The organism is Citrobacter sp. MGH104 (genome assembly GCF_001034485.1).
In the GTDB taxonomy this organism is placed as follows: Bacteria; Pseudomonadota; Gammaproteobacteria; order Enterobacterales; family Enterobacteriaceae; genus Citrobacter; species Citrobacter freundii.
In genome coordinates this window covers 1,495,157-1,610,499 of sequence record NZ_KQ089818.1, presented here as the reverse complement: position 1 = coordinate 1,610,499, position 115,343 = coordinate 1,495,157, and the positions used below count along the sequence as shown (strand labels likewise).

Here is a 115,343-nt window from a genome sequence, read left to right as displayed (position 1 = left end):
GGCCAGTTTTACTGCGGCAAGTACGGTACCGGTACGACGCCAGTTCTCGCCCATTTTTAATTCAAGGTCTTCGCCAGCTTCCGGTACTCGACCGGCGGCACCCGCCAAAGTCCACATGGCGCGTTTATTGGCTCCGCGGAATTTTGCACGAGCAACCATTTCCTGACCGGTGTAGCAGCCTTTTTTAAAGCTGATCCCGCCCAAAGCCTGCAGATTGGTAGCCTGTGGAATAAACTGTGCACTGTTGGCTGTATCAATAACGGGGATACCCGCTTCGATATCCAGCGCCAGCCACTGCTGGCTGTTATTTAACTCTGCTTCGCCACGCAGCTTTTCAACCAAGGTTTCTGCTGTGGTGGCATCAACGATCAGCAGAAAACGTTCAGCAGGGTGTTCGAACCACAATACCGTGGAGGCACCTTCGGTAATGACCTGCTTATCACTGTTCGGTAATTCGTTAAAGAGATTGGCCAGCGCTGCACGTGCCTGGAATCCCGCTACGCCCAGCAGGACACGCTCGTCATCCGGGGCAATCGCCACCTTCGAGAAGACCGCGTATTTTTTCAGCTCGGTGAGCTGCGCATCACGCAGGCTACGGCGCTCAAGCCATGCAAAACCGTCACCCTGTCGGAACAGACGCAGGTTGCTCCACATTTTACCTTTGGCGTCACAATGTGCAGCTAACAGGTGCTGATGCTCGGTCATCTGGCTGACATCCGCCGTGACCTGACCCTGAATATACTTCTCACTGTCGACACCGGTGATGGTGGCGAGCGCCCAGTCATCGAGCGTCATTAGCGTCAGAGGCAAACGCGTTGACGCGAAAGGCTGGCGAGGAGGAAAAGATGTAAAAGCCATAATAATGTCCTGATTTGCTTAACGCAGTGATAATGACTAATGGTAAAAGAGCTATGGCCCATTGCAAGCGGTTTAAACAGGCTATTTGTGCCATATATTGCGCTTTGCGAGGAAACATCAAAAAATGGTGAATCCTTTGGCTTAATAAGGTTTTATTTAGCGAGCGAGCTTCAGTTTACTGATATTCCCGTAAAAGAGCGGGAAAAACACGTTACAATAGCGGGATACTTCGTTTTCGCGAGACAGGGAGAAGAACATGGATATTAACAACAAAGCACGTATTCATTGGGCATGCCGCCGCGGTATGCGCGAGCTGGACATCTCGATCATGCCGTTTTTCGAACATGAATATGACAGCTTAAGTGACGAAGAAAAACGTATCTTTATCCGTCTGCTAGAATGTGATGATCCAGATTTATTTAACTGGTTGATGAATCATGGGAAACCAGCTGATGCTGAGCTGGAGCAGATGGTGCGACTTATCCAGACACGGAATCGGGAACGTGGTCCAGTGGCAATCTGATTTACGCGTATCATGGCGCGCGCAGTGGCTTTCACTGCTAATTCATGGGCTGGTCGCGGTGTTTATTTTATTGATGCCCTGGCCATTGAGCTACACCCCATTATGGCTGGTTTTGCTCTCTCTGGTGGTATTCGATAGCGTTCGCAGTCAGCGTCGAATCAACGCCTGTCAGGGTGAGATTCGGCTGTTGATGGATGGCCGTCTGCGCTGGCAAGGGCAAGAGTGGTCTATCGTTAGCGCCCCCTGGATGGTTAAAACAGGCATGATGCTGCGTTTGCGCTCTGATGCCGGAAAACGTCAACATTTGTGGCTGGCGGCAGACAGTATGGATGATGCAGAGTGGCGGGATTTACGGCGGTTGATGCTGCAAAAGGCGAAGCAGAAGTAGTACTGACGGTAAGGTTGCGACCTTAGCCGTCAGTCGGCAGAAATTCAGGACCAGTGCTCGGCCATTTCGCCAAGAATTTGCTCGCACCAGGCCTGAATGCGTTCATCGCTGAGATCGTACTGGTTCGTTTCATCCAGCGCCAAACCAACAAACAGCTGCCCATCGGCAATGACGGGTTTATCGCTGGTGAATTCGTAGCCTTCGGTGGGCCAGTAGCCGACAAACTTTACACCTTTGGTGATCAGTTTATCGTGCAACATACCCAGCGCATCCAGGAACCATTCACCGTATCCCAACTGATCACCCATACCGTAAAGCGCGACAATCTTTCCTTCCAGGTTGAGGTCGTCCAGTTGCTCCCAGACCGCTTCCCAGTCCTCCTGAATTTCACCGAAATCCCAGGTTGGGATGCCCAAAATGAGCACGTCATACTGCTCCATTAGGGTCGGGGAATCGTCTTTGAGGTTGTGCAGTGTCACCAGTTCGGGACCCAGGATATCGCGGATTTTTTCTGCTGCCATTTCGGTGTAGCAGGTGCTGGAACCGTAAAAAAGACCCATGTTCATGACGTAAACATCTCAATTCTGCTGTAGCGTTGCGGGTAGTGTAACAGAATCGCCGCAATCCCGGCACAATGAGGCATAATGCATCAAAAATGAGAGTGGAATAAGGGGCGCGAGTGGAACAGGATCTGGCGCGCATCGAGCAGTTTCTTGATGCCCTGTGGCTGGAACGAAATCTGGCGGAAAACACATTAAGTGCGTATCGTCGCGATCTGACCATGCTTGTGGAATGGTTACATCACCGCGGCGCTTCGCTTGCGACCGCGCAAAGTGATGATCTGCAAGCCTTGCTGGCTGAGCGGATGGATGGAGGGTATAAAGCCACCAGTTCTGCACGTTTGCTCAGTGCGACGCGACGTTTTTTTCAGCATCTGTACCGCGAAAAATATCGCGAAGATGACCCCAGCGCCTCGCTTGCATCACCTAAACTTCCGCAGCGTCTGCCCAAAGATCTCAGCGAAGCGCAGGTAGAACGACTGCTGCAGGCGCCGCTTATCGATCAACCGCTGGAGCTACGCGACAAAGCCATGTTGGAAGTGTTGTATGCAACGGGTCTGCGCGTGTCTGAACTGGTAGGACTGACGATGAGTGACGTCAGCCTGCGTCAGGGCGTGGTACGGGTGATCGGTAAAGGTAACAAAGAGCGCCTTGTCCCGTTGGGAGAGGAGGCAGTGTACTGGCTGGAAACATACCTGGAGCATGGGCGTCCATGGTTGCTCAACGGCGTATCGATTGATGTGCTGTTTCCTAGTCAGCGGGCGCAACAGATGACCCGTCAGACCTTCTGGCATCGTATCAAACACTATGCTGTGTTGGCGGGAATCGACAGCGAAAAGCTGTCACCGCACGTCCTGCGGCACGCATTTGCCACGCATCTGCTCAACCATGGCGCAGATCTGCGCGTGGTGCAGATGCTACTGGGGCATAGCGATCTCTCGACAACGCAAATTTATACTCATGTCGCAACGGAGCGCTTGCGGCAACTACATCAACAGCATCACCCGCGAGCGTGAGTGCTGACAGGACAGGATAGGATAGGCTATGAAAAAACGTTTTATGATGTTCACCCTGCTGGCGACGGCGTTTTCCGGCATGGTACATGCAGACGACGCTGCAATTCGCCAGTCATTAGCAAAGCTGGGTGTGCAGAGCACCGAGATTCAACCTGCTCCGGTTGTGGGCATGAAAACCGTACTGACCAATAGCGGCGTGCTGTACGTAACTGAAGACGGTAAACATATTATTCAGGGACCGATGTATGACGTGAGCGGCGCAAGTCCGGTGAACGTCACCAACCAACTGCTGATGAAGCATCTGAACGCGCTGGAAAAAGAGATGATCATCTACAAAGCGCCGCAGGAAAAACACGTCATTACTGTTTTCACCGACATCACTTGTGGTTACTGCCACAAGCTGCATGAAGAGATGAAAGATTACAATGCGTTGGGGATCACCGTACGTTATCTGGCCTTCCCACGTCAGGGGCTGGACAGCCAGGCTGAGCAGGACATGAAGTCTATCTGGTGTGCTAAGGACAAAAACAAAGCCTTTGACGACGCGATGACTGGCAAGGGTGTAAAAGCGGCGACCTGTGATGTGGATATCGCTAACCACTATGCGCTGGGCGTACAGTTTGGCGTCAGCGGTACACCGGCGATTGTGCTGAGCAATGGCTATGTCGTACCTGGCTATCAGGGCCCGAAAGAGATGAAAGAATTCCTCGACGCACATGCAAAACAAACCAGCGGTAAATAATTCGCGTGAAACAACAGATACAACTTCGTCGGCGTGAGGCCGACGAGACCGCCGAGCTACCTGCCGACTTGCCGCCACTGCTGCGCCGTTTATACGCCAGCCGTGGTGTACGTAGCGCGCAGGAGCTTGAGCGTAGCGTGAAAGGCATGCTGCCGTGGCAACATTTGAACGGCGTCGAAAAAGCGGTTGAGATCCTCTACAACGCCTTTCGCGAAGGAACCCGAATCATCGTTGTCGGCGATTTTGACGCTGATGGTGCGACCAGCACGGCGCTAAGCATCCTGGCGATGCGCGCGTTGGGCTGCAGTAACGTTGACTACCTGGTGCCAAATCGTTTTGAAGACGGTTATGGTTTAAGCCCGGAAGTCGTTGATCAGGCCCATGCCCGGGGCGCTCAGCTGATTGTCACCGTAGACAACGGCATCTCGTCTCACGCGGGTGTCGAACATGCCAGAACGTTGGGGATCCCGGTCGTTGTGACCGATCACCACCTGCCAGGGGATACGCTGCCGGGCGCAGAGGCAATCATCAACCCTAACCTGCCCGACTGTGAGTTCCCGTCGAAATCGCTGGCAGGCGTTGGTGTAGCCTTCTATCTGATGCTGGCGCTGCGTACTTTCCTGCGTGACAAAGGCTGGTTTGATGAACGGGGCATTGCACCGCCGAACCTGGCGGATTTGCTCGATCTGGTCGCACTTGGCACGGTGGCGGACGTGGTCCCGCTGGATGCCAATAACCGTATTCTGACGTGGCAAGGCTTAAGCCGCATTCGTGCCGGAAAGTGTCGCCCTGGTATTAAAGCGCTGCTGGAGATTTCCAATCGCGACCCCCTAAAGCTGGCAGCCAGTGATTTAGGTTTTGCCCTGGGGCCACGGCTGAATGCGGCGGGCCGTCTGGACGATATGTCCGTTGGTGTGGCGCTGTTGCTGTGCGACAACATTGGCGAAGCGCGTGTGCTGGCCAATGAGCTTGATGCGCTCAACCAGACGCGCAAAGAGATCGAGCAGGGTATGCAGGCCGAAGCACTGACCTTGTGTGAAAAGCTGGAACGCAGTAGTGATACACTACCGGGCGGCCTGGCAATGTATCATCCCGAGTGGCATCAGGGCGTTGTGGGGATTCTGGCATCGCGTATTAAAGAGCGATTCCATCGTCCAGTGATAGCGTTTGCCCCGGCAGGTGACGGTACTCTCAAAGGGTCCGGGCGTTCGATTCAGGGGCTGCACATGCGCGATGCGCTGGAGCGCCTGGACACCCTTTATCCGGGCATGATCCTCAAGTTTGGCGGTCACGCCATGGCGGCGGGTTTATCGCTTGAAGAGGCGCAGTTTGAGCGTTTCCAGCAGCGTTTTGGCGAACTGGTAACCGAGTGGCTGGATCCTGCCTTACTGCAAGGTGAAGTGGTGTCGGATGGCCCACTGAGCGCGGCGGAGATGACCATGGAGATCGCACAAATGCTGCGCGATGCCGGACCGTGGGGGCAAATGTTTCCGGAACCGCTGTTTGACGGGCATTTCCGTTTGCTCCAGCAGCGTCTGGTCGGTGAGCGTCATCTGAAGGTGATGGTCGAGCCCGTGGGCGGTGGGCCGCTGCTGGACGGTATTGCGTTTAATGTCGATACCACCTACTGGCCGGACAACGGCGTGCGCGAAGTTCAACTTGCCTACAAACTGGATATTAACGAGTTTCGCGGCAACCGCAGCTTGCAGATTATAATCGACAATATCTGGCCACTTTAGCGTCACTAATCGCTATAAAAAAGGGCGTGGATTAGTTACAATCCCGCTCTTATCACCGCATTTTGACTAGTCCAATAAAAGAAATCAGACAATGTTTGAAATTAATCCGGTAAATAACCGCATTCAGGACCTCACGGAGCGCTCTGACGTTCTTAGGGGGTATCTTTGACTATGATGCCAAGAAAGAGCGTCTGGAAGAAGTAAACGCCGAGCTGGAACAGCCGGACGTGTGGAACGAACCCGAACGCGCTCAGGCGCTGGGCAAAGAGCGTTCCTCCCTTGAGGCCATCGTTGATACGCTCGATCAGATGAGCCAGGGCCTGGAAGATGTCTCCGGCCTGTTGGAACTGGCTGTAGAAGCCGATGACGAAGAAACCTTTAACGAAGCCGTAGCAGAACTCGATACGCTGGAAGATAAGCTGGCCCAGCTGGAATTCCGTCGTATGTTCTCCGGTGAATATGACAGCGCGGATTGCTATCTCGATATTCAGGCAGGTTCTGGCGGTACGGAAGCGCAGGACTGGGCAAGCATGCTGATGCGCATGTATCTGCGTTGGGCTGAAGCGCGCGGCTTTAAGACTGAAATCATTGAAGAGTCTGAAGGTGAAGTCGCGGGTATTAAATCCGTGACCATCAGAATTGCTGGTGAATATGCTTACGGTTGGCTGCGTACTGAAACCGGCGTACACCGCCTGGTACGTAAGAGTCCGTTCGACTCCGGCGGACGTCGCCATACGTCGTTCAGTTCGGCGTTTGTTTATCCGGAAGTTGACGATGATATTGATATCGATATCAACCCGGCGGACCTGCGCATCGACGTTTACCGTGCCTCCGGTGCAGGCGGTCAGCACGTTAACCGTACGGAATCTGCGGTGCGTATTACCCACATCCCGACCGGGATTGTGACGCAGTGTCAGAACGACCGTTCCCAGCACAAGAACAAAGACCAGGCCATGAAGCAGATGAAAGCGAAGCTTTATGAACTGGAAATGCAGAAGAAGAATGCCGAGAAACAGGCGATGGAAGACACCAAGTCAGATATCGGCTGGGGTAGCCAGATTCGTTCTTATGTCCTTGATGACTCCCGCATCAAAGATCTGCGTACCGGGGTTGAAACCCGTAACACGCAGGCGGTGCTGGATGGCAGCCTGGATCAATTTATCGAAGCAAGTTTGAAAGCAGGGTTATGAGGAACCAACATGTCTGAACAACACGTACAGGGCGCTGACGCGGTAGCCGACCTTAACAATGAACTGAAAACGCGCCGTGAGAAGCTGGCGAGCCTGCGTGAGCAGGGGATCCCGTTCCCGAACGATTTCCGTCGCGATCATACCTCAGACCAACTGCATGCTGACTTCGACGCGAAAGAAAACGAAGAGCTGGAAGCGCTGAACATTGAGGTATCCGTTGCTGGCCGTATGATGACCCGTCGTATTATGGGTAAAGCATCATTCGTTACGCTGCAGGACGTTGGCGGCCGTATTCAGCTGTACGTTGCTCGCGATGACCTGCCGGAAGGCGTCTACAACGAGCAGTTCAAAAAATGGGATCTGGGCGATATCCTCGGCGCGAAAGGTAAGTTGTTCAAGACCAAGACCGGTGAGCTGTCTATCCACTGCACCGAACTGCGTCTGCTGACCAAAGCGCTGCGCCCGCTGCCGGACAAATTCCACGGTCTGCAGGATCAGGAAGCACGCTATCGTCAACGTTACCTGGATCTCATCTCTAACGATGAATCCCGCAATACCTTTAAAGTGCGTTCACAGATTATGGCTGGCATCCGTCAGTTCATGGTTGCTCGCGGCTTTATGGAAGTCGAAACCCCGATGATGCAGGTGATCCCAGGCGGTGCGGCAGCGCGTCCGTTTATCACCCATCATAACGCGCTGGATCTGGACATGTACCTGCGTATCGCGCCGGAACTTTACCTCAAGCGTCTGGTGGTTGGCGGCTTCGAACGCGTATTCGAAATTAACCGTAACTTCCGTAACGAAGGCATCTCTGTTCGCCATAACCCAGAGTTCACCATGATGGAACTCTACATGGCTTATGCGGACTACAAAGATCTCATCGAACTGACTGAATCTCTGTTCCGTACGTTGGCGCAGAACGTTCTGGGAACGACTGAAGTGCCTTACGGTGAAGAAGTCTTCGACTTCGGTAAGCCGTTTGAAAAACTGACCATGCGCGAAGCGATTCAGAAATACCGTCCGGAAACCAACATGGCCGATCTGGATAACTTCGACTCTGCAAAAGCGATTGCTGAATCTATCGGCATCAAAGTTGAGAAGAGCTGGGGTCTGGGCCGTATTGTGACCGAGATCTTTGAAGAAGTTGCAGAAGCGCACCTGATTCAACCAACCTTCATTACCGAGTATCCGGCAGAAGTTTCTCCGCTGGCGCGTCGTAATGACGAAAACCCGGAAATCACCGATCGCTTCGAATTCTTCATCGGCGGACGTGAGATCGGTAACGGCTTCAGCGAGCTGAACGATGCCGAAGATCAGGCGCAGCGTTTCCAGGATCAGGTTAACGCCAAAGATGCGGGTGATGACGAAGCGATGTTCTACGACGAAGACTACGTTACCGCTCTGGAACACGGTCTGCCGCCGACTGCGGGTCTGGGCATTGGTATCGACCGTATGGTTATGCTGTTCACCAACAGCCACACCATCCGTGACGTGATCCTGTTCCCGGCGATGCGCCCGGTTAAGTAAGATGTGAAATGCCGGATGGCGGCTGACGCCTTATCCGGCCTACGATTCGTAATGTAGGCCAGATAAACGTAGCGCCATCAGGCAATAATTTGTTGGCAGTAATTCTGCAACAGCGCACGCGCTTCTTTGTTTGCAACCTGCATTACCATCCACGGGCTGAAAGCCCACGGCGTCGCGTCAATCCCGCTTAAGACATCCTCAAGATTGCTCCACTGGCAATCCATCACTTCATCTGGGTTTAGCTGTAGCTCACTGACGATATGTGCGGCATAAACCGGACATACTTCGTTTTCAACTATCCCACTCGGGTCTGTGGCGCGATAACGAAAATCAGCGTATACGGGGGTGAGCAAGTTGATATCTGCACCCAGTTCGAAGCGAGCCCGGCGGACAATAGCGGCTTCGTTGGTTTCGCCCAACTGCGGGTGACCGCAGACAGAGTTGGTCCAGACACCTGGCCAGGCTTTTTTGTGCAGCGAGCGGCGGGTGACCAGCAGTTGGCCCTGCTCGTTAAATATCCAGCACGAGAAAGCGGAGTGCAGGGGGGTTGTGGCGGTATGCGCCGCATACTTTTCCAGCGTTCCGCAGGGTTGGTCCTGCTCATTCAATAAAATGACATGTTCCTGTCGCATAGCGTCCACCATCAATCTTAAGCACTCACATTATATGCTTAATTAAGTCAGAGTGATTAACAGAGGGTGTGAAATGCCAGAGCCGCCGGTTCGTTGCGCGATATGATTTGGCATCCGGTTTCTGGCTGCTATGATAAAGCGTCTGAAAATGTTGCGAGGTATTGTTTTGAGTGCAGGACGCCTGAAGAAAAATGGCCTGGGTATCGTGATGCTGCTGTGTGTCGGTCTGCTGTTAGCGGGCTGTTCCGGGAGCAAGTCGTCTGATACAGGAAGTTATTCCGGCTCCGTGTATACCGTGAAGCGGGGAGATACGCTATACCGTATTTCGCGCGCCACCGGTACCAGCGTGAAAGAGATCGCTCGCCTGAATAATATTTCACCGCCCTATACCATTGAAGTGGGGCAAAAGCTGAAGGTCAGCGGCGGCGCGAAAACCAGTTCTGGATCTGGCAAAACAACCAAGAAATCCTCAACCAAAACGGCGGCGGTCAGACCATCTTCTTCTGTGCCGCAGTCGTCCTGGCCACCAGTAGGGCAACGTTGCTGGCAGTGGCCTGCCAGCGGTAAGGTGATCCTGCCTTATTCTACGGCGGACGGCGGCAATAAGGGCATCGATATCTCGGCTGCGCGCGGTACGCCGATTTATGCGGCCGGAGCAGGGAAGGTGGTTTATGTCGGTAATCAGCTGCGGGGCTACGGTAATCTCATCATGATTAAGCACAGTGAGGACTACATCACTGCGTATGCGCATAATGACACCATGCTGGTGAACAACGGTCAAAACGTGAAGGCCGGGCAGAAGATAGCGACGATGGGCAGCTCGGATGCGACGACGGTGCGCCTGCATTTCCAAATCCGCTACCGGGCAACGGCTATCGATCCACTGCGTTATTTACCGCCGCAGGGGAGTAAGCCAAAATGCTGACGGTGAATTAATCGCCAGTCAGTCGGTTAGTCCCTTGCCAAGAAGAGCGTAAGGTTTATAATCCCTTACGCACTTCAATGCGGGCGTAGTTCAATGGTAGAACGAGAGCTTCCCAAGCTCTATACGAGGGTTCGATTCCCTTCGCCCGCTCCAAAACTCTCTCCTGTAGTTATTCTTTATAAATGTTAAATAGCGACACCGAAATCCGGTGGCAGTGTGCTGTTACCTTCACCCAGATTACGTTGTAGCAATACCGTGTCGAGCCATAGTCCATGTTTGAAGCCGATGTTTTTCAGTGTGCCGATTTCCGTAAATCCGGCCTGCTGATGGACTTTTAACGATCCCTGATTATTGCTGTCGCCGACGATGGCAATCAGTTGCCGATAGCCCTGTGCTTCAGCCCAGCCGATCACATGACGCAGTAAAGCTTTTCCTACACCCTGACGCTGAGCCGTTGGAGCAATATAAATCGAATCCTCAAGGGTATAGCGGTAGGCATAACGCTCGCGATAGCGGGTGAGGTAGCAATACCCGATGACCTTACCTTCCTGTAGCGCGACGACCCACGGCAGCCCGAGGCTGCGGATTTTTTCCAGACGAGCAAACATCTGGTGAGCATCCGGCGGGTCGGTTTCAAAGCTGCCGGTACCGTGAAGAACATGATGTGCATAAATATCGCGTATGGCGGGGATGTGCTTTTCTTCTGCGTTAACGATTTTCATTGACCGGCTCCCATTGGCGTCTTTGCCCAGATTACCTGAAAGACTGAGGGGAAGGTAAGTGCAAAAAATTATGCTTCGAACAGTTGCTTGCAATGCTAATAGGCTTTCATATTGTAAGGGGAAATAATTGATTGTGGTTGATGTTGTCAATAATACGCAAGGTTGGTAAATACATTAACGCGCAGAGTAATACACAATTATTCGTGCACGTCTTCGAGCGTGTATCCAAATACCAATTATGGTAGGTTTCGAAAAATGATGAAGAAAGTTATTTAATTTCAATGTGTTGTTTCTGTATCTAATTCTTCTTGCGCCTGTACCCTTATTTTCATTTCATTGGCCCTGTTTGAGCCCTAAAAATTAAGTTATATTTTGTTGTTAGCAGAGAGCCTATTATCAGATTTTTCTCTATTCACCTCTCAAAATAGTTACCATGCAAACAGTTGCGCGGTGTAGCTATGCTAACCAGCAATAGTAAGCATCGTCACATTATGTCACCGGGCAAACTTTGTTTAAATCCAGAATTCAATCCCAAGAGTATTAGGATTATTTAGTCTAAAATACTTTTTTGACTAAGACTTTTCTTATTACGTAGCCATGAACTACATGGAGTGATAAAATTCCCGAGTTTATGCCTCCTGCTCAACGATTAGAGGACGCAGTGCGGGTCGTCAATAAGACGAAAGAATTAATTGCTTTATAACCCTATTACGAAATAAGCGGCAGTGCATCTTACATGGTCGGCAATCGTCAGGGATTGACCTTAACTTATTGAAAACGCTTATTTTTACTCTGATGTAAGATATAAGGGCAGATATGTTCAGTATGCGTCGACATGCCAACTTCATTAAACGTTTTAAGTCCGTAAGCTGTTTATTTACGGCCAGCATTCTTTTCCCTATGCAAATCTCTGCTGCGGTATCAGATTATGATGCTTTGGTTATTGAAGCGCGGGGGGGGAATAGTGCGCCGCTATTGCGCTACCTTGAGGATCAGGGAAAGAAAAGTGCGCTAACGCCAAACCAGGTTGCCGACTGGCTGCAAGTTTCCAGTTGGGTTGAGAACAACGATAAAACAACAATTGAAATCTGGCAGCGGTATCGTGGGCAGATGGATGTACCTGCACGGGGAAAAGTCGCCGCAGCGCGTGCGTATCGTAACCAGAAAAACTGGAATGATTCATTGGCGGTGTGGGAACGCGTTTTACAGCAAGAACCTGATAACGTTGATGTACGCACCGGCTGGATAATGACGCTGGCAGATGCGCGCTACAATCAGCAAGCCCTTACCGAAGCGAATAAATGGGCTCAGGCGCATCCGGGCGCAGATTCCGACGCATTGCTTGCCTATGTATATCATTCTCAGGGGAAAAATTGGGACGCGCTGTTGGTTGCCAGCCAGGCGGATGACGTCGATCCTGGCAACAAAAATGCAAAATCCACGCTGTTGTCTGCGCTGTCAGCGAACCGTGTTTCCGGACCAGCCTTAAATATGGCGGAAGTCGTACCCACGGCAGATCCTGTGAAGCGTCGCCTTGAGCTTGATGCGGCGGCTGAAATGGTCCGATCCTCTTATACGTCCGCACGTAATGAAGAAGAACGTTTTATCGTAGCAGATAAAGCGCTGGCCCGTTATGACCAGTTGTTGGCGGCCTGGAAAGATGAGCCGTCTGCGCAGAATGATGTCCGCCGGGCGAGAATAGACCGTATGGGTGCCCTGTTGGTACGTAAACGTACTGCCGAAGTGATCGAGGAATATGAGTCCCTTTCCGCAAGCGGCGAAGTACCAAACTACGCAAAACGTTGGGTGGCATCAGCATGGTTAAGCGAGCGTCAGCCGGAAAAAACCGAAGCGATGTTGGCGAGCATCTACTACCCGAATGGGCCTATTCCGGTGACGCCGCTCAGTCCAGAGGATCAACAAGATCTGTTCTATGCACACATTGATAATGAAAACTTCGATGCTGCCAAAAAACAAGTCGATGATTTGATCAAAGAGAGTCCGTATCTGCGGCGTATCTATGGCTCGCCAACGCCGCAGCCTAACGATAACTGGCTGCTCGGACAGTCGCTGCTGACGCAATATCATATCGCTGCCAATGAACTGCCAGAGGCAGAAAAGCTCGCAGAGCATCTGGCACGAACAGGCTCCGGTAACCAGGGACTGCGCATTTCCTATGCCTCTGTGCTTGAAGCGCGTGGATTGCCGCATGCGGCGGAGAAAGAGCTTAAGCTGGCGGAAGTGATTGAGCCAAGCAACCTGGAGCTGGAGCGTCAGCAGGCTTACGTTGCGCTGGATCTCCAGGAATGGAAGCAGGCCGATGAACTGACGGATGACGTTATTGCCCGTAGCCCGGATGATGAAGCGACGCTGCGCCTCGCGCGTATTCGTGATGTCCACAAAATGTCGGAAGTGCGCATTAGTGGCACGCAGGGGATCTCGTCCGATAGCCCGGTCAGCGGTAAGAATGACTTCAACATCAACACGGCTATTTACAGTCCGCCGATTAATGACAACTGGCGACTGTTTACTGGATTCAACTTCGCTACCGGTGAATTTGAGGAAGGGAAGGGCATCAGCCGCGATCTGGCGGCGGGTGCAGAATGGACTTCCCGTGATTACTGGGCGGAAATGGAAGTGTCTGGCCGAAATTATGGCGATGGTCAGAAGATTGGGGGGCGTCTATCCGGCTGGCATGACTTCAATGACAACTGGCGCGTAGGCGGTTCGGCCGAGCGCTTGTCGCGTAATACGCCATTGCGCGCGCTGCGTAGCGGTGTGTATGCCAACGGCGGCGATATGTTCGTTCGCTGGTATCAAAACGAACGACGTGAATATCAACTGTCGTTTGCTGCATCACATTTCTCAGACGGTAACGATCGCATCGAATACGGACTCAGCGGAAAAGAGCGCATCTGGACCACGCCTCGCTTCACGCTGGACTTTACGCCGGGCATTGGCGGGAGCACCAACACCAAAGAGAATGTGCCGTATTACAACCCAAAGAGTGATTTTTCGGTTGTCCCTGGCCTGAGCGCTGAGCAGGTTCTTTACCGCCACTATGATACCGTCTGGACGCAGCAAGGTCTGGCAGGCGTAGGTGGCTACTGGCAGCAAGGTGAAGATGCAGGCGCTATCGTCCAGGTAGGATACGGACAACGGCTTAAATGGAACAACGTCGTAGATGGCGGGGTGATGCTGATTTGGGATAAACGCCCCTATGACGGTAAACGTGAGCGGAATATCTCCCTCGCTTTCGATTTAAATGTCAGGTTTTAAGGATTGTTCATGCTGAAAAGATCCCTGTGGCTTAGCGCATTAATCGCTGGCTGGTTGATGATTACCGCGTGCAGCAGCGCGCACAATACAACGCCTCGCTATGTTCCTCCTGGGGAGAGAACACCGCTGACGGCGGATCATCAGTGGCCGAAAAATAGTTTCCTGGTACTGGGTTATCACGATGTTGAAGATGGTGCTGCCGACCAGCGTTACCTCTCTGTGCGTACCAGCGCGTTGAGCGACCAAATGGCCTGGCTGCGTGATAATGGCTATCAGCCGATCAGCGTGCAGCAAATTCTGGATGCCCATGACGGTAAAATTGTACTGCCGGAAAAAGCGGTATTACTCACCTTTGATGACGGGTATAGCAGTTTTTATACCCGCGTCTGGCCATTGCTGAAAGCCTACAACTGGCCTGCTCTCTGGGCGCCAGTAGGCAGTTGGGTTGATGCGCCAGCCAACAAAAAAGTCGATTTTGGCGGCTTAATGACAGCGCGAGATAAATTCGCCACCTGGAAAATGGTCGAAGAAATGGGGAAATCGCCGTTGGTGGAAGTCGGTGCGCACACCTGGAACTCGCACTTTGGCGCTGAGGCCAATCCGCAGGGGAGTAAAGAGCCAGCTGTAGCGAACCGCCTGTATGATAAGAAAACCGGCACTTACGAAACGGACGAACAGTACACGCGACGTATAAACACGGATATTTCTCTGATCACTAACAAGATCAAATCGGTGACAGGGAAATCGCCGCGCGCGTGGGTATGGCCGTACGGCGCAGCCAACGGCACGACGTTAAACCTGGCCAAAGAGCATGGCTATAAGATGGCCTTTACGCTTAATGAAGGGTTGGCGAATGCCGCGTTTCTCGATGATATTCCGCGCGTGCTGATCTCTGATAACCCATCCCTTAAGCACTTTGCCAGTCAGGTCGCTCAGGTCCGTGAGCCACAGACGATGCGCGTGATGCATGTCGATCTGGATTACGTATATGACAAGGACCCTGCTCAGCAGAAGCGAAATATCGATAAGCTGATCCAGCGCGTTTATGACATGCGTATTTCTCATGTCTTCCTGCAGGCGTACGCCGATCCGCAAGGCGACGGGAATATTCGTGAGGTCTATTTCCCCAACCGCTGGCTGCCGATGCGTGCCGATCTCTTTAACTATATCTCCTGGCAATTACAAACGCGGGCAGGGGTGACGGTATATGCCTGGATGCCGGTTCTGGCTTTCGATCTCGACGCGTCTATTCCACGCGTAACCGCATGGGATCCGAAAACGGGACGTACTGCTATCAATCACGAGAACTATGTCCGCCTTTCACCCTGGAGCAGCGAAGCGCGTCAGCGCATCACTGAAATCTATGAAGACCTGGCGAAACACGCCAGCTTCAAAGGTATTTTGTTTCATGACGATGCTTTCCTGACGGACTTTGAAGATGCGTCACCGGAGGCGTTAGCCGCCTACCGTGCCGCAGGGCTTCCGGGCAGTATCGAGCAAATACGTAATAATCCTCAGGCGTTCGAGCGCTGGACGCGCCTGAAAAGTAAGATGCTGATCGACTTCACCAAACAGCTGACCCAGTCTGTGCGTAATATTCGCGGTCCACAGGTGCAAACTGCGCGCAATATTTACGCCATGCCGGTACTGGAGCCTGAAAGTGAAGCCTGGTTTGCACAAAACCTGAATGATTTCCTCAATACCTATGACTGGACGGCGCCGATGGCGATGCCATTCATGGAACAGATCCCGGCCAATGATGCCAACGCATGGCTTGACCGACTGGTGAATGCCGTTGCACAAAACCCTGGGGCGCTGGATAAAACCGTGTTTGAACTGCAGGCACGAGACTGGCGTAAATCCGGGGATCAGGCTGAAATCAGCGGAAAACAAATAGCCGAATGGATGCGCCAGCTGAAATTAAGCGGTGCAGGTAACTACGGCTATTACCCGGATGATTTCATCAGCGACAAACCTGAGATGTCAGAGATTCGCTCGACGTTCTCCTCATACTGGTATCCGCAAAAATGACCGATCGCATTATTGCTTTCCTGATACTTTGCCTGATGTTCAGCCTGCCGTTTGGCGTGGCTGTCATCTTTACAGGTGAAGTGATGTTGAACTTCGTCTTCTTCTGGCCTTTGTTCATGTCTGCTTTGTGGATAAGCGGCGGAGTCTATTTCTGGTTTTACCGTGAACGTCACTGGAAATGGGGAGATGACACGCCACCACCGACCCTGCCGGGGAATCCACTGGTTTCCATTCTGATCCCCTGTTTTAACGAAGGGATCAACGCGCGTGAAACCATTGAGGCCGCACTGGCACAGCGATATAAGAATATCGAAGTGATTGCCATCAACGATGGTTCAACGGATGACACTCACGACGTGCTGGAACAACTGGCAGTGGAATACCCCAGCCTGCGGGTGATTCATCTGGCTGAAAACCAGGGCAAAGCGCTGGCGCTCAAGACCGGTGCGGCCGCGGCGCGCAGCGATTACCTGGTGTGCATTGATGGCGATGCGTTACTGGATCGTGATGCCGTTGCCTATATTGTGGCTCCACTGATCCAGTTCCCGCGCGTTGGTGCGGTGACGGGGAATCCGCGTATTCGAACCCGCTCTACGTTAATCGGCCGTGTGCAGGTCGGTGAGTTCTCTTCCATTATCGGCTTAATTAAGCGTACTCAACGAGTCTATGGGCAGATCTTTACCGTTTCAGGCGTAGTTGCGGCGTTTCGTCGTCGCGCGCTGGCCGAGGTCGGTTACTGGAGCCCGGACATGATCACTGAAGATATCGATATCAGTTGGAAGCTGCAATTGCGCCACTGGTCGGTATTCTTTGAGCCGCGCGCACTGTGTTGGATCCTGATGCCTGAAACGTTAAAAGGGTTGTGGAAGCAGCGTTTGCGCTGGGCGCAGGGTGGTGCAGAGGTGTTTATCGTTAACATGCGTCGTCTGTGGTCGTGGGAGTTCCGTCGCATGTGGCCGCTGTTTCTTGAGTTTTGTTTTTCTACCGCCTGGTCGTTTGCCTATGCGATCAGTATCGTGCTGTTCCTGTTAGGGCTGATGATCCCGATGCCGGACTCGCTGTATGTGCAGCATCTGTTCCCGCCAGCCTTTACCGGACTTATCCTCGGCGTGGTGTGCTTGCTGCAGTTTGCGGTGAGCCTGATGATTGAACGACGTTATGAAAAAGGCATTGGCGCCTCGTTGTTCTGGATTATCTGGTTCCCGGTGGTGTACTGGATGCTAAGCCTGTTCACCACACTGGTCGCGTTCCCGAAAGTGATGCTCAAACGCAAACGCGGCAGAGCGCGTTGGGTGAGTCCTGACCGTGGAATTGGGAGGATCGAATCGTGAATCAGCCACTGATCTTTACGGAGCGGCGTCTGCTGCCTCGCATTATCGATGTGTTGTTGACGCTCATCGCCTGGGTTGGTTTCTTATACCTGATCTATAAAGGGTTGATCACGGCCCTGGCGCATTCACCGTATATGGGGGTGCGACCCTTTTTCACCACGCTGGATACGGTCACGTTTTATATCCTTGTCGCCCTGGTCAACGGCCTGGTGCTGATTGGCTGGGCTAAGTACAACCAGTTTCGTTTTCGGGTGGAACGCCGCAGTCGCAGACCCGGGCTGGAAGACCATGAGCTGGCAGAAAGTTTGCGTATTACCCGGGAGCTGGTTACGGAACTGAACAAGGCGAGGGTGCTGACGGTCCACCATCATGAGAATGGCGAAATCAGTCATATCGATGTGGATAGGGATATTGCCGATAACCGCCTCCCGCCGCCAACGCCTGCGATGCTGGAGTATTTGCCACCAGAGCAGCAGCCGTTGTTGCAGAAAAGGCCCGAGTGATATTTCTGCTTTCAGCAGCTTCCTTCAGCCTCGCATAGGTCTATGATTAGACCCAGACAATAAAAAAATGTGAGGCAATGTCGTGGATAAGGAACTACTGGATGCAGGTTACCGGGCCTATACCGGCGAGAAGATTGACGTCTATTTCAACACGGCGATATGTCAGCATTCGGGCAATTGCGTGCGGGGAAGCGCGAAACTGTTTAACCTGAAACGTAAACCGTGGATCATTCCGGATGAAGTGGATGTCGAGACGGTCATCAAGGTCATCGATACCTGTCCGAGCGGTGCGCTGAAATATCGCCAGAAATGAGTGAGGGGACCATGGAAATTCTTGCAGGCCACAACAAGTTTTATGTCAATGATGCTGAGGGCAACCAGGTTGCCGAGATTGTATTTGTGCCGACGGGCGAGCATCTGAGCATCATTGAACATACCGATGTCGACCCCAGCCTGAAAGGTCAGGGCGTCGGCAAACAGCTGGTGGCGAAAGTGGTAGAGAAGATGCGCGCTGAAAACCGCAAAGTTATTCCGCTGTGCCCGTTTGCCAAACATGAATTTGATAAAACCCGCGAGTACGACGATATCCGCGCCTGATCATCTTATGTGTACCGGAAGGTATAACAGCCATCCGGTTCATCACTCCCGATGCAGCAGATCCTGATAAATCCCCGTCAGTATCCCTTGTGGCCCAAACTCTTTTTTAATCCACTGAGTTACACGACCGGTTGCCGAATGCTGGGTGGCCAACAGCATTCGTGAATCCTGACGCGGGTTGTGGATCTGCCGCGTCACCAGCAACGACTTTTCCATCGCCTCGCGCACCATGTAGTCCGGCAGAAAACCGATGCCTTCACCCAGGATCTGGCACTGGCACTTGGTATTAAAATCGGGAACCAGAATCGACTCCTGTCCGTGTAACAGCCAGCCGACCTTCTTGTTGATGGTGTGTGCGGTGTCTTCCACCATGATGTTCGGGTACAGGCGTAACTGGCTCTCAGAAATGGGTTCCGGCATAAAGGCGAGGGGATGATCCGGGGCAATCGCAAACGACCAACGGATCGCGCCGATCTCGGTGTAATCAATTCCGCCGCCATCCAGTAACGTATCGGGCGCGCCAATGGCGATATTAGCCAGGTTGTTGATGATCGAATCCCAGACGCCGTTATACACCTCGGTGGTGACGGTTATCTGGCAGGTTGGAAACTGTTTCTTGAGTACCTGCAGCAGCCGCGCTGTATGTTGAGGGGTATACAACAGCTGGTTAATGCAGATGCGTACCCGGGCTTCAATGCCCTGAGCGATGGTATCAATGCTGCGCTTGATGGCGTGGAAATCGTTGAGCAGGTCGGTCGCCTTGCGAAACAGGTAGCGCCCGGACTCGGTCAGTTCAATGCTGCGAGTACTGCGGGTAAACAGCACCACGTCGAGACCCATTTCCATGCGCTTAATGGTGTAACTAATTGCAGATGTGGTTAAGCCAAGCTCTTCAGCCGCCTTGCTAAAGCTGCTGTAGCGGGCTGCCATCGTAAACGCCAGCAGGTTTTCCTCGGTAAATATTGAATTCATCTTTCTCCCCTCCGGCGACAATGCGCATCCGCAACACGATGATTGTTGAATGTATTTGTAATCCTTATACAGAGCAATCAGTTTTGAACAAAATTTAACACTAGTTTTACATTTGATTTGAAGGCAATCACACTTCTGTATTTTAATTGCAGGCCGCTATCCGTGCAGCATACCGCCTGATTCACCGGACTACTGATTAGTGGCTAAAAGGGTCCCAGCCATAAGGGAAAGATTGCACTACAGCACGTTTTGTTCTCATTGTTAAAATTGATTCAATAATCGATGCGCTTACGATGAATGAAATTTAAGCGGATGTTATTCTCTGCACTCTGTTGCTATTCTCAGGTTATCGGATATTTAAAAAGTCTAAAAAACTGCAGGAGAGCGATTATGTCAGAGAAAGAACTCATTACTGAATTTCTGCTGGCGGCAGAACAGGGCAATGCCGATGGATTAAAATCCTGTCTGGCAAAAAATGTGGATATTAATGCCACTAACCGCCAGGGGCGTACTGCCATTATTATAGCCAGCCTGAATAAACATTATGACTGTGTTTCTTTATTGATTGCTGAGGGTGCCGATATTAATAAACAAGATCAAACTTGTTTTAACCCCTTCCTGATTAGCTGCCTGACGAATGATTTAACGCTGTTGCGTACGGTATTACCGGCTAACCCTGACCTTAATTGTCTGAGCCGTTTTGGCGGTGTCGGTATTACGCCAGCCAGCGAAAAAGGCCATGTTGAGATCGTGCGTGAGCTGCTGCTGCGTACCGATATCAATGTCAACCATACTAATTTTGTTGGCTGGACGCCGCTCCTGGAAGCCATCGTACTTAATGACGGTGGCGCGAAGCAGCAGGAGATCGTTAAGCTGCTGCTCGACCATGGCGCAAATCCGCACATGACGGATAAATACGGTAAAACCCCGCTGGAACTGGCGCGAGAGAAAGGGTACCACGAAATTGCCGAGCTGCTGATTGCGGCCGGAGCCTGACACAGGAGCGCCATTATCGCTACGCCATCACGGCGATGCGTACGGGCGCTAACCGCAGACAGCGCGTTTCTCACTTTCCGGGGAACGGGGCGGGTTGAACAGGTTTTTTCCCACGCGGTAAACCTGTTGATACCTGAACAGCAGCGGTTGCTGACGTTACTGAGTGAAGATTGTGATAACGCACCTAACAGCTGTCGGCTGGCGCTGACGCATTGTGAAGACCTGTTTCATCCCGGTGAGCTGGTCAATTTTAGCGGGTCGGGAATAGTTGTTGGCAATGATAAATGGATAGAAACCGCCGGTTGCCTGCTGTGGCGAATACCACGGTGGACATCTGATGCAGCAAGTCTTGCCGCAGTCGGCTGGCAGCATTGGGAAGAGGTTATCCGCCAACAGCTAAGAAGCGACGACACATTATTTCTGTATCAGGGTGACAATCCGTTTTTTCAGGAAATCACCCGTCAATTACACAACCGCCGACAAACATTACTGACGGCGTTGCGTACAGGAGAAAATATCTCTACAGCGGTCAGCCATTTAATTGGTTTGGGGATTGGTCTGACGCCCTCATCGGATGATTATTTAGTGGGCCTAAGCACTATTCTATTTATTCCTGGACATCCGCTGAGGAAATATCGTGAAGATTTTTTAGCAGCTTTACAATATGCCGGAAATAATACGACGCTACTCAGCAAAATAACGTTAGAGGAAGCTTTTCATCAGCGTTATCGGGAAAGTGTTGGACGGCTGCTGAACCAATTTATTACTGAGCAACAACCCGTTTCTACGCAATATATTACTGACATTAAAAATATTGGCTCAAGTTCTGGCTGCGACATGCTGTATGGCATGGCGGATGCCTGCGCCCTGAGCCACAGGTCCGGAGGGAATTATGTCGATCAGGATAGTTGTTAAAAAGAACACGTATTTTGATTCTGTCTCACTGATGTCTATCTCCACGCGCGCAAATAAGCTCGATGGTGTTGAGCAGGCGTTCGTAGCTATGGCGACAGAAATGAATAAGGGCGTACTGAAGAATCTCGGCCTGCTCACGCCTGAGCTGGAAGAGGCGAAGAGTGGCGATCTGATGATTGTCATTAAAGGCGCGAGCGACGAAGCAAACGCGCAAACGCTGGTGGCGATTGACGATCTGTTTACGCATAAAGAGCAGGGTGGCCAGCACGAAGCGCGCTATGCCACGCTCGCCAGCGCGAAGAAGCACGTTCCCGACAGCAACCTGGCGGTGATCTCGGTCAACGGCCTGTTTGCCGCGCGTGAAGCGCGTCAGGCGCTGCAAAATAACCTCAACGTGATGTTGTTCTCTGACAACGTCTCTCTTGAAGACGAGCTGACGCTTAAGCAACTGGCGCACGAAAAAGGGCTGTTGATGATGGGGCCAGACTGCGGAACCGCCATCATTAACGGCGCGGCGCTGTGTTTTGGCAACACAGTGCGTCGCGGCAACATCGGAATTATTGGTGCGTCCGGTACCGGTAGCCAGGAGCTGAGCGTACGCATTCACGAGTTTGGCGGCGGAATTTCCCAACTGATTGGCACCGGTGGACGCGATCTGAGTGAGAAGATTGGCGGCCTGATGATGCTTGACGCGATTGGCATGCTGGAGGCCGATCCGCAAACTGAGATCATCGCGCTTATCTCCAAACCTCCTGCGCCAGCGGTGGCGCGCAAGGTGCTGGAACGTGCGCGCGCCTGTCATAAGCCCGTGGTGGTGTGTTTCCTCGGACGTGAAGCCGCGCCTGCGGATGAAAAAGGCCTGCAGTTTGCCCGCGGTACTAAAGAGGCGGCGTTGAAAGCGGTACTACTTACCGGCGTGAAAAAAGAGAGCCTGGATCTGCATCCGCTCAACTGGCCGCTGATTGAAGAGGTTCGCGCCCGTCTGACCCCGCAACAAAAGTACATCCGTGGCTTGTTCTGCGGTGGCACGTTGTGCGATGAGGCGATGTTTGCTGCCATGGAAAAACATGCCGAAGTTTACAGCAACATTCATCCGGACCCGGCGTTCCGCCTGCAAGATCTCAACCGCAGCGTGGCGCATACCTTCCTCGATTTCGGTGATGACGATTTTACCAACGGTAAACCGCACCCGATGATCGATCCCACCAACCGCATTAGTCGTCTGTTGCAGGAAGCGCGCGATCCTGAAGTCGGCGTGATCGTGATGGACTTCGTCCTTGGTTTTGGATCGCATGAAGATCCGGTTGGCGTGATGCTCGACGCGATCGTTGAAGCCAAAGCGATCGCCGACGCAGACGGTCGTCCGCTTGAGATCCTCGGCTATGTGCTGGGGACCGATCTTGATACGCCGTCGCTGGAAAAACAATGTCAGATGCTGACTGATGCGGGCGTTATCTGGGCGAGCAGTAGCACCAACACCGGATTGCTGGCGCGTGAATTTATCTGTAAAGGGGAGGAAGCCTGATGAGCCAGACACTGTTTAACCAGCCGCTGAATGTGATTAATGTCGGTATCGCGATGTTCAGCGATGACCTGAAAAAGCAGAACGTTCCCGTGACCCAACTCGACTGGACGCCGCCGGGCCAGGGCAACATGCAGGTGGTTGCTGCACTGGACGAGATTGCCGATTCGCCGCTAGCAGACAAAATCGCTGCCGCTAACCAGCAGGCGCTGGAACGTATTATCCAGTCGCATCCGGTGCTGATTGGCTATGACCAGGCAATCAATGTCGTGCCGGGGATGACCCGCAACACCATCCTGCACGCCGGGCCGCCAATCCGCTGGGAAAAAATGTGCGGTGCAATGAAGGGCGCGGTAACCGGGGCGCTGGTGTTTGAAGGACTGGCGAAAGATCTGGATGAAGCTGCCGAACTGGCCGCCTCGGGTGAAATTATCTTCTCACCATGTCACGAGCATGACTGCGTTGGCTCGATGGCGGGTGTGACGTCAGCGTCGATGTTTATGCACATCGTTGAGAACAAAACCTACGGCAACCGCGCATATACCAATATGAGCGAGCAGATGGCGAAGATCCTGCGTATGGGCGCGAACGATCAGAGCGTTATTGATCGTCTGAACTGGATGCGTGATGTGCTGGGACCGATGCTGCGCGACGCCATGAAGCTGGCGGGAGAAATAGACTTGCGCCTGATGCTGGCGCAGGCGCTGCACATGGGCGATGAGTGTCATAACCGCAACAACGCCGGGACGGCGCTGCTGATTCAGGCGCTGACGCCGTGGATTATTCAGACCGGTTATCCGGTTGAGCAGCAGCGTGAGGTGTTTGAATTTGTCCTCAGCAGCGATTACTTCTCCGGACCGACCTGGATGGCGATGTGTAAAGCCGCAATGGACGCCGCCCACGGCATTGAATACAGCACCGTGGTGACGACGATGGCGCGAAACGGTGTTGAGTTCGGTTTGCGCATCAGCGGCTTACCGGGTCAGTGGTTTACCGGTCCGGCGCAGCAGGTGATTGGCCCGATGTTTGCAGGCTACAAGCCGGAAGATTCCGGACGTGATATTGGCGATAGCGCGATCACCGAAACCTACGGCATTGGCGGTTTCGCCATGGCGACGGCGCCGGCCATCGTGGCACTGGTGGGTGGTACGGTCGAAGAGGCCGTTGATTTCTCGCGCCAGATGCGTGAAATCACTCTCGGCGAAAACCCCAACGTCACCATTCCGCTGCTTGGTTTTATGGGCGTACCGACCGCTATCGATATTACGCGCGTGGGCAGCACCGGCATTCTGCCGGTGATTAACACCGCAATTGCGCACAAAGATGCGGGGATCGGCATGATCGGCGCCGGAATAGTCCACCCGCCGTTCGCCTGTTTTGAAAAGGCGATCCTCAACTGGCGCGACCGCTACTGCCAATAACAACAATCGGGGCTAACGCGGTTAGCCCCACAGTAGCGAAGCGAAAAACGTTGCTTACCTGCAGGGCTGGGCGATCTCCGCGATCGCAAACGATGCTTAACCTGTTAAGGATATTCCATGAACAGCATAAAACTAGAATGGAAACGTGGTGACTGGGCAGCTTACTTTGGGCTGATGACCAACAACCTGACTAACCTGCTGACAATGATGGGGCTGCTCATTTTTGTTGTCGGGATCCCTACCGAAATTGTCTATGGTCGCATTGCGCCTGCCTTTGGTCTGGCGGTGCTGGTGGCCAGCGTCTGCTACGCCTGGTTTGGCCTGCAGATGGCAAAACACACCGGGCGTAAAGATGTGACGGCGCTGCCGTCCGGACCGAGCGCACCGTCAATCTTTACCGTAACCTTCCTGGTACTGATGCCGGTTTATCAGCAAACCAAAGATGCCAACTTTGCTATCCAGATAGCCCTGGTGTGGTGCTTTGTCGAAGCGTTGATCCTGGTCGGCGGCTCCTTCCTGGGCGAGACCATCCGCAAGATGATTCCACGTACGGTACTGCTTTCTTGTCTGTCCGGCCTGGGACTGTTGCTGCTGGCGATGAACCCGATGCTGCAGGCATTCGAAGCGCCGACCGTCTCCTTCATCGTCCTGTTGCTGATCTTCATTAACTGGTTCGGTAAGAAGCCGATTTTTGCCCGCATTCCTACCGGCTTGCTGCTGCTGATTGCCGGTACGGCCCTGGCGTGGATCTCCGGTTTACAAAGCCCGGAAGCCATTAAAGCGTCGATGTCTTCCTTTGGCTTCAACCCGCCGGAAATTCATGTCGACAGCTTCCTGCAAGGTTTGCCGCATGCACTGCCGTATCTGGCTTCTGCGGTTCCTCTGGGTCTGGCGAACTACATTTTCGACCTTGAGAACATTGAAAGTGCGCACGCGGCGGGGGATGAGTACAACACCCGTAAGGTGATGATGGCGAACGGCTTTGCCTCCATGCTTGGCTGCATGCTGGGCAACCCGTTCCCGGTGACCGTGTATGTTGGGCATGCGGGCTGGAAAGCGATGGGCGCCAGCATCGGCTATACCCTCGCTTCAGGCATCACCATGTTCCTGGTACCGCTGTTTGGCCTGGGCGCGTTTATGCTCGCCATTATTCCGATGACTGCGATAGTGCCGATTCTGGTGTTTATCGGCGTGGTGACCGCCAACCAGGTGGTGCGAGAAACGCCCAAAGTCGAGGTTCCTGTCATCTTCATCTGCCTGTTCCCGTGGATCGCTAACTGGGCATTGACCATCGTTAACAGCGTGATGGGCGCTGCCGGAACATCTGCGGGGAAACTGGGTAGCGACTTACTGCACAGCAAAGGTGTCTATTACGACGGACTGGTGCATCTGGGAAGCGGTGCGCCGCTGGCCAGTATGCTGTGGGGCTGCGTTGCTATCTTCGCCATTATGAATAAGCCGCTGCGCGGGGCGATTGCCGCAGCCTTTGGGGCACTGTTATCGCTGTTTGGCGTGATCCACTCCCCGGCAGTTGGCTTTGCTGAGGGCAGCTCGATGATGTTTGTTGTGGCCTACCTGATGATGAGCGGCATGTTTGTCCTCAAGCATGTTCTTGATAGCCGTGAAGCGGTGACTGCGCCTGAGCAGGAACCGACGAAAACGACCTGAATCGCCTGTAAGCGGAAGATAACACTATGAAAGAACTTGTGGTCGTTGCCATTGGCGGCAACAGCATTATCAAAGATAACGCCAGCCAGTCGATTGAGCACCAGGCTGAAGCGGTGAAGGCGGTGGCGGATACGGTGCTGGAGATGTTGGCATCGGACTACAACATTGTGCTGACACACGGTAACGGGCCGCAGGTGGGGCTGGATCTGCGGCGCGCGGAGATTGCCCACGAACGGGAGGGCTTGCCGCTGACGCCGCTGGCAAACTGCGTCGCAGATACGCAGGGGGGCATCGGCTATTTGATCCAACAGGCGCTGAACAACCGTCTGGCACGACGCGGCGAGCAGAAGGCGGTCACGGTGGTCACGCAGGTGGAGGTCGACAAAAACGATCCCGGTTTTGCTAACCCGACCAAGCCTATCGGGGCGTTCTTTAATGCAGCGCAGCGCGATGAGTTGCTGCGGGTCAATCCGGGCTGGCGCTTTGTTGAGGATTCGGGGCGTGGCTACCGCCGGGTTGTGGCTTCCCCTGAACCAAAACGTATTGTTGAAGCAGAGGCGATCAAAACGCTGACCCAGCAGGGGTTTGTAGTGATTGGTGCGGGTGGTGGTGGCATCCCGGTGGTGCGTAGCGATCAGGGGGATTACCAGAGCGTGGATGCAGTGATTGATAAAGATCTCTCCACGGCGTTGCTGGCACAGGAGATCCGTGCCGACATTCTGGTGATCACCACCGGCGTCGAGCAGGTCTGTATTCATTTTGGCAAACCTAACCAGCAGACGCTGGATACGGTGGATGTCGCAACGATGACCCGTTACATGCAGGAGGGACATTTCCCGCCGGGCAGCATGTTACCCAAGATTGTTGCCAGCCTGGCGTTTCTGGAGCATGGCGGTAAACGAGTGATCATCACCACGCCGGAATGCCTGCCCGCCGCACTGCGCGGCGAAACGGGCACCCATATTGTCCATTCCTGAGAGGAGATGCGAATGAAGGAAAGTAACAGCCGCCGTGAATTTTTAAGCCAGAGCGGAAAAATGGTCACTGCTGCCGCGCTGTTTGGCGCAGTCGCCCCGGTCGCGTATGCTGCTAATCCTGTCGGGAACACCTGCGGGTCGAAGAGCACAATGACGATTAACGATAAGCACTATTACCTGGATAACGTCCTGCTGGAAGCGGGGTTTGATTACGAAAACTCAGTGGTGGTGCACACCCGTACCGCGCTGCAAACCGTTGAAATCCAGGACGGGAAAATAGTTGCGCTGCGCGAGAATAAGCAGCATCCGGATGCGACGCTGCCGCACTACGATGCGGGTGGAAAGCTGATGCTGCCCGCCATGCGCGACATGCATATCCATCTGGATAAAACCTTTTACGGCGGTCCCTGGCGTTCGCTGAACCGTCCGGCGGGTACCACCATTCAGGATATGATCCGCCTGGAACAAAAGCTGCTGCCTGAACTCCAGCCTTACACCCAGGAGCGGGCGGAAAAGCTGATCGATTTGCTGCAATCAAAAGGCACCTCGATTGCCCGCAGCCACTGCAACATAGAACCGGTTTCCGGACTGAAAAACCTGGAGAACCTGCAGGCGGTGCTGGCGCGTCGCCAGCCGGGTTTTGCCTGTGAAATTGTGGCATTTCCACAGCATGGCCTGCTGTTATCAAAATCTGAACCGCTAATGCGTGAAGCGATGCAGGCGGGAGCGCATTATGTCGGCGGTCTGGACCCAACCAGCGTGGATGGGGCGATGGAAAAATCACTCGATACCATGTTCCAGATTGCGCTCGATTACAACAAAGGCGTGGATATCCATCTGCATGAAACCAGTCCGGCGGGCGTGGCGGCGGTGAATTACATGGTAGAAACGGTGGAGAAAACGCCGCAGTTAAAGGGCAAACTGACCATCAGCCACGCGTTTGCGCTGTCTACGCTGAACGAACAGCAGGTGGATGAACTCGCAACCCGCATGGCGGCGCAGCAGATTACCATTGCCTCGACGGTGCCGATTGGCACGATGCACATGCCGCTAAAACAGCTGCGCGATAAAGGCGTGGAAGTGATTACCGGCACCGACAGCGTGATTGATCACTGGTCGCCGTACGGCCTGGGAGACATGCTGGAAAAGGCGAATCTGTACGCGCAGCTCTATATTCGCCCGAATGAACTTAATCTGTCGCGGGCGCTGTTCCTCGCTACCGGTGATGTGCTGCCGCTTAACGATAAAGGTGAGCGCGTCTGGCCGAAAGCGCAGGATGAAGCCAGCTTTGTGCTGGTAGATGCCTCATGCTCAGCGGAAGCGGTCGCGCGAATCTCCCCACGCACTGCGACCTTCCATAAAGGGCAACTGGTGTGGGGGAATGTCGCAAGCTAGTTTGGTTTTCCGCGCAGCGGCTATCGCTGCTGCGCTCTCATATATTAACCGACGATCCCCATATAGCCGTGAATCCCCATATATACGCCGACCATTGCAATGAGCACGCTGGAAAAATAGGGCGCTTTGCGTGCCAGCGTGTTAAATCCGCTCCATCGTTTGGCTGCCTGCTGCACGCTGATTGCCGCACCCACTCCCACTGTTACCAGCGTTATCGCCAGCCCGAGGCTAAAGCACAGCACCATGGTGGCGCCCAGCGTGAAGGCTTTGAGCTGGATGCATATCAGCAGTACCGTAATGGCAGCTGGGCACGGGATCAGCCCGCCGGTCAGACCGAACAGTAATATTTGGCCGTTGGTGACCTCTTTGCCCGCAAAGCGGCGCTGAATATCGGTGGCATGCGCCCGTTCGTGGGCATCCTGATATTCTTTTGAGCCTTCGGTGAGTCCGGCCAGTGCGCCATGGTCGTGATTATGCTCGTGTTCGTGATGATGATGGTGATGATCGTCATCGTGGTCATGATGATGGTGGTGATGGTCGTCATGATCATGGTGGTGGTGATGCCCGTGATCGTGGTCGTGATGCGTCTGGGCCAGCCAGTTCTGCTCTCCCTGCCAGGTTCGCCAGAACATCCAGAATGCGGTCCCGAGAATAATTATCGCCGAGACAAATTGCAGCCAGGGCTCAACGGCCTGGGCGGTAAACGCTTTACTGATATACATCCCACCGAGCGCAATCAGCCATACTACGGCGGTATGCGACAGCGTTGCTGCCAGCCCCAGCATCACCGCCTGTTTGATGGTCCCCTTAATAGCAATAATAAAGGCCGCCATCATCGTCTTGGAATGCCCTGGTTCCAGACCGTGCAACACACCTAATAGAATCGCGCTGGGAATGAAAAACCAGGCGTTGCCTTGCTGAAGAAGCGTAGAAAACTCACCCATGAGAATGATTCTTAGTTGTTTAATTTCGCCTGATTCTACTCCCCCCCAGTATCAAATACTACCCCCCAGTAGAATGTCGATGGTATTGTCCTTACAGCCAGATGTTAAAAAGGTAAAGTTATGTCACATACGATCCGCGACAAACAAAAGCTGAAAGCCCGAACCAGCAAGATTCAGGGGCAGGTAGCGGCGTTGAAAACCATGCTGGATGAACCGCATGAATGCGCGGCGGTATTGCAGCAAATAGCGGCGATCCGCGGGGCGGTAAATGGATTAATGCGTGAAGTGATTAAAGGTCATCTGACCGAGCACATTGTGCATCAGGGCGATGAAATTAAGCGCGAAGAAGATTTGGATGTGATTCTGAAAGTACTGGATTCGTACATCAAATAAGCCAGTTTAACGGCTCATCCACGTTCAATACCGTCCAGTTAAGCATGTAGGGTGAACATGTGATTCTTTCTCAGGGTTCCGTTCACCTCAGCAGTGTTATTTTTCTGAAGCATCGATACCCGTGAACGTGTAAAGGGCGTTCTTCGCCACGCCCTTTACAATCCCGGCTCCCGGCGGGAAAATTGCCGCTCCGCGGTCCCCTCCGCTTATTCCTCCAGGCTACCGGGTCGGGCGCGAGGTAGCGTCCCTGCAAAGCGCGCCCTGAGCCAGCATCCATGCTGGCTCTCCCGGGCTTACGGAAACACGTCGGCAATTTTCAGCCGGACCAGCCCACACCTCACCATCTGCGTTTTTGGTCTGAACAGCAAAACAGATTTAACTGGAAATCAGAGCGTTGAAGCGATGACTCGGGTCCGGCTGAAAATCGATGAGGAGTTGACGTCTGACCGGGGCTGTCCGCAGGGATGCGGACAGAGGGGACGGGCTGCATGGACGCAGGCTCGGCCCCGACCCGACAGGCAGACGGAATAAGACGAATGAATCGCGTAGCGACGATTTTCCCGCCGGGAGCCTGGGTTGCAAGGGAGGCGGCGGTGAGCCTCCCTTGCACGTTCACAGGAATCGGTGCTTCAGAGAAACGATGAACATGAGGTGAACGGAATCCTTTCTCTGAGATAACATGTTTATTACCTCCGCCAACACTGGTTGATGCTTTCTGAAAATGAGCCGTTAAGCAACACGTTCTAGCCAAAAAACATCACAGATACGCACAGCAGACCGACAATCAGGGTGATCAGGTTACCCACTGAACGGTATGGCTTCAGCGCCGGGATCAGATAGGTAGACAATGTCGGCATGATAAACAAAATCATGGCAATCAGCGGCCCACTAATCGCGTAAATCATTGAAATAGCATTAGGATTAATGCAGCAGATGATAAACGTGATAGCCGAGACCAGCATGATGGACAAAGCGCGGTTAAAGGCCCGGCTTTTCTTCACACCCACCTGATGCAACGATGTTTTTACTACCTCCGTTGCCCCTTCAATCACGCCAAAGTAGGTGCCAAGGAACGATTTTGACATCGCTACGACGGCAACGATGATCCCGGAAATCGACAGCCATGCCGGTGCGTTAGGCATCATCGACAGCGCGGAAAGAATGGTCACACCTTCATTTTTCGCGTCTTCGATATAGTTTGTCGGAATCGAAAGCAAACAGCTGAAAACGAAAAACAGTACGCTCAGGCAGATGATAACGTAGGCTACCTTCATGATTTTTTTGCATTTACCCATGGCCTGCTCGCCGTATTTCTCTCTTCTGTCGATGGCGAACGTGGAGATAATTGGCGTATGGCTAAAAGCGAAAACCATCACGGGAATAGATATCCAAACCTGATGAAGCGTGTGCTGATCGACAGACATCTGGCCGGTTAGTAACGTTGGCTGCCAGCTTCCGGTCAGGTAGAGCGAAAGGAACAAAAAGTACGCGATGAGCGGGAACACCAGAAAGCCCATCACCCGGATAGTGGCTTGTCGACCCATCAGAAAAATTAAATTCAGCACCAGTACCACGCCCAGACTGACCAGCATGCGGATCCGCAGGTCGATAGTGATATGTTTTGCCAGCTGTTCAGTGAGTGAGTTGGTTATCGCCACGGCGTAGATCAGTACCACCACAAAGAAGGCAATAAAATAGAGGGTGGTGATCAGGCTGCCAATCTTCTTGCCGTAGTAGTGTGTAACCGCGCCAGTGATCCCCTCACCAGCCGACGTTTTTGAAGACAGGATAAACTGGCACAGCGCCTTGTGCGGCCAGTAGGTTAAAGGCCAGGCGACGAGAGCGGTGATAAACAGCACCACCGCACCTGCAGAACCCAGCTGTATGGGGAGGAATAGGGTTCCTGCGCCGACGGCAGTCCCATATAGTGCGAAGCTCCAGAGAGTCTCTTCTTTTGACCAAAATTTCGACATTATTTGAACGTATCAACTATAAAATAAACAAAAAGAAGCGCAATTTACCACAAATGGCAGGGGCTGGGGGAGGTGTGAACAAGCGGGCTGGTGAATGGATGAATAGCCGGAACCGAGAAAATTCCGACTATTATTTTAATTATCAGGCAGTAACGCGCTGCTGGCGACGCTTCATAACACGCTCGCGTAACGTGTCATAAGCCCAGTTATAGAACATGGTATACGGCAGGAAGAACAGGAAGAAACCTATTTCCAGCGTGAATGCCTGAAACAGGCTGACGTTCAGCACATACGCCACGATGCTCACCCCAATCACAATAAAACCACTCTCAAAACCTAAGGCGTGAAATGCTCGCACTTTCGCCGTACGTTTTACCAGGTGCGACGGCCACAGACGGTCAAACAGGGCGTTATAAATGATATTCCAGATCATCGCTGTAGTGGCGAGAAGAATGGTCAGTCCGCCCATTTCCAGCACCGAGCGCTGCATCAACCATGCGGTGGTTGGTGCGAGAACAGCGGTGGCAATGCCTTCAAAGCAGACGGCATGAAAAATACGCTCTACTAACGAGCGGCGTTGGACTGTATCGTGTTGCATAACCTAAAACCTTCTTTGATGCCCGGATAACGGAATGGTGGCAATTTTATCGTTTAATGTGATATCTAAAAGATAGTACCCATCGATAAAGTAGATAGTTCATGCGTTACTCTCCTGAAGCGTTAACGGCATTTGTAGAGACCGTTTCCTGCGGCTCATTTTCTGCTGCGGCTCGTCGGCTGCGTAAAAGCCAGTCCACTATCAGTACGGCCATTGCGCATCTGGAAGCCGACCTTGGTTTTGCGCTGTTTGACCGTTCATCACGCCAGCCAACGCTGACCGAAGAAGGTAAGCGGGTGCTGGGTTATGTGCAGGCGATTCTGACGGCCAGCGAACGACTTGATGAAGCGGCGATTTCACTGTCGGGTGAAACGGAAGCGCGTCTGACCTTCGTGTTGTCAGACACGCTGCATCCGGATGTGCTGGAAGAGTTGATGGTGCAGTTTGATCGCAAGTTTCCCCATACCGAGTTTGAATGTCTGATTGGCGAAGACGAGGACGTGATCGATCTGCTGCAAAAAGGACGTGCTCAGGTGGGGTTGATCGAAGCGCGGGAGGATTACCCGACCGACATGGGCGTTACGCGTCTGCCGATGCAAACCTGGATGGGATTATACGTGGCGGCATCGCATCCGTTGGCGGCTCAAGAAAAACTGCAGTGGGAGCAGCTACACACCTGGCGCGAGCTGCGTTTGAATACCTATCTGGAAAGCGGGACTAACGTGGCGCGCGGTCCCGTCTGGTCGGCTCCTAACTACCTGTTATTGCTAAGTATGGCTGTTCAGGGATTCGGCTGGTGCGCGCTCCCGTGTGCGCTGGTGGAGGAGTTTGCGGCAGAAAAACCATTGGTTCAATTAAAGCTGCCCGGCTGGCCAAAGGCTATCTCTATCGATCTGTTGTGGAATAAGAAATCACCGCCTGGCGTGGCGGGAAGTTGGCTGCGCGACCATTTACAGCAGAGTGGCGTTCAGATGACCAATAAATGATACGAATTTCCTTTGTGATAAAAATCACCATTCTTAAACAACCTTGATAACTATTTTTAACAATCATCTACTATTGCGGTGTTATTTTGCGCTGAGGTGGTGATGAAAGAGGTTGTGATAGTCGGGGCGTTACGGACACCGATTGGCTGCTTCCAGGGGACGCTGGCGCGCCACTCTGCCGTTGAATTAGGCAGCATGGTGGTCAGGGCGTTGCTGGAACGCACGGGCGTGGACGTTCATGCTGTGGATGAAGTGATCCTCGGTCAGGTGCTTACCGCAGGCGCCGGACAGAACCCGGCGCGTCAGTCTGCCATCAATGGTGGGCTACCCAATACCGTTTCCGCCATCACCATTAACGATGTCTGCGGTTCGGGCCTGAAAGCGCTGCATCTGGCGACCCAGGCTATTCAGTGCGGCGAAGCCGACATTGTGATTGCGGGCGGGCAAGAGAATATGAGCCGTGCCCCGCATGTCCTTACCGATAGCCGCACCGGCGCACAGCTGGGGAACAGCCAACTGGTCGACAGCCTGGTACATGACGGTCTGTGGGATGCATTCAACGATTATCACATGGGCGTTACTGCGGAAAACCTGGCGCGAGAATACGGCATTAGCCGCGAATTACAGGATGCCTACGCGCTGCACTCGCAGCACAAAGCGCGGATGGCAATTGATGCTGGACGCTTTAAAGATGAAATCGTGCCGGTGGTAACACAGCGTAATGGGCAATCATTGGTGGTGGATACCGACGAGCAGCCGCGTACCGATGCCAGCGCCGAAGGGCTGGCGCGTCTGGATCCTACCTTTGACAGGCTCGGTTCGGTAACGGCAGGTAACGCGTCATCCATCAATGACGGCGCCGCTGCGGTGATGATGATGAGCGAGGCCAAGGCGCAAGAGTTGAACTTACCTGTACTGGCCCGTATTCGCGCCTTTGCCAGCGTGGGGGTCGACCCTGCGCTCATGGGGATTGCGCCAGTGTATGCGACGCGCCGCTGCCTTGAGCGTGTGGGCTGGCAACTGGCTGATGTTGATCTTATCGAAGCTAATGAGGCCTTCGCCGCGCAGGCATTATCCGTTGGGAAAATGCTGGAGTGGGATGAACGGCGGGTGAATGTTAACGGCGGAGCCATTGCGCTCGGTCACCCGATTGGCGCATCTGGCTGCCGAATTCTGGTTTCGCTGGTGCATGAAATGGTGAAGCGTCGGGCGCATAAGGGCCTGGCAACGCTGTGTATCGGTGGTGGTCAGGGTGTGGCGCTCGCTATCGAACGAGATTAACGATCTTACATTTACCGTCTTAAACGCCTTTCTACGTGTTTTCACTGCACCTGTAAAAAAGCCCTCCAGCAGGAGGGCAAGGCCAGTTACAGAAACATACACTCTAAACACAGTTAACTTATCAAAACATTGTTTCATTTCATGTGATTAACTGCGCACTTTGTTAGAAAAGGTGTCTTTTCGACTGATCATCTCGCCTGAATTTTCCATTTTTTATCCCCGCCCCTAATGAATAAATAAATTTATCGTATTGTTATTCAATCATTTTATTAAGGTCCATTTCGCTATTCATACGCGCTAGCGTGATCGCACTTACACTTTTGATAATAAGATGCGAAAAAAAGTGAAACATCGTTTTATTTATAATTGAAAACACATTCAGGGAGGAATATCATGAGTGCATAAGATAAAACGGAACAGCGTTTTGCTATTCGTTTAAGCATTCACGGTCAATTTATCACTGGAGGTAAATGTGGACGTAAGACAAAGCATCCATAGTGCGCATGCGAAAACCCTGGACACTCAGGGGCTGCGTAATGAGTTTTTGGTCGAAGAAGTGTTTGTCGCAGATGAATACACCATGGTCTACAGCCACATCGACCGCATCATTGTTGGCGGCATTATGCCAGTGGCCAAAACCGTCTCTGTGGGTGGCGAAGTCGGCAAACAGCTGGGCGTAACCTATTTCCTCGAACGTCGTGAGCTGGGTGTGATCAATATCGGCGGCCCGGGCACGATTACCGTTGACGGCCAGTGCTATGAAATTGGCCATCGCGACGCGCTGTACGTCGGAAAAGGGGCAAAAGAAGTGGTATTCGCCAGTATTGATACGACAAAACCGGCGAAGTTTTACTACAACTGCGCGCCGGCCCACACGACTTACCCAACTAAGAAAGTCACGCCTGCAGACGTTGCGCCAGTGACGCTGGGCGATAACCTCACCAGTAACCGTCGTACCATCAACAAATACTTTGTGCCGGATGTTCTGGAAACCTGCCAGTTGAGCATGGGTCTGACTGAACTGGCACCGGGTAACCTGTGGAACACCATGCCGTGTCATACCCATGAACGTCGTATGGAAGTCTATTTCTACTTCAATATGGAAGAAGATACCTGCGTCTTCCACATGATGGGGCAGCCTCAGGAAACGCGTCATATTGTGATGCACAACGAGCAGGCGGTGATTTCTCCAAGCTGGTCTATTCACTCCGGTGTCGGCACAAAAGCGTATACGTTCATTTGGGGCATGGTCGGCGAAAACCAGGTCTTTGATGATATGGACCATGTTGCAGTAAAAGATCTGCGCTAGTTGCGGGCGACAGCCGTGCCTGCTGCGGCGGGCATTATAAAAAATTAAGGATTTACAATGATTTTGAATGCATTCTCTCTTGAAGGTAAAGTCGCCGTTGTGACCGGTTGTGACACCGGTCTGGGTCAGGGTATGGCGCTGGGCCTGGCGGAAGCGGGCTGCGATATCGTCGGTATCAACATTGTTGAACCGACAGAAACCATCGAACGTGTGACCGCACTGGGCCGCCGTTTTTTAAGCCTGACCGCCGATCTGCGTCAAATCGACGGTATTCCGGCGCTGCTGGAGCGCGCAGTGGCAGAATTCGGCCATATCGATATTCTGGTCAACAACGCGGGTCTTATCCGTCGTGACGATGCGATCGACTTCAGCGAAAAAGACTGGGATGACGTGATGAACCTGAACATTAAGAGCGTGTTCTTTATGTCTCAGGCCGCGGCGAAGCACTTTATCGCCCAGGGTAACGGCGGTAAAATTATCAACATCGCCTCTATGCTTTCCTTCCAGGGCGGGATCCGCGTGCCGTCTTACACCGCGTCTAAAAGCGGCGTAATGGGTGTTACCCGTCTGATGGCGAACGAGTGGGCAAAACATAACATCAACGTCAACGCGATTGCACCGGGTTACATGGCGACGAATAACACTCAACAGCTGCGTGCTGATGAGCAGCGTAGCGCAGAAATCCTCGATCGTATTCCGGCGGGGCGTTGGGGTCTGCCGAGCGACCTGATGGGGCCTGTCGTGTTCCTGGCGTCCAGCGCATCTGACTATATCAACGGCTATACCGTTGCGGTAGACGGCGGCTGGCTGGCGCGTTAATTGCTTTCCAGAGCCAACAAACCCTGCTAAATGGCAGGGTTTTTTTTACTTTTGAATCATTAAAATCCATATTGTGGTTATAAATTATTCCATATTAAATTTCATGCGTATCAATTTATTGTTTTTAATATTCTTTAATATCAATTAATTAAATTTAATTGAGTGATTGTCGGTAAATTTTAAAATTGGAATATCCATCACATAACGATGTGGTGTAGCTATTTAATCCATGTTTTTGCCGTTTCCCGCCTGACGCTTCCTGCAAGGGATCCCTTACTTTCAATGGCATGGTTACTCTGTATCTGGCAGGAAAAAATGGTCTCAATAAATAATGATGCTGCTTTAGCACCGCGCCCAGTGCGCGATACGCGACGTATGAATATGTTTGTTTCTATCTCTGCGGCTGTCGCAGGGTTGTTATTCGGCCTGGACATTGGTGTGATTGCCGGGGCGTTGCCTTTCATCACCGATCACTTTGTGTTGACCAGCCGCCTGCAGGAGTGGGTGGTCAGCAGCATGATGCTGGGCGCGGCAATTGGTGCGCTGTTTAACGGTTGGCTGTCATTCCGCCTGGGACGTAAATACAGTCTGATGGCGGGGGCGATCCTTTTCGTCGTCGGATCTCTGGGCTCGGCGTTTGCCTCCAGCGTAGAAATGCTCATTTTTGCCCGCGTGGTACTGGGCGTTGCGGTGGGGATCGCCTCTTACACCGCACCGCTCTATCTCTCTGAAATGGCAAGCGAAAACGTGCGTGGCAAGATGATCAGTATGTATCAGCTGATGGTGACGTTGGGCATCGTTCTGGCCTTTTTGTCTGATACCGCGTTCAGCTACAGCGGTAACTGGCGCGCTATGCTGGGCGTGCTGGCGCTTCCGGCTGTATTGCTGATTATTCTGGTTGTGTTCCTGCCCAACAGCCCGCGCTGGCTGGCGGAAAAAGGTCGCCACATTGAAGCTGAAGAAGTATTGCGCATGCTGCGTGATACCTCAGAAAAGGCCCGCGATGAGCTGAACGAAATCCGTGAAAGCTTGAAGCTGAAGCAGGGTGGTTGGGCGCTGTTTAAAATTAACCGTAACGTGCGCCGCGCAGTTTTTCTTGGGATGTTACTGCAGGCGATGCAGCAGTTCACCGGGATGAACATCATCATGTATTACGCGCCGCGCATTTTCAAAATGGCGGGTTTTACCACCACAGAGCAGCAGATGATTGCCACGCTGGTGGTTGGCTTAACGTTTATGTTCGCTACCTTTATTGCCGTCTTCACGGTCGACAAAGCAGGACGTAAACCGGCGCTGAAAATTGGTTTCAGCGTAATGGCCATCGGGACGCTGGTGCTCGGATATTGCCTGATGCAGTTTGATAACGGCACGGCTTCCAGTGGACTATCCTGGCTGTCAGTTGGCATGACGATGATGTGTATTGCAGGCTATGCGATGAGCGCCGCGCCGGTGGTGTGGATCCTGTGTTCGGAAATTCAGCCGCTGAAATGCCGTGATTTTGGTATTACCTGCTCCACCACCACCAACTGGGTGTCGAACATGATCATTGGTGCAACGTTCCTGACGCTGCTCGATAGCATTGGCGCTGCTGGTACGTTCTGGCTATATACTGCGCTGAACGTCGTGTTTATCGGTATTACGTTCTGGCTGATTCCAGAAACCAAAAACGTCACGCTTGAGCATATCGAACGTAAGCTGATGGCAGGTGAGAAGTTAAGAGATATTGGGGTGTAAATGTTGAGACGGAGTGTCGGATGACGTCTCATGTAAGCCGGGTAAGCGATACCCGGCTTTTTTATTTAGCGCTTTACCCGTGTAGAAAATCTTCGCGTATGGGCGTAAAGGTATCCAGCAGCGTTCCCGGTTTTAAACAGACGCAGCCATGCATAATGTTGGGTTGTTTATACAGGGTATCGCCCGCCCTAACGACATGCTTTTCTTCGCCGATGGTAAATTCAAACTCACCGGACAACACGTAAGTCAGCTGCTCGTGCGGATGATTGTGCATCGGGCCTATCGCGCCTTGCTCGAAGTTCACCTCAACCGCCATCATGTTACCGTCGTGAGCAAGAATGCGCCGGGTAACGCCATTGCCCAGATCGTCAAGCGTGGTCTCTTTATGAAAAATAAACATCCGGCCTTCCTGTGATTAATTAAAACAATGTTTCATTAAACCTATATCAGAAAATTAAAAAAAGAAATGCACGCCAACATATGTGGAAAGTTGATCACATCTTTGGTTCACTGGAGAGACAACAACGAGTCAGGGGAAATGATGAAAACGATCGGTCTGTTAGGCGGTATGAGCTGGGAATCTACCATTCCTTATTATCGACTCATTAATGAAGGGGTAAAACAGCGCCTGGGCGGCCTGCATTCAGCGCAGATCCTGCTGCACAGCGTGGATTTTCATGAGATTGAGTTGTGCCAGAGTCGCGGTGAGTGGGATAAAGCAGGCGATATTCTGGCGCAGGCGGCGCTGGGGTTACAGCAGGCGGGTGCGGAAGGGATTGTGCTGTGTACCAACACCATGCACAAGGTTGCTGAGGCGATTGAAAGCGCCTGTGATGTGCCGTTCCTGCATATTGCCGACGCGACGGGGCGGGCGATACAAAAGCAGCAGATGCGCAATGTGGCGCTACTGGGCACGCGTTACACCATGGAGCAGGATTTTTATCGCGGGCGTTTACAGACTGAATTTGGCATTAGCACGCTGATTCCTGAAGCTGATGACCGTCAGAAAATAAACCAAATTATTTTCGATGAGCTGTGTCTCGGTGAATTCAGCGAGTCCTCCCGCGACTATTACCTGAGCGTCATTAACCAGTTAGCGAAACAGGGGGCGCAAGGGGTGATATTTGGCTGTACCGAGATTGGTCTGCTGGTTCCCACCGAGCGAAGCCCACTACCGGTTTTCGACACCGCGGCAATCCATGCGCAAGATGCGGTGGCATTTATGCTTTCGGTTGTGGATGCAAAATAGCCTCCAGCGGGTCAATAAGACTTGGTAGATGGTCCTGCAGATGCGCCGTAAAAGCATCAACCAGCGCCGAGGCGGGGCGATGAAGTGGGTGAATCAGGCTGACCGTAAAGGGTACCGAAATACTGAAGCGGCGGATAACGACCCCGCTACTGGCGTAATCCAGCGCGGTCAGTGGGTTTACCACCGAGATCCCCACGCCTGCCCGCACCATTGCACAAATTGAAGCGGCGCTATGGGTTTCAATCACCATACGGCGCTTCACCTGGTGCTCATTAAACAGGCTATCCAGTAGCTGACGGTAACTGTCGGTCCGTGACAGGCTGATGTAGTTTTCCCCCTGAAAATCCTGCGGCGTTAACACCGCTTTCTTAGTCAGCGGATGCCCCTGGGGCAGCACACACACTTCATCCAGCGCCAGCAATTCGGTGCGTTTTGTTCCGGCTGGCGTATGCAGCGTTTCCGTTAACCCCAGATCGTGGCGCTGCGCCGACAGCCACTCTTCCAGCAGCGGTGACTCCTGCGGCACTATCTGAATATTGACCTGCGGATAGCGTGCGAGGAATGGCTGCAGCAGTGGTGGTAAAAAGGACTGTGAGAATACCGGCAGGCAAACAATCGACAATTCGCCCTGGCGAAACTCGCGCAGGCTTTCGGCGGCGCTCACAATTCTGTCCAGGCCATACCACGAACGTTGCACCTCTTCAAACAGACGTAACCCTTGCACGGTTGGGTGCAGCCGGCCACGCGTGCGTTCAAACAGCGTTAATCCCAGTACTTTCTCGAATCGGGCCAGTTCCCGACTGACGGTGGGCTGCGAGGTATGTAGCATGCGCGCGGCTTCCGTCAGATTGCCTGCCGTCATGATGGCGTGAAAAATTTCGATGTGTCGCAGGTTAACGGCGGGCATGGGCAATCCTCGAATGAACCAATCCATATCATTTTTGCATAGACTCACGATAAAACGATATTTTTCATTCTTTTCGGGCTGTGGCGTAATCATAAAAAAGCCAATACCGGAGCACACCATGCCACGCCCACTCAACAACACAGACACTGACCTGACCGCCGACAACCTGCTGCGCCTGCCTGCCGAATTCGGCTGCCCGGTGTGGGTCTATGATGCGCAGATTATCCGCGCGCAGATTGCCAAACTGAGCCAGTTTGACGTGGTGCGTTTTGCCCAGAAGGCATGCTCGAATATTCATATTCTGCGCCTGATGCGCGAGCAGGGCGTGAAGGTGGATTCCGTCTCGCTGGGCGAAATTGAACGTGCACTAGCGGCAGGTTTTGTACCGGGGAAAGATGAAATCGTCTTTACCGCCGATATGATTGATGAGGCGACGCTTGCGCGGGTGCATGAATTGCGCATTCCGGTAAATGCCGGGTCGGTGGATATGCTGGAACAACTGGGTCAGGTCTCGCCGGGCCATCGCGTGTGGCTACGCGTAAACCCTGGCTTTGGGCATGGGCACAGTCAGAAAACCAATACCGGCGGCGAAAACAGCAAGCACGGGATCTGGTATAGCGATCTTCCCGCGGCGCTGGAGGTGATTCAGCGCTACAAGCTGAAGCTGGTGGGGATTCATATGCATATTGGCTCCGGTGTGGACTACGCGCATCTGGAGCAGGTGTGCGGTGCGATGGTGCGTCAGGTGATTGAATTTGATCAGGATCTGGAGGCGATCTCTGCGGGCGGCGGTTTATCAATCCCGTATCGCGAAGGTGAAGAGGCGATCGATACCGATCACTACTTTGGATTGTGGAACGCTGCGCGTGAGCAGATTGCTAAATACCTGGGGCACCCGGTCGCGCTTGAGATAGAGCCGGGTCGTTTTCTGGTCGCGGAAGCCGGCGTGCTGGTAGCACAGGTACGCAGCGTAAAAGAGATGGGTAGCCGTCACTTTGTGCTGATCGATGCGGGCTTCAACGATCTGATGCGCCCGGCGATGTACGGCAGCTATCACCATATCTCCGCGCTGGCTGGGGATGGTCGGTCTCTGGAACACGCCCCGCAACGGGAAACCGTGGTGGCCGGGCCGCTGTGCGAATCTGGCGACGTGTTTACCCAGCAGGAGGGCGGAAATGTGGAAACCCGTCTGTTGCCTGCGGTGGTGCCGGGTGATTATCTGGTCTTGCATGATACCGGGGCGTACGGCGCGTCTATGTCGTCAAACTACAATAGCCGTCCTCTGCTGCCGGAGGTTTTGTTCGATAACGGCGTGGCGCGGCTGATTCGCCGTCGCCAGACCATTGATGAGCTGTTAGCGCTGGAATTAATCTGATTACAGCGTGGTGAAATGCCGGATGGCGCTACGTTTATCCGGCCTACGAAATTAACTGTGGGCGCTGTTGGCCGGATAAGGCACTTGTGCCGCCATCCGGCATTTAATTACTTAAAATACGGCCCGAGCGTTACTGAGTCACGTAGTACCAGTTTGCCGGTAAACGGTGGGATTGGCTCGACGCTCTCGCCGTTGGCCAGCCGGATAGCCTGGTCGATTGCCGTGGTTATCATGGTATCAATCGGCAGGTAAACGGTAGACAGCCCCGGCTCCAGCCATTTGGCGCTGGGTGCATCATCAAAACCAAACAGTGAGACGTCCGTTGGGATCCTCAGCCCGGCCTGATGTAACGCTTTTGATGCGCCCAATGCCATGTCATCGTTACAGGCGAACAGTGCGCTGAATTTCACCCCTTCCTCCAGCAGTTCACGACAGGCTTCATAGCCTCGTGTCATCGTGGAGTCGCCGTATTTGACCTTGTCGGGATCCCAGGGAATACCGTTTTTTTCCAGCGCTTTACGATACCCCATCAGGCGGGATTTACCGGTCGGGGTATGGCCTGGCACAGTGATACAAGCAATATCGCTATGGCCCTGGGAGATAAGATAATTGACCGCCTGATAGGCCGCGTCTTCCTGTTCAAAGAAAATCGCGCGATCGCGGGCCTGGCTGACATCACGGTTGATGACCAGCAAGGGCATAGCGATGCTGTTCATCAGCGACATTATCTCTTTTTCATTCATATAGCGGGTATAGAGAATAATGGCGTCGCACTGCCTGTCCGCCAGCATTTGCACGGCTTCCTGTTCACGCTCTGGTGTGTCGTGTCCGTCGGTGACGATCAACTGCTTGCCGTGAGATTCCGTCTGGCGTGAAGCCTGTTGCAGCAGCCGGCCAAAGTAGAATCCATCAAATGTAGAAACCACCAGACCAATACTGTTGCTGGTGCGGTTTGCCAAAGATCGCGCTAAAAAATTAGGCCGATAATCAAGTGCCTGCATGGCCTTAAACACTTTCTGGCGCGTGCTCTCTTTTACCTGACCCGTGCCATTCAGTACGCGCGAAACGGTCGCTTTTGAGACGCCTGCGTGTCGTGAAACGTCCAACATCGTAGTCATAACGCTATCCTGGTTAATCGTTTGACGATGAATTCCCCGGCTCTGTCAGCGTCGAAACGGAGTGGCGACGCACCAGAGTTGGGTTAAAAACGTGGGTAATTTCAGGCACGGGGCGCTTCTCCGCCAGCGCGAGCGCCAGTTCGGCAGCCTGGGTTGCCATCGTCACGATCGGATAGCGTACCGTGGTCAGACGCGGGCGCACGTAGCGGGAAACCAGCACATCATCAAAACCAATCAGCGAGATTTCTCCCGGTACATCAATGCCGTTATCATTTAATACGCCCATGGCACCAGCCGCCATTGAGTCGTTGTAGCAGGCTACCGCAGTGAAGTTTTTGCCACGACCAAGTAACTCGGTCATCGCCTGTTCACCGCCGCTTTCATCCGGTTCACCAAACGTTACCAGGCGATCGCTGACCGGTATATTGCTCTCTGCCAGCGCGTCGTAATAGCCTTGCAGACGATCTTCCGCATCTGAGATTGTGTGATTGGAGCACAGATAGCCAATGCGCGTATGGCCCTGTTGAATGAGGTGGCGGGTCGCCAGCCATGCGCCGAAACGGTCATCAAGGGCAACGCAGCGTTGTTCGAATCCTGGCAGAATTCGGTTAATTAATACCATGCCGGGGATTTGCTTCATTAGTGATGCCAGCTCAGCATCCGGGATGATTTTTGCGTGGACAACAAGGGCTGCGCAGCGGTGGCGAATGAGCTGTTCAATCGCCTGTCGTTCCTTCTGTTCGTTATGGTAGCCGTTGCCAATCAGTAAAAAATTACCGGTGTTATAGGCCACCTGCTCGACAGCTTTAACCATTGCCCCAAAGAATGGATCGGACACATCACCAACGACCAGACCGATGGTCTCTGTGGATTGTTGTGCCAGCGCACGCGCATTGGCGTTGGGGTGGTAGCTGAGAGATTCCATTGCACTCGTTACAGCCAGGCGCGATGCTTCGCTGGCTTTAGGGGAATCATTAATCACTCGAGAAACGGTGGCGACTGATACACCTGCTAGTCGGGCTACATCCTTTATGGTCGCCATGATAGTACCTGTTGTGGGTAAACGCTTACATTCCGTCAGTGTTACGGAAAATGGCTGGCTGTTCAAGCAGATTGCCCGTCAGAACGTCGCAAATGTGAGCGCACACGAGCGAAGTAAGACAGAAAATAGAAAATGCTAATTTTTGCTTACACTTTGCGATGTGCTGTTGCGATTGTTCGCTGGTGAGGGAACTGAGCAGATTGCTAGAGTTGAGATCCCAGAGGTATTGATAGGTGAAATCAACTTTCGGGTTGATCACTAGAATTACACCAGCCTGCGCAGATGCGCAGGTTTTTTTTTACCTTCAGCCTATCTGTAACAGTAACCGATAATTTACACAACTCGTTGCATTTGGGTTCATTCCTTTGCGTTTTCGCACTGGCGTATCTGGCTGCTGACGACCACAATCAAGATCCCAGAGGTATTGATTGGTGAGATTATTCGGTACGCACTTCGTACCTGTCTCTTGCACCAACCTGCGCGGATGCGCAGGTTTTTTTTCGAATTGTATTTAACAGTTACCTGTCGCGCCTATTCCCCAACTCGTATACTCTCCCACCATTGATGTTTATATAATTAATGGCACAGGGAGTTGAGATGCTATTTGGCTTTTTTCGTAATCTGTTTCGCGTGCTTTTCCGCGTTCGCGTCACGGGCGATGTCAGCGCGCTACAGGGAGAACGCGTTCTAATCACTCCCAACCATGTCTCATTTATAGACGGCATCCTGTTGGCGCTCTTTTTACCGATTCGTCCCGTCTTCGCTGTTTACACCTCGATCAGCCAGCAATGGTATATGCGCTGGCTAACCCCGCTGATTGATTTCGTACCGTTAGATCCAACCAAACCGATGTCGATTAAACATCTGGTTCGTCTGGTCGAACAGGGCCGCCCGGTGGTTATCTTCCCGGAAGGGCGTATTTCGACCACCGGTTCATTGATGAAAATCTATGACGGCGCCGGGTTTGTCGCGGCAAAGTCAGGGGCCACGGTGGTTCCTGTGCGCATCGAAGGCGCGGAGCTTTCCCGCTTTAGTCGCCTGAAAGGTTTGGTTAAACAGCGATTCTTCCCGCGCATCCGCTTACACATCCTACCGCCGACACAACTGCCGATGCCGGAAGCACCGCGAGCTCGCGATCGCCGTAAAATCGCCGGAGAGATGCTGCATCAAATTATGATGGAAGCACGCATGGCGGTTCGTCCGCGCGAGACCCTCTACGAGTCGCTGCTGGCGGCGAAATACCGTTTTGGCGCAGGCAAAAACTGCATTGAAGATATTAATTTCACTCCGGACAGCTACCGTAAACTGCTGACGAAAACGCTGTTTGTCGCGCGTATTCTGGAAAAATACAGCACCGAGGGTGAAAGAATCGGCCTGATGCTGCCAAATGCGGGAATCAGCGCGGCGGTCATTTTTGGCGCCATTGCGCGTCGACGCATTCCAGCCATGATGAACTACACCGCGGGTGTGAAAGGATTAACCAGCGCCATTACTGCGTCTGAAATAAAAACGATCTTCACATCCCGACAGTTTCTTGATAAAGGCAAACTCTGGCATTTACCGGAACAGCTCACCCAGGTGCGTTGGGTGTATCTGGAAGACTTGAAAGCTGATGTGACCTTTAGCGATAAGCTGTGGATTTTCTCACATCTGCTGGCACCGCATCTGGCGCAGGTGAAGCAGCAGCCGGAAGACGCTGCGGTGATCCTCTTTACCTCCGGTTCAGAAGGCCATCCGAAAGGCGTGGTTCACAGTCATAAAAGCATTCTGGCGAACGTTGAGCAGATTAAAACGATTGCCGATTTCACCGCCGATGACCGCTTTATGTCGGCGCTGCCGCTGTTCCATTCCTTTGGGCTAACGGTGGGATTATTCACGCCGCTACTGACTGGCGCAGAAGTGTTTCTTTATCCCAGCCCGCTGCATTACCGCATTGTGCCAGAGCTGGTATATGACCGGAACTGCACCGTGTTGTTTGGTACGTCAACGTTCCTCGGCAACTACGCGCGTTTCGCGCATCCATACGATTTCCATCGCCTGCGCTATGTGGTTGCGGGAGCGGAAAAACTGCAGGACAGCACAAAGCAACTGTGGCAGGAGAAGTTTGGTCTGCGCGTCCTTGAGGGTTATGGGGTGACGGAATGTGCGCCGGTGGTGTCGATTAACGTACCGATGGCGGCAAAATCGGGAACGGTAGGGCGCATCTTGCCTGGTATGGATGCTCGACTGTTGGCCGTTCCGGGAATTGAGGATGGTGGGCGTTTACAGCTGAAAGGCCCTAATATTATGAGCGGCTATTTGCGCGTCGAAAAACCTGGGGTGCTAGAAGTGCCGACGGCAGAGAATGCGCAAGGTGAGATTGAGCGCGGCTGGTATGACACCGGTGACATCGTGCGCTTTGATGAAAACGGCTTTGTACAGATTCAGGGGCGCGCTAAGCGTTTTGCTAAAATTGCCGGAGAGATGGTGTCGCTGGAAATGGTTGAGCAACTGGCGTTGGCGGTATCAGCAGACAAAATGCATGCCACGGCGATCAAGAGCGATGCCAGCAAAGGTGAGGCGCTGGTGCTGTTTACCACCGATAGCGAACTCACGCGTGAAAAACTACAGCAGTATGCGCGGGCGCACGGCGTACCTGAACTCGCCGTACCGCGTGATATACGCCACCTGAAGCAACTCCCATTACTCGGCAGCGGTAAGCCGGATTTTGTTACGCTGAAAAGCTGGGTCGATGAGCCGGAAAAACAACATGAGTGAGTCAGTGCACACTAACACGTCAATCTGGTCCAAAGGGATGATGTCCGTTATCGCCGCGCAGTTTCTGTCGGCGTTTGGCGATAACGCGTTGCTGTTTGCTACGCTGGCGTTGCTGAAGGAGCAATTTTATCCGGACTGGAGTCAGCCTATCCTGCAAATGGTGTTTGTGGGCGCTTACATTCTGTTTGCGCCGTTTGTTGGACAGGTGGCGGATAGCTTTGCCAAAGGCAGAGTGATGATGTTCGCGAACACCCTGAAACTGCTGGGTGCGGCAAGTATTTGCTTCGGCATTAATCCGTTTCTCGGGTATACGCTAGTGGGGATTGGCGCGGCGGCGTATTCACCGGCCAAGTATGGCATTCTCGGTGAACTAACCACCGGCGACAAACTGGTGAAGGCCAACGGCCTGATGGAAGCTTCCACCATTGCCGCGATTTTGCTCGGTTCTGTCGCCGGCGGCGTTCTGGCCGACTGGCACGTGATTGCCGCGCTTTCTGCCTGTGCGCTGGCCTATGCTGGCGCAGTGGTCGCCAACCTGTATATCCCGAAACTGGCCGCGGCTCGCCCTGGCCAGTCCTGGCATCTGGGGAAAATGACGCGCAGTTTCTTCTGTGCCGCCTCTTCGCTGTGGCGCAACGGTGAAACACGCTTCTCGTTGGTGGGAACCAGCCTTTTTTGGGGGGCGGGCGTTACGCTGCGTTTTCTGCTGGTACTGTGGGTTCCGGTGGCGCTCGGCATCACCGATAACGCCACGCCGACCTATCTCAATGCCATGGTCGCGATCGGGATTGTCGTCGGCGCGGGGGCGGCTGCGAAGCTAGTGACGCTGGAAACCGTGTCGCGCTGTATGCCTGCGGGGATCCTGATTGGCGTCGTGGTGCTGATTTTTTCTCTTCAACATTCGCTGCTTCCGGCCTACGCATTGCTGATGCTTATCGGCGTGTGTGGTGGGTTCTTTGTGGTGCCGCTGAATGCGTTGCTGCAGGAACGGGGTAAGAAAAGCGTCGGCGCAGGTAATGCGATTGCGGTGCAAAACCTGGGTGAAAACAGCGCGATGCTGTTGATGTTGGGTATTTACTCACTGGCGGTGCTGGTGGGGATTCCGGCGGTAGCGATTGGTATTGGGTTCGGTGCGCTGTTTGCGCTGGCGATTGCGGCGCTGTGGATTTGGCAGCGCCGCCATTAGTCTGTTATATGCTGTTGCAACCAGGCCTACAGGGAACGCTGTCTGTAGGCCTGATAAGCGCAGCGCCATCAGGCGCTAACTGTTAAGGTGCAGGATAGGTATACACCTGATGCACCGCTTCAATCTCTGCCAGCACTTCCTCGCTCAACTCCAGATGCAGACTTTCAACGTTGGTTTTTAGCTGCTCCATGGTCGTGGCGCCCAGCAAAGTGCTGGCGACAAACGGCTGACGACGCACGAATGCCAGCGCCATTTGCGCAGGATCCAGATTATGGCGTTTCGCGATATCCACATAGGCCGCAACGGCTTTCTGCGTCTGCTCGCCGCTGTAGCGCGTGAAACGGCTAAACAGCGTATTGCGTGCACCGGCAGGTTTCGCGCCGTTCAGGTATTTCCCGGTTAATGTACCGAAGCCCAGGCAAGAGTAGGCCAGCAGCTCAACGCCTTCATACTGGCTCACTTCTGCCAGTCCAACCTCAAAGCTGCGGTTCAGCAGGCTGTAGGGGTTCTGGATGGTGGCGATGCGTGGCAGATCGTGTTTGTCCGCCAGGTGCAGATAGCGCATCACGCCAAATGCGGTTTCATTAGAAACGCCGATGTAGCGAATTTTCCCGGCGCGCTGAAACTCTGCCAATGCGTCCAGCGTGTCCAATAGGGAAACGACCGGCGCGGAGTCTGTCCAGCTGTAGCCTAACTTACCAAAGCAGTTGGTCGGGCGCTGCGGCCAGTGAACCTGATACAGATCCAGGTAATCGGTTTGCAGTCTTTTCAGGCTGTCGTGCAGCGCTTCACGGATATTTTTTCGATCCAGCGCCTGATTCGGGCGGATGCCGCTGTCGTTGTTGCGTGATGGTCCGCTGACCTTAGAAGCGACGATCAGCTTTTCGCGGCTGCCGTGTTTGGCGAGCCAGTTACCTACGTAGGTTTCGGTGAGACCCTGGGTTTCAGGACGCGGCGGTACCGGATACATCTCGGCAACGTCGATCAAATTAATGCCCTGTGCTACGGCATAATCGAGCTGTGCATGTGCGTCGGCTTCGCTGTTTTGTTCACCAAACGTCATTGTGCCCAGCCCCAGTGTACTGACTTCCAGCGAGCTGTGGGGTATACGGTGATATTGCATAGCCGTTTCCTTTTTATAATCACGACATAAGGATTATAAAAATGGCTGAGGGAAGCGAAAAAGGGAAGTAAAATTGTTAAGGCCAGCGCGCTGCTGACCTCAACCATCAGCGTTCAATGATTTGGGACACATCATCGCGGTTAATCTGCATCGCATTGCCCTGCTGGTCGTGATAGCTAACCAGACCGGTATCATCGTCAATTTCTGGTTTTCCATCGGTCAGGATCATTCGACCATCTTTTGTCGCCATTACATAATCGCTGCTGCATCCGGAAACGGCAAAAGCCAGTCCTACGGCGGAAATCAAAACTGCCCATTTTTTCATCTGCTTATCCTCACATGGCCTGCGTCTGACAATAGTTTAGTAATAACGCGAAGTTGTGCAGGGTGAAAGCAGTAAAATCTTAAACTGTGAGAAGGGGTAGGTGTGGTGGGCATTCGCTCCCCTTGCAGGGAGCGATGGATTTCATCAGAGCGGATTTTTTTTATTACGCCACAGGTTCAGGGTCTCTACCGCGATAGAGAAGAACATGGCGAAATAGATATATCCTTTCGGAACGTGGACGTCGAAACTTTCCAGAATCAGCGTAAAACCGACCAGAATCAGGAACGAGAGCGCCAGCATTTTTACTGAAGGGTGGCGATCGACAAACTCACCAATTGGGCGAGCAGCAAACATCATCACGCCTACGGCAATCACTACTGCCGCCATCATGATAAACAGATGATCGGACAAACCAACCGCAGTAATCACGGAATCCAGACTGAAGATAATGTCTAACAACATGATCTGCACAATCGCGCCCAGGAAAGAAGATACGCGGGTTTTTAACCCCTCTTCCTCACCTTCAATGGATTCGTGGATCTCCTTGCTGGCTTTCCAGATCAGGAACAATCCCCCCAGCAGAAGGATCAGGTCGCGTGCTGATATCGCCTCGCCAAACAACTCGAATAGCGGGTTTGTCAGGCGCGTTACCCAGGCGATAGAAGCCAGCAGAGCCAGACGCATGATCATCGCCGCCGCCAGCCCAATACGTCGGGCATGATTGCGTTGCGCTGTCGGGAGTTTGGCTACAACCAGAGAAAGGAAAATAATATTGTCGATCCCAAGAACGATCTCCAGCAGCGTCAGCGTACCGAGCGCAAGCCAGGCGTTAGGATCGGTTATCCATGCAAATAACATCGAACAAAGTCCTGCCAAAAAAAAGAAGCGGTAATTATAGGCCCGTAACGCGGCGGGTGAAAGGCCGGGCGGTGCCTATTGCGCCTGGAACAAGAAATGTCGCTCAAGCAATGCGCGGGTGAAGTTCTTTTTCAGGTAAAAGCCGCGTGGCAGGGTCAGGATGGGCTCGCCGTTGGCGCCAATGGCCTCGGTAAGCGCGCGGGCGTTAGCGGCTTTAGGACGCAGTTGCAGTACTTCCCCATGGCGAGCGGTGATGCGTTCGACATGACCTAACACAATCATGTCCATTAATTCTTCCCAGTCCAGACGCAATTGCTGGTCCTCTTCTTCATTCGGGCTCCACAGCAGGGGAGAGCCGACGCGGCGCTCAGCCAGCGGGATGCTGCGTTCGCCTTCTACCGGGATCCACAGAACGCGTTTGAGTTTGTGCCGTACATGGCTGGTTTCCCAGGTGACGCCGGTATTGCCGGTTAACGGTGCCACGCACACAAAGGTGGTTTCCAGCGGTCTGCCAAGACTGTCCACAGGGATCGTTTTCAGCTCCACGCCCAGCGCCGCAAAATCCTGCTCTGGTTTACTGCCCGCGCTGGCACCGAGCCAGATTTCCAGTAGCACGCCAATCCAGCCTTTATCGCGCTTAAGATCCTTCGGCGTAACGATTCCCGCCATTGCCGCTAATTCTCCTAACGCGTAGCCCGAAAGCTGTCGTGCCTGGCTCAGCAACTGGGCTTCAGATTCAGGGGGAGAAAGCAACGGACGGAGTTCTGGCATCGGGTTAACCCTTAGGTGAAAAAATAAGCAATGATTTTATACCGTGTGGACAGAGTTTATCTTTTTCCACATGCTTTATTCAATTATATGATTTATATTGGTTTTTAGATTCACGTTTGCAGAGTTGCGCAACAGCGAAGCGGGTTTTCCAATTCTGGTCACTGACAATGAACAGGATCTTACACCATGTTATCCACAGAAAGATGGGATAACTGTGAAAAACCCCCACTACTGTTTCAATTTACAGCCTTGACGTGCGACGAAAATCGAATTTTCACACAAATTGTGCCTAACTTATTGGCATAATCTGTGGATAAAACCGACGCTGGTCGATCTTTCATCAGCGTGAAGATCGTATGAGTGATGTACATCACATTTCTGTGTGTTTATCTGCGTGGATCAGTTTTAACTTTATGAATGTATAAGACTATTTTTACTCTGTGACGAATGTCTTATTCGGACTGTTCTGGGTTTTCCCATAGTAATTCCGTACTTCTTCACAACTATATCCACAGAAAAGGTGAATAAAATCGCCTTGCTTGCCCTTCTTCTGTTTATAACTCGGCCTTTAACTGTGAGTTATTCAATTGTTATTAGAATATCGCACCCTTAACAGAGTGGTTTACCGCCCCTCAGGAGTGTGAAACAATCGTTTGTATATAAGGTTTATGTTGAGGTAGTCCGGTGATTGATGACGATGGCTACCGCCCGAATGTAGGGATAGTAATTTGTAACCGCCAGGGGCAGGTCATGTGGGCCCGGCGATTTGGTCAGCACTCCTGGCAATTTCCACAAGGTGGGATCAACGCAGGAGAGACAGCAGAGCAGGCGATGTACCGGGAACTCTTTGAAGAAGTGGGTCTCAGTCGTAAAGATGTACGGATCCTTGCTTCTACTCGTAACTGGTTGCGTTACAAGTTACCGAAACGTTTGGTGCGTTGGGACACGAAGCCGGTTTGTATCGGCCAGAAACAAAAGTGGTTTCTTCTGCAATTGGTCAGCAGCGATGCTGAAATCAATATGCAAACCAGCAGTACACCTGAGTTCGACGGCTGGCGCTGGGTGAGTTACTGGTATCCGGTTCGACAGGTGGTGTCATTTAAACGCGATGTCTATCGCAGGGTGATGAAAGAATTCGCAAGTGTTGTCATGGCGCTTCAGGAGAGCACTCCTAAGCCGCAAAGCACACCTGCGTACAGACGTAAAAGAGGTTAAGCTACGCAAATTATGCTCACCCGCCTGCGCGAAATAGTCGAAAAGGTGGCCAGTGCTCCGCGTCTGAATGAAGCGCTCAATATACTGGTTACCGACATCTGTCTTGCGATGGATACAGAGGTCTGTTCGGTTTATCTGGCCGATCACGATCGACGTTGTTATTACCTCATGGCGACCCGGGGACTGAAAAAACCACGTGGTCGCACTGTCGCACTCGCGTTTGATGAAGGTATCGTTGGCCTGGTTGGCAGGCTGGCGGAACCTATCAACCTCGCCGATGCGCAAAAACATCCCAGCTTTAAATACATACCTTCGGTAAAAGAAGAGCGTTTTCGTGCATTCTTAGGCGTACCGATCATTCAGCGTCGCCAGCTTTTAGGTGTGCTGGTGGTGCAGCAGCGTGAACTGCGTCAGTACGATGAAAGTGAAGAGTCTTTCCTCGTCACGCTCGCCACGCAAATGGCGGCCATACTTTCGCAGTCGCAACTAAACGCGCTGTTCGGTCAATACCGGCAAACGCGCATCCGTGCATTGCCTGCCGCCCCCGGCGTGGCAATAGCTGAAGGCTGGCAGGATGCGACGCTGCCGCTGATGGAGCAGGTCTATCAGGCTTCAACGCTGGATCCGGTGCTTGAGCGCGAGCGACTGACCGGTGCGTTGGAAGAGGCGGCGAACGAATTCCGCCGCTACAGCAAGCGTTTTACCGCTGGGGCGCAGAAAGAAACGGCGGCGATCTTTGATCTTTACTCGCACTTGCTTTCCGATACCCGTCTGCGCCGCGAGCTGTTTGCGGAAGTGGATAACGGTTCAGTGGCCGAGTGGGCGGTTAAAACGATCATTGAAAAGTTTGCCGAACAATTTGCCGCGCTGAGCGATAACTACCTCAAAGAGCGGGCCGGAGATTTACGCGCGCTCGGCCAGCGTCTGCTGTTCCACCTTGACGACTCTATCCAGGGGCCGAATGCCTGGCCGGAACGTTTCGTACTGGTGGCGGATGAACTTTCGGCGACCACGCTGGCGGAGCTTCCTCAGGACCGGTTAGTCGGCGTGGTTGTCCGGGACGGCGCAGCCAACTCTCATGCGGCAATTATGGTTCGTGCGCTGGGTATCCCTACCGTTATGGGGGCCGATATCCAGCCGTCGGTGCTGCATCGTCGCACGCTGGTGGTGGACGGTTATCGCGGTGAACTGCTGGTCGATCCGGAACCGGTATTGATTCAGGAATACCAGCGTCTTATCAGTGAAGAAATTGAGCTGAGCCGCCTGGCGGAAGACGACGTCAACCAGCCAGCACAGTTGAAAAGCGGCGAGCGCGTGAAGGTGATGCTCAATGCGGGTCTCAGCCCGGAACATGAAGAAAAGCTGGGTAGCAGGATCGACGGTATTGGCCTGTATCGCACCGAAATCCCGTTCATGCTGCAAAGCGGTTTTCCTTCGGAAGAAGAACAGGTTGCGCAGTATCAGGGCATGCTGCAAATGTTTAACGACAAGCCGGTGACCCTACGTACGCTGGATGTCGGTGCCGATAAACAGCTGCCCTACATGCCGATCAGTGAAGAGAACCCGTGCCTTGGCTGGCGAGGGATCCGCATAACGCTCGATCAACCAGAGATCTTTTTGATCCAGGTTCGCGCCATGCTGCGTGCCAACGCGGCAACCGGCAACCTCAGCATTTTGCTGCCGATGGTAACCAGCATTGATGAAGTGGACGAAGCGCGACGTTTGATTGAACGCGCCGGACGCGAAGTGGAGGAGATGATCGGTTACGAGATCCCGAAACCGCGCATTGGCATCATGCTGGAAGTTCCGTCGATGGTGTTCATGCTGCCGCATCTGACAAACCGGATTGACTTTATCTCGGTCGGAACCAACGATCTTACCCAGTACATACTGGCCGTCGATCGTAACAACACACGGGTAGCCAGCATTTATGACAGTCTGCATCCGGGGATGTTACGTGCGCTGGCGATGATTGCGCAGGAAGCCGAAAGAAGCGGTATCGATTTACGCCTGTGCGGTGAAATGGCGGGCGACCCGATGTGCGTGGCTATTCTGATCGGCCTGGGTTTCCGTCATTTGTCGATGAACGGTCGTTCTGTCGCTCGCGTTAAATATCTGCTGCGTCATATCGATTTTGATGAGGCGCAAACGCTGGCGCAGCGCAGCCTGGAAGCGCAGATGGCAGCAGAGGTACGCCATCAGGTAGCGGCCTTTATGGAGCGCCGCGGCATGGGGGGGTTGATCCGCGGGGGATTGTAGGCCTGATAAGCGTAGTGTCATCAGGCATTACGGGGTAAAGATTACTTATACAGATCTTTTACATCTTCCCGGCATCCGCTTCTAACCCCTTGTGCTATCATTCGCACCTTTGGAGCGCCTGCATTATGCAGGCGCGCTTATCAATTGCTGTCTGACTTCAGCGAAATAACAAGAACTTGTGGTGACAGATGACCAGTAGCTATCTGCATTTTCCGGATTTCGATCCGGTCATTTTCTCAATCGGACCCGTCGCGCTTCACTGGTACGGCTTAATGTATTTGGTGGGGTTTATTTTTGCGATGTGGCTGGCGACGCGCCGCGCGAATCGCCCGGGCAGTGGCTGGACCAAAAATGAAGTAGAAAACTTACTGTATGCGGGCTTCCTCGGGGTTTTCCTCGGTGGGCGTATTGGTTACGTACTGTTCTATAACTTCGAGTTGTTCCTCGATAATCCCCTGTATCTGTTCCGCGTCTGGGACGGCGGTATGTCCTTCCACGGTGGACTTATCGGTGTGATCCTGGTGATGATTATCTTCGCCAAACGCACCAAACGTTCGTTCTTCCAGGTTTCTGATTTCATTGCCCCGCTGATTCCGTTTGGTCTGGGTGCAGGGCGTCTGGGTAACTTTATCAATGGTGAGCTGTGGGGACGCGTTGACCCGAACTTCAAGTACGCCATGCTGTTCCCGGGCTCCCGTACCGAAGATATTTTACTGCTGCAATCTAACCCGCAATGGCAGTCTATTTTTGATACCTACGGCTCGCTGCCGCGCCACGCCTCACAGCTTTATGAGATGGCGCTCGAGGGTGTTGTGCTGTTTATCATTCTCAACCTGTACATTCGTAAGCCGCGTCCAATGGGCTCGGTATCCGGTCTGTTCCTGATTGGTTATGGCGCGTTTCGTATTATCGTTGAATTCTTCCGCCAGCCGGATGCGCAGTTTACTGGCACCTGGGTACAGTACATCAGCATGGGGCAGATCCTCTCTATCCCGATGATTGTCGCAGGCATTATTATGATGGTTTGGGCGTACCGCCGCAGCCCACAGCAACACGTTTCCTGAGGAACCATGAAACAGTATTTAGAACTGATGCAAAAAGTGCTGGATGAAGGCACACAGAAAAACGACCGTACCGGAACCGGAACGCTTTCCATTTTTGGTCATCAGATGCGTTTTAATCTGCAGGAAGGGTTCCCGCTGGTTACGACGAAACGCTGCCATTTACGCTCGATCATTCATGAGCTGCTGTGGTTTTTGCAGGGCGACACTAACGTTGCCTACCTGCATGAAAACAACGTCTCAATCTGGGACGAATGGGCGGATGAAAACGGTAATTTAGGCCCGGTTTATGGTAAACAGTGGCGCGCGTGGCCTACGCCAGATGGTCGCCATATTGACCAGATCACCACCGTGTTAAACCAGCTTAAAAATGACCCGGACTCTCGCCGCATTATCGTTTCTGCATGGAACGTCGGCGAGCTGGATAAAATGGCGCTGGCACCGTGCCATGCGTTCTTCCAGTTTTACGTCGCGGATGGCAAGCTCTCCTGTCAGCTGTATCAGCGTTCGTGCGATGTGTTCCTCGGCCTGCCGTTTAACATTGCCAGCTACGCTTTGCTGGTACACATGATGGCGCAGCAGTGTGATCTGGAAGTGGGTGATTTTGTCTGGACCGGTGGCGACACGCACCTGTACAGCAATCATATGGATCAAACGCATCTGCAGCTTAGCCGTGAACCTCGCGCGTTGCCGAAACTGGTTATCAAACGTAAGCCTGAATCTATCTTTGACTATCGCTTCGAAGACTTCGAAATTGAAGGCTACGATCCGCACCCGGGTATTAAAGCGCCGGTGGCTATCTAACCAGCTTCATGCTGACACAACCGACGCCCGTGAGCGTCGGTTTTTTTTGTCTAAAATCATGTTCTTCGGCGAATATTCCTGAAATAGTGCAACGGTCTGCAACGCGACAAATATTTCCCGTAGCTCGCCGTAGAAACCGAATTTCCCGCTCGTTATTCATTTTCCTCACGCCATACTGGCGACATGAAAAAACAACAAGGTTACACGCTTCTCGAAACCCTGATTGCGATGCTGATCGTCGCGGCGCTTGGTGCATCTGGGCTGTATGGTTGGCAGCGCTGGCAGCAGCAACAGCAGCTGTGGCAGACCGCCTGCCAGGTGCGGGACTACCTGCTGCAACTGCGTGAAGATGCTAACTGGCGCAATCGTGATCACGTCATCAACGTGCTCCGCGAAGGGGGGACATGGTGTCTGGCAAGCTCAGCGACATCACAAGCTTCGTGTCAGCCTGTTTCACCGTTGATATTTGCGCCACTCTGGGCTGATGTCGAAATGGCAGATATCACGCCTTCACTGGCTTTTTTTGGACTGCGCAATACGGCATGGGCCGGACATATACGCCTGAAAAATGCGGCAGGGGAATGGCGCGTGGTGGTGTCTGGCTGGGGGCGAATCAGGCTTTGTGAGCGCGATGAGGCCAGATTATGTCAGTAAACGAACGGGGATTTTCACTGCTGGAGGTGCTCATTGCCATGGCGATTAGCAGTATTTTATTACTTAGCTCAGCACGATTTTTACCGGCGCTACAGCGAGAGATTCTGCGTAACACGCGCCAGTTAGCGCTGGAAGATGAAATATGGCAGCGGGCCTACACCGTGGCGAAGCATCTTCAACGGGCGGGATATTGCCGAGGAAACTGTGTCGGAGAGGGACTGGTGATATCGGCTAAGGGGGACTGTGTCATTGCACGCTGGGATGCCAACGGCAACGGCGTTTGGGAGAGCAGTTCCGCGAAAGAGGCTGATGCTATCGGGTTTCGTTTACAGGACAAGGTATTGGAAACCCTGCGTGGAGCCACCGGCTGTACTGGAAAAGGATGGGAGAAAATGACCGATCAGACTACCATCCAGATTGAGGCATTCCAGGTTGAACGGCTGAATTTTAGCGGATATTCCCCGCTTCTTACGCTGCGTTTGCGTGGAGTGAGCAATGACGAACCACAAAAAGTTGTTGAAGCAGTCTACAGCGTTACGGGATTCAACCTGTGAACCGTGAGCGAGGCGTATCCTCTCTGGCAATGGTCCTGTTGCTGCTGGTGCTCGGTAGTCTGCTGCTGCAAGGCGTTAGCAGACAGGAGGCTAGTTTTGCTGCGCGTGTGGTCACACAAAGTCAGGCGCTGCAGCGTCAGGCGGTAGTGCAATCCGCGATGGAATGGGGGCGTATACAACCCTGGCGCTTACAACCCGTCGTACAGTGTCGGCGCGATCCCACGCAGAATGCCGCGGTTTGCCTGCGCCTGCTTACCAATAATTTCGTGCTGCTAATCGCCCACTATGAAGGAGTATTTTTATGGCGTCAGGGGGCGGTTATTGATGGCAACATAGAATTCTCGGCGCATGGCTGGAGCGATTTTTGTCCGCTTAAGGAGCAGACGTTATGCCAGATCCCCTGAACAGTCAGCGTGGCTTTAGTCTGCCGGAAGTTATGCTGGCAATGGTACTGATGATCATGATTGTGACCGCGTTGTCAGGATACCAGCGGGTGCTAATGAACAGCTTTATTATCAGAAACCAGTATCAACAACTCTGGCGTCACGCCTGGCAGCAAAGCCAGCTGTACCAGTTTTCATCGCCTGTGAACTGGCGGGTTAACCGAATGCAGACAACGAGAGCGGGATGTGTCAGCATCAACGTCATAATTTCTTCACCCCTCGGCAGGCAGGGTCAGATGACGCGTCTGCATTGCCCGAATCGTCAGTAGTCAGGAGTCGCTATGTTAAGGGTCTACCACTCCAACCGTCTGGATGTGCTGGAAGCGTTAATGGAGTTTATCGTTGAGCGCGAGCGGCTGGACGACCCCTTTGAGCCTGAGATGATCCTGGTTCAAAGTACCGGTATGGCGCAGTGGTTACAAATGACTCTTGCACAGAAGTTTAGTATTGCCGCCAATATCGATTTTCCGCTGCCCGCGAGTTTTATCTGGGATATGTTTGTGCGCGTGCTGCCGGATATCCCGAAAGAGAGCGCGTTCAACAAACAGAGCATGAGCTGGAAGTTGATGACGCTGTTGCCGCAATTACTGGATGGCGATGACTTTGCATTGTTGCGCCACTATCTGACGGACGACACCGATAAACGTAAGCTTTTTCAGCTTTCCTCGCGCGCGGCTGACCTTTTCGACCAGTATTTAGTCTACCGCCCTGACTGGTTGACCCAGTGGGAAGCGGGGCGACTGGTTGAGGGACTCGGCGAGTCTCAGGCCTGGCAGGCACCGTTGTGGAAAGCGCTGGTGGAATACACCGCGGAGTTGGGCCAGCCGCGTTGGCATCGTGCCAATTTATACCAACGATTTATTCAGACGTTGGAAAACGCGTCCGAGTGCCCGCAGGGACTGCCTTCTCGCGTCTTTATTTGCGGCATTTCGGCGCTGCCGCCGGTTTATTTGCAGGCATTGCAAGCGCTGGGTAAGCACATCGATATTCATCTGCTGTTTACCAACCCTTGTCGCTACTACTGGGGAGATATTAAAGATCCTGCCTGGCTGGCGAAGCTGATGGCGCGTCAGCGTCGGCACAGCTTTGAAGAACGGCACCTGCCGCTGTTTCGTGATAACCAGAAAGCCGAAGGATTATTTAACAGCGATGGCGAACAGGATGTGGGCAACCCGATGCTGGCCTCGTGGGGCAAGCTGGGGCGTGATTACATTTATTTGCTTTCGGAGCTGGAAAATAGTCAGGAACTGGATGCGTTTGTCGACATTACGCCTGACAACCTTTTGCATAATATTCAATCGGATATTCTGGAACTCGAAAGTCATGCCGTGGCGGGCGTCACGCTGGAAGAATATTCCCGTAGTGACAATAAACGCCGGCTTGATCTGAACGATACCAGCGTGACTTTCCATGTCTGCCATAGCCCACAGCGCGAGGTGGAAATTCTGCATGATCGGCTGTTGGCCATGCTGGAAGCGGACCCAACGCTGACGCCGCGCGATATTATCGTGATGGTGGCGGACATCGATAGCTACAGCCCATTCATTCAGTCGGTCTTTGGCAGTGCACCAGCCGAGCGTTACTTACCTTATGCGATTTCCGACCGTCGGGCACGCCAGTCTCATCCCGTCTTACAGGCTTTTATTAGTCTGCTGTCTCTACCGGATAGCCGTTTTGTCTCAGAGGATGTCCTGGCGTTACTGGATGTCCCCGTGCTGGCGGCGCGTTTCAACATTGATGAAGAAGGGTTGCGCTATCTTCGCTTATGGGTCAATGAATCCGGGATTCGTTGGGGAATTGACGACGATAACGTGCGTGAACTGGAACTTCCGCCTACAGGTCAGCATACCTGGCAATTTGGTTTAACGCGTATGCTGCTCGGCTACGCGATGGAAAGCGCGCAGGGCGAGTGGCAATCGGTATTGCCTTACGATGAGTCCAGCGGTTTGATTGCCGAGCTGGTAGGGCATCTGGCCTCGTTGCTGATGCAGCTTAATCTCTGGCGTAGAGGATTAGCGCAGGAACGACCGCTGGAAGAGTGGCTACCTGTTTGTCGGGAAATGCTCAATGATTTCTTCCTGCCGGACGCGGATACCGAAGCTGCGATGACGCTGATTGAACAGCAGTGGCAGGCTATTATCACCGAAGGTTTAGGGGCCGAGTACGGCGATGCTATACCGCTCTCTCTGTTACGTGATGAGCTGGCCCAGCGCCTTGATCAGGAACGCATCAGCCAGCGCTTCCTGGCGGGTCCCGTTAACATTTGTACGCTGATGCCGATGCGCTCCATTCCGTTCAAAGTGGTGTGCCTGCTGGGTATGAACGATGGCGTTTATCCACGCCAGCTTGCGCCGCTGGGCTTTGATTTAATGAGTCAAAAACCGATGCGGGGCGATCGCAGCCGTCGTGATGATGACCGCTATCTGTTCCTCGAAGCATTGATTTCGGCACAGCAGACGCTCTACATCAGCTACATTGGCCGCTCGATCCAGGATAACAGCGAGCGCTTCCCGTCGGTGCTGGTGCAAGAACTGATGGACTACATTGGGCAAAGCCATTATCTGCCGGGTGACGAATTGTTGACCTGCGATCAAAGCGAGACAAGGGTAAAAGCGCACATTACCCGTTTGCATACCCGTATGCCCTTTGATGCGCAAAACTATCTACCAGGCGAACAGCAAAGCTATGCCCGGGAATGGCTACCTGCGGCGAGCCTGTCAGGAAAAGCGCACACGGATTTTGTGCAGCCTCTTCCTTTTGAAATGCCAGAAACGCTAACGCTGGAAACACTGCAGCGATTTTGGGCACATCCGGTACGCGCCTTTTTCCAGATGCGTCTGAGGGTCAACTTCCGCTCTGAAGAGAGTGAGATCCCGGACACGGAGCCTTTCACCCTTGAAGGATTAACCCGCTATCAGCTTAATCAGCAATTGCTTAATACACTGGTTGAAGAGAACGACGCTGAACGACTGTTCCGCCGTTTTCGTGCGGCGGGCACGCTACCCTATGGGCCGTTTGGCGAAATTCTGTGGGATACGCAGCGTCAGGAGATGCAGTCGCTGGCTGAGCGTATTATCGCCTGTCGTCAGCCCTGTCAGAGCATGGAAATCGATCTTAACTGTAACGGCGTACAAATCACCGGTTGGTTGCCGCAGGTACAAGAGGACGGTTTGTTGCGCTGGCGCCCATCTTTGATCAGCATTGCGCAGGGCGTGCAACTTTGGCTGGAACATCTTGTCTATTGTGCGAGTGGCGGTACGGGAGAGAGCCGATTATTCCTGCGTAAAGACGGGGAATGGCGTTTTCCGCCGCTGGATGCAGAACAGGCGTTGCTGTATCTGTCGCAACTCATTGAGGGGTATCGGGAAGGCATGTCGTCACCATTGCTGGTATTGCCCGAAAGCGGCGGTGCATGGATAAAAACCTGTTATGACGCCGCAAATGATGCCATGTTAGATGACGATGCAACGTTGCAAAAAGCGCGCAGTAAGTTTCTGCAAGCCTATGAAGGCAACATGATAGTACGTGGCGAAGGTGATGATATCTGGTATCAGCGTCTTTGGCGTCAACTGGATGCTGATACGCTGGAGACTATTGTTTTACAGTCTCAACGCTACCTGTTACCGATTTTTCGCTTCAATCAGTCATGATGGCTGTATAAAAATTGCGCAATTCGATAGCTTCCACTATGATGCGCATTCTGTCACGGACTGATTCTTACAAAGAGAAGATGCTGGCTCGTTCAGCACATAGTCTTGCCCTGTTCAGACCATGTATTTATGCGTGGTTTGTAGTGAACAGGTGAATACGTTAATGATGAGGTTTGTGAATGCCCCGCAGCACCTGGTTCAGCGCATTACTGTTGTTCGTCGCCCTTTGGGTTCCCGTAAGTCAGGCAGATACCGGTTGGCAGCCTTTAGCTGAAACCATCCGTAAAAGCGATAAAGATACCCGTCAGTATCAGGCCGTGCGCCTTGATAACGGCATGGTTGTGCTGCTGGTATCCGATCCTCAGGCCGTGAAATCCCTTTCTGCACTGGTAGTTCCCGTGGGCTCGCTGGAAGATCCGGACGATCATCAGGGGCTGGCGCACTATCTCGAACACATGTGCCTGATGGGCTCGAAAAAATACCCGCAGCCGGACAGCCTGGCTGAATTTCTGAAAATGCACGGCGGTAGCCACAATGCCAGCACTGCGCCTTATCGTACGGCCTTCTATCTTGAAGTCGAAAACGACGCGTTGGTGGGGGCGGTGGATCGCCTGGCGGATGCTATTGCCGATCCATTGTTGGATAAAAAATATGCCGACCGTGAGCGTAACGCGGTTAACTCCGAGCTGACGCTGGCGCGTACCCGAGACGGGATGCGTATGGCGCAGGTGAGCGCTGAGACTATCAACCCGGCGCACCCTGGCTCGCGTTTCTCTGGCGGGAATCTAGAGACATTAAGCGACAAACCGGGCAACCCGGTGGTACAGGCGTTACAAAAATTTCATGAAAAGTACTACTCCGCGAACCTGATGAAGGCGGTGATTTATAGCAATAAACCGCTGCCAGAGCTGGCGCGGATAGCGGCTGACACCTTTGGGCGCGTGCCGAACAGAAATATCGAAAAGCCTGAAATTACCGTACCGGTCGTCACTGATGCGCAAAAGGGCATCATCATCCACTATGTTCCGGCAATGCCGCGTAAAGTATTGCGCGTCGAGTTTCGTATCGATAACAACAGCGCGCAGTTCCGCAGTAAAACCGATGAGCTGGTGACCTACCTGATTGGCAATCGTAGTCCGGGCACATTGTCTGACTGGCTGCAAAAGCAGGGCCTGGTTGAAGGTATTCGCGCAGACTCCGATCCGGTGGTCAACGGGAACAGCGGCGTGTTAGCCATTTCCGCGACGTTAACCGACAAGGGGCTGGCGAATCGCAATGAAGTTGTCGCGGCAATCTTTAGCTACCTCAATTTGTTACGCGAGAAAGGCGTCGATAAACGCTATTTTGACGAGCTGGCGCATGTGCTGGATCTCGATTTCCGTTATCCCTCCATCACCCGTGATATGGACTACGTGGAATGGCTGGCTGATACCATGATCCGCGTTCCCGTCGAGCATACGCTGGATGCGGTGAATATTGCTGACCAGTACGATGCGAAAGCTGTTGAGCAACGTCTGGCAATGATGACGCCGCAGAATGCGCGTATCTGGTATATCAGCGCGAAAGAGCCGCATAATAAAACCGCTTATTTTGTCGATGCGCCTTACCAGGTGGATAAAATCAGTGACAAAACCTTTGCCGACTGGCAGCAAAAAGCACAGGGCATTGCGCTGTCGTTACCGGAGGTGAACCCCTACATTCCGGATGATTTCACGCTGATTAAGACGGATAAAAAATACGCTCATCCGGAGCTGATTGTTGATGAGCCGGATTTACGCGTGGTGTATGCCCCGAGCCAGTATTTTGCCAGCGAGCCGAAGGCTGACGTCAGCGTGATCCTGCGTAACCCGAAAGCCATGGACAGCGCCCGCAACCAGGTCTTATTCGCACTTAACGATTACCTGGCGGGGATTGCGCTCGATCAGTTAAGTAACCAGGCATCGGTAGGTGGAATTGGTTTCTCTACCAACGCTAACAATGGGTTGATGCTTAACGCCAACGGCTACACCCAACGTTTGCCGCAGCTTTTTCAGGCGCTGCTGAGCGGCTATTTCAGCTATACCTCAACGGATGAACAACTGGAACAGGCGAAATCCTGGTATGCCCAGATGATGGATTCCGCAGAAAAGGGTAAAGCCTACGATCAGGCTATTATGCCGGTGCAGATGCTTTCTCAGGTGCCTTATTTTTCACGTGATGAGCGCCGTCAGTTGCTGCCTTCCATCACCCTGAAAGAGGTGATGACCTACCGCGACGCCTTAAAAACCGGTGCGCGACCTGAATTCCTGGTCATTGGAAATATGAGCGAAGCTCAGACAACGAGCATGGCGCGGGATATCCAAAAACAGCTTGGTGCGAACGGGTCACAGTGGTGTCGTAACAAAGATGTGGTGGTGGACAAGAAGCAGTCCGTCATCTTTGAAAAAGCAGGCAGCAGCACGGATTCAGCACTGGCGGCGGTATTTGTGCCAACCGGATACGATGAATACACCAGTTCAGCCTACAGCGCCATGTTGGGGCAGATTGTTCAGCCGTGGTTCTACAATCAGCTGCGTACTGAAGAACAGTTAGGTTACGCCGTATTTGCTTTCCCGATGAGCGTTGGCCGTCAGTGGGGAATGGGGTTCCTGCTGCAAAGCAGTGATAAGCAGCCGTCTTACCTCTGGGAGCGTTATAAAGCGTTCTTCCCGACGGCGGAAGCGAAGCTGCGGGCGATGAAACCTGAAGAGTTCGCGCAAATTCAGCAGGCGATTATTGCGCAAATGCTGCAGGCGCCGCAAACGCTGGGGGCAGAAGCCTCACAGTTAAGCAAAGATTTTGATCGCGGCAATATGCGCTTCGATTCACGTGATAAAATAGTGGCTCAGATTAAACTGCTGACGCCGCAAAAACTTGCCGACTTCTTCCATCAGGCGGTGGTTGAGCCGCAAGGCATGGCGATATTGTCACAGGTTTCCGGCAGTCAGAACGGGCAAGCAGAATATGTGCACCCGGAAGGCTGGAAAGTGTGGCAGACCGTCAGCGCGTTGCAGCAAACCTTACCCCTGATGAGTGATAAGAATGAATGATGCCGCTGAGTCCCTTGATCCACTGCGTTTGCCCCTGACGGGCGAGCGTCTGATTGAAGCCTCTGCGGGCACCGGTAAAACCTTTACCATCGCCGCCCTGTATTTACGTTTACTGCTTGGACTGGGCGGCTCTGCCGCCTTTCCTCGTCCTCTGACCGTCGAAGAACTGCTGGTAGTCACCTTCACTGAGGCGGCTACCGAAGAGTTGCGCGGTCGAATTCTTAGCAACATTCATGAACTGCGAATTGCCTGCCTGCGTGAAACCACCGACAACCCGCTATATGCCCGTTTGTTAGATGAAATTGCCGATAAAAAACAGGCTGCTCAGTGGCTGTTATTGGCTGAAAGACAGATGGATGAAGCGGCGGTGTTTACCATCCACGGTTTTTGTCAGCGTATGCTCAGCCTTAACGCCTTTGAGTCTGGCATGCTGTTCGAACAGCAGCTGATAGAAGATGAATCGCTGCTGCGCTATCAGGCCTGCGCGGACTTCTGGCGTCGGCACTGCTACCCGCTGCCCCGCGACATTGCGCAGGTGGTTTTTGAAACGTGGAAAGGGCCGCAGGCGCTGCTGAGAGATATCGATCGCTATCTGCAAGGGGAAGCACCGGTTATCAAGGCTCCTCCGCCCGATGACGAAACACTGGCCTCCCGGCATGAACAAATTCTTGCACGCATTAACCAGATCAAGCAGCAATGGCGTGATTCTGTTGATGAGCTGGATGGTCTGCTGGAAGCCTCCGGGATCGATCGGCGTAAATTTAATCGCGCTAACCAGGGTAAGTGGATCGAAAAGATCAGCGCGTGGGCGCAGGAAGAAACTCAAAGCTATCAGCTGCCTGATGCGTTGGAGAAATTCTCCCAGCGCTTTTTAGAAGAGCGAACCAAAGCGGGCGGGATAACTCCTCAGCACCCGCTTTTCGTCGCTATTGATGAACTGCTTAGCGAACCGTTAACCCTGCGCGATCTGGTGATCACCCGGGCGCTGGCGGAGATCCGCGCGGCGGTTGCCGAAGAGAAACGCCGCCGCGGCGAGCTGGGTTTTGACGATATGCTCAGCCGTCTGGATGCGGCGTTGCGCAGTGAAAGCGGTGATGCGCTGGCGACGGCTATTCGTACCCGTTTTCCGGTTGCCATGATCGATGAATTCCAGGATACCGATCCGCAGCAGTACCGTATTTTTCGTCGGATCTGGCAGCATCAGCCGGATACCGCACTTCTGCTGATTGGCGATCCAAAACAGGCGATTTACGCGTTTCGTGGCGCGGATATCTTCACCTATATGAAGGCGCGCAGCGAAGTCAGCGCACACTATACGCTCGATACTAACTGGCGTTCGGCCCCTGGCATGGTCAATAGCGTGAATACGCTTTTCAGCCAGATGGACGACGCCTTTATGTTCCGCGAAATCCCCTTCAGTCCGGTAAAATTCGCAGAAAAAAACCAGTCGCTTCAGTTTGTTTTACACGGTGAAACGCAGCCAGCCATGAGTATGTGGCTGATGGAAGGGGAAAGCTGTGGCGTAGGCGACTATCAGAACTACATGGCGCAGGTGTGCGCCATGCAAATTCGTGACTGGCTTAAGGCCGGGCATTCTGGCGCTGCGCAACTGGTCAGTGGCAAAGCCTCCAGCCCAGTACGCGCGTCGGACATCAGCGTACTGGTACGTAGCCGCCAGGAGGCGGCGCTGGTCCGCGATGCGCTGACGCAACTGGCCATTCCCTCCGTCTACCTCTCTAACCGTGACAGCGTATTTGAAACGCTGGAAGCGCAGGAGTTGCTGTGGGTGCTGCAGGCGGTGATGACGCCGGAGCGTGAGAACACGCTGCGTAGCGCGCTGGCGACCTCAATGATGGGGCTGAATGCGCAGGATCTTGAAGCGTTAAATAACGACGAAAATGCCTGGGATGCGGTGGTCGAGGAGTTCGATGGTTATCGTCAGATCTGGCATAAACGCGGCGTGATGCCGATGCTGCGCGCGCTGATGGCTGCCCGCCAGATTGCGGAGAACCTGCTGGCGACGGCGGGGGGCGAACGTCGACTGACCGACATTTTACATATCAGCGAGCTGTTGCAGGAAGCGGGCTCGCAGCTGGAAAGCGAGCATGCGCTGGTGCGCTGGTTGTCCCAGCATATTCGTGAACCCGACAGCAATGCGTCCAGTCAGCAGCTCAGGCTCGAAAGCGACAAGCATTTGGTTAAAATCGTCACCATCCATAAATCGAAAGGGCTGGAATATCCGCTGGTCTGGCTGCCATTTATCACCAATTTCCGCGTCCAGGATCAGGCTTTCTACCACGATCGCAGCTCCTTTGAAGCGGTGCTGGATCTCAGCGATGCCGAGGAGAGCGTTGAGCTGGCAGAAGCGGAACGTCTGGCGGAAGACCTGCGTTTGCTGTATGTCGCGCTAACCCGTTCGGTATGGCACTGCAGCCTTGGCGTTGCGCCGTTGGTACGACGTCGGGGCGATAAAAAAGGGGATACCGATGTGCATCAGAGCGCCCTTGGTCGCCTGTTGCAAAAAGGCGAGCCGATGGATGCCGCGGGTCTGCGTGGCGCGATTGAAGCGCTGTGCTGCGACGATATTGCCTGCCAGATTCCCGCGCAGCCTGACGGCGAACCCTGGCAGGTTGCGCAGTCTGTTAGCCGTGAACTGAGTGCAAAAATACTGCAGCGTACGCCCGGCGATAGCTGGCGCGTGACCAGTTATTCCGGTCTGCAACAGCGTGGACATGGTATTGCGCAGGATCTGATCCCTCGACTGGATATCGATGCCGCAGGCGTCGGTGAGGTTATTGAAGAATCAGGACTCACACCGCATCAGTTCCCGCGCGGCGCTTCGCCGGGTACGTTCTTGCATAGCCTGTTTGAAAATCTCGATTTTACGCAACCGGTGGATCCGCATTGGGTCGAGGAGCAACTGGCGTTGGGCGGTTATGACGCGCACTGGACGCCGGTTTTGACCGAATGGCTGGACGCCATTTTGCAGGCGCCTCTCAACGAGACGGGCGTGAGTTTGAGCCAGCTTTCCGCGCGAGAAAAACAGGTGGAGATGGAGTTTTATCTGCCGATTTCGCAGCCGCTGATTGCCAACCAACTTGATGCGTTGATTCGCCAGTACGATCCGCTCTCGGCGGGGTGCCCTGCGTTGGACTTTATGCAGGTGCGCGGCATGCTAAAAGGCTTTATTGACCTGGTATTCCGCCATCAGGGGCGCTATTACCTGCTCGATTACAAATCGAACTGGCTGGGTGAAGACAGCTCCGCCTATACGCAGCAAGCTATGGCCTCTGCCATGCAGGCGCATCGCTACGACCTGCAGTATCAACTTTATACCCTGGCGCTGCATCGCTACTTGCGCCATCGCATTGCTGATTACGATTATGAACGCCATTTTGGCGGAGTTATCTATCTCTTCCTGCGTGGCGTTGACCGTGAAAATCCGCAGCAGGGAATTTATGCGACCCGACCTGACGGAGAGTTGATCGCTTTGATGGACGAGTTGTTTGCCGGTGTGCCGCTGGAGGAGATGTCATGACAATCCAGAAACGATTACTGGAAGCCGTTGAGCAAAAGCAGCTTCGCCCTCTGGATGCCCAGTTCGCGCTGGCGGTTGCCGGAAATGATAACCCTGCCGTTGCGCTGGCAGCGGCGTTGCTCAGCCGTGAAGCAGGAGAAGGGCACGTCTGCTTACCGCTTTCGCGTCTATCCCGAAGTGAGGGCGCCCATCCTCTGTTAAGCGCCTGGCTCGCTGAAGCGGGAGAGCCCGAAAACTGGGCGGAATGCCTGCTGGCCTCCGGGGCGGTAAGCCGTGGCGAGCAGCCCACACCGCTGGTGCTGTACGGCGATCGTTTGTATCTGAACCGGATGTGGCATAACGAACGCGCGGTGGCGCGCTTTTTCGGTGAAGTTAACTACGCCATTGAGGTGGATGAACAACGGCTGACCCACACGCTGGCAGCGCTGTTTCCGCCCGTTGAAGGCGTTAACTGGCAAAAAGTGGCCGCTGCTGTCGCGCTCACCCGTCGTATATCGGTGATCTCCGGCGGACCGGGGACCGGAAAAACAACAACGGTGGCGAGGCTTCTGGCGGCGTTGATTCAGATGGCGGACGGTGAACGCTGTCGTATTCGTCTGGCGGCGCCCACGGGAAAAGCAGCAGCACGTCTGACCGCCTCGCTGGGCGCGGCGTTGCGTGAACTGCCGCTGACCGATGAGCAAAAGAAGCGCATTCCCGATGATGCCAGTACGCTGCATCGATTATTAGGCGCTCAGCCTGGTAGCCAACGCTTGCGGCATCATGCAGGAAACCCGCTGCATCTTGACGTGCTGGTAGTGGATGAAGCCTCGATGATCGATTTGCCGATGATGTCGCGCCTTATCGATGCGCTACCGCCACACGGGCGGGTGATTTTTCTGGGCGATCGCGACCAGCTCGCTTCTGTTGAAGCGGGGGCGGTGCTGGGGGATATCTGTGCTTTCGTCGGTGATGGTTTTACCCCGGAGCGTGCCCGCCAGCTTAGTCGCCTGACTGAAACCACTATTCCGGCTGGTTCGGGAACTCAGGCGGCTGCTCTGCGCGACAGTTTGTGCCTGCTGCAAAAGAGCTACCGTTTCGGTAGCGATTCCGGAATCGGTCAGTTGGCTGCGGCGATTAATCGTGGTGACAAAGCCGCGATAAAAACGGTCTTCCAGCAGGGATTTAGCGACATCGAAAAACGCGCTCTGCACAGCAGCGAAGATTACGCTGCGATGCTGGAGGAAGCGCTGGCGGGTTATGGTCACTATCTGGATTTACTGCGCGAGCGCGCCGAGCCGGATGCTGTCATTCAGGCCTTCAATGAGTATCAGCTATTGTGTGCCCTGCGGGAAGGACCGTTTGGCGTGGGTGGTTTGAATGAACGCATTGAGCAGGTGATGGCGCAAAAACGCAAAATTCACCGTTCGACGCATAGCCGCTGGTATGAGGGAAGGCCAGTGATGATCGCGCGCAATGACAGTTCGCTGGGATTATTTAACGGTGATATTGGCATTGCCCTGGATCGTGGGCAGGGTCTGAGGGTGTGGTTTGCGCTGCCGGGCGGTTCTATCAAATCGGTCCAGCCCAGCCGCTTGCCTGAACATGAAACCACCTGGGCAATGACGGTGCACAAATCGCAGGGATCTGAGTTTGACCACGCGGCGTTGATTTTACCCAACCAGCATTCACCTGTGGTGACTCGCGAGCTGGTCTATACCGCCGTTACCCGCGCGCGCCGTCGTTTGTCGCTGTATGCTGATGAGCGGATATTGAGTGGCGCCATTGCCACCCGAACCGAACGCCGCAGCGGATTGTCGGCGTTGTTTAATGATGGCATGATGTAGGGCGGATAAGCGTCAGCGCCATCCGGCTGTGTGCCTGATGGCGACGCTATCGCGTCTGATCAGGCCTACGATCTGCATACCAAAGATGTGCCAGCGAACTTTATGCCGCATCCGGCAACCACGCCTATGCCAAATCCGCCATCAGCACTTTTGACCGCCGCTGATAGTTGTACATCTCTTTTTTGCTTTCCGGCAGCAGGTCGATATCTACCGGCGTGAAGCCTCGCTCCTGAAACCAGTGAATGCTGCGCGTGGTCAGCACGAACAGCTTGCTCAGCCCCATTTGCCGGGCCTGCGCGGCGATCCGTTCCAGCAACACTTCCCCGCGCGACGAGCTACGGTAGTCCGGATGTACCGCTACGCATGCCATTTCGCCAATTCTCTCTTCCGGGAAAGGGTACAGAGCGGCACAGGCGATAGTCAGGTTATCACGCTGAATAATCGTGAATTTGTCGATCTCCATTTCCAACTGCTCGCGCGAGCGGCGGACCAGAATACCTTGCTGTTCCAGCGGGCGGATAAGCTCCAGAATCCCGCCGATATCGTTAATGGTAGCGCGACGGATCTGCTCGGCGCTTTCCATCACGATCTGCGTACCGATGCCGTCGCGGGAGAACAGTTCTTGCAGCAATGCACCATCTTCCTGATAGCTGATCAGATGGCAGCGGCGTACGCCACTGCGACAGGCTTTCACTGCTCCGCGCAGGAAGCGCACCGTACCGGAGCTGTAATCGCCTTTCTCTTCCTGCAACTCAACGCGAGCCTGAGCTTCGTTAGGAAACAACTCGGAAATAATATCGCCATCATCGTTGATGACACCCTGAGACGAGCAAAAACCGATCATTTTCTCTGCCTTCAGTTTGATAGCCAGCTGCGTGGCGACCTCTTCTGACGTCAGATTAAAGCTCTCACCAGTTACGGAAACGGCGACCGGGCCCATCAACACAATCGCGCCGCTATCTAACTGGCGGTGAATGGCATCTTCATCGATGCGACGAATACGCCCGCTATGGCAGTAATCTACGCCGTCATCAACGCCCAGCGGCTGGGAGATAATAAAATTACCGCTGACCACATTGATGTGTGCACCCTGCAATGGCGTATTATTCAGGCTCATCGACAGGCGGGCGGTAATATCAAGCTGAAGTAGCCCTGCAGCCTGTTTGACCAGCTCCAGGGTTTTCGCATCGGTGACGCGCGTGTTTTTGTGGTACACCGGCTCATGATGATGCGCCGCAAGATTGGCATCAATCTGCGGTCGAGCGCCATAGACCACGACCAGGCGGATGCCGAGGCTATGAAGAAGACCAATGTCATTGACGATACTGGAAAAGTTTTCATGCTCGATGGCTTCACCGCCCAGCATAATGACAAACGTTTTTCCCCGATGGGTATTGATATAGGGAACAGAATGGCGGAATCCCTGTACCAGTTCGGTTCTACGCTCCTTCACCACGGCACACCCTCATTGCATGATTATTCGTAATTTGTGTATTTTTATTCTGTTTTGGTTCTGTGCGCAAGCGTAATTTTTACCCATGCTGAAGATTTTTATCAGTAATACCGTGAATATAAAAAGAATGTTTACCCTTTTATAGATGACAGATTATGCGTCTTTCGCTAAAGTTTCCGGTCAATTCGGACGTTTTACGTATTACCTCTAAAAAGATTTCTTTTGCTCGGGAGAAGCATGTCGGGATCCAACTCAGCAATCAGTCGCCGCCGTTTACTGAAAGGTGCGGGTGCTATGTGGCTTTTAAGCGTCAGCCAGGTGGGTCTGGCTGCCGCGAGTCAGGTCGTTGCCGTACGTATCTGGCCTGCGTCCAGCTATACCCGCGTCACGGTAGAATCTAACCGTCTGCTGAAATACAAACAGTTTGCCCTGAGTAATCCTGAGCGTGTGGTTGTGGATATTGAAGACGTTAATCTGAATTCGGTGCTCAAGGGCATGGGAGCGCAGATTCGTCCTGACGATCCGTATATTAAGTCGGCGCGCGTTGGCCAGTTTGATCCAAAGACCGTACGGATGGTGTTCGAGCTGAAACAGAATGTGAAGCCGCAACTTTTTGCCCTGGCACCGGTGGCGGGCTTTAAAGAACGTCTGGTGATGGATCTCTATCCCGCAAATGCCCAGGATGTTCAGGATCCGCTGCTGGCATTGCTGGAAGATTACAACAGGGGCGATCTGGATAAACAGGTACCGCCTGCGCAGAGTGGCCCACAGCCGGGCAAAGCGGGACGCGATCGCCCCATTGTCATTATGTTGGATCCGGGCCACGGCGGGGAAGACTCCGGTGCGGTGGGGAAATACAAGACGCGTGAAAAAGATGTGGTACTGCAGATTGCCCGCCGTCTGCGAGCTCTCATAGAGAAAGAGGGCAACATGAAGGTCTTTATGACGCGAAATGAAGATATTTTCATTCCGCTTAAAGTCCGTGTGGCAAAAGCGCAGAAGCAGCGCGCAGACCTGTTTGTCTCTATTCACGCCGATGCCTTTACCAGTCGACAACCCAGCGGTTCTTCGGTGTTTGCGCTCTCGACCAAAGGCGCGACCAGTACCGCAGCGAAATATCTGGCGCAGACCCAGAACGCCTCGGATCTCATTGGTGGCGTCAGTAAGAGCGGTGACCGTTACGTCGACCACACCATGTTTGACATGGTGCAGTCGCTGACCATCGCCGACAGCCTGAAGTTTGGTAAGGCGGTATTGAATAAGCTTGGTAAAATCAACAACCTGCATAAGAACCAAGTTGAACAGGCCGGGTTTGCAGTACTGAAAGCGCCGGATATCCCGTCCATTCTGGTCGAAACGGCATTTATCAGTAACGTTGAGGAAGAGCGCAAACTCAAAACGGCGACCTTCCAGCAGGAAGTTGCAGAGTCGATTCTGGCAGGGATTAAAGCCTATTTTGCCGATGGGGCGACGCTGGCGAGAAGGGGATAACAAAAAAGCGCTGAAAAGCGCTTTTTTTACGGACCGCAGATACAAAAAAACACCCGTCAGGGTGTTCATAATGTTGGTTGCGGGGGCCGGATTTGAACCGACGACCTTCGGGTTATGAGCCCGACGAGCTACCAGGCTGCTCCACCCCGCGTCCGTCATTACTCTTCCATCGAGTAACGTTACTGCTTCTGATTTTAATTGGTTGCGGGGGCCAGATTTGAACTGACGACCTTCGGGTTATGAGCCCGACGAGCTACCAGGCTGCTCCACCCCGCGTCCGTGGATGCGCACTATACTCTGCTCGCATTTTCATGCAACCCTTTTTTCACCTTGATCACGTTTTTAGGGTGAAAATGAACAAAAACAACGCATTCTGGATTATTTTTTGCTCAAAATTTGCGTTCGGGTATGTATACGCATTTCATTAGGTTCGGGGGTTTGTTATCTTCGTCTCGCATTCAGGCAACATAAGACGAGAACAATGAAAGGACGTTGGGCAAAATATCTTCTGGCGGGAGCAGTAGTCGCGATGCTCGCCGCGTGTTCCTCAAAACCCACCGATCGTGGGCAGCAGTATAAAGACGGGAAATTTACCCAGCCTTTCTCACTGGTGAACCAGCCTGATGCGGTTGGCGCACCAATCAATGCCGGTGATTTCGCCGAGCAGGTTAATCAAATTCGCAGCGCTTCGCCACGTTTGTACGGTAACCAGAGCAACGTCTACAACGCTATCCAGCAATGGTTACGCGCGGGCGGTGATACGCGCAGTATGCGTCAGTTTGGTATTGATGCATGGCAAATGGAAGGGGCTGATAACTACGGTAACGTCCAGTTTACCGGTTACTACACGCCGGTTATCCAGGCGCGGCATACGCGCCAGGGCGAGTTTCAGTATCCTATCTATCGTATGCCGCCAAAACGTGGGCGCTTACCATCCCGTGCCGAGATCTACGCGGGCGCGCTAAGCGACAATTATATTCTGGCATACAGCAACTCCCTGATGGATAACTTCATTATGGATGTTCAGGGCAGTGGTTACATCGATTTTGGCGATGGCAGCCCGCTCAACTTCTTTAGCTATTCCGGGAAAAATGGCCACGCCTATCGCAGTATCGGTAAAGTGCTTATCGACCGTGGCGAAGTGAAAAAAGAAGATATGTCGATGCAGGCTATTCGTCATTGGGGTGAAACGCACAGCGAAGCCGAAGTGCGTGAGCTGCTGGAGCAGAACCCATCGTTTGTCTTCTTTAAACCACAATCTTTTGCTCCGGTGAAAGGGGCCAGCGCGGTACCGTTGATTGGCCGCGCATCCGTGGCTTCTGACCGCAGTATCATTCCTGCGGGCACAACGTTACTGGCGGAAGTCCCGTTACTGGACAATAACGGCAAGTTTACCGGCCAGTACGAACTGCGTCTGATGGTGGCGTTGGATGTGGGCGGGGCGATAAAAGGGCAGCACTTCGACATCTATCAGGGTATTGGCGCAGACGCCGGACACCGTGCCGGGTGGTATAATCATTACGGTCGCGTATGGGTACTAAAAACAGCGCCGGGTGCGGGTAACGTGTTCAGCGGTTAATTGCCGGATGGCGCTTCGCTTATCAAGCCTGAATTATTGAGTAGGCCTGATAAGGCGTAGCCACCATCAGGCAGTGATGCAGTCATCAAGGGCGGTATTTGTCCGCCCTTTTTGTTTTCTATATCTGAGGTTCTATGTCTGTGGTTATAAGTGATGCCTGGCGTCAGCGTTTTGGCGGTACGGCGCGTCTGTATGGCGAAAATGCGCTGCAACTGTTTGCTCAATCGCACGTTTGCGTGGTTGGGATTGGCGGAGTGGGGTCATGGGCGGCGGAAGCGCTGGCGCGAACCGGCATTGGCGCCATCACGCTCATCGATATGGATGATGTGTGTGTCACCAATACTAACCGCCAGATCCATGCTTTACGCGATAACGTCGGCCTGGCAAAAGCTGAAGTGATGGCTGAACGTATCCGCCAGATTAACCCGGAGTGCCGGGTGAACGTGGTCGATGATTTTGTCACGCCGGATAACGTTGCTGAATATATGAGTGTGGGATTTTCGTATGTCATTGATGCGATTGATAGCGTGCGCCCAAAAGCGGCACTGATCGCGTACTGTCGGCGTAACAAAATTCCGCTGGTGACCACCGGTGGTGCGGGCGGACAGATTGATCCTACGCAGATTCAGGTCGTTGATTTGGCAAAAACCATCCAGGATCCGTTGGCGGCCAAGCTACGTGAGCGGCTGAAAAGCGATTTTGGCGTGGTGAAAAACAGCAAAGGCAAGCTGGGCGTGGACTGTGTGTTCTCGACCGAAGCGCTGGTGTACCCGCAGGCAGATGGCTCGGTATGTGCGATGAAAGCGACGGCGGAAGGGCCGAAACGTATGGATTGCGCATCCGGGTTTGGCGCGGCCACGATGGTGACCGCCACCTTTGGTTTTGTTGCCGTCTCCCATGCGCTGAAGAAGATGATGGCCAAAGCGGCGCGCCAGCCCTGATTGTGTCGGATGGCGCTATGTTTATCCGACCTACGGTTTGTGCGGTGTTGTAGGCCGGATAAGACACATCAGCGCCGTCATCCGGCTTTCTGGGCAGCCTCGATAATTGCCTCGTTAAGAGCATGTAGCCCCTGGCTACGCGAGGCGCTGAGCTGCGCGCGTAAACCCAGCTCGTCAAATAATTCCATTGGTGAATGCGCCAGTAACTCGGCGGCCGTTTTACCTTCGACCGCGGTGAGTAATACCGCCAACAGCCCGCGTACTATTCGACCTTCGCTGTCACCAAAGAAATGCAGAGTGCCATTCTCATGAAGAGTATGCCCCAGCCAGACGCGGTTTTCACAGCCCGCGATTTCTTTGGCCTGTGCTTTTAGCGCATCCGGAAGTGCCGGCAACTGCTTACCCAGCAGTATCAGCTGACGATATTTATCTTCCCACTGAGTGAGCGGGATAAAGGTATTGCATAACGTCTCTTCGGTTACGGTTGTGCCAAACGGGTGTCCGGCGAACAGAGGGCTTGTCATTAATCCACCAATATTTCCAGCGCGCGGTCGACGGCTGCGACCAACGCATCCACATCGCTTTGTGTATTATAAGGGGCAAATGAGGCGCGTAGTGTCCCGGATACGCCCAGTTCTGCCAGTAGCGGTTGCGCGCAGTGTTGCCCCGCGCGCAGCGCAATGCCATATTCGGCCAATAGCGTAACCATATCGCTGTGATGAACACCCGAGAAATCAAAGGCTAACAGACTGGAATCCTGGCAGCGGAAGGACCGAAAGCCGGGGCGTTTCGCCAGCGCATCTTCTGCCAGCGTCGCCAGACCCCGGCTCCAGTTTTCGGCCTGTGCAACGTCGACGTCCACCAGCCATTCGAGCGCTGCGCTTAGCCCGATAACGCCAGCAACGTTAGGCGTACCGGCCTCCAGCTTCCATGGGGCTGCCTGGGTGGTGAAACTATCGAAGCTGACTTTGCTAATCATCTTTCCGCCGCCGAGCCACGGTGACATAGCTTCCAGTAATTCAGGCTTACCGTACAGCACGCCAATGCCGGTTGGACCATACAGCTTGTGGCCCGAGAACGCATAGAAATCAATATCTAACTGTTGTACGTCGGCAGGAAAATGGACAATCCCCTGGGCACCATCAACCATCACCACGATGCCAGCCGCATGGGCGAGCGTGATGGCGTGGGCCAGATCCGGGCAGCCACCGGTGACGTTCGACATTTGCCCGAGTGCCAGAATGCGGCTGCGCGGGGTAATGAGTTGCGTGAGGCGCTCAACGTCTGGCAATAAATCGGGGGTGAGTGGGAGTTTGACGACCTTAGCCCCCGTTTGCTCCGCGACCATCAGCCAGGGCACGAGGTTGGCGTGATGTTCCGCTGCGCTAACGATAATCTCATCACCCGGCTGAAGGCGTGGACGCGCATAGCTTTGAGCAACCATATTGATCGCTTCCGTTGTGCCGCGGGTCCAGACGATGGTTTTGTCATCCGGCGCATTAATCAGGCTTGCGACTTTTTCCCGCGCGGCTTCATAACGTGCGGTCAGGCGCTGGGCTTCAGCAAACTGGCTGCGATGGACGTTTCCGGCGCTCAGGCTATAAAACTGGTGGGTAGCCTCAATCACCGCCTGTGGCTTCAGCGCCGTAGCAGCGCTGTCGAGATAGACGCCAGCATCGTTGAGTGCGGGAAATTGTGCGCGAAACTGCGCGGGGTTAAAAGCGTTCATGGTATTCCTCAGTTCAGTAAACAGATCGTGGCGCAAAAAGGGCATTGATACAAGGGTTGCGCTAACCATCGGAATACTCTGGATATCCTGGCAAAGCCCGCTCAGTGTCTTATGCTAAATAGCGTTAGGCGAGCAATTTTGCCTGTTACGGAGTGTGTTTTTAATAGCATAAATCGCTTTAAGGAGAAGAAGATGAAAAAGACTGCCGCAATTATCTCTGCCTGTATGCTGACTTTTGCCCTGAGCGCCTGTTCCGGTTCGAATTACGTGATGCATACCAACGATGGTCGATCAATCGTAGCTGACGGTAAGCCACAGACCGATAGTGAAACGGGGATGATTTCGTATAAAGACGCTAACGGCAACAAACAGCAGATTAACCGCACTGACGTGAAAGAGATGGTAGAACTGGATAACTAACCGGTCATCCATCGACAAAGAGTCGGACAAAAAAAAGCACCGCAATTTGGCGGTGCTACATTAATCACTATGGACAGACAGGGTAAATGTACAGGAAGTGAAAAAGGGTAGCTTTGCTACCATGGTCTGAATCGCAGACCAATTGCAAACACAACAACACAACATCACAACCGTAAGCCAAAAGCCCACCAGAACACGCATTCCGATAAAACTTTTCGTTCCGGCTTCAGGAAGTGCCGCCACTATAGGTATTTGCTGGTAGAACCTCAACGGACAATTTATAATGGCTCAGATAAAAAAAACTAATAGGTTACAGCCTGTTAGCTAATTGTTAAATTCATTTAACATCAAAGCCTAAAAGTCATGTCAAAACGATTACCACCCTTAAATGCGTTGCGTGTTTTTGATGCTGCAGCGCGTCATTTGAGCTTTACTCGCGCAGCAGAAGAGCTTTTTGTGACGCAGGCCGCAGTAAGTCATCAAATCAAGTCTCTTGAGGATTTCCTGGGGCTGAAGCTGTTTCGTCGACGCAATCGATCTTTGCTGTTAACGGAAGAAGGCCAAAGCTACTTCCTCGACATCAAAGAGATTTTTTCGCAATTAACCGACGCGACGCGTAAACTTCAGGCACGTAGTGCAAAAGGTGCACTTACCGTCAGTTTATTGCCCAGTTTTGCGATCCAATGGCTGGTGCCCAGACTCTCTAGCTTTAACTCAGCTTATCCGGGAATCGATGTCAGGATCCAGGCGGTGGACCGTCAGGAAGACAAACTGGCGGACGATGTAGATGTGGCGATTTTCTACGGACGCGGCAACTGGCCGGGTCTGCGCGTTGAAAAATTGTACGCAGAATATTTATTGCCGGTCTGCTCGCCGCTATTACTCACCGGTGATAAACCGTTGAAGACGCCCGACGATCTGGCTAAACACACATTATTGCACGATGCGTCGCGCCGTGACTGGCAAGCCTATACGCGCCAGCTTGGCCTGAATCATATCAACGTACAGCAGGGACCTATCTTCAGCCATAGCGCCATGGTGCTACAGGCTGCTATCCACGGACAGGGGATTGCGCTGGCGAATAACGTCATGGCGCAGTCCGAAATAGAAGCCGGACGTCTGGTCTGTCCGTTTAACGATGTTCTGGTCAGCAAAAACGCATTTTATCTGGTTTGTCATGACAGTCAGGCAGAACTGGGTAAAATAGCCGCCTTCCGTCAGTGGATTTTGGCTAAAGCGGCCACGGAACAAGAAAAATTCCGCTTTCGTTATGAACAATAATTTACGTAGGGTATTCACATGACCAGCCGTTTTATGCTGATTTTTGCCGCCGTAAGTGGCTTTATCTTTGTGGCGTTGGGTGCCTTTGGGGCACATGTTCTGAGTAAAACCCTCGGTGTCGTTGAGATGGGGTGGATCCAGACTGGCCTTGAGTATCAAGCGTTCCATACGTTGGCTATCTTTGGCCTGGCCGTCGCCATGCAGCGACGCATTAGCATTTGGTTTTACTGGAGTAGCGTGTTTCTGGCATTAGGAACGGTGCTGTTTAGCGGCAGCCTGTATTGCCTTGCACTCTCTCATTTACGCCTGTGGGCGTTTGTTACCCCCGTCGGCGGTTTCAGCTTCCTTGTGGGCTGGGCGCTGATGTTAGTGGGTGCTATTAGATTGAAACGTAAGGGCGTTAGCCATGAATAAGGTTGTGTTGTTGTGTCGCCCGGGTTTTGAAAAAGAGTGCGCCGCAGAAATTACGGATAAAGCAGGGCGCCGGGAAATCTTCGGTTTTGCCCGCGTGAAAGACAATGCGGGTTACGTCATCTTCGAATGCTATCAGCAGGATGATGCCGAAAAGCTAGTGAAAGAGCTGCCGTTTAGCTCACTGATTTTTGCCCGTCAAATGTTTGTGGTGGGCGAACTGCTGCAATATTTACCGCCGGAAGACCGCATTACGCCGATCGTTGGCATGCTGCAGGGCGTGGTGGAAAAGGGTGGCGATCTGCGTGTCGAAGTCGCCGACACCAATGAAAGCAAAGAGCTGGTTAAGTTCTGCCGTAAATTTACCGTACCGCTTCGCGCGGCGCTGCGTGAAGCGGGCGTACTGGCAAAATATGAAACGCCGAAACGTCCGGTGGTTCATGTTTTCTTTATCGCCCCTGGCTGTTGTTATACCGGTTATTCCTGGCCTGACAATAACTCACCGTTCTACATGGGTATTCCGCGACTGAAATTCCCGGCCGATGCGCCGAGCCGCTCAACGCTGAAACTGGAAGAAGCGCTGCACGTGTTTATCCCTGCCGATGAATGGGATGAGCGTCTGGCGAACGGAATGTATGCGGTGGATTTAGGGGCCTGCCCGGGCGGATGGACCTATCAGCTGGTTAAACGCAACATGTGGGTTTACTCCGTGGATAACGGTCCAATGGCACAAAGCCTGATGGATACCGGACAGGTCACCTGGCTGCGTGAAGACGGATTTAAATACCGTCCGAATCGCAACAATATTTCGTGGATGGTCTGCGATATGGTGGAGAAGCCGGCGAAGGTCGCCGCGCTGATGGCACAATGGCTGGTCAACGGCTGGTGTCGTGAGACAATATTCAACCTCAAGCTGCCAATGAAAAAACGCTACGAAGAGGTATCACAGAACCTGGCTTACATTCAGGCCCAGCTTGATGAACATGGCGTAAATGCCCAAATTCAGGCGCGTCAGCTGTATCATGACCGTGAAGAAGTAACCGTTCACGTACGTCGTCTGTGGGCGGCCGTCGGCGGTCGTCGCGACGAGCGATAAGGCTACAATCCAGGTCGGATGGCGGCGAAATCGCCCTATTCGGCCTGGATTGATTCAATCAGCTGTGTATCTGAAACAATATGCGTCACATCATCCAGATGCCCAATTCTGGCCTCTCCCGAACGATTAAATTTACTTTTATCGATCAACAATAAAGATTGCGATGCGCGCTTAAGCAGAATGGATTTGAAGTCTGCGTTGGTTGCATTTGAGTCCCAGAGCACGCCGTCGCTATTGATCCCTTCGCAGGAAAAAATAAACAGGTCAATATCGAGGGATTTAAGCTGCGAGATAAGCGAGGGATTAACGTAGCAACCGTATTTGCGCTCAAGGCGACCGCCGGAGCTGATAAGCTGAATGTGTTCACGTTTAGCCAATTCCTGGCAGATGGGCTGGCTGTTGGTAAAAACGTGAATGTTGATGTCCGGTAGCTGTCGCGCCAGGTACCAGCAGGTTGAGCTGGCGTCTAAAGCTATCACCATACCTTCTTCGATCCATGCCAGCGCTTCGCGGGCAATATTTGCTTTGTGGGCATAGTGGCTTTTTAGTCGAATATGAAACGGGTCGCCACTGTCCTGATTTTCCCGATGAATAGCCTTGGCCCGCCCGTGATTGCGTAGCACCTTGCCCTGGGTTTGTAATTCACTGAGATCGCGGCGGATGGTCTCTTTGCTAACGTTTAGCTGCAAAGACAGGGCTTCAGTTGTCAGGCTTTTGTGGTGGGTAAGCAGATCTACGATTGCCTGCTGGCGCGCCGCTTTCATGTTCAGATCCTCATCTGATGATAAATGCCCGTACCAGACGGGCATTCTGACCAGAGATTACGGCGTTACCCCTTTTTTTAAAAGAATATTCCCGTACTTTGCCCGCTCTCCTGTGATAACGATCGCAAACGCCTTTTGCGCTCGTTCGTAAAAGGCATAACGGTCAATACGCGTGATGTCTGGACAGGGGGCCTGCAATGAAAGCGCCTGTCGATAGCGAGCCTCGACGTCAGGATCGAGAGAGTCGCCTTCTACTGCGGCCATCATCACCAGCGGTGGGGCGTAGCTGTCCAGTTCAAAAAGCGGAATAATCGCCTGCAGCAGGTCACTGACCAGCAGACCGTCGGCGCGAATCACCTGCGGTCCCATGCTATGAGCCGGAAAATGAGCATCGGAAAAGATAATCTCATCGCCGTGACCCATTTCAGCCAGCACCTTCAGCAGGTCGGGGGAAATTAAGGGGGATATTGTTTTGAGCATGTTACTCGACTCCTGTCAGTTCGGATTCGGTTTGCGGATAGAAGTAACGGTACTGGTAGCGCACCTGTGCACGGGCCTGTTCCGGTGAGGTAAATTCTCTAATGCCTGACCAGGCAAACATCGCGGCGCCTGCGACGGTGGTTTCGGCGTCATCCAGCACTTTGACAGGGATCCCGAGAACATTAGCTTTAATCTGGTTCCACAATGCGTTACGGCTTCCCCCGCCAACCAATAACAATTCAGTGGCCTGGAAATGACCGATTTTTTCCAGCGTGTGTAAATTCCGCTGCAACTGTTCTGTCAGTCCTTCCAGTGCGGCGCGATAAAAATGCCCGCGGGTGGTATTGAGCGTAACCCCTTGCCAGCCCGCATTCTGAGAGGTCAGCAGGTCGCAGTGCATCTTGACGCCTTCTGCGCCAGCAGGAATGGACCGGGCTTCGTCAATCAGCGTTTGCCAGGGCGATTCGGCAGTCCAAAACAGCTTACGCACCCATTCAAGCACGCCGGAAGCCAGCCACTGCATGCCGGGATTATACAGCCCGGCATGACTGTCTAATTCACAAGTGGAACCCGCATAATGGCTGAGCAGAGAGGTGTCCACCTGTGCGCTGCGTACCATCAGAATTTCCCATGTACCGGAAGAGAGCACCGGTTCGTCTGGCTGAGCTCCTGCGCCAAAGAGCGCAAACTGCGTGTCGTGCCCGGCAGATATCACAGGAATACCCACTGGTAGCCCGAGCAGGCTGGCGGCCTCGTTTTGCAGTACCCCAATCTGTTCGCCCGCTTCCACCAGGCGTGGAAACAGTCGGCGCGGTATGCCGGTCGCCTGCAAAATGTCATCACTGAAATCGCGCTGCTGGATGTTCAGCATCTGGCTGGTGCCCGCCATGGTGATATCTGTGGTGAACTCGCCGGTTAAACGGTGGTTGATAAGCGATGAGATAAACAGCCAGGCGTGCGCCTGTTCCAGTAATTGTGGATGGTTTTCTTTCAGCCACACCAGTTTATACAGCGTGTTAAAGCTAAACGCGCCGACGCCGGAGATTTCCTGCAACTGCTGCGGTGACATGTAGCGATGGATATTTTCCATTACTGCTGCGGTGCGTGGGCACTTCCAACTGATTACCGGATATAACTGCCTGCCGTGTTGATCGACCAGCGCACCGTCTACGCCGAAGGTGGTGACGGCGATCCCGCAGATACGGCAATTGGCCAGTTGCGTGGAGAGCCGCTGACAGCAGCCGGCGAAGCGTTGCAAAATGGCTTCCAGCGACCACTGATGCCAGATACCGTTCTCCGCGGCAATATCACTGGCGTTGGGCGTAGAGGCACGGGCGATAATTTTTCCCTGACGGTCAACGGCTATGGCCCGCACGTTGGTCGCGCCACAGTCGAGGACCAGGATAACCTCTTGTTTCATAATTGCTCCTGGGAGATTACCTATTGCCGGATGGCGGCTTCGCCTTATCCAGCCTACAAAACCGTGCGCTTCGTAGGCCTGATAAGACGCGTAAGCGCCACCATCAGGCAATTGCTCGATGTTTAACGCTTATACAGCGGACCGTAGTTCTGGCAGGCACGATAATCCTGGCCTTCCGTATCCATTCCGTGGGCTGCCCAGGCTGAAGGACGGTAAATTTTCTCGTCTTCCACGTTGTGCATGCAAACCGGGATACGCAGCATGGCGGCCAGAGTGATAAAGTCTGCGCCCACGTGACCAATCGTCAGCACTCCGTGGTTTGCGCCCCAGTTAGCCATAACCGAATAGACATCGCTGAACGGGCCTTTACCGGTTAAGCGCGGGGCAAACCAGGTGGTCGGCCAGGTAGAGTTGGTGCGCGCATCGAGCTGGTCATGCATATCTTCCGGTAATTCCACGCTCCAGCCTTCTGCGATTTGCAGTACCGGCCCCAGGCCCTTGATGATGTTGATGCGAGTCATGGTGAACGGCACGCCGCCCTCGGTCAGGAAGCGAGAGGAGTAGCCGCCGCCGCGGAAGTATTCGTGAATAGCCGGACACCATTCGGTTGCCGCCAGGCAATCATCGACCTCTTTTTGCGAGATTTCCCAGTGCGGTTTCATGGTCGGTTTCCCTGCGTCGTCGCGCTGTTTGCAGGAGCCGTCCAGTGCTGCCGAGCCGGAGTTAATCAGGTGAATAATGCCGTGCTCAGCAAGGCCGGTCAGCGGTTTACCCGTGACGCGCTCTACCGCTTCTGGCGACCAGTAGGTGCGCACATCGGCAAAGACCTGCGCCGTGCCGGTGAGTTGATGGCCGAACAGCATCGCCACGCCGTTCAGGCTGTCGTTTTCGGTGGCGACAACGAACGGTTTGCGTATGCCATTCCAGTCAAAGGAGCTGTTGAGCAGCGCTTCGGCGGTATCACCATTCGGATATTGATCGGTCCAGTGACGCTGGCCCTGGAAGCCTGCGGCAATCGCGTTGTACCCCAGCGACTCTTCAACCCGACCTTTGTCTGCCAGCTTCTGGTTACCCTGCATCATGTCGCGAATGCACATGGCCATCAGCAGGCTCTCTTTCAGCACCGTGCGGCTTTGCTCTGCGTTGCGCTTATATTGCTGCGCGTTCTGATCCTCGCCGTAGCGGAAGTTTTTGTCCGCCCACGCCAGCGCCATTTCCAGCTCAGCTTCGTCATAGATTTTTTGGTCGATGCGACGACGCAGTTCGGTCATATCAACGGGTTGAACTTTCATTCCCAGCCAGGATTCAAAGAAGTTATGATCGACAATAGAGCCAGCAATGCCCATTGAAACGCCGCCTACGGACAGGTAGGTTTTGCCTTTCATACCGGCGACGGCTAAGCCCGCGCGGGCAAAGCGCAGCAATTTTTCTTCCACATCGGCAGGGATCGTGGTGTCGCCGGCGTCCTGTACGTCATGGCCGTAAATAGAGAAGGCAGGAAGTCCTTTTTGATTATGCGCAGCCAGCGCGGCGGCCAGATAAACGGCCCCCGGACGTTCCGTACCGTTGAAACCCCAGATAGCTTTCGGACGCATTGGATCCATGTCGATGGTTTCGCTACCGTAGCACCAGCATGGGGTCACGGTGATGGTCACGCCCACATTCAGGCTGCTGAATTTTTCTTCGCAGGCGGCAGATTCCGCCATCCCGGCGATACAGGTGTCGGCAATGACACATTCAATTTGCGCGCCGCAGGCGTGACGAAGTTTCTCAGCGATCAGCGCAGCGGTGGCTTTAGCCATATTCATGGTTTGCTCTTCGAGCGATTCACGAACACCCATACGGCGCCCATCAATCACCGGACGAATGCCAATCTTCGGTAAGCTATTTTTTTTCATTCGAGGTTCCTCATCTCACTTTATGCCGTGCTGCAAAAGCGGATGTTGAACACCACCGTCGCAGTTGGCTGAATAACTCATTTTTGCTAACTCGAGTTAGCTTAGGTATTAGAGAGTTTTTTGCACAACTTTTTTGTTGTGGAACTGTGAGAGGCTTCACGAGAAGTGGTTAAAATTCGATCTGCGTCAAATAAACCAGAACGCATATTTTTGTATAAATCCTTTTAAATTAAGTATTTGCAATAAAATGTTTGTTCAGCGTCACAGATTTAAACCAAATGATTTGGCTAATTTGAGTAGCTAAAATAGCTTTAAAAGGCACTTCGCTAACTCGAGTTAGCATGATTGATAAAACGCATATGAACGTATAGGTAGTATTCGCATTAACGGTGACGATGGCTTCCTGGCAACGTTTTTTCGCCTGATTCACTGATTGCAGTTTCTGTATATTGAGGAAAGCAGCAATGTCTGAAACATTTTTACAGATGAGTCATATTACGAAACGTTTTCCCGGCGTATTAGCGTTGAGTAATGTGGATTTTGCTTTACGCAAAGGCGAGGTTCATGCGCTGCTGGGTGAGAATGGCGCAGGAAAGTCTACGTTGATGAAGATTTTATCCGGTGTTTATCAGCCTGATGAAGGAGATATTATTTTTGAAGGGCAATCTGTTTCTTTTGCGAACCCGTTGAGCGCACAAAGCGCAGGTATCACGATTATTCACCAGGAATTTAATCTTTTCCCTGAACTCACGGTAGAAGAAAATATTTTTATTGGCAGGGAGTTTTGCAAAAATAACCGCTGGCGTCTGGATGAAAAACAACAGCGACAGGCTGCTATCGATATTTTGCAAAAATTAAACCTGAATATCTCCCCAGAAACGCTGGTGGCCGATCTGACCGTCGCGCAACAACAAATGGTTGAGATTGCTAAAGCGATATCGGTGAATGCTAAGATCCTTATTATGGATGAACCGACGGCGGCACTGACGGAAACGGAAATCGACAGTTTATTTCAGGTAACCCGTTTGCTGAAAGAACAGGGGACGGGCATTGTTTATATCTCGCACAGGCTGGAGGAACTGGCGCTGATAGCCGATCGTGCGACGGTGATGCGTGATGGTCAGTTTATTGCCACTGTAGATTATGATGCGGTTAAAATTAGCGACCTGATTGCCATGATGGTTGGGCGGGACCTCGGCAATATCTATCCTCGTCGTGGACCTTTGGCTCAACGTAAGCCGGTGTTGGAAGTCAGCGGTCTGACTCGCAATGGTGTACTGAACAACATTGATTTCACCCTGTATCAGGGCGAAATATTGGGTTTCGCTGGTCTGATGGGCGCAGGGCGTACCGAGCTGGCGCGGGCGATTTTTGGCGCGGATCCCATTGATGGCGGTACCCTCAAGCTAAACGGAAAAGTGACGGTAATTAAAGATATTCCTGATGCTATCCAACAGGGTATCAGCTATTTAACCGAGGACAGAAAAAAAGAGGGGCTGGCATTAGGACTGTCCGTTGAGCGTAATATTATGTTGGGCAATTATCCTGAATATTCCGACCGCTATGGCAATGTGGACAGCAAACGTTGTCAGAAAACCAGCGAGGAACAGGTTAAAGCCCTACGGATTAAAACACCACATTTAGAGCAGGCGGCACTGAATTTAAGTGGCGGTAATCAGCAGAAAATTATTATTGCCAGATGGGTATGTAAAGATACCGATATTCTCATCTTTGACGAACCCACTCGCGGTATTGATGTGGGGGCTAAACTTGAAATTTATGAATTAATGAATCGACTGGTGGCAAAAGGGAAGTCAATTATCATGATTTCTTCTGAATTACCGGAAGTGCTGGGTATGTGCGATCGCATTTTGGTTATGCGTAATGGACGTATTACCGGGGAGTTAGCTTCTGATGACGCCACACAAGAAAAAATCATGCAATATGCGACGTTAGAGGACTAATTTATGACTATCTCTGTAACCTCTTCAGACAGCAATAATAAGAAAATAAAAATTAACAAAGAACTTTTAATGCGCCTTGCGCCGCTTTTGAGTCTGATTATTTTAGTAATATTTTTTAGTTTTGGTTCGCCATTTTTCTTTAACACTGAAAACATCATGACAATTGCCTTGCAAACGTCAGTGATTGGCATCATGGCAATTGGCGTTACCTTTGTCATTATCACTTCAGGAATCGATCTTTCTCTTGGCTCGGTAGTGGCCTTTTCTGGTGTTGCGGTAGGCATCAGCGCCACGCTGGGATTGCCTCTGCCCGTATGTATTCTGGCGGGGGTGCTGGCCGGGGGATTATGCGGCTATATCAACGGCCTGCTGGTCACCAAAATGACTATCCCGCCTTTTATCGCCACGCTGGGCCTGATGATGTCAGTCAGAGGCATCAATATGGTGATGACCGATGGTCGTGCGATTTATTTCGCTGATTACCCCACCTTCAAAATGCTGGCCCAGGGACGTTTGTTTGATGTGCTGCCTTATCCCGTTTTTTACCTGGTGGTGGTGGCGTTAATTGCCGCCTACATCCTGAAGAAAACGGTGATTGGTCGCTATGTTTACGCCGTGGGTAGCAATGAGGTAGCCGCACATCTTTCCGGTATTAAAGTTCAGCGCGTCAAAATTTTCGTCTACGCCTTTTGTGGTCTGCTGACTGGGATTGCCGGGGTGATTCTGGCCTCTCGCTTGAACTCAGGACAACCAACGGTCGGCGTGGGTTATGAGCTGGAAGCCATCGCGGCGGTTGTTATTGGCGGTACAAGCCTAATGGGCGGAATTGGTACCATCGGCGGCACGATCATCGGCGCATTCATTATGAGCGTGCTGAAGAATGGTCTGAACCTGATGGGCGTCTCCCAGTTCTGGCAAATGGTAGCCATGGGCGTGGTGGTCATTGCCGCGGTTTATCTCGATACATTACGCAAAAAAATTCGTTGATTTACGCTCCCGGAAGTCACGGGGCATCATAACCCTGACGTTTAGGGTGACTCACTCAGAACGGAGTAAAACAATGAGAACCAGGAATTTTGTCTATGCGTTATCCCTGCTGGCCTGTATGACATCCAGCGTATTGGCTAAAGATATGAACCTTCCGGTGGTCAGTAAAGGTTTCCAGCATGAATTCTGGCAAACCGTGAAAATGGGGACGGAAGCGGCAGCAAAAGAGTTGGGCGATAAAACCAGCTATGTTGGCCCGGCGGATGAAACTCAAATTGCTGAGCAGATTCAGTTGGTTGAAAACGCGATGGCGCAAAAACCTAATGGGCTATTACTGGCCGCGTTAGATGCCAATGCGCTTGCGCCATTAGTTGAGACCGCAAATTCACGCGGTATTAAAGTTGTGACGTTTGACTCCGGCGTGAATTCTGATATCCCGGTGAGCTTTGTCGCCACGAATAACCGTAAAGCCGGTGCTGAAGCCGCAGACGCGCTGGCAGCGGAAGTGGGCAGTAAAGGGAAAGTGGGCATTATTGCGCACGTAGCAGGGACCTCTTCTGCGATTGAGCGTTCGGAAGGGTTTATTGCCCGTATGAAGGAGAAATATCCGGATATTCAGGTGCTACCGGTCCAGTACAGTGATGGCGATCCGCAAAAGGCGATGGATAAAACCATCGATATGATCCAGGCCAATCCTGATATTGCAGGGATTTATGGCACGAATGAAGGTTCAACGCTGGGCGTAGCAAACGCTATTGATAGCCAAAATCTGAAAGGTAAAGTGAAGGTGATTGGTTTTGATAGCACCGAGGCAATCATTGCCTTCCTGAAGTCCGGAGTGATTCAGGGATTTGTGGTACAGGACGCTTATCAGATTGGCTACCAGGGTATCAAGACGCTGAATGCAGCGGTATCGGGTCAGTCTGTACCGAAAGAGATTGATATTCCGGTGAAATTTGTCAGTGCGAAGAACATTGATACCCCAGAAATTGACAAATTGTTACACCCATTCGGTAAAAAATAAGACCGTTGGGGCGAGGTGCTCGCCCCATCATTAGCCAGCGTCAGGGAGTTACTATGGGCAGTGGATATTTCCTCGGTGTGGATGTCGGTTCCGCCAGCGTCAGGGCTGGTGTCTTTGATGCCAGTGGCACACGGCTGGCTTTTGCGACACGCCCCATCTCGCAGTTTCGACCCGGTCCTGAGCGGGTTGAGCAGTCATCTGCAGAAATCTGGCAGCAGGTTTGCCATGCGGTGAGAGGAGCGGTGTCGTCAGCGGGGGTTCCCGTCGAGGAGATTCGTTCACTGGGATTTGATGCCACCTGCTCCTTAGTTGCCCTCGATGAACACGGGCAGGGACTGGCGGTTTCACCTGGTGAATCGCCAGACCATAACATCATCATGTGGATGGATCATCGCGCGGTAGATGAGGCCAAACGCATTAATGCCACGCAAGATCCGGCTCTGCGCTATGTCGGCGGCGAAGTCAGCGTAGAGATGGAACTTCCCAAGGTGCTGTGGCTGAAAAATCATTTTCCCGCAACGTGGCAGAGTGCACATCGTTTCTATGATCTTGCGGACTTTCTGGTCTCTAAAGCTACCGCCACTGATGTTGCCGGTTTGTGCACGCTGACCTGTAAATGGAACTATCTGGCACATGAACAACGCTTTAGCCACTCCCTGCTAGACGCCGTTGAATTAACGGATTTGTTAGGCAAAATCCCGTCGCGTATTCTTCCGCCAGGCGCTGGCGTTGGAACGCTTAGCAGCGATTCGGCCCAGGCGCTGGGGCTGACGACTGCAGTGGTCGTCGCCAGCGGTATGATTGATGCCCATGCTGGCGGAGTTGCGCTTGCCGGGGTTGAGCCTGAGGGGACGTTGGCGCTGATTAGCGGAACGTCAAATTGCCATATGCTGTGCAGCGAGCAGGAAATTCATACGCCAGGTGTTTGGGGGCCTTATTGGTCAGCCATGCTGCCAGGCTACTGGCTGACGGAAGGGGGGCAGAGTGCTGCTGGGGCGTTAGTCGACTGGACGCTTCAGGAATCAGGAGCCAGTGCTGAGCTGTTTCACAAAGCTGAGGCCCGGGGCTGCCATCCCATTGTTTTAGTTAATGAATGGGTTGCCGCACTTGAGGAGCAGGAGTCTGAGCCTGGTCGTTATCTGCATGTGCTTGCCGATCACCACGGTAATCGTTCGCCGCGCGCACGGCCCGATGCTCGAGGCAGCATCTGTGGTTTGACGCTGGAACGAGGCGAGATGCAGGTAGCTCGTCTGTACCTGGCGACATTACAGGCGATCGCCTGCGGTACGCGGCATATTATGGAAGTGATGCGTGAAAACGGTCACACCATTTCCCGACTGACGCTGTGCGGCGGCGCAACGCATAACCCACTGTGGATGAGAGAATATGCCGATGCTACCGGATGCGATATTCATCTTATGCAGGAAGAGGATGCGGTGACGTTAGGTGCGGCTATCACTGGCGCGGTAGCATGCGGCGCGTGGGCAACTATACCGTCCGCATGCCGGGCAATGGTTCGATCGGGCGAGGTGATTAAGGCGAACCCGGCGCGGCGGAACTTCTATGATCGCAAATACCAGGCTTATCTGATGTTGTGGGAGCAGCAGCAGGCGATTAACCAACTTATGCAGTAAGACAAAAGTTTAAAATACTTTTATGATTGTAGATTGACGTTTTTGGATGTGGACTGGGGCATATAGATGGCTAAAACAGTAGAACAGATAGCCAGCGATCTGAATTTATCGGTTACGACCGTACGACTGGTGCTGAACGGGAAAGCAGAGCAATATCGAATCAGTGTCAAAACCCAAACGCGTATTAATGAATATGTCGAGCGCTATGGTTACGTCATTAACCATTCAGCACGTAGCCTGAAATTAAATAAAACGGATACTTTGGGATTGATTGTACCCAATATTTCCAACGTCTTTTTTGCCACACTCGCAGAAAAACTTGAGCAACGCTGTCGTCGTTCAGGTTATCAGTTAACGATTAGCTGTACCTATGACGATGTTGATTACGAAAATAAACTGACCAAAGCGTTAATCGCCCGTAATGTCGATGGCCTTTTTATTGTTCCCTCAACGTTAGAGAATCAGCAACACCATTTACGTCAGGTCAGAAAACCGATGGTGTTACTTGACCGTGATTTTAAGTATACCGATAACGCACTGGTAGAAAGTCATAACATCTTGGGCGGCGAGAAATTGACGCAGAGTCTGTTTGACGCTGGAAAGTCGCCAATCTGGTTTTTAGTGGGGGATACTGGATTACCCAGCATTGGTGATCGTTTGCAAGGTTATCTTAATGCATTGAACAATAATGGCATTTCACATAGAGATTGGGTGCGCGAAGGTCCGGACAACACACCTGAAGGTGGTTATCGACTGATGGATGAGTTGATCGGCGAACAGGGCTGTCCGCAGGCGTTTATCGCCTCATCATTACCGGTACTGGAGGGGGCCATTAACGCTATTCGTAATCGTTTGGGCACAATTCCACCGGAAATTAATATTGGGACATTCGATGAACACCCAATGCTGGGATTCCTCGCCAATAATGTCTGGTCAATGCAACAGGATGAAAATGTCTGGGCGGAAAAAGCATTCGATATGATGATGAGTGCTATTGATGATCACCCAATTAAAGAAACTGTAAAAGTTGAGATGAAACTTATTAAGCGCGTAAGACAACCTTAATATGTCGCTATAAATAAATCGGCCAACTGAATCTGAATAAATACGTTCAGTGGCTGCCTGTACCTAAAACCTGACCCGTCTTATTCTGCGGCTGCATTTTTCGCAATAAAGACGAGGGGAAACTGTACCCGGAGAATCATTATGGAAAGAATGCGTTTGTCGCGAGAAATCATTGAAACCTGTCTGGAAATGACCAGCCTTGGATTGAATCAGGGGACGGCGGGAAATGTGAGTGCGCGTTATGAAAACGGGATGCTGATCACGCCCAGCGGTATTCCTTACGAAAGACTTACTGAAAACATGATCGTGTATGTAGATAACGACGGGAAATATGATAAAGGACAATTACCCTCCAGTGAATGGCGTTTTCACCTGGCGGCATACCAGACGCGTCCGGATGCCAATGCGGTTGTCCATAACCATGCCGTACACTGCACGGCCGTTTCAATTCTTAATCGCCCTATCCCGGCAATTCACTACATGATTGCAGCGGCGGGGGGGAACTCTATTCCGTGTGCGCCTTATGCGACGTTTGGTACACGAGAGCTGTCAGAGCATGTGAGCGTCGCCCTGAAAAACCGTAAGGCAACGCTTTTACAGCACCATGGGTTGATTGCTTGCGAAGCGAATTTGGAAAAAGCACTGTGGTTGGCGCATGAAGTGGAAGTTCTGGCCCGTCTGTACCTGAGCACGCTGGCGATTGTTGACCCGGTGCCGGTGCTGGATGACGAGGAGATCGCTATTGTGCTGGAGAAATTCAAATCTTACGGATTACGCATTGAAGAGTAATTTCGCATAGCGAAAAGGAGAAATACAATGGCGAACAGAATGATTCTGAATGAAACAGCATGGTTTGGCCGGGGGGCTGTTGGCGCATTAACCGATGAAGTTATTCGTCGCGGTTATCGCAAGGCGTTGATTGTGACTGATAAAAATCTGGTGCAGTGCGGCGTTGTTGAGAAAGTGACATCCCGAATGGATGCTGCAGGTCTGGCATGGGAAATCTATTCAGGCGTTATTCCTAATCCAACCATTGCGGTAGTGCAGGAGGGATTGAGTGTCTTTCAGCAAAGCGGCGCAGACTATCTGATAGCCATCGGAGGAGGCTCCCCGCAGGATACCTGTAAAGCGATTGGCATAATCAATAATAACCCGGAGTTTGCGGATGTACGCAGCCTTGAAGGGTTATCGCCGACACGCTTCCCGAGCGTACCGGTTATGGCTATCCCAACCACCGCGGGAACAGCGGCGGAAGTGACCATTAACTACGTGATCACTGACGAAGAAAATCGGCGTAAGTTTGTTTGTGTCGATCCACATGACATCCCGCAGGTGGCGTTCATCGATGCTGATATGATGGACGGCATGCCTGCTGCATTAAAAGCGGCTACTGGAGTAGATGCACTGACTCATGCCATTGAAGGTTACATCACCCGGGCAGCGTGGGCGCTTACCGATGCGCTGCACATTAAAGCCATCGAAATTATTGCCGGGTCATTGCGCGGTTCTGTTGCGGGTGACAGCCAGGCGGGTGAAGCGATGGCCCTGGGCCAGTACGTTGCCGGGATGGGCTTCTCCAACGTTGGTCTGGGATTAGTGCATGGCATGGCACACCCGTTAGGCGCGTTCTACAACACGCCGCACGGCATCGCGAATGCCATTTTGCTGCCGCACGTGATGCACTATAACGCCGAATTCACTGGGGAAAAATTCCGCGATATTGCCCGGGTAATGGGGGGTAAGGTTGAAGGACTGACGTTGGCGCAAGCACGCAAAGCGGCAGTGGATGCTGTCTTCGCCCTTAATCGCGATGTAGGGATCCCACTGCACTTACGCGATGTTGGCGTCCGTAAAGAGGATATTCCTGCATTGGCGCAAGCCGCATTTGACGATGTTTGTACCGGGGGAAATCCGCGTGAAGCGAGCCTTGGGGATATCGTTGAGCTGTACCATACCGCCTGGTAATTACCTGGCGTTTATCTGGCCTACAGGGTTATGCGTTAAGTAGGCCGGATAAGCGCAGCGCCATCCGAAAAAAAGACTACCGTGCCAGCCGTAGCTGCTGTAGGTTTCCGTCGATATGTAAGTCCGTTTGCAGCCGCGCGATATCGCGGCACAAAAACGCCATCTCCCGATGTTCTTCGAGTTTCTTACGCCATTTCTCCGGTACGTCATCCAGATGTTCATACAGTGCTTCCAGCGTTGGAAACTGCGTCAACAATTGTGTGGCGCTTTTAGGACCAATACCGGCAACCCCAGGTATCTTAGAACTGCTGATCCCTGCCAGTCCCCAGTAATCAGGCAACTGTTGCGGCAGTACGCCGAACTCTTTCTCGATAAACGGCGCATCCAGCCAGCGTTTCTGGAAATAATCGCGAATACGCAGCGTTGAGGAGAGTAGCTGACAATAGCCTTTATCGGTTGAGACGATGGTTGCCTGATGTCCGGCCAGGCTAACTTTCACCGCCAGAGTTGCGGCTAAATCATCGGCTTCATTCCCGCAGGATTCCCAGCAGCAGACACCGCGCTGTTCAAAGGCGGCGCGTAAGGCGGGCATTTCCTTGTGTAAATCGTCAGGCATTGGAGGGCGACCGGCTTTGTAGTCAGGTAAGCGTTGGTGACGCCAGCCGCTGTTGCGCGCTTCGTCATCAAATACCGCCACGGCGTGTGTGGGCTGACTGTGCACAATCAACTGATCTAGCGCGTGCTGGCACGTCTCCACGCAGGGTGAGCCCTGTACGGCGTGAATTCGGCGGATAAGATTCAGTGCATCGACAATGAGCAGATGGACGGCCACGGTGTTCTCCCTAACAAATCAGTCTGTAGGGTAACATTCACGGCGAGTGGAGGCGAAGATCTGATACAACATTTTGCCGGATGTCGGCTGAAGCCTTATCCGGCCTACAAATGAATACGGCACTGTAGGCCGGATAAGCTTGCGCCATCCGGCAATGGGGTGGGACTTAATCGCAGGTGACAATTTTCATAGCCAAACCGCCGCGAGATGTTTCGCGGTATTTGGCATTCATGTCTTTACCGGTTTCGTACATGGTCTCGATAACTTTATCGAGGCACACGCGTGGCTCACTGGTACGGCGCAGCGCCATACGTGCGGCGTTCACCGCTTTCACGGACGCGATCGCGTTACGCTCAATGCACGGTACCTGTACCTGGCCGGCAACCGGATCGCAGGTCAGACCCAGGTTATGTTCCATACCGATTTCCGCCGCGATGCACACCTGCATTGGACTACCACCCAGCAGTTCAGCCAGACCAGCCGCTGCCATGGAGCAGGCCACGCCAACTTCACCCTGACAGCCGACTTCGGCACCAGAGATAGAGGCGTTCATCTTATACAGTGAACCAATGGCGCTCGCGACCAACATATAGCGTGCCAGCGAGTTAGCGTTCACTTCACGGATAAACTTGTCGTAATACGCCAGTACGGCAGGAACAATCCCGCATGCACCGTTGGTTGGCGCGGTAACTACACGTCCACCTGCTGCGTTTTCTTCGTTCACGGCCAGCGCGAACATGTTGATCCAGTCAACAACCGCCATCGGGTCAGTGGTGGTTTTGTCGCTGCTGACCAGCATGCGACGCAGCGCAGCAGCACGACGCGGAACGCGCAGTTTGCCCGGCAATACACCTTCGGTGGTGATGCCGCGCTCAATCCCGCTACGCATCACTTCCCAGACGTTAGCAAAGTGCTGTTCTAGCTCTTCTTTGCTGTGCAGCGCCAGTTCGTTTTGCATCATCAGACCGGAAAGTGACAGGCCGGTTTCCTGGCAATGACGTTGCAAATCAGCTGCGGATTTATACGGATACGGCACGTTTACCGGAGAGTTATTCGGTAAACCAAAATGTTCTTCATCAACGATGAAACCACCGCCAATGGAATAGTAAGTCTGGCTGTAAATGGCTTTTTCGCCCGCCAGTGCGGTAATACGCATTCCGTTTTCGTGCAGGGACAGATTGTCCGCATGGAAATTCATGCACTTGTCGACCGGGAACTCGACCTCATGTTGACCGTCTGCCAGCAGCAAACGCCCATGAGTATTCACATCCTGGATAAAGGAGGGGATGGCATCAATGTCTACGGTATCCGGCAGATTACCCGCCAGGCCCATAATAATCGCGATGTCGGTATGGTGACCTTTTCCCGTCAGAGATAAAGAGCCATAGACATCAACCACTACGCGGGTTACGTCAGTGAGAATTCCGCGTGCAATCAGGTCATCCGTGAATTGTTTGCCTGCTTTCATCGGGCCAACAGTGTGGGAGCTGGAAGGGCCAATGCCGATTTTGAAAATATCGAATACGCTAATCATGAGGCGTCCATTGTGTATCGAGATGCGCCGCCCCGAAGAGCGGCGCAGGGGAATTAACTGAACAGAGAGTAGAAAATAGCGGAGATAGCGATCAGGCCCATAATCACAACGAAGACGTTGCTGATATGGCCGCTGTACTTACGCATTGCCGGAACTTTCTGGATGGCATACATCGGCATCAGGAACAGAATCATCGCGATGATTGGGCCACCCAGGGTCTCAATCATACCGAGGATGCTCGGGTTCAGCGTCGCCACAATCCAGGTGGTTACCAGCATGAACAGTGCAGTGATTTTGTTCAGTTTGTTGATTTCGATGGATTTGCCTTTGCCGCGCAGAGACTTAATCACCATCCCGTTGAAGCCTTCACGTGCGCCCAGGTAGTGGCCGAGGAAGGATTTGGTGATAGCGATAATCGCGATGATCGGTGCCATCCAGGCAATAATCGGCGCGTTAAAGTGGTTCGCCAGGTAAGACAGAATCGAGATGTTCTGCTCTTTTGCTGCTGCCAGGTCCGCCGGGGTCAGGCTGAATACGCAGCTGAAGACGAAGAACATAACGGTCAGTACCATCATGATGTGAGCGAATGCCAGAATCTTGGAGCATTTCTTCTCAGCTTCATCACCGTACTCTTCACGCTTCGCCACGGCGAAGGAGGAGATGATTGGGGAGTGGTTGAAGGAGAACACCATTACCGGAATCGCCAGCCACAGGGTCAACAGCAGGCCGTTGCCGGTGGTTGCCGCAGAGTCAAAAGACATGGTTTCCAGAATCGCACCGCTCCACTGAGGGATCAGATACAGCGCCAGCAGCATCAGAGCCGCAACGAACGGGAATACCAGGATGCTCATCGCCTTAACGATCATCTGCTCACCGAAGCGCACGATGGTCATCATGCCGACAATCAGGATCAGAGACAGGATTGCACGCGGCGGAGGAGTAATCGCCAACTGATGGGTTAGGAAGCTTTCAACGGTATTGGTGATTGCTACGCTGTAAACCAACAGAATCGGGTAGATAGCGAAGAAGTAGAGCAGGGTAATCAGTTTACCTGCGCCAACGCCGAAGTGTTCTTCTACAACTTCAGTGATGTCTTCACCCGGATTTTTACCGGACAGCACAAAGCGAGTCAGACCGCGGTGTGCAAAGAAGGTCATTGGGAAGGCAAGGATCGCCATGATGATCAGCGGGATCATACCGCCTACGCCTGCGTTGATCGGCAGGAACAATACACCCGCGCCAATCGCCGTGCCGTAAAGGCCCAGCATCCACATGGTGTCTGTCTTGCGCCATGCGCTGCGGGTCTGGCCCGTAACGATAGTGCTGGTTTGAGTGTTTTCCATCTATTTCTCCTGGAGGAAGCTTAAAAAGCCGGGTTTGAGGTCAATCCAATGAGAAAGTACCCGGCTGTAAATCGAAATTCGTTGAGCGATTTTTATATAATTTTTCGCCGTAATAATTTTCGGGCGGAAAGATACATTTTAGTAATGAATGTATCAGTGATCGGGATCCCAAATGCAATAATCCACCTTTTATGTGGATAAATTTGGGCCATTAATCTGTTAAAAAATAGTCAAAGCGAATTTACGGGCGCGAAGGCTAACATTAACGACATATCTCATGAAAGCGAAGGCGCGAAGATAGGCGTGTTCAGCTGTAAAAACTGTTGTTTTTAGATGATTTCGGCGACTAATAATAATTTACTAAGATAAATCACGGTTGGTTTTTCAAGGTAATCGTTTGCGTGACACGCTGTTTTTAATGAATCATCACTAGTATTTATGTGATTGTCAGAGCTATGTGACTGGTATCACTAAAAAAAGCCGGGAGGCAAATGCGCCAAACCCGGCTTTAATATGGACAAAACTGTCATCGCTATAGTGCTGCTAGCGGGTGTAGAAGGTTAGGCGCAGATCTCGTAACAAGGGATATACGCAGTGCCCGGTAACTTCATACGATGTTGTGCAACAAAGCCCTGCAGGAGATCGTCCATGCGGCGCATCATTTCGCGGTCACCGTGGATTTTGTACGGGCCAAACTCTTCAATAGCGCGGATGCCGACTTCCTTCACGTTACCAGCGACAATTCCGGAGAATGCGCGACGTAGATCGGCCGCCAGTACTTCAACGGGTTGATCCGGGTACAGCTTCAGGTTGGCCATGTTTTCATGAGACGGTTCGAACGGCATCTGCAGATCGGGCGCGATACGAATCGACCAGTTAAAGCTGTAAGCATCACCTGTGTCGCGACGGTTTTCTTTCACCAGCGGCATCGCTTTTTTCATCAGGCGCGCCACTTCCGCTGCATCGTCAATGATAATGCGATAGTGGCGACGCGCATCTTCCCCCAGCGTGTGCACGATAAATTCGTCAAGCACGCGGAAGTAATCCGCACTCTCTTTTGGTCCGGTCAGGATCAGTGGTAGAACCTGATCTTTGTTGGCCGGATTCATCAGGATCCCCAGCAGATACAGCAGCTCTTCTGCTGTCCCTACGCCACCCGGGAAGATGATAATACCGTGGGCGATACGCACGAACGCTTCAAGACGTTTTTCAATGTCCGGCATGATGATCAGTTCGTTTACCAGCGGGTTAGGCGGTTCAGCGGCGATGATTGACGGTTCGGTCATGCCAATAAAGCGGCTGTCTTTGTATCGCTGCTGGGCGTGGCCTACCGCAGCGCCTTTCATTGGCGCTTCCATCGCCCCTGGACCGCAGCCGGTACAGATGTTCAGTTCGCGCAGGCCCAACTGGGTGCCGACGCGACGGGCGTACAGGTACTCATTTTCGTTGATTGAGTGACCGCCCCAGCAGACGACCATGTTCGGCGCTTCACCGACGTGCAGCGCCCGGGCATTACGCAGGATCGAGAATACGAGGTTGGTGATATGGACCGAGCTTTCGAGATCCAGATGCTGAAAACGGCCGGCGTTATGGATCTGGCCATTGACGAACAGAATGTCGCGCAGCACGGCAAACAGGTTAGCCTGTAGCGCACGAATAATGCGTCCATCAACAAACGCATCTTCAGGTGGGTTGATCAGTTCCAGCTTCACGCCCCGTTCGCGGCGCAGTACGTTAATATCGAAACTTTCAAAGCGTGACAGCAGTTCTTTACTGTTGTCGGTCAAACTGCCGGAGTTCAGAACGGCAAGCGAACAGTTACGAAACAGTTGATACAGGTCGCTGCTGGCCGTGCGTTTAAGCATATCGACTTCCAGCTGCGACAACATGTCCATTGAGCCAAGCGGGCTAATATGTGTAATCAAGTAAACTCCTTATGGGACGCAACACGTCATTCCCTGTGATTACAATAGCCCTGGCTTATGACCTTTCACAACCTTGTGCGCGGAATCCGACACGCAAAATTGAGAAAAAAGATTACTGACGCACCAGACGACCGGTTGCCGGAGTGAAATCGGTGTTGGTGCGCCATGGGTTAATGTCCAGGCCACCACGTCGCGTGTAGCGTGCGTAAACGCTCAGTTTCTCCGGCTGGCAGAAGCGCAGAATGTCATTGAAAATGCGTTCCACACACTGCTCGTGAAATTCATTATGGTGGCGGAAGGAGACCAGATAACGCAGCAGCTTCTCCCTGTCGATTTTCCGTCCGCGATACTGAATTTGTATGGAGCCCCAGTCGGGCTGATGGGTAATCAGACAGTTGGATTTCAGTAGATGGCTGACCAGTGTCTCTTCCACTGCCTTTTCACCGCTCACGGCATTTTCCAGATACGCAGTGCTGAACTGGTAGTTATCGATGACGATATCCTGGTTGTCGATACAGGTGCCGTTAAAGTGGGCTATCGGCTGCCCTTCCAGTTCGTCAAGGCGGTACAGCGCCACGCTGACATCGCCCTGAGCGCAGGCGCGAAGATCGTTTTCCAGTGTCTGACGTACCGCATCCCAGGAATCAAAACGCGTCTGATTAAAACTGTTCAGGTAAAGCTTAAAGCTTTTCGATTCAATCAGATTTACGCTGGTGTAATCCAGTTCCACGTGACCGACTGCGACCTGGGGTAAGCCGTTGGTATTCAGCCACGACAGTTCATACAGCGTCCAGATATCTGCACCGTGAAAAGGCAGGGTATCGGCCTTTAAATCCAGCGGATCGCGGTTTAGGCTGCGCGGAACGCCCTGCAACAGACTTGCATCGTAATTGTCTCGGTAATCCGTTGATTTACCTAGAGTCAGGCCGTCAAGCGCCTGATGATTTTCATAAGAGGACATGTTTCACCGTCATAAACCAGATACACTATGCGACAAGTGTATCCTGGCTTTTGTGAAGAGAGAAATCAGTGGACGAATTGACAGCGCAGGCGTTGGTAGCCTTTACGACGCGTTATTGCGACGCATGGCATGAAAAAAACAACAGTTGGCCACTCAGTGAAGAGCTGTATGGCGTACCTTCTCCGTGCATCATTTCTTCCACAGACGATGCGGTATTTTGGCAGCCTCAGCCTTTTGTCGGCGAAAAAAACCTCAATGCGGTTGAACGGGCCTTTGATATTGTGGTACAACCTGCCGCTCACGCTTTTTACACCACCCAGTTTGCCGGGGATATGCACGCGCAGTTTGCGGATGAAAAGCTGACGCTGCTGCAGACCTGGAGTGAAGATGACTTCAGGCGCGTTCAGGAAAACCTGATTGGTCACTTGGTTACGCAAAAGCGACTTAAGCTTTCGCCTACGCTTTTTATTGCCACACAAGATAATGAGCTTGACGTCATTTCGGTGTGCAATCTGTCCGGTGAAGTGTGCAAAGAAACGCTGGGAACCCGTAAACGAACGGTGCTGGCGGCCTCACTTGCGGAATTCCTCACTCAACTTAAGCCAGTTCTGTAATCCTGTTTGCCCTGAATCTTGTGAGAGATCTCTTACAAACCCTGTAGGACATTGCCAGGTGATAAGTAAAGACTTAATGAATTAATAAAATAATAATTTATTATTATTCAATTGGTTAGTCTTTTATTGTCAACTTTCATACGAAAATAATCGTAAGGGTAAGCCTGTAAGCATCTTGTAAGACAAAGCGAAACAGGCGATTCTATATCTGTCGACAAGGAGTCGCACAACGAAGAGAACATCAGGATGATGGCTCTTCACCTGGATACACCAGGACGGTGTTGCAAGGACAGGCTTCAGGACGAAGCAAAGAGGAAGACGCTGGATGCGTTAAAGGACACCTCCAGGACGGAGAATGAGAGCCGGTCAGGATGTTCGGCGGGTCAGGATGGCCAGGATACTTCAGGATGAAGTTTTCACATCGGGGTGATGTGAGCAGGATGCAAAAGTTCAGGATGAACAAGGTCGCAAGACCACAGGAAAAGTTGTCACGGATGAGCAGGGAGCACTAAAAGTAGCTGGAATGCTGCGAAACGAACCGGGAGCACTGTTTTTTACAGTGCTCCCTTTTTTTATTTCCCTCCACTAGTGCTATTCTTCGCGCCAGATTTTTCATCATTGAGGTTTATTTCATGACGACTCATGACCGTGTGCGCCAGCAGTTACACGCACTTGAAGCGCTACTGCGTGAACATAATCACTGGCGGATGGATGAGCCAGCAGAGCATCTGTTTACCAGTACGCAGCCTTTTTGTATGGATACCATGGAGCCGGTCGAGTGGCTGCAGTGGGTGTTGATTCCCCGCATGCATACGCTACTCGATAACGCGCAGCCGCTTCCGCAGGCTTTTGCCGTTGCACCGTATTACGAAATGGCGCTAGCAGCCGATCATCCGCAACGCGACATTCTCCTGGCGGCATTGCAGGAGCTGGATGCGCTGTTTACCAGTGATAACGCCTGATGCTGGAAATTCTTTATCAGGACGAATGGCTGGTTGCAGTCAATAAACCTTCGGGCTGGTTGGTTCACCGCAGTTGGCTCGACCGGGATGAGAAAGTGGTGGTGATGCAAACGGTGCGAGACCAAATTGGTCAGCACGTTTTTACCGCCCATCGACTCGACAGACCAACCTCCGGTGTGCTGCTGATGGGACTGTCCAGCGAAGCCGGGCGTTTGTTGTCTCAGCAGTTTGAACATCATCAAATTCAGAAACGCTATCATGCGATTGTGCGTGGCTGGCTGATGGATGATGCCGTGCTGGATTACCCGTTGGTCGAAGAGCTGGATAAGATTGCCGATAAGTTTGCCCGCGATGATAAAGGCCCGCAGCCTGCCGTCACCCATTATCGCGGCCTGGCAACGGTAGAAATGCCGGTAGCGACCGGGCGTTATCCGACCACCCGTTATGGACTGGTGGAGCTGGATCCTAAAACCGGTCGGAAACACCAGCTCAGGCGCCATCTGGCCCACTTACGCCATCCGATAATTGGCGACAGCAAGCACGGTGATTTACGGCAAAACCGCAGCGCCGCAGAGCATTTCGGTTGTCAGCGATTAATGCTGCATGCCAGCCAGCTTGCGCTGACGCATCCATTCACCGGTGAGCCTCTGGTTATTCGCGCCGGGCTGGATGACGTCTGGATGCAGGCATTGTCACAATTTGGCTGGCGTGGACTTCTCCCTGAGAATGAAAGGGTTGAGTTCGTCGAGCGGTCAGGTCAGGATGAGCAGATAGATTCTTAAGTCCCAGGAGATTACGGTTATGGCGGAAATTGGAATTTTTGTCGGCACAATGTACGGAAACGCGCTGCTGGTTGCCGAAGAGGCCGAGGCCATTTTGACGGCACAGGGTCATAAAGCCACGGTGTTTGAAGATCCGGAGCTTAGCGACTGGCAGGTATATCAGGATAAATATGTGCTGGTGGTGACCTCAACGACCGGGCAGGGCGATCTGCCCGATAGCATTGTGCCGCTGTTTCAGGGGATCAAAGATAATCTCGGTTTCCAGCCAAATCTGCATTACGGAGTCATTGCGCTGGGCGACAGCAGCTACGTTAATTTCTGTAATGGTGGCAAACAGTTTGATGCGCTGTTGCAGGAGCAAAGCGCACAGCGCGTGGGTGAAATGTTGCTGATTGACGCCAGCGAACATCCTGAACCGGAAAGCGAATCCAACCCTTGGGTAGAAAACTGGGGAACCTTGCTCAAATAATCTCTCGCCCGTACGGGCATACAACCCCCATTTGAACCGTAGGCCGGGTCAGGCGAAGCCGCCACCCGGCAATAAAACCCCAATTACGTGAACTAACTTCCACTGCTTTGGGCTTATGCCCCAAACAACTTCTTACTGCCTCCCGAATGTTGTGTTCATGCACGGTGAGGGTAAGAGCCACTCCTTCATATACTTTTCCCGTCAGTTCCCGAAAAGGCAGCGAGTCAGAATAAAACGGCCCTGAGCTGTACCAAAACTGCCACACACTAACCTCTCATTCTGATCACCCTACAGGTGCTGTACAGAATGAACTGGCGAAAGCCAAGATTCAGGAGTGCAACAATGAGTTCATTAAGTCAGGCGGCGAGCAGCGCTGAAAAACGCACTAACGCTCGCTACTGGATAGTGGTGATGTTGTTTATCGTCACATCCTTCAACTACGGCGATCGCGCCACCTTATCCATTGCCGGTTCGGAGATGGCCAAAGACATTGGTCTGGATGCGGTAGGGATGGGTTATGTATTCTCCGCTTTCTCATGGGCCTATGTTATCGGCCAGATCCCTGGCGGCTGGTTGCTTGACCGCTTCGGTTCAAAACGTGTTTATTTCTGGTCCATCTTTATCTGGTCCATGTTTACCCTGCTGCAGGGCTTCGTCGATATCTTTAGCGGCTTCGGCATTATCGTTGCGCTGTTTACGTTGCGATTCCTTGTCGGTTTAGCTGAAGCACCTTCCTTCCCCGGCAATAGTCGTATAGTTGCGGCATGGTTCCCGGCACAGGAGAGGGGCACGGCGGTCGCAATCTTTAACTCTGCGCAGTACTTTGCCACCGTTATTTTTGCGCCAATCATGGGGTGGCTGACCCACGAAGTGGGCTGGTCGCATGTGTTCTTCTTTATGGGCGGCCTCGGGATTGTTATCAGCTTTATCTGGCTGAAGGTGATTCATGAACCAAACCAGCACCCGGGCGTAAACCAAAAAGAGCTGGAGTACATTGCTGAAGGCGGGGCGCTGATCAATATGGATCAGGCGGCCGCCAAAGCTAAAGTGCCGTTCAGCGTGAAGTGGGGGCAAATCAAACAGCTGCTGGGCTCACGGATGATGATCGGTATTTACATCGGGCAATACTGCATTAACGCGCTGACCTACTTCTTTATCACCTGGTTCCCGGTTTATCTGGTGCAGGCTCGCGGTATGTCGATTTTGAAAGCCGGTTTTGTCGCTTCGGTCCCGGCCATTTGCGGATTCGCCGGCGGCGTGCTCGGCGGCATTATTTCCGACTGGCTGATGCGCCGTACCGGTTCGCTAAATATCGCCCGTAAAACGCCAATCGTACTCGGCATGCTGCTGTCGATGGTGATGGTGTTCTGTAACTACGTCAACGTGGAGTGGATGATCATCGGCTTTATGGCGCTGGCCTTCTTCGGCAAAGGTATCGGTGCGTTGGGATGGGCGGTGATGGCTGATACTGCACCTAAAGAGATCAGCGGTCTGAGCGGCGGTTTGTTCAACATGTTTGGCAATATCTCCGGTATCGTCACGCCAATTGCTATCGGCTACATCGTAGGGACCACCGGCTCGTTTAACGGCGCGTTGATTTACGTCGGGGTGCATGCGTTGATTGCGGTGGTGAGCTATCTGGTACTGGTGGGCGATATTAAACGTATCGAACTGAAACCTGTCGCAGGACAATGATGATGACAACACAATCGAGTCCCGTTATTACCGATATGAAGGTCATCCCGGTGGCCGGTCATGACAGCATGCTGCTCAATATTGGCGGTGCGCACAATGCATATTTCACCCGCAATATTGTGGTTCTTACCGATAACGCCGGCAATACCGGCGTCGGTGAAGCGCCGGGCGGCGAAGTGATTTATCAGACGCTGGTTGACGCTATCCCGATGGTATTGGGTCAGGAGGTCGCGCGCCTGAATAAGGTGGTACAGCAGGTGCATAAAGGCAACCAGGCCGCTGATTTTGACATCTTCGGCAAAGGCGCCTGGACGTTTGAGCTACGGGTAAACGCGGTAGCGGCGCTTGAAGCGGCGCTGCTCGACCTGCTGGGCAAGGCGCTGAACGTGCCGGTTTGTGAACTGTTAGGGCCGGGCAAGCAGCGCGATGCGGTCACCGTACTCGGCTATCTGTTCTATGTGGGCGATCGCACAAAGACCGAGTTACCGTATCTGGAAAGCACGCCGGGAAACCATGAGTGGTATCACCTGCGTCACCAGCAAGCGATGAACAGTGAGGCGGTGGTACGTCTGGCTCAGGCTTCGCAGGATCGCTACGGCTTTAAAGATTTCAAACTCAAAGGTGGTGTACTGCCTGGCGAGCAGGAAATCGACACCGTTCGTGCGCTGAAAAAATGCTTCCCGGATGCGCGTATTACGGTTGATCCCAACGGTGCCTGGTTGCTGGATGAAGCCATCTCCCTGTGTAAAGGGCTGAACGATGTTCTGACCTACGCCGAAGATCCATGCGGCGCTGAACAGGGTTTTTCTGGCCGCGAAGTGATGGCCGAGTTCCGCCGTGCAACCGGTCTACCGGTAGCAACCAACATGATAGCCACCAACTGGCGTGAAATGGGCCATGCGGTGATGCTGAACTCAGTAGATATTCCGCTGGCCGATCCGCACTTCTGGACCCTTTCCGGCGCGGTACGCGTGGCACAGTTATGCGATGACTGGGGCCTGACCTGGGGCTGCCATTCTAACAATCATTTTGATATTTCGCTGGCGATGTTCACCCACGTTGGCGCCGCTGCGCCGGGCAACCCGACGGCTATCGACACCCACTGGATCTGGCAGGAGGGCGATTGCCGTCTGACCAAAAATCCGCTGGAGATTAAGAACGGGAAAATTGCTGTTCCTGACGCGCCTGGACTGGGCGTAGAGCTGGACTGGGATCAGGTTAACAAGGCTCATGAAGCCTACAAGAGACTGCCCGGCGGCGCGCGTAATGACGCAGGCCCAATGCAGTATCTGATCCCCGGATGGACTTTTGACCGTAAACGTCCCGTTTTCGGCCGCCACTAATTTTGAATAAGGACTTAATTATGAGCGCACAATTTTCTACCCCATTGGTTACCTCTATGCAGGTTATTCCGGTTGCGGGTCATGACAGTATGCTGATGAACCTGAGCGGCGCACATGCTCCATTCTTCACGCGCAATATTGTGATTATTAAAGATAACTCCGGTCATACCGGCGTGGGTGAAATTCCCGGCGGAGAAAAAATCCGCAAAACGCTGGAAGATGCGATCCCGCTGGTAGTAGGCAAAACGTTAGGTGAATACAAAAACGTGCTGAATGCGGTACGCAATACTTTTGCGGATCGTGATGCGGGCGGTCGCGGTTTGCAGACCTTTGATTTACGTACCACTATTCATGTGGTTACTGGGATCGAAGCGGCGATGTTGGATCTGTTAGGTCATCATCTGGGCGTAAACGTCGCCTCTCTACTGGGTGATGGACAGCAGCGTAGCGAAGTTGAAATGTTGGGTTATCTGTTCTTTGTCGGTAACCGTAAGGCAACGCCGCTGCCGTACCAGAGTCAGCCGGATGAGAAGTGCGACTGGTATCGTCTGCGTCATGAAGAGGCGATGACCCCGGATGCGGTAGTGCGCCTGGCGGAAGCTGCGTATGAGAAGTATGGTTTCAACGACTTTAAACTGAAAGGCGGCGTTCTCGCCGGGGAAGAGGAAGCGGAATCTATCGTTGCGCTGGCGAAGCGTTTCCCGCAGGCCCGCGTCACGCTGGATCCGAACGGCGCGTGGTCGCTAAATGAAGCGATTAAGATCGGCAAATATCTGAAGGGTTCTCTGGCCTATGCGGAAGATCCGTGTGGCGCCGAGCAGGGCTTCTCTGGTCGTGAAGTGATGGCGGAATTCCGCCGCGCTACCGGCCTGCCGACCGCCACCAACATGATCGCCACCGACTGGCGTCAGATGGGGCATACGCTGTCGTTGCAGTCCGTGGATATCCCACTGGCGGACCCGCACTTCTGGACCATGCAGGGTTCTGTCCGCGTGGCGCAAATGTGCCATGAGTTTGGGTTGACCTGGGGATCGCACTCCAACAACCACTTTGATATTTCGCTGGCGATGTTTACGCATGTCGCGGCAGCGGCTCCGGGCAAAATTACCGCGATTGATACCCACTGGATCTGGCAGGAAGGCAATCAACGCCTGACCAAAGAGCCATTTGAAATCAAAGGCGGCATGGTGCAGGTTCCGGCAAAACCGGGTCTGGGCGTGGAGCTGGATATGGATCAGGTCATGAAAGCGCATGAGCTGTACCAGCAACATGGATTGGGGGCGCGTGATGATGCGATGGGAATGCAGTATCTGATCCCGAACTGGACGTTTGATAATAAGCGTCCGTGCATGGTACGCTAAGCGAACTGGGACCGCTCCCATTAAGGGGCGGTTTTTATCCTGGTATATGCTTAACACAGTCAACATGCGTAAGGATGCTTTATGAAAATAGTAATCGCACCGGATTCCTATAAGGAAAGTTTGAGTGCGCTTGAAGTGGCAACGGCTATTGAGCAGGGGTTTCGTGAGATCTGGCCCGATGCGGATTACGTGAAGATTCCGGTTGCAGATGGCGGTGAAGGAACGGTCGAAGCGATGGTTGCCGCAACGCAAGGTCACCTTGTGCATGTTGATGTTACCGGCCCTTTGGGCAACACAATTCAGGCATTTTATGGTTTATCCGGTGATGAGCGATCGGCGTTTATCGAAATGGCGGCCGCCAGCGGACTGGAACAGGTTCCTGCGGGGTTACGCGATCCGCTGAAAACGACATCCTGGGGAACCGGGGAGTTAATCCGTCATGCGTTGGACGCTGGCGTTGAGCATATCATCATTGGAATTGGCGGAAGCGCCACCAATGATGGCGGTGCCGGGATGGTGCAAGCGCTGGGAGCAAAATTGCTGGATGCGCAAAATAACGATATTGCCCATGGCGGGGCTGGCCTCGAATCGCTCGCTCGGATTGATATTTCTCAGTTAGACCAGCGACTTGCTGCGTGTCGTATTGAAGTTGCTTGCGACGTGACTAATCCGTTGACCGGTGAAGAGGGCGCTTCTGCGGTTTTTGGCCCGCAAAAAGGGGCGACGCCGGAGATGATTACCCGCCTGGATCGGGCACTCACGCACTATGCGCAACTCATTGCCCGCGATCTGGACGTCAACGTGCTGGATCTGGCCGGCGGTGGCGCCGCTGGTGGTATGGGGGCGGCGCTATATGCGTTTTGCGGCGCACAGTTGCGCTGCGGTATTGAGATAGTAACGGATGCGTTGCACCTTGACGCCTGCGTTGCGGATGCGGATTTAGTGGTCACGGGTGAAGGGCGCATTGATAGTCAGACCATTCACGGTAAGGTTCCGGTTGGCGTGGCGAAGGTCGCAAAGCGTTACAACAAACCGGTTATCGGCATTGCCGGTAGCCTGACGGCGGATGTCGGTGTGGTCCACGAGCATGGGCTGGATGCGGTTTTCAGCGTCATCTATACCATCTGTACCCTGGATGAGGCGCTAAAGAACGCGAGCGACAACGTACGAATGACGGCGCGAAACGTGGCCGCAACGCTTAAAGCCGGGCAGCAATTACGCTGAGTTGTAGGTTGGATAAGGCGGTCACGCCGCCTTCCTGCGAATATCACCCCAACAACTTCTTCGCTTCGCGCGCAACGTTGTCCATTTCATCCAGAAGCTCTAAAAACTCAGGCTCCAGCTCTTCTTCCTTGGTCCCGCTACGTAATTGCTGCTCAATAAGCTGACACAGGTTTTTCATGCGGGGAACGCCGCTATAACCGCAGCTGCCGTGCAGCTTGTGGATCATATCCACCAGACCTTCAGGGTTTTCACCGACCAGCTGTTCTTCAATTTTGTTACGTACTTCGGGCAGAAAATCGAGCAGCATTTGCAGCATATCCCGCGCCAAATCGTTTTTACCTGCGGCTTGTCTTAATGCTAACTGCCAGTCGAGTGTGGTATTCGGATTGACTACCGGCTCAACAGGTTCAGCGGCGATCGCCCTAAGCGCTGTGCTTGCGCCGGGTTTGTAGCGTAACAGCAGATTATGCAGCTTATCTTCTTCGATAGGCTTCGCCAGGTAATCGTTCATCCCGGCGCTGAGCAGCTTCTCTTTCTGCCCGGCCATGGCGTGTGCGGTGACCGCAATGACCGGTGTCTGCTGTTGATGAGGAAGCTGGTGGATTAGTTCACAAGCGCGAATGCCGTCCATGTCTGGCATCTGAATATCCATCAGGATCAGATCAAATTGCATTTGTCTGGCGCGATCCACCGCTTGATGCCCACTGTCGCAGAGCACGACGTGCTGCACCTTATCTTCCAACAGTGCGCCAATCAGCTTGAGGTTCGCCGGGTTGTCGTCTACCGCCATAACGGTCATCGCGATTTTGCTATCGTCTAACAGCAGCGGATCCGCGCTGTGATTCAACTGACAATACTCTGTGAGCGCAGGCAGTAAGCGAGTTGAGGTGAGAGGTTTCAACAGACATGCCGCCGCGCCGCCCTGTTTTAACTTCTCGGCGTTAATTTGCGCATGGCAAGGCAGGGCCAGTAACAAAAAGTCGGTCATCGCCGCAGCGTTTGCCAGCCGCTCATGCTGCATGGTGAGCGGTTCGCGTAAAGTAACCGGAATGCCGAGCAGCAGAATATCGTAGTGATCCTTCGGCAGCCCGGAGAATGAAGGGCTGTAAATCACCTCCAACGGCGTTTCGCTCAAGATATCTAATGTGCACTGTGCGGCAGTGGCGTTCGGTTCGACGTAGGCCAGTCGTTTACCGGCCAGGCAGAGCGTGGTTGAGCGGTCAACGAGAACGTTAGGGTTAAGATCGAGGCTGATATGGAACCAGAACGTGGAACCCCGGTTCGGTTGACTATGGAAGGAGATATCCCCGCCCATTTCGTTGACCAGTTTTTGCGTAATGACCAGGCCCAGCCCGGTACCGCCGTGGCGGCGGGAAATACTGGCATCTGCCTGGCGGAAGGCCTGGAACAAGCGTGACTGATCGCGCTCAGGAATACCAATTCCGGTATCGCGGATTTGTACTTCAATCTGCACTTTCGTGTTACTAAGGGCGCGCTTCTCGACCAGAATGTCGATATTGCCGCCTTCGGTAAATTTGATGGCATTGCCAACCAGATTAGTGATTACCTGCTGTAAGCGCAGCGGATCGCCGATGACGTTGTCCGGCACGTCATTCTTAATATTCAGCGTCAGCTCAAGCCCTTTATCATGGGATGAATGCGCTAACAGCGTAACGACGTCATCCAGCGTGCTGCGCAGCGGGAAGGGAATGCTTTCCAGAATCAGCTTGCCCGCCTCAAGTTTGGAGAAGTCGAGTACATCATTGATGATAGCCAGCAGATTGTTAGCCGAGCGTTCAATGGTATTCAGGTGATCGCGCTGCGTGGTGTTGAGCTCGGTTTTTAGCGTAAGACGGGTGAAGCCAATCACGCCATTCAGCGGTGTTCGCAGTTCGTGCGACATGTTAGCCAGAAACTCAGACTTAATACGCGCCGCTTCCTGGGCGCGTTTCTTCGCCAGATCCAGTTCGACGTTCTGGATTTCCATCTGCTCCAGCGTTTCACGCAGGTCAGAGGTGGCCTGATCGATGTTGTGCTGCATCTCTTCATGGTAAGCCGCAAGTGACATCGCCATCGAGTTGATACCATTTTTGAGCATATCCAGCTCGCCCAGCATGAAACCTTCCACGCGGCTGTCGAGCTGTCCTCTACGAATTCGGTCAACGGTATTCACCATATTGCGAATCGGGCCGGTTACGTCTCGCATCAGACGCCAGCCAAAAATTAACGCAATACCAATACAAAACAGCATCATTACGCTGGAGATAAAGATCTCTTTGTACTGCTGCAATCGCACGGACTTAAGATCCAGCTCAAGCGCCACATACCCCAGCATATTTTTGGTGTTTTTCGCATCGCTTACGGCGGATTCATCTGGTGAATAGCTTTCCGATATAATCGGGGTACGCAGGATCATGATATCCCCGTGCCGGGTGACGCTTAGCTTACGGGGAAACGGTGAACCTGTCGCCAACTGCATTTCAGACGGATCGAGATGAAAATTAGAGGTGACGAACAGTCGGTTATTTTCGTCATAAACAGAAATTGCCCGCACGATATCGGAATGGCGACGATGCAGCACGCTGATAAGCTGGCCGATAGATTCCCTGTTTTGCAGGTTCATGCCATATTCGCTGGAGACCGCGAGTGGTTCTATGATGCTGGCACCAGCATCTTCCAGTTGACGCTGCAAGTCGTTATAGCGATGCACAACAAAAAAGATACTGAGCAACAAACCTATCAGGACGGTCGGGGCCAGGATCAGAATCATCATGCGTGCGCGCAGGCTGTAGTTGGTCATGGAGTTCCGTTATGGGACAATTAGGGTCACACTGTTAAATAGAGAAATATCTCGTCGATGGCGCAATTCTACTCTGCAAAACGACGCGTGACGACGCGTCAGATCATAACCGTTACCGTCAATGACCTCGATCCTTTTGGTCAGGGCGTCGCTCGCCATAACGGAAAAGCGTTGTTTATACCGGAATTGCTACCCCAGGAAAGCGCCGAGGTGGTGATTACCGAAGATAAAAAACAGTTCGCCCGCGCGCAAGTAAAACGACGTTTGAACAACAGCCCTGAGCGTGAAGTGCCACGTTGCCCGCATTTTGGCGTATGCGGCGGTTGCCAGCAGCAGCATGCCAGCATCTCGTTACAGCAGCGTAGTAAAAGCGCGGCGTTGTCGCGTTTAATGAAATGTGACGTGTCGGATGTTATAGCTGATACGCCGTGGGGCTATCGTCGTCGTGCCCGATTGAGCCTGAACTATCGGCCAAAAGAACAAAAATTGCAGATGGGGTTTCGTAAATCAGGCTCCAGCGACATTATCGATGTCAAACAATGCCCTGTTTTGGTGCCCCAGCTTGAAGCGTTATTGCCCCATCTCAGGGCGTGTCTGGAAAGTCTTCAAGGGTTACGCCACCTTGGACATGTTGAACTGGTGCAGGCAGGGAGCGGAACCCTGATGATTTTGCGCCACACGGCGCCATTAAGTGCAGCGGATAAAGAAAAACTGGAATGCTTTTCGCATTCTCTGGGGCTGTCTTTGTTTCTGGCCCCGCAAAGCGAGATACTGGAATCAATATCAGAAGAATCACCCTGGTATGACTCAAATGGACTACGGTTAACCTTCAGCCCGCGTGATTTTATTCAGGTCAATGAAGGGGTAAACCAGCAAATGGTGGCCCGTGCGTTGGAATGGCTCGATGTTCAACCTGAAGATCGCGTACTCGATCTGTTCTGCGGAATGGGCAATTTTACTCTGCCGCTGGCAACTCGGGCAGCAAGCGTGGTTGGCGTGGAAGGTGTTCCGGCGTTGGTGGAGAAAGGTCGGGAGAACGCGCTGAATAACGGATTACACAATGTGACGTTCTTTCATGAAAACCTTGAGGAAGATGTTACCCGGCAGCCGTGGGCGAAAAACGGATTCGACAAAGTTTTGCTCGATCCTGCGCGTGCGGGGGCTGCTGGTGTGATGCAACATATTATAAAATTAGAACCTATACGCGTTGTTTATGTATCCTGTAACCCGGCAACGCTGGCTCGTGACAGCGATGCTTTGCTCAATGCGGGATATGCCATCCGGCGGCTGGCGATGCTCGATATGTTCCCGCACACTGGACACCTGGAATCAATGGTCCTGTTTGAGCGTTTGTAATGAACTTAATACCTATTGGATTTCGCCTTGTAATGCTGTGTGAAAGACAATGGGTTCGGCTTGTCGACTTCGACAGGCCATGCCCCTTAAGGAGAGGACGATGGTTGCGGTAAGAAGTGCACATTTAAATAAAGCTGGTGAGTTTGATCCCAAGAAATGGATCGCGAGTCTGGGGATCTCCAGCCAGCAGTCGTGTGAACGCTTAGCCGAAACCTGGGCGTACTGCCTCCAGCAGACACAGGGGCATCCGGATGCGGATCTGCTGCTGTGGCGTGGCGTGGAGATGGTAGAAATTCTCTCCATGTTGAGCATGGATATCGACACGCTGCGTGCAGCAATGCTGTTCCCTCTGGCTGATGCCAACGTGGTAAGTGAAGACATCCTGCGCGAGAGCGTGGGCAAATCCATTGTTCATCTTATCCACGGCGTGCGTGATATGGCGGCGATACGCCAGCTTAAAGCCACGCATACCGATTCAGTTTCTTCCGAGCAGGTCGATAACGTCCGCCGCATGCTGCTGGCAATGGTAGATGACTTCCGCTGTGTGGTCATCAAGCTGGCAGAGCGGATTGCCCATCTGCGTGAAGTGAAAGACGCGCCGGAAGATGAACGCGTTCTGGCGGCAAAAGAGTGCACCAATATCTATGCACCGCTGGCCAACCGTTTGGGAATCGGGCAATTAAAATGGGAGCTGGAAGATTATTGCTTCCGTTATCTGCACCCGGCTGAATACAAACGCATTGCCAAACTGCTGCATGAACGTCGTATCGACAGAGAGCATTACATTGATGAGTTCGTTGGTCATTTGCGCTCAGAGATGAAAACGGAAGGCGTCAAAGCTGAAGTGTACGGACGTCCGAAGCATATCTACAGCATCTGGCGCAAAATGCAGAAAAAGCAGTTGGCCTTCGATGAACTGTTCGATGTGCGCGCAGTGCGTATCGTGGCAGAGCGTTTACAGGACTGCTATGCCGCGCTCGGGATAGTACATACTCACTATCGCCATCTGCCGGATGAGTTTGATGACTACGTCGCGAACCCGAAACCCAACGGCTACCAGTCAATCCATACGGTTGTGCTGGGGCCGGGTGGGAAAACTATTGAAATTCAGATCCGTACCAAACAGATGCACGAAGATGCCGAACTGGGCGTCGCGGCACACTGGAAGTACAAAGAGGGCACTGCTTCAGGCGCCGCGCGCTCTGGTCATGAAGATCGTATTGCATGGCTGCGTAAGCTGATCGCCTGGCAGGAAGAGATGGCAGATTCTGGTGAAATGCTGGATGAAGTTCGTAGCCAGGTCTTTGATGACCGCGTGTACGTCTTTACGCCGAAAGGCGACGTTGTGGATCTGCCTGCAGGCTCCACGCCGCTCGATTTTGCTTACCACATTCATAGTGATGTGGGGCATCGTTGCATTGGCGCGAAAATTGGTGGACGCATCGTACCGTTTACCTACCAACTACAGATGGGCGATCAAATTGAAATTATCACCCAGAAACAGCCAAACCCAAGCCGCGACTGGTTGAACCCTAACCTTGGCTACGTAACCACCAGTCGTGGGCGTTCGAAGATCCACGCCTGGTTCCGTAAACAGGACCGTGATAAGAACATTCTTGCAGGTCGCCAGATCCTCGACGATGAACTGGCGCATTTAGGCATCAGCCTGAAAGAAGCGGAAAAACATCTGCTGCCGCGCTACAGTTTCAATGAGCTGGATGAACTGCTGGCGGCGATTGGCGGAGGAGACATCCGCCTCAACCAGATGGTGAATTTCCTGCAGGCGCAGTTTAATAAGCCAAGCGCTGCCGAACAGGATGCCGCCGCGCTGAAACAGCTTCAGCAGAAAACGCACGCACCGCAGAGTCGCCGTAAAGACGACGGTCGTGTCGTGGTGGAAGGGGTAGGTAACCTGATGCACCACATCGCTCGCTGCTGCCAGCCGATTCCAGGCGATGAGATTGTCGGGTTTATTACCCAGGGACGCGGTATTTCTGTGCACCGGGCGGATTGTGAACAGCTGACTGAGCTGCGCTCCCATGCGCCGGAACGTATTGTTGATGCGGTCTGGGGCGAAAGTTACTCTGCAGGGTATTCGCTGGTGGTTCGCGTCCAGGCCAACGATCGCAGTGGCTTGTTACGTGATATCACCACGATTCTCGCCAACGAGAAGGTGAACGTGCTGGGCGTTGCCAGCCGGAGTGATACCAAACAACAGCTTGCCACCATTGATATGACCATCGAAATCTACAACCTGCAGGTGCTCGGGCGCGTGCTCGGCAAGCTGAACC

At 52.9% G+C, this 115,343-nt stretch carries 96 protein-coding genes and 3 tRNA genes (2 of these 99 running past the window's edge); 68 read left to right on the top strand and 31 right to left on the bottom strand.

Annotated elements, in window-relative coordinates:
* Nucleotides 1-858 carry the 5' portion of a tRNA-modifying protein YgfZ gene (ygfZ, locus tag SK34_RS07490; protein ID WP_048232745.1) on the bottom strand. 123 nt of this gene lie to the left of the window's left edge, so only the first 858 of its 981 coding nucleotides appear in the window; its start codon is at nt 856-858; its stop codon lies beyond the left edge, outside the window.
* A gap of 256 nt (nt 859-1,114) precedes the next feature.
* Here ygfZ and sdhE point away from each other — a divergent pair, with 256 nt between their 5' ends.
* Complete coding sequence (gene sdhE, locus SK34_RS07485; RefSeq protein ID WP_003026938.1) at nt 1,115-1,381, top strand: FAD assembly factor SdhE; 267 nt, start codon at nt 1,115-1,117, stop codon at nt 1,379-1,381.
* Entirely contained in the window at nt 1,362-1,769 is a 408-nt protein-coding gene (locus tag SK34_RS07480; RefSeq protein WP_003026936.1) for a protein YgfX, read from the top strand. Before sdhE ends, SK34_RS07480 begins: the two co-directional genes overlap by 20 nt.
* Nucleotides 1,770-1,813: 44 nt before the next feature.
* Here the strand turns inward: SK34_RS07480 and fldB are convergent, their stop codons facing one another.
* Nucleotides 1,814-2,335: a flavodoxin FldB gene (gene fldB, locus SK34_RS07475; protein ID WP_003026933.1), complete on the bottom strand. Its 522-nt coding sequence runs from the start codon at nt 2,333-2,335 to the stop codon at nt 1,814-1,816.
* Between the two features lie 113 nt (nt 2,336-2,448).
* Between fldB and xerD the strand changes: the two genes are divergently transcribed.
* The 5 genes from xerD to lysS all read left to right on the top strand — a co-directional run bounded on the left by xerD (nt 2,449) and on the right by lysS (nt 8,543).
* The gene (gene xerD, locus SK34_RS07470; RefSeq protein WP_003026928.1) at nt 2,449-3,345 is read left to right on the top strand and encodes a site-specific tyrosine recombinase XerD; all 897 of its coding nucleotides are present in this window, start codon (nt 2,449-2,451) and stop codon (nt 3,343-3,345) included.
* A 28-nt stretch (nt 3,346-3,373) separates the two neighbouring features.
* Nucleotides 3,374-4,087, top strand: a complete 714-nt coding sequence (dsbC, locus tag SK34_RS07465; protein ID WP_003026923.1) for a bifunctional protein-disulfide isomerase/oxidoreductase DsbC — start codon at nt 3,374-3,376, stop codon at nt 4,085-4,087.
* Nucleotides 4,088-4,092: 5 nt separating this feature from the next.
* Nucleotides 4,093-5,826: a single-stranded-DNA-specific exonuclease RecJ gene (gene recJ / locus SK34_RS07460; RefSeq protein WP_048232743.1), complete on the top strand. Its 1,734-nt coding sequence runs from the start codon at nt 4,093-4,095 to the stop codon at nt 5,824-5,826.
* A gap of 91 nt (nt 5,827-5,917) precedes the next feature.
* Nucleotides 5,918-7,016, top strand: a protein-coding gene (prfB, locus tag SK34_RS07455; RefSeq protein WP_096878465.1) for a peptide chain release factor 2 whose coding sequence is annotated in 2 segments (ribosomal slippage) — nt 5,918-5,992 and nt 5,994-7,016 — 1,098 coding nt in all. Because the reading frame shifts where the segments join, the coding sequence is not laid out codon by codon here.
* A 9-nt stretch (nt 7,017-7,025) separates the two neighbouring features.
* Nucleotides 7,026-8,543: a lysine--tRNA ligase gene (gene lysS / locus SK34_RS07450; protein ID WP_003026911.1), complete on the top strand. Its 1,518-nt coding sequence runs from the start codon at nt 7,026-7,028 to the stop codon at nt 8,541-8,543.
* 77 nt (nt 8,544-8,620) lie between these two features.
* On the opposite strand, the gene idi is transcribed toward lysS, so the two are convergent.
* Nucleotides 8,621-9,175, bottom strand: coding sequence for an isopentenyl-diphosphate Delta-isomerase (gene idi / locus SK34_RS07445; protein WP_032948043.1), 555 nt, complete (start codon nt 9,173-9,175; stop codon nt 8,621-8,623).
* Between the two features lie 166 nt (nt 9,176-9,341).
* Here idi and actS point away from each other — a divergent pair, with 166 nt between their 5' ends.
* Together actS and SK34_RS07435 are read left to right on the top strand one after the other, a co-directional pair.
* Entirely contained in the window at nt 9,342-10,100 is a 759-nt protein-coding gene (actS, locus tag SK34_RS07440) for an amidase activator ActS (protein WP_003026902.1), read from the top strand.
* A 79-nt stretch (nt 10,101-10,179) separates the two neighbouring features.
* Nucleotides 10,180-10,253: transfer RNA gene (locus SK34_RS07435), tRNA-Gly, on the top strand.
* 32 nt (nt 10,254-10,285) lie between these two features.
* Here the strand turns inward: SK34_RS07435 and SK34_RS07430 are convergent.
* On the bottom strand, nt 10,286-10,822 hold the full coding sequence (locus SK34_RS07430) for a GNAT family N-acetyltransferase (RefSeq protein ID WP_003841001.1): 537 nt from the start codon (nt 10,820-10,822) through the stop codon (nt 10,286-10,288).
* A gap of 816 nt (nt 10,823-11,638) precedes the next feature.
* Between SK34_RS07430 and pgaA the strand changes: the two genes are divergently transcribed.
* From pgaA to SK34_RS07400, 6 genes are all read left to right on the top strand, one after another.
* Nucleotides 11,639-14,101, top strand: coding sequence for a poly-beta-1,6 N-acetyl-D-glucosamine export porin PgaA (gene pgaA, locus SK34_RS07425; protein ID WP_048232740.1), 2,463 nt, complete (start codon nt 11,639-11,641; stop codon nt 14,099-14,101).
* A gap of 9 nt (nt 14,102-14,110) precedes the next feature.
* Nucleotides 14,111-16,132: a poly-beta-1,6-N-acetyl-D-glucosamine N-deacetylase PgaB gene (gene pgaB, locus SK34_RS07420; protein ID WP_048232738.1), complete on the top strand. Its 2,022-nt coding sequence runs from the start codon at nt 14,111-14,113 to the stop codon at nt 16,130-16,132.
* Nucleotides 16,129-17,463 (top strand): poly-beta-1,6-N-acetyl-D-glucosamine synthase, encoded by a 1,335-nt coding sequence (gene pgaC / locus SK34_RS07415; RefSeq protein WP_003033859.1) that lies wholly within the window; start codon nt 16,129-16,131, stop codon nt 17,461-17,463. Before pgaB ends, pgaC begins: the two co-directional genes overlap by 4 nt.
* Nucleotides 17,460-17,966, top strand: a complete 507-nt coding sequence (pgaD, locus tag SK34_RS07410; RefSeq protein ID WP_003840995.1) for a poly-beta-1,6-N-acetyl-D-glucosamine biosynthesis protein PgaD — start codon at nt 17,460-17,462, stop codon at nt 17,964-17,966. The genes pgaC and pgaD overlap by 4 nt, the downstream gene beginning before the upstream one ends.
* Before the next feature lie 82 nt (nt 17,967-18,048).
* Complete coding sequence (gene yjdI / locus SK34_RS07405; RefSeq protein ID WP_003033864.1) at nt 18,049-18,279, top strand: 4Fe-4S mono-cluster protein YjdI; 231 nt, start codon at nt 18,049-18,051, stop codon at nt 18,277-18,279.
* Between the two features lie 11 nt (nt 18,280-18,290).
* The gene (locus tag SK34_RS07400; protein WP_003033869.1) at nt 18,291-18,563 is read left to right on the top strand and encodes a GNAT family N-acetyltransferase; all 273 of its coding nucleotides are present in this window, start codon (nt 18,291-18,293) and stop codon (nt 18,561-18,563) included.
* Nucleotides 18,564-18,605: 42 nt separating this feature from the next.
* On the opposite strand, the gene SK34_RS07395 is transcribed toward SK34_RS07400, so the two are convergent.
* The gene (locus SK34_RS07395) at nt 18,606-19,535 is read right to left on the bottom strand and encodes a LysR substrate-binding domain-containing protein (RefSeq protein WP_003033874.1); all 930 of its coding nucleotides are present in this window, start codon (nt 19,533-19,535) and stop codon (nt 18,606-18,608) included.
* Nucleotides 19,536-19,925: 390 nt separating this feature from the next.
* Here SK34_RS07395 and SK34_RS07390 point away from each other — a divergent pair, with 390 nt between their 5' ends.
* The 7 genes from SK34_RS07390 (at nt 19,926) to SK34_RS07360 (ending at nt 28,429) form a co-directional block, all read left to right on the top strand.
* The gene (locus SK34_RS07390) at nt 19,926-20,531 is read left to right on the top strand and encodes an ankyrin repeat domain-containing protein (RefSeq protein WP_003033877.1); all 606 of its coding nucleotides are present in this window, start codon (nt 19,926-19,928) and stop codon (nt 20,529-20,531) included.
* A 126-nt stretch (nt 20,532-20,657) separates the two neighbouring features.
* Complete coding sequence (locus tag SK34_RS07385; protein WP_003840990.1) at nt 20,658-21,446, top strand: oxamate carbamoyltransferase subunit AllH family protein; 789 nt, start codon at nt 20,658-20,660, stop codon at nt 21,444-21,446.
* Nucleotides 21,424-22,971 (top strand): acyl-CoA synthetase FdrA, encoded by a 1,548-nt coding sequence (fdrA, locus tag SK34_RS07380; protein WP_048232737.1) that lies wholly within the window; start codon nt 21,424-21,426, stop codon nt 22,969-22,971. The genes SK34_RS07385 and fdrA overlap by 23 nt, the downstream gene beginning before the upstream one ends.
* Nucleotides 22,971-24,389 carry a YlbE family protein gene (locus SK34_RS07375; protein WP_003033887.1) on the top strand — a complete coding sequence of 473 codons (1,419 nt, stop codon included), beginning with the start codon at nt 22,971-22,973 and terminating at the stop codon, nt 24,387-24,389. The genes fdrA and SK34_RS07375 overlap by 1 nt, the downstream gene beginning before the upstream one ends.
* Nucleotides 24,390-24,506: 117 nt before the next feature.
* Nucleotides 24,507-26,057 (top strand): hypothetical protein, encoded by a 1,551-nt coding sequence (locus SK34_RS07370; RefSeq protein WP_003840986.1) that lies wholly within the window; start codon nt 24,507-24,509, stop codon nt 26,055-26,057.
* A 26-nt stretch (nt 26,058-26,083) separates the two neighbouring features.
* Nucleotides 26,084-27,034: a carbamate kinase family protein gene (locus SK34_RS07365; protein ID WP_048232735.1), complete on the top strand. Its 951-nt coding sequence runs from the start codon at nt 26,084-26,086 to the stop codon at nt 27,032-27,034.
* A gap of 12 nt (nt 27,035-27,046) precedes the next feature.
* Entirely contained in the window at nt 27,047-28,429 is a 1,383-nt protein-coding gene (locus SK34_RS07360; RefSeq protein WP_048218541.1) for an amidohydrolase family protein, read from the top strand.
* A gap of 44 nt (nt 28,430-28,473) precedes the next feature.
* Here the strand turns inward: SK34_RS07360 and SK34_RS07355 are convergent, their stop codons facing one another.
* A complete protein-coding gene (locus SK34_RS07355) occupies nt 28,474-29,373 on the bottom strand; it encodes a nickel/cobalt efflux protein RcnA (protein WP_048232734.1) in 900 nt (299 codons plus the stop codon).
* Nucleotides 29,374-29,493: 120 nt separating this feature from the next.
* Here SK34_RS07355 and rcnR point away from each other — a divergent pair, with 120 nt between their 5' ends.
* Complete coding sequence (gene rcnR / locus SK34_RS07350; RefSeq protein ID WP_003033900.1) at nt 29,494-29,766, top strand: Ni(II)/Co(II)-binding transcriptional repressor RcnR; 273 nt, start codon at nt 29,494-29,496, stop codon at nt 29,764-29,766.
* Between the two features lie 743 nt (nt 29,767-30,509).
* On the opposite strand, the gene SK34_RS07345 is transcribed toward rcnR, so the two are convergent.
* Nucleotides 30,510-31,739 carry an amino acid permease gene (locus SK34_RS07345; RefSeq protein ID WP_048218539.1) on the bottom strand — a complete coding sequence of 410 codons (1,230 nt, stop codon included), beginning with the start codon at nt 31,737-31,739 and terminating at the stop codon, nt 30,510-30,512.
* 142 nt (nt 31,740-31,881) lie between these two features.
* Nucleotides 31,882-32,337: a multidrug/biocide efflux PACE transporter gene (locus SK34_RS07340; RefSeq protein WP_003840976.1), complete on the bottom strand. Its 456-nt coding sequence runs from the start codon at nt 32,335-32,337 to the stop codon at nt 31,882-31,884.
* Between the two features lie 101 nt (nt 32,338-32,438).
* Here SK34_RS07340 and SK34_RS07335 point away from each other — a divergent pair, with 101 nt between their 5' ends.
* The 5 genes from SK34_RS07335 to araE all read left to right on the top strand — a co-directional run bounded on the left by SK34_RS07335 (nt 32,439) and on the right by araE (nt 38,466).
* Nucleotides 32,439-33,323 carry a LysR family transcriptional regulator gene (locus tag SK34_RS07335; RefSeq protein WP_003033908.1) on the top strand — a complete coding sequence of 295 codons (885 nt, stop codon included), beginning with the start codon at nt 32,439-32,441 and terminating at the stop codon, nt 33,321-33,323.
* A 102-nt stretch (nt 33,324-33,425) separates the two neighbouring features.
* Nucleotides 33,426-34,604, top strand: a complete 1,179-nt coding sequence (locus SK34_RS07330; RefSeq protein ID WP_003033912.1) for an acetyl-CoA C-acetyltransferase — start codon at nt 33,426-33,428, stop codon at nt 34,602-34,604.
* Between the two features lie 472 nt (nt 34,605-35,076).
* Nucleotides 35,077-35,913, top strand: coding sequence for a 5-dehydro-4-deoxy-D-glucuronate isomerase (gene kduI, locus SK34_RS07325; RefSeq protein ID WP_003840972.1), 837 nt, complete (start codon nt 35,077-35,079; stop codon nt 35,911-35,913).
* Between the two features lie 57 nt (nt 35,914-35,970).
* Nucleotides 35,971-36,732 (top strand): 2-dehydro-3-deoxy-D-gluconate 5-dehydrogenase KduD, encoded by a 762-nt coding sequence (kduD, locus tag SK34_RS07320; protein WP_003033923.1) that lies wholly within the window; start codon nt 35,971-35,973, stop codon nt 36,730-36,732.
* Nucleotides 36,733-37,047: 315 nt separating this feature from the next.
* Nucleotides 37,048-38,466: an arabinose-proton symporter AraE gene (gene araE / locus SK34_RS07315; RefSeq protein WP_003033926.1), complete on the top strand. Its 1,419-nt coding sequence runs from the start codon at nt 37,048-37,050 to the stop codon at nt 38,464-38,466.
* 73 nt (nt 38,467-38,539) lie between these two features.
* On the opposite strand, the gene SK34_RS07310 is transcribed toward araE, so the two are convergent.
* Nucleotides 38,540-38,866, bottom strand: coding sequence for a cupin domain-containing protein (locus SK34_RS07310; protein ID WP_003033932.1), 327 nt, complete (start codon nt 38,864-38,866; stop codon nt 38,540-38,542).
* Between the two features lie 141 nt (nt 38,867-39,007).
* Between SK34_RS07310 and SK34_RS07305 the strand changes: the two genes are divergently transcribed.
* On the top strand, nt 39,008-39,715 hold the full coding sequence (locus tag SK34_RS07305) for an aspartate/glutamate racemase (protein WP_003846449.1): 708 nt from the start codon (nt 39,008-39,010) through the stop codon (nt 39,713-39,715).
* Here SK34_RS07305 and SK34_RS07300 read toward each other — a convergent pair.
* Nucleotides 39,687-40,622 (bottom strand): LysR family transcriptional regulator, encoded by a 936-nt coding sequence (locus SK34_RS07300; protein ID WP_044699798.1) that lies wholly within the window; start codon nt 40,620-40,622, stop codon nt 39,687-39,689. The two genes, SK34_RS07305 and SK34_RS07300, sit on opposite strands and share 29 nt — an antisense overlap.
* 118 nt (nt 40,623-40,740) lie before the next feature.
* Here SK34_RS07300 and lysA point away from each other — a divergent pair, with 118 nt between their 5' ends.
* A complete protein-coding gene (gene lysA, locus SK34_RS07295) occupies nt 40,741-41,997 on the top strand; it encodes a diaminopimelate decarboxylase (protein WP_016150930.1) in 1,257 nt (418 codons plus the stop codon).
* Nucleotides 41,998-42,104: 107 nt separating this feature from the next.
* Here the strand turns inward: lysA and SK34_RS07290 are convergent, their stop codons facing one another.
* Nucleotides 42,105-43,115 carry a LacI family DNA-binding transcriptional regulator gene (locus SK34_RS07290; RefSeq protein ID WP_048232732.1) on the bottom strand — a complete coding sequence of 337 codons (1,011 nt, stop codon included), beginning with the start codon at nt 43,113-43,115 and terminating at the stop codon, nt 42,105-42,107.
* Between the two features lie 13 nt (nt 43,116-43,128).
* On the bottom strand, nt 43,129-44,157 hold the full coding sequence (gene galR / locus SK34_RS07285) for an HTH-type transcriptional regulator GalR (protein WP_003033945.1): 1,029 nt from the start codon (nt 44,155-44,157) through the stop codon (nt 43,129-43,131).
* Nucleotides 44,158-44,754: 597 nt separating this feature from the next.
* On the opposite strand from galR, the gene aas reads away from it, so the two are divergent.
* Nucleotides 44,755-46,914 (top strand): bifunctional acyl-ACP--phospholipid O-acyltransferase/long-chain-fatty-acid--ACP ligase, encoded by a 2,160-nt coding sequence (gene aas, locus SK34_RS07275; protein WP_003033949.1) that lies wholly within the window; start codon nt 44,755-44,757, stop codon nt 46,912-46,914.
* Nucleotides 46,907-48,100 carry a lysophospholipid transporter LplT gene (gene lplT, locus SK34_RS07270; protein WP_016150926.1) on the top strand — a complete coding sequence of 398 codons (1,194 nt, stop codon included), beginning with the start codon at nt 46,907-46,909 and terminating at the stop codon, nt 48,098-48,100. The genes aas and lplT overlap by 8 nt, the downstream gene beginning before the upstream one ends.
* 82 nt (nt 48,101-48,182) lie before the next feature.
* Here lplT and SK34_RS07265 read toward each other — a convergent pair whose 3' ends face one another.
* The 4 genes from SK34_RS07265 to mutH all read right to left on the bottom strand — a co-directional run bounded on the left by SK34_RS07265 (nt 48,183) and on the right by mutH (nt 51,177).
* A complete protein-coding gene (locus SK34_RS07265; RefSeq protein ID WP_003033954.1) occupies nt 48,183-49,223 on the bottom strand; it encodes an NADP(H)-dependent aldo-keto reductase in 1,041 nt (346 codons plus the stop codon).
* 106 nt (nt 49,224-49,329) lie between these two features.
* Nucleotides 49,330-49,548: a lipoprotein YgdR gene (ygdR, locus tag SK34_RS07260; protein WP_000758660.1), complete on the bottom strand. Its 219-nt coding sequence runs from the start codon at nt 49,546-49,548 to the stop codon at nt 49,330-49,332.
* 144 nt (nt 49,549-49,692) lie between these two features.
* On the bottom strand, nt 49,693-50,406 hold the full coding sequence (locus SK34_RS07255; protein ID WP_003033961.1) for a TerC family protein: 714 nt from the start codon (nt 50,404-50,406) through the stop codon (nt 49,693-49,695).
* 75 nt (nt 50,407-50,481) lie between these two features.
* The gene (gene mutH / locus SK34_RS07250) at nt 50,482-51,177 is read right to left on the bottom strand and encodes a DNA mismatch repair endonuclease MutH (RefSeq protein ID WP_003840955.1); all 696 of its coding nucleotides are present in this window, start codon (nt 51,175-51,177) and stop codon (nt 50,482-50,484) included.
* Between the two features lie 684 nt (nt 51,178-51,861).
* On the opposite strand from mutH, the gene rppH reads away from it, so the two are divergent.
* The 12 genes from rppH (at nt 51,862) to recD (ending at nt 70,249) form a co-directional block, all read left to right on the top strand.
* A complete protein-coding gene (gene rppH, locus SK34_RS07245) occupies nt 51,862-52,392 on the top strand; it encodes an RNA pyrophosphohydrolase (protein ID WP_003033982.1) in 531 nt (176 codons plus the stop codon).
* A 12-nt stretch (nt 52,393-52,404) separates the two neighbouring features.
* Nucleotides 52,405-54,651: a phosphoenolpyruvate--protein phosphotransferase gene (ptsP, locus tag SK34_RS07240; RefSeq protein ID WP_003033984.1), complete on the top strand. Its 2,247-nt coding sequence runs from the start codon at nt 52,405-52,407 to the stop codon at nt 54,649-54,651.
* 188 nt (nt 54,652-54,839) lie between these two features.
* Nucleotides 54,840-55,715: a prolipoprotein diacylglyceryl transferase gene (gene lgt, locus SK34_RS07235; RefSeq protein ID WP_003033987.1), complete on the top strand. Its 876-nt coding sequence runs from the start codon at nt 54,840-54,842 to the stop codon at nt 55,713-55,715.
* Between the two features lie 6 nt (nt 55,716-55,721).
* The gene (thyA, locus tag SK34_RS07230) at nt 55,722-56,516 is read left to right on the top strand and encodes a thymidylate synthase (protein WP_003033990.1); all 795 of its coding nucleotides are present in this window, start codon (nt 55,722-55,724) and stop codon (nt 56,514-56,516) included.
* A gap of 183 nt (nt 56,517-56,699) precedes the next feature.
* Complete coding sequence (locus SK34_RS07225) at nt 56,700-57,170, top strand: prepilin peptidase-dependent protein (RefSeq protein ID WP_046670338.1); 471 nt, start codon at nt 56,700-56,702, stop codon at nt 57,168-57,170.
* Entirely contained in the window at nt 57,161-57,724 is a 564-nt protein-coding gene (locus SK34_RS07220) for a prepilin peptidase-dependent protein (protein WP_032937461.1), read from the top strand. Before SK34_RS07225 ends, SK34_RS07220 begins: the two co-directional genes overlap by 10 nt.
* Nucleotides 57,721-58,128 (top strand): DUF2509 family protein, encoded by a 408-nt coding sequence (locus SK34_RS07215; protein ID WP_044713431.1) that lies wholly within the window; start codon nt 57,721-57,723, stop codon nt 58,126-58,128. The genes SK34_RS07220 and SK34_RS07215 overlap by 4 nt, the downstream gene beginning before the upstream one ends.
* Nucleotides 58,113-58,436: a prepilin-type N-terminal cleavage/methylation domain-containing protein gene (locus tag SK34_RS07210; protein ID WP_048232730.1), complete on the top strand. Its 324-nt coding sequence runs from the start codon at nt 58,113-58,115 to the stop codon at nt 58,434-58,436. Before SK34_RS07215 ends, SK34_RS07210 begins: the two co-directional genes overlap by 16 nt.
* A gap of 12 nt (nt 58,437-58,448) precedes the next feature.
* The gene (recC, locus tag SK34_RS07205) at nt 58,449-61,817 is read left to right on the top strand and encodes an exodeoxyribonuclease V subunit gamma (RefSeq protein WP_048232726.1); all 3,369 of its coding nucleotides are present in this window, start codon (nt 58,449-58,451) and stop codon (nt 61,815-61,817) included.
* Between the two features lie 179 nt (nt 61,818-61,996).
* A complete protein-coding gene (ptrA, locus tag SK34_RS07200; RefSeq protein ID WP_048218530.1) occupies nt 61,997-64,885 on the top strand; it encodes a pitrilysin in 2,889 nt (962 codons plus the stop codon).
* Complete coding sequence (recB, locus tag SK34_RS07195) at nt 64,878-68,423, top strand: exodeoxyribonuclease V subunit beta (protein ID WP_048232724.1); 3,546 nt, start codon at nt 64,878-64,880, stop codon at nt 68,421-68,423. The genes ptrA and recB overlap by 8 nt, the downstream gene beginning before the upstream one ends.
* Nucleotides 68,420-70,249 (top strand): exodeoxyribonuclease V subunit alpha, encoded by a 1,830-nt coding sequence (gene recD / locus SK34_RS07190; protein WP_048232723.1) that lies wholly within the window; start codon nt 68,420-68,422, stop codon nt 70,247-70,249. Before recB ends, recD begins: the two co-directional genes overlap by 4 nt.
* Nucleotides 70,250-70,373: 124 nt before the next feature.
* Here the strand turns inward: recD and argA are convergent, their stop codons facing one another.
* Nucleotides 70,374-71,705 carry an amino-acid N-acetyltransferase gene (gene argA / locus SK34_RS07185; RefSeq protein ID WP_048232722.1) on the bottom strand — a complete coding sequence of 444 codons (1,332 nt, stop codon included), beginning with the start codon at nt 71,703-71,705 and terminating at the stop codon, nt 70,374-70,376.
* A gap of 234 nt (nt 71,706-71,939) precedes the next feature.
* Between argA and amiC the strand changes: the two genes are divergently transcribed.
* On the top strand, nt 71,940-73,193 hold the full coding sequence (amiC, locus tag SK34_RS07180) for an N-acetylmuramoyl-L-alanine amidase AmiC (protein WP_003840937.1): 1,254 nt from the start codon (nt 71,940-71,942) through the stop codon (nt 73,191-73,193).
* A gap of 74 nt (nt 73,194-73,267) precedes the next feature.
* On the opposite strand, the gene SK34_RS07175 is transcribed toward amiC, so the two are convergent.
* Both SK34_RS07175 and SK34_RS07170 read right to left on the bottom strand, forming a co-directional pair.
* A tRNA-Met gene (locus SK34_RS07175) sits at nt 73,268-73,344 on the bottom strand.
* A gap of 48 nt (nt 73,345-73,392) precedes the next feature.
* Nucleotides 73,393-73,469: transfer RNA gene (locus tag SK34_RS07170), tRNA-Met, on the bottom strand.
* A gap of 205 nt (nt 73,470-73,674) precedes the next feature.
* On the opposite strand from SK34_RS07170, the gene mltA reads away from it, so the two are divergent.
* Nucleotides 73,675-74,772, top strand: coding sequence for a murein transglycosylase A (gene mltA, locus SK34_RS07165; RefSeq protein ID WP_003034021.1), 1,098 nt, complete (start codon nt 73,675-73,677; stop codon nt 74,770-74,772).
* Between the two features lie 134 nt (nt 74,773-74,906).
* Nucleotides 74,907-75,713 carry a tRNA cyclic N6-threonylcarbamoyladenosine(37) synthase TcdA gene (tcdA, locus tag SK34_RS07160; protein WP_003034022.1) on the top strand — a complete coding sequence of 269 codons (807 nt, stop codon included), beginning with the start codon at nt 74,907-74,909 and terminating at the stop codon, nt 75,711-75,713.
* Between the two features lie 77 nt (nt 75,714-75,790).
* On the opposite strand, the gene csdE is transcribed toward tcdA, so the two are convergent.
* On the bottom strand, nt 75,791-76,237 hold the full coding sequence (gene csdE / locus SK34_RS07155; protein ID WP_003846500.1) for a cysteine desulfurase sulfur acceptor subunit CsdE: 447 nt from the start codon (nt 76,235-76,237) through the stop codon (nt 75,791-75,793).
* Nucleotides 76,237-77,442 carry a cysteine desulfurase CsdA gene (gene csdA, locus SK34_RS07150; protein ID WP_048232720.1) on the bottom strand — a complete coding sequence of 402 codons (1,206 nt, stop codon included), beginning with the start codon at nt 77,440-77,442 and terminating at the stop codon, nt 76,237-76,239. Before csdA ends, csdE begins: the two co-directional genes overlap by 1 nt.
* Before the next feature lie 192 nt (nt 77,443-77,634).
* On the opposite strand from csdA, the gene SK34_RS07145 reads away from it, so the two are divergent.
* From SK34_RS07145 to rlmM, 4 genes are all read left to right on the top strand, one after another.
* Nucleotides 77,635-77,862 (top strand): YgdI/YgdR family lipoprotein, encoded by a 228-nt coding sequence (locus SK34_RS07145; RefSeq protein WP_003034032.1) that lies wholly within the window; start codon nt 77,635-77,637, stop codon nt 77,860-77,862.
* 363 nt (nt 77,863-78,225) lie between these two features.
* Nucleotides 78,226-79,143: a glycine cleavage system transcriptional regulator GcvA gene (gene gcvA, locus SK34_RS07140; protein WP_003034035.1), complete on the top strand. Its 918-nt coding sequence runs from the start codon at nt 78,226-78,228 to the stop codon at nt 79,141-79,143.
* A gap of 18 nt (nt 79,144-79,161) precedes the next feature.
* Nucleotides 79,162-79,557: a DUF423 domain-containing protein gene (locus SK34_RS07135; protein ID WP_003034037.1), complete on the top strand. Its 396-nt coding sequence runs from the start codon at nt 79,162-79,164 to the stop codon at nt 79,555-79,557.
* Nucleotides 79,550-80,650 carry a 23S rRNA (cytidine(2498)-2'-O)-methyltransferase RlmM gene (gene rlmM / locus SK34_RS07130; RefSeq protein ID WP_003034040.1) on the top strand — a complete coding sequence of 367 codons (1,101 nt, stop codon included), beginning with the start codon at nt 79,550-79,552 and terminating at the stop codon, nt 80,648-80,650. Before SK34_RS07135 ends, rlmM begins: the two co-directional genes overlap by 8 nt.
* Nucleotides 80,651-80,685: 35 nt before the next feature.
* On the opposite strand, the gene fucR is transcribed toward rlmM, so the two are convergent.
* The 4 genes from fucR to fucI form a co-directional block, all read right to left on the bottom strand.
* Nucleotides 80,686-81,414: an L-fucose operon activator gene (gene fucR, locus SK34_RS07125; protein WP_048232718.1), complete on the bottom strand. Its 729-nt coding sequence runs from the start codon at nt 81,412-81,414 to the stop codon at nt 80,686-80,688.
* A 57-nt stretch (nt 81,415-81,471) separates the two neighbouring features.
* Nucleotides 81,472-81,894 carry an L-fucose mutarotase gene (gene fucU, locus SK34_RS07120; protein WP_003034046.1) on the bottom strand — a complete coding sequence of 141 codons (423 nt, stop codon included), beginning with the start codon at nt 81,892-81,894 and terminating at the stop codon, nt 81,472-81,474.
* A gap of 1 nt (nt 81,895) precedes the next feature.
* The gene (gene fucK, locus SK34_RS07115) at nt 81,896-83,314 is read right to left on the bottom strand and encodes an L-fuculokinase (protein ID WP_048232716.1); all 1,419 of its coding nucleotides are present in this window, start codon (nt 83,312-83,314) and stop codon (nt 81,896-81,898) included.
* Between the two features lie 122 nt (nt 83,315-83,436).
* Entirely contained in the window at nt 83,437-85,212 is a 1,776-nt protein-coding gene (gene fucI / locus SK34_RS07110; protein WP_048232713.1) for an L-fucose isomerase, read from the bottom strand.
* A gap of 464 nt (nt 85,213-85,676) precedes the next feature.
* Between fucI and SK34_RS07105 the strand changes: the two genes are divergently transcribed.
* The 7 genes from SK34_RS07105 (at nt 85,677) to fucO (ending at nt 93,851) form a co-directional block, all read left to right on the top strand.
* Nucleotides 85,677-87,176, top strand: coding sequence for a sugar ABC transporter ATP-binding protein (locus SK34_RS07105; RefSeq protein WP_003034052.1), 1,500 nt, complete (start codon nt 85,677-85,679; stop codon nt 87,174-87,176).
* Nucleotides 87,177-87,179: 3 nt separating this feature from the next.
* A complete protein-coding gene (locus SK34_RS07100; RefSeq protein ID WP_003034055.1) occupies nt 87,180-88,163 on the top strand; it encodes an ABC transporter permease in 984 nt (327 codons plus the stop codon).
* Between the two features lie 73 nt (nt 88,164-88,236).
* Nucleotides 88,237-89,187, top strand: a complete 951-nt coding sequence (locus tag SK34_RS07095) for an ABC transporter substrate-binding protein (RefSeq protein WP_003034057.1) — start codon at nt 88,237-88,239, stop codon at nt 89,185-89,187.
* Between the two features lie 53 nt (nt 89,188-89,240).
* Complete coding sequence (locus SK34_RS07090; RefSeq protein WP_048232711.1) at nt 89,241-90,821, top strand: FGGY-family carbohydrate kinase; 1,581 nt, start codon at nt 89,241-89,243, stop codon at nt 90,819-90,821.
* A 66-nt stretch (nt 90,822-90,887) separates the two neighbouring features.
* The gene (locus tag SK34_RS07085; RefSeq protein WP_003034060.1) at nt 90,888-91,886 is read left to right on the top strand and encodes a LacI family DNA-binding transcriptional regulator; all 999 of its coding nucleotides are present in this window, start codon (nt 90,888-90,890) and stop codon (nt 91,884-91,886) included.
* A gap of 141 nt (nt 91,887-92,027) precedes the next feature.
* A complete protein-coding gene (fucA, locus tag SK34_RS07080) occupies nt 92,028-92,675 on the top strand; it encodes an L-fuculose-phosphate aldolase (RefSeq protein ID WP_003034062.1) in 648 nt (215 codons plus the stop codon).
* Between the two features lie 27 nt (nt 92,676-92,702).
* On the top strand, nt 92,703-93,851 hold the full coding sequence (gene fucO / locus SK34_RS07075; protein ID WP_048232709.1) for a lactaldehyde reductase: 1,149 nt from the start codon (nt 92,703-92,705) through the stop codon (nt 93,849-93,851).
* A 76-nt stretch (nt 93,852-93,927) separates the two neighbouring features.
* Here fucO and xni read toward each other — a convergent pair whose 3' ends face one another.
* From xni to queF, 5 genes are all read right to left on the bottom strand, one after another.
* Nucleotides 93,928-94,683: a flap endonuclease Xni gene (xni, locus tag SK34_RS07070; protein WP_048232708.1), complete on the bottom strand. Its 756-nt coding sequence runs from the start codon at nt 94,681-94,683 to the stop codon at nt 93,928-93,930.
* Nucleotides 94,684-94,849: 166 nt separating this feature from the next.
* A complete protein-coding gene (locus tag SK34_RS07065) occupies nt 94,850-96,217 on the bottom strand; it encodes an L-serine ammonia-lyase (RefSeq protein WP_003034070.1) in 1,368 nt (455 codons plus the stop codon).
* Nucleotides 96,218-96,270: 53 nt separating this feature from the next.
* Nucleotides 96,271-97,560 (bottom strand): HAAAP family serine/threonine permease, encoded by a 1,290-nt coding sequence (locus SK34_RS07060; RefSeq protein WP_003034073.1) that lies wholly within the window; start codon nt 97,558-97,560, stop codon nt 96,271-96,273.
* 560 nt (nt 97,561-98,120) lie between these two features.
* A complete protein-coding gene (ppnN, locus tag SK34_RS07055; protein ID WP_003034076.1) occupies nt 98,121-99,485 on the bottom strand; it encodes a nucleotide 5'-monophosphate nucleosidase PpnN in 1,365 nt (454 codons plus the stop codon).
* A gap of 112 nt (nt 99,486-99,597) precedes the next feature.
* Nucleotides 99,598-100,446 (bottom strand): NADPH-dependent 7-cyano-7-deazaguanine reductase QueF, encoded by an 849-nt coding sequence (queF, locus tag SK34_RS07050; protein WP_003034084.1) that lies wholly within the window; start codon nt 100,444-100,446, stop codon nt 99,598-99,600.
* 68 nt (nt 100,447-100,514) lie between these two features.
* On the opposite strand from queF, the gene syd reads away from it, so the two are divergent.
* From syd to SK34_RS07010, 8 genes are all read left to right on the top strand, one after another.
* Nucleotides 100,515-101,060 carry a SecY-interacting protein gene (syd, locus tag SK34_RS07045; RefSeq protein ID WP_003840362.1) on the top strand — a complete coding sequence of 182 codons (546 nt, stop codon included), beginning with the start codon at nt 100,515-100,517 and terminating at the stop codon, nt 101,058-101,060.
* Nucleotides 101,061-101,692: 632 nt separating this feature from the next.
* Nucleotides 101,693-102,022 carry a YqcC family protein gene (locus SK34_RS07040; protein ID WP_003034091.1) on the top strand — a complete coding sequence of 110 codons (330 nt, stop codon included), beginning with the start codon at nt 101,693-101,695 and terminating at the stop codon, nt 102,020-102,022.
* Nucleotides 102,022-102,804 (top strand): tRNA pseudouridine(65) synthase TruC, encoded by a 783-nt coding sequence (truC, locus tag SK34_RS07035; protein ID WP_016150914.1) that lies wholly within the window; start codon nt 102,022-102,024, stop codon nt 102,802-102,804. Before SK34_RS07040 ends, truC begins: the two co-directional genes overlap by 1 nt.
* Nucleotides 102,805-102,823: 19 nt before the next feature.
* The gene (locus SK34_RS07030; protein WP_003846536.1) at nt 102,824-103,273 is read left to right on the top strand and encodes a flavodoxin; all 450 of its coding nucleotides are present in this window, start codon (nt 102,824-102,826) and stop codon (nt 103,271-103,273) included.
* 342 nt (nt 103,274-103,615) lie between these two features.
* Nucleotides 103,616-104,968: a galactarate/glucarate/glycerate transporter GudP gene (gene gudP / locus SK34_RS07025; RefSeq protein ID WP_003034105.1), complete on the top strand. Its 1,353-nt coding sequence runs from the start codon at nt 103,616-103,618 to the stop codon at nt 104,966-104,968.
* A gap of 2 nt (nt 104,969-104,970) precedes the next feature.
* Nucleotides 104,971-106,311 (top strand): enolase C-terminal domain-like protein, encoded by a 1,341-nt coding sequence (locus SK34_RS07020; protein ID WP_048232706.1) that lies wholly within the window; start codon nt 104,971-104,973, stop codon nt 106,309-106,311.
* Nucleotides 106,312-106,331: 20 nt separating this feature from the next.
* On the top strand, nt 106,332-107,672 hold the full coding sequence (gudD, locus tag SK34_RS07015) for a glucarate dehydratase (protein WP_044713407.1): 1,341 nt from the start codon (nt 106,332-106,334) through the stop codon (nt 107,670-107,672).
* Nucleotides 107,673-107,753: 81 nt separating this feature from the next.
* Complete coding sequence (locus SK34_RS07010; RefSeq protein WP_016150912.1) at nt 107,754-108,896, top strand: glycerate kinase; 1,143 nt, start codon at nt 107,754-107,756, stop codon at nt 108,894-108,896.
* A 43-nt stretch (nt 108,897-108,939) separates the two neighbouring features.
* On the opposite strand, the gene barA is transcribed toward SK34_RS07010, so the two are convergent.
* A complete protein-coding gene (barA, locus tag SK34_RS07005) occupies nt 108,940-111,696 on the bottom strand; it encodes a two-component sensor histidine kinase BarA (protein ID WP_048232705.1) in 2,757 nt (918 codons plus the stop codon).
* A 57-nt stretch (nt 111,697-111,753) separates the two neighbouring features.
* Here barA and rlmD point away from each other — a divergent pair, with 57 nt between their 5' ends.
* On the top strand, nt 111,754-113,052 hold the full coding sequence (rlmD, locus tag SK34_RS07000) for a 23S rRNA (uracil(1939)-C(5))-methyltransferase RlmD (RefSeq protein ID WP_032938359.1): 1,299 nt from the start codon (nt 111,754-111,756) through the stop codon (nt 113,050-113,052).
* Nucleotides 113,053-113,152: 100 nt separating this feature from the next.
* Nucleotides 113,153-115,343, top strand: the 5' portion of a protein-coding gene (gene relA, locus SK34_RS06995; RefSeq protein WP_003034123.1) for a GTP diphosphokinase. 44 nt of this gene lie beyond the right edge of the window; the window shows 2,191 of its 2,235 coding nt (coding positions 1-2,191); the start codon lies at nt 113,153-113,155; its stop codon lies off the right edge, out of view.

Bases quoted from the DNA above. Each gene is read 5' to 3' on its own strand.
- sdhE (WP_003026938.1), top strand. From the start codon at position 1,115: ATGGATATTAACAACAAAGCACGTATTCATTGGGCATGCCGCCGCGGT.
- fldB (WP_003026933.1), bottom strand. From the start codon at position 2,335: ATGAACATGGGTCTTTTTTACGGTTCCAGCACCTGCTACACCGAAATG.
- dsbC (WP_003026923.1), top strand. From the start codon at position 3,374: ATGAAAAAACGTTTTATGATGTTCACCCTGCTGGCGACGGCGTTTTCC.
- lysS (WP_003026911.1), top strand. From the start codon at position 7,026: ATGTCTGAACAACACGTACAGGGCGCTGACGCGGTAGCCGACCTTAAC.
- idi (WP_032948043.1), bottom strand. From the start codon at position 9,175: ATGCGACAGGAACATGTCATTTTATTGAATGAGCAGGACCAACCCTGC.
- SK34_RS07430 (WP_003841001.1), bottom strand. From the start codon at position 10,822: ATGAAAATCGTTAACGCAGAAGAAAAGCACATCCCCGCCATACGCGAT.
- pgaA (WP_048232740.1), top strand. From the start codon at position 11,639: ATGTTCAGTATGCGTCGACATGCCAACTTCATTAAACGTTTTAAGTCC.
- pgaB (WP_048232738.1), top strand. From the start codon at position 14,111: ATGCTGAAAAGATCCCTGTGGCTTAGCGCATTAATCGCTGGCTGGTTG.
- pgaC (WP_003033859.1), top strand. From the start codon at position 16,129: ATGACCGATCGCATTATTGCTTTCCTGATACTTTGCCTGATGTTCAGC.
- SK34_RS07400 (WP_003033869.1), top strand. From the start codon at position 18,291: ATGGAAATTCTTGCAGGCCACAACAAGTTTTATGTCAATGATGCTGAG.
- SK34_RS07395 (WP_003033874.1), bottom strand. From the start codon at position 19,535: ATGAATTCAATATTTACCGAGGAAAACCTGCTGGCGTTTACGATGGCA.
- SK34_RS07390 (WP_003033877.1), top strand. From the start codon at position 19,926: ATGTCAGAGAAAGAACTCATTACTGAATTTCTGCTGGCGGCAGAACAG.
- fdrA (WP_048232737.1), top strand. From the start codon at position 21,424: ATGTCGATCAGGATAGTTGTTAAAAAGAACACGTATTTTGATTCTGTC.
- SK34_RS07375 (WP_003033887.1), top strand. From the start codon at position 22,971: ATGAGCCAGACACTGTTTAACCAGCCGCTGAATGTGATTAATGTCGGT.
- SK34_RS07370 (WP_003840986.1), top strand. From the start codon at position 24,507: ATGAACAGCATAAAACTAGAATGGAAACGTGGTGACTGGGCAGCTTAC.
- SK34_RS07365 (WP_048232735.1), top strand. From the start codon at position 26,084: ATGAAAGAACTTGTGGTCGTTGCCATTGGCGGCAACAGCATTATCAAA.
- SK34_RS07360 (WP_048218541.1), top strand. From the start codon at position 27,047: ATGAAGGAAAGTAACAGCCGCCGTGAATTTTTAAGCCAGAGCGGAAAA.
- SK34_RS07355 (WP_048232734.1), bottom strand. From the start codon at position 29,373: ATGGGTGAGTTTTCTACGCTTCTTCAGCAAGGCAACGCCTGGTTTTTC.
- rcnR (WP_003033900.1), top strand. From the start codon at position 29,494: ATGTCACATACGATCCGCGACAAACAAAAGCTGAAAGCCCGAACCAGC.
- SK34_RS07345 (WP_048218539.1), bottom strand. From the start codon at position 31,739: ATGTCGAAATTTTGGTCAAAAGAAGAGACTCTCTGGAGCTTCGCACTA.
- SK34_RS07340 (WP_003840976.1), bottom strand. From the start codon at position 32,337: ATGCAACACGATACAGTCCAACGCCGCTCGTTAGTAGAGCGTATTTTT.
- SK34_RS07335 (WP_003033908.1), top strand. From the start codon at position 32,439: ATGCGTTACTCTCCTGAAGCGTTAACGGCATTTGTAGAGACCGTTTCC.
- SK34_RS07330 (WP_003033912.1), top strand. From the start codon at position 33,426: ATGAAAGAGGTTGTGATAGTCGGGGCGTTACGGACACCGATTGGCTGC.
- kduD (WP_003033923.1), top strand. From the start codon at position 35,971: ATGATTTTGAATGCATTCTCTCTTGAAGGTAAAGTCGCCGTTGTGACC.
- araE (WP_003033926.1), top strand. From the start codon at position 37,048: ATGGTCTCAATAAATAATGATGCTGCTTTAGCACCGCGCCCAGTGCGC.
- SK34_RS07310 (WP_003033932.1), bottom strand. From the start codon at position 38,866: ATGTTTATTTTTCATAAAGAGACCACGCTTGACGATCTGGGCAATGGC.
- SK34_RS07305 (WP_003846449.1), top strand. From the start codon at position 39,008: ATGAAAACGATCGGTCTGTTAGGCGGTATGAGCTGGGAATCTACCATT.
- SK34_RS07300 (WP_044699798.1), bottom strand. From the start codon at position 40,622: ATGCCCGCCGTTAACCTGCGACACATCGAAATTTTTCACGCCATCATG.
- lysA (WP_016150930.1), top strand. From the start codon at position 40,741: ATGCCACGCCCACTCAACAACACAGACACTGACCTGACCGCCGACAAC.
- SK34_RS07290 (WP_048232732.1), bottom strand. From the start codon at position 43,115: ATGACTACGATGTTGGACGTTTCACGACACGCAGGCGTCTCAAAAGCG.
- galR (WP_003033945.1), bottom strand. From the start codon at position 44,157: ATGGCGACCATAAAGGATGTAGCCCGACTAGCAGGTGTATCAGTCGCC.
- aas (WP_003033949.1), top strand. From the start codon at position 44,755: ATGCTATTTGGCTTTTTTCGTAATCTGTTTCGCGTGCTTTTCCGCGTT.
- lplT (WP_016150926.1), top strand. From the start codon at position 46,907: ATGAGTGAGTCAGTGCACACTAACACGTCAATCTGGTCCAAAGGGATG.
- SK34_RS07265 (WP_003033954.1), bottom strand. From the start codon at position 49,223: ATGCAATATCACCGTATACCCCACAGCTCGCTGGAAGTCAGTACACTG.
- ygdR (WP_000758660.1), bottom strand. From the start codon at position 49,548: ATGAAAAAATGGGCAGTTTTGATTTCCGCCGTAGGACTGGCTTTTGCC.
- SK34_RS07255 (WP_003033961.1), bottom strand. From the start codon at position 50,406: ATGTTATTTGCATGGATAACCGATCCTAACGCCTGGCTTGCGCTCGGT.
- mutH (WP_003840955.1), bottom strand. From the start codon at position 51,177: ATGCCAGAACTCCGTCCGTTGCTTTCTCCCCCTGAATCTGAAGCCCAG.
- ptsP (WP_003033984.1), top strand. From the start codon at position 52,405: ATGCTCACCCGCCTGCGCGAAATAGTCGAAAAGGTGGCCAGTGCTCCG.
- lgt (WP_003033987.1), top strand. From the start codon at position 54,840: ATGACCAGTAGCTATCTGCATTTTCCGGATTTCGATCCGGTCATTTTC.
- thyA (WP_003033990.1), top strand. From the start codon at position 55,722: ATGAAACAGTATTTAGAACTGATGCAAAAAGTGCTGGATGAAGGCACA.
- SK34_RS07225 (WP_046670338.1), top strand. From the start codon at position 56,700: ATGAAAAAACAACAAGGTTACACGCTTCTCGAAACCCTGATTGCGATG.
- SK34_RS07220 (WP_032937461.1), top strand. From the start codon at position 57,161: ATGTCAGTAAACGAACGGGGATTTTCACTGCTGGAGGTGCTCATTGCC.
- SK34_RS07210 (WP_048232730.1), top strand. From the start codon at position 58,113: ATGCCAGATCCCCTGAACAGTCAGCGTGGCTTTAGTCTGCCGGAAGTT.
- recC (WP_048232726.1), top strand. From the start codon at position 58,449: ATGTTAAGGGTCTACCACTCCAACCGTCTGGATGTGCTGGAAGCGTTA.
- ptrA (WP_048218530.1), top strand. From the start codon at position 61,997: ATGCCCCGCAGCACCTGGTTCAGCGCATTACTGTTGTTCGTCGCCCTT.
- recB (WP_048232724.1), top strand. From the start codon at position 64,878: ATGAATGATGCCGCTGAGTCCCTTGATCCACTGCGTTTGCCCCTGACG.
- recD (WP_048232723.1), top strand. From the start codon at position 68,420: ATGACAATCCAGAAACGATTACTGGAAGCCGTTGAGCAAAAGCAGCTT.
- amiC (WP_003840937.1), top strand. From the start codon at position 71,940: ATGTCGGGATCCAACTCAGCAATCAGTCGCCGCCGTTTACTGAAAGGT.
- mltA (WP_003034021.1), top strand. From the start codon at position 73,675: ATGAAAGGACGTTGGGCAAAATATCTTCTGGCGGGAGCAGTAGTCGCG.
- tcdA (WP_003034022.1), top strand. From the start codon at position 74,907: ATGTCTGTGGTTATAAGTGATGCCTGGCGTCAGCGTTTTGGCGGTACG.
- csdE (WP_003846500.1), bottom strand. From the start codon at position 76,237: ATGACAAGCCCTCTGTTCGCCGGACACCCGTTTGGCACAACCGTAACC.
- csdA (WP_048232720.1), bottom strand. From the start codon at position 77,442: ATGAACGCTTTTAACCCCGCGCAGTTTCGCGCACAATTTCCCGCACTC.
- SK34_RS07145 (WP_003034032.1), top strand. From the start codon at position 77,635: ATGAAAAAGACTGCCGCAATTATCTCTGCCTGTATGCTGACTTTTGCC.
- gcvA (WP_003034035.1), top strand. From the start codon at position 78,226: ATGTCAAAACGATTACCACCCTTAAATGCGTTGCGTGTTTTTGATGCT.
- SK34_RS07135 (WP_003034037.1), top strand. From the start codon at position 79,162: ATGACCAGCCGTTTTATGCTGATTTTTGCCGCCGTAAGTGGCTTTATC.
- rlmM (WP_003034040.1), top strand. From the start codon at position 79,550: ATGAATAAGGTTGTGTTGTTGTGTCGCCCGGGTTTTGAAAAAGAGTGC.
- fucR (WP_048232718.1), bottom strand. From the start codon at position 81,414: ATGAAAGCGGCGCGCCAGCAGGCAATCGTAGATCTGCTTACCCACCAC.
- fucU (WP_003034046.1), bottom strand. From the start codon at position 81,894: ATGCTCAAAACAATATCCCCCTTAATTTCCCCCGACCTGCTGAAGGTG.
- fucK (WP_048232716.1), bottom strand. From the start codon at position 83,314: ATGAAACAAGAGGTTATCCTGGTCCTCGACTGTGGCGCGACCAACGTG.
- fucI (WP_048232713.1), bottom strand. From the start codon at position 85,212: ATGAAAAAAAATAGCTTACCGAAGATTGGCATTCGTCCGGTGATTGAT.
- SK34_RS07105 (WP_003034052.1), top strand. From the start codon at position 85,677: ATGTCTGAAACATTTTTACAGATGAGTCATATTACGAAACGTTTTCCC.
- SK34_RS07100 (WP_003034055.1), top strand. From the start codon at position 87,180: ATGACTATCTCTGTAACCTCTTCAGACAGCAATAATAAGAAAATAAAA.
- SK34_RS07095 (WP_003034057.1), top strand. From the start codon at position 88,237: ATGAGAACCAGGAATTTTGTCTATGCGTTATCCCTGCTGGCCTGTATG.
- SK34_RS07090 (WP_048232711.1), top strand. From the start codon at position 89,241: ATGGGCAGTGGATATTTCCTCGGTGTGGATGTCGGTTCCGCCAGCGTC.
- SK34_RS07085 (WP_003034060.1), top strand. From the start codon at position 90,888: ATGGCTAAAACAGTAGAACAGATAGCCAGCGATCTGAATTTATCGGTT.
- fucA (WP_003034062.1), top strand. From the start codon at position 92,028: ATGGAAAGAATGCGTTTGTCGCGAGAAATCATTGAAACCTGTCTGGAA.
- fucO (WP_048232709.1), top strand. From the start codon at position 92,703: ATGGCGAACAGAATGATTCTGAATGAAACAGCATGGTTTGGCCGGGGG.
- SK34_RS07065 (WP_003034070.1), bottom strand. From the start codon at position 96,217: ATGATTAGCGTATTCGATATTTTCAAAATCGGCATTGGCCCTTCCAGC.
- SK34_RS07060 (WP_003034073.1), bottom strand. From the start codon at position 97,560: ATGGAAAACACTCAAACCAGCACTATCGTTACGGGCCAGACCCGCAGC.
- queF (WP_003034084.1), bottom strand. From the start codon at position 100,446: ATGTCCTCTTATGAAAATCATCAGGCGCTTGACGGCCTGACTCTAGGT.
- SK34_RS07040 (WP_003034091.1), top strand. From the start codon at position 101,693: ATGACGACTCATGACCGTGTGCGCCAGCAGTTACACGCACTTGAAGCG.
- truC (WP_016150914.1), top strand. From the start codon at position 102,022: ATGCTGGAAATTCTTTATCAGGACGAATGGCTGGTTGCAGTCAATAAA.
- SK34_RS07030 (WP_003846536.1), top strand. From the start codon at position 102,824: ATGGCGGAAATTGGAATTTTTGTCGGCACAATGTACGGAAACGCGCTG.
- gudP (WP_003034105.1), top strand. From the start codon at position 103,616: ATGAGTTCATTAAGTCAGGCGGCGAGCAGCGCTGAAAAACGCACTAAC.
- SK34_RS07020 (WP_048232706.1), top strand. From the start codon at position 104,971: ATGACAACACAATCGAGTCCCGTTATTACCGATATGAAGGTCATCCCG.
- gudD (WP_044713407.1), top strand. From the start codon at position 106,332: ATGAGCGCACAATTTTCTACCCCATTGGTTACCTCTATGCAGGTTATT.
- SK34_RS07010 (WP_016150912.1), top strand. From the start codon at position 107,754: ATGAAAATAGTAATCGCACCGGATTCCTATAAGGAAAGTTTGAGTGCG.
- barA (WP_048232705.1), bottom strand. From the start codon at position 111,696: ATGACCAACTACAGCCTGCGCGCACGCATGATGATTCTGATCCTGGCC.
- rlmD (WP_032938359.1), top strand. From the start codon at position 111,754: ATGGCGCAATTCTACTCTGCAAAACGACGCGTGACGACGCGTCAGATC.